Raw genomic sequence first — 112,549 nt, forward strand, 5'->3', positions numbered from 1 at the left:
ATCGCGTCACTTGATCTGCCCCCACGTGATTTCAGTATCCTGCAGGCGGTTGACGAATTCGAACCCCCGATCATCCGGGTAAATCGCCTTCTGGTCTTCATCGGTAAAACGCCGGACTTTCGATCGTTCCAGATCAACCAGATCGCTTTCGACCGAAACCGAAATGGTCATGGTCGAACCGTCATCATCGATCACCGGAACGTCGGTCAGACCGGAAAACGCCTTGTAAGGCGTGCCGATCAAAACACCGGTATCGGACATCGCCCCGACATAAAGATCACCAGGAAGGCCCTGCCGCATTTCGGTCAGGGTCAGCGACAGGTATTCAATCGGAATCCCGGATAGCTGGAAGGTCAGGCCGTTGGCCTGTATTTCCTCGGTTTCCTCGATCTCCGATATGCCGACGAATTCACCGCCGCCCAGCCATTCAAACCCGCCCCACGAAATCGGCCCGATCCCGGTCCACATCCGCACATCACCCGAAGCCGTCCCGATGCGCGCAAACAGAACCGGCATCAACCGGTCGCCCGACAATTGCGCCAGCAAATCCGGATCAATGTCGGTTCTCATGTGATGTACTCCATCGCCCCGAAGGTGATGCCGTCATAATAATCACCGGGATTTCCCCGCCATTGCCCGGTTTCACCCGGCTTGAGGCGAAACACACCCTTGGGATCACGATAAACCACCGTTGCCCCGTCGACATAAGCCGCGCGGGTGGCGGGCCAGATATCGATATCGGCTGCACCGGTCATTTCATCGGTAATTTCAACGTCGTTCAGCACCATGTGAAGCCGAGATGCGACACCACTGCCAAGCTGGATATAGTCCCCCTTGCGAAGCGCAAACCCGTCCGGGTCGTCGGTCGTCCAGTTGATCGTCGATATCGTGCGGATCCGCGCATCGTGCGCCCCCGCAAGCTGCACCGTCACATCATCGGTGTTGTTTTGCGGAAACCGCGCCAGCGGATCATTCAACAGAAATGGGTTCAGCGGCCCGCGACATTGCAGAAGAAACACCTGCATCGCCGTGACATCCGCCCGGCGCTCCGGCGCGAACGTCATGGCGATGTCCCAACGCTCCCCCTGATTGGCCTGCGCCTGCGCCTGATAGGTGAATTGCGATATCGACAGCCCAACAGAATTCACCGGCGTGACGGTGATTTCCATCGGCACCGTTGGCAAGGCAATCGGATCGGTCATGTTTTAACGCCCCCTGATTGCCCGCCCGGCACTGCCGCCGCGCCGTGCCTGATCAGACACGGCATTTACGGCCCGTTTGTTGAATGTGCTGTCAATGCGCCGCACTTCGCCGCCAATCGCCGTGATGGCGGTTTCAAGCCGTGCCATCCCCGCCTGATCGGCACCGCGCGCATCGATATTGAATATCGCCGACGGCCCGCCGGAATTGGCGGCGGGCATTTTCGGCATACGGATATCGACCGGAATCTTGCCCGACGGCACCGGCACATAGGCTTCTGGCACCGAACCCTCGCCGAACATCGCAAGCTGCGGCGAATTGGCGATGCCACCCTCGGAATACTGCCGCAATGGCAGTTTGCCGCGTGATGTCATCACCCCGCCATCGGCAAACTGGAACATCGAACCGAAATCAAAGCTTCCAATCGCGCCACCGATCGCATTTTCAAGCGGCTTCATGACCGCCGCACGAAGGATCACACGCGCAATATCCTGTTCCAGCGCCTGCAACACATCGCCAAATTTCGCCCCGGAAATGGCGGCATCTTCAAACGCAGAACTAAACGCCGAACCGATACCCTTGGCGGTATCGCTGATGCGGCTGTTGGCTTTCGCCAGATCATCCGCCGCAGCAGATGCCGCCCGGCCATAGGTTTCCTGACTGATCGCGCCCTCGGCCAGCAACTCGCGAAGCCGTTCGATTTCATCGTTGTATTTTTCCTGTGCGGTGCGGTTGGCTTCGGTGACCCGCGCACCTTCCTCCATAACCTTGGCTTCACGATCAAGGGCATCGTTCAAATCTTCCAAACGTTGCTTGTAATCGTAAACATCACCAGCCAATTGCCTGATGAGGATACCTTGCGCACTTGCACCATCAACACCGGCACGGCGCAGCGCGTTATTTACCTCAAGCTCGCGATTGGTCATTTCAAATGCGGAAAGCTCGTACTGCAGAGCTTCGATCACAGCACCGATTTTTTCCGCCTGCCGCTCCGCATCATCCGCAGCTTTTTTGCGCGATTTGTCGGCCTCTTGCGACGCCTTGAATTCCTCGCTGGAATCAATCGCTGCGGTCATACTGTCATTCAGATCGTCGAATTTTGCCTGCAATTCGGCAATTTCGTTGATCTGATTCTGATAGACACCCGCATCAATCGGTTCATCACCAATACCGAACATCGGATCGTTCGACATGGCGTTGATGCGCTCGATTTCTGCCTTTCTGATTTCCAGCGCAGCCTTGGCCGCTTCCAATCGCGCCTTGGCGGTTTTCAGGATTTCGTCGCGCTCATCGCGCAGGAGTTCGGCACTTTCTTTCTGCTGATCGTTCAGCTTTTTAATGAATTCCTCGGCCTTCTTCACCGACTTTTCATAAGCTTCAAGGCTGGTTGCGGCTTCATCGGCTGATTCGCTGGTATCCCAGAACGCAATCGCCAAAGCCCCGGCAATGGCTGCCGCAGCGCCAATAACAGCACCCCACGGACCGAAAGCCCCAAGCAACTGCGATGCCTGCTGCGTTAGGGCCACAAGCACATTCTGTCCGCTGGCAACCTGCACCGCAAAGTCACCGACCTGATAACCTGCCTGCTGTGCGATAGCACCAAACCGGCGGTAATTCGGCACGGCCTTGACGACCGCATTGTCGTTTGCCGCGACCGCAACACCCGCCTGATTGAGTTTTGCGACATAGGCATCAAAACGGTCGTTTAACTGGCGATAGGCGGCATTGGCTTCTTTGGTAGTGATAGCCCCCTTTTCCAAAGCGAGACGAACCTTGTCCGACTGGCGCTCAAGATTCTGACCTGCACGAGCCAAGGGGTCCAAAGACGCCTGAAGCTGATTGAACGCCTTTGCGGCCCGTTTCGTGCTGCGGTCCATATTGGTCGAAGTGGTATCAACCAGCCGACCAGCCCGTTTGAAGTTCGCTTCAAGCCGTTCAAGTTCCGCATCAATCGAAACGGACATACCGACTTTTTGCAGTTCGCCCGCCATCACACACCCTCGCGCAAAGCTTCGCGGATCGCCTGGACGATCAGCCGTTCGATTTCATCACGGTTGCCGTCCATCGCACGCTCAAGAATGCGAAGGGCCGGGCGTTTCGGCACGCGCATCGTGAAACGCCTGCCATTGCGACGATAGGAAACCTCGCCGCCCTTGGTCCCGCCATCAAGAAACCGGAACCAGAAATGATCTTCCGCAAGGTCACGGGTCGGCAGGCCGATATCGTAGGAAAGCCCGCCATCCCCGGCCAGAATCGTCAAACCGTCTCGTGCATGCGGGCCGGGGTTGCTGGCGTCAATCGGCGTCAACGCCTCCATATCGAACAGCACAAGCTGTGCTGCCTTATGCAGGGCTTCCTCGACATTCTCACGGATCCGCGACGGAATACCGTGCTGCAGCGCCGCCACCAGTTCCTTTGTTCCGGTGACGGGCATGGCGGCTATCTCCGTGACGGTTTCCAGCCCCGAAGGGCTGCCCGCAATTTGTCGGCGACTTCATCCTTGGATGGCTGCCGTGTTTCCGGTTCGTCATCGACGCCATTGCTTTTGCGCAGGAAATCGATGCGGCCATCAAGCGCCAGCAGAATGCGCGGGACCGGCGTTTGCATCGCCTGTTCATCCGACCAGCCAAGCCATCCGGTCGCATAGCGATAAACAAGGTCCCACCATTCATCAAGGCTTACGGCTTTCCCGGCGCTTCATCCGCATCGCCCGCATCATCGGCAACATCGTTGCCATCAATGATCGGGCGTCCGCCATTCAGAAGAACCGTGATGTAATTGATCAGGTCCGCGCCAAGCTTGGCCTTGTCCGGCTCCTGCCAGATGGTCGTGACCAGATCGTCATATTCCGACGGCTTAAGCTTCAAGCCAGCCCCGGCAACGATAATCTGGGCCATCGCGTCGAAATCAAGATCACGCACCTTGCGATAGGCCGGGTTAAGGCCACCGGCAAAGCTGTTAATCATCCGCACTGCGGATAGTTTCGGCGCAAGATAATGAACAGTGCCCGCGACCGTAACGGTCAGTTCCGGGGCCGTCGCAACGGCCTGCTTAGTCTTGGTCATGTGAATACCTTTCGGGGATCGGGGGAAAGATGGCGGGCGCGAACCCCCGTCACGCGCCCGCCTGCCGCGGCAATCTGTTAAACGGCGGCGACTTCAATCGGTCGGGTATTGATCCCGATATTACAGGTGGCACCGACAACACTTTCAGGACTGCCAATCTGACGACGGAAAGACATCACACGCCCGCGGAAAAAGAATGTCGTCGGGCTGGAAGGCGAACCGGTCCCGGCATCATTCAATGTCACCTTGAACGCCCATTCGTTGTCCGACGCCAACGCAGCCTTGCATTGGTTCTGCCCAGTATCATCCGGGTCATAACCAAGCTGCAAAGGCAGTGACCCCGGATCCTCGGTGCCCTTGAACTTGCGCACCAAACGATCCGCAAGCGAGACATGGGTAATCGTCGAAAATTCCGCCCCGAATTCACCCAGATCGGTAATTTCAGCAACTTCAAGGTATGTTTCCGCCTCGAACGCCGACTGCGTTGCCGCGACAGATGATCCGTCGGAAATAGAAAGTGTACACCCGGCCGCTGTTTGCACGGTCATGGCAATGGCTCCTTAGTTTTGCATGAAATGGCCGTCACGGCCGGGTTAAGGCCGGATGATCGCGCGCAGCGTCACCCGCCCGGTATAGGTCGTTCCGTCAACATCCTTTGACGTCGTCACCCGCTCGAACCGCAGGTTTTCACACACCCCGGAATCCATTGCCGGGCGCGTGTTTTCCGTGGCGGTGCGGATGGTATCGGCAATCTGCTTGACTTCCTTGCGACCGGCATAATCCGACCAGATCGACAGATAGACCATCACCGTTTCCCGGTACTGATCCAAGGCCCGGCTGTTTGACACCAGATCGGCATCAACCACCACATACGGATATTGCGCATCATCTGGCACATCATCGTAAACAGGACAGGACAACACCCCATCCAGCAGGGTGACGATGGCCTTTTGCAGATCAAGGCTGCTCATTGCACCGCCCCCGTTTCCGCCTCGATCACGCGATCAAGGGCACGCGCCACATCCGGCGCATGACGGATATCAAACACCAGCCCGCCCCACGAAAGCCGGTCACTCGCGGTTAAACCCGCCCAAACACCGGCATTGCGCGATGTGAACCGGTATCGTGATACTGCCCGCTTGGCATCGCCAACCGCACTTTCATCGCCGCTGATCTGCAAACATTCCGCCCAGACCGTGCCGATATCGGCCCATGTTTCGGTTGCACCGCCATATCCATCCGGCGTGCGCGTGACGCGCTGCACCGTGACCCGCTGATCAAATGCGCCAGCCCCGGCATTTCGCATCTTGCGCCGCATCAGAACACCTGCCGGAACGGGCTTAGAAGCCAGTCCACCGTTTTGTTTTGATGGATTTCGAAATCAACCGATTGCGCCTCGCGATGCTCATACAGATCAGCGATCAGAAGCAACCCGGCATTGCGCACGGCGGCCGGGATATCCTCCGCCGCATCACCATAGCCCGCCACAAATGTCACCGTCACCGCATCGGGCACATCGCGGGTTGACGGCCATGTCTGGCCATAGGCCGGCACAATGTGCGATGGATATTTTCCGCGGTTCACGACCTGATAAAGGCCGCTATCCAGGGTGATTTCATCCCCGTCCGCATCGATATATTCAATCGCCGATACGGTTTGCAGTGGCGGCAACGGCAACCGGATCGCACAGGATCGCGACGGGAAACGCGGCAGTTTCATCTGCCATGTCTGCGTGATCAGGGCCCGGCCCAGCACACCGTCAATCCCGTCAAGATGGCTTTGAACCCCGTCGCGATAGATCGCTATCAGGCCCTTGTCCTCTGGCTCTGCCGGGCTGCCAGAAACAGGCACGCGCAAATGTTCATACACCCGCGCATCTTCCATGAAATCCGTCGCGGGCGCGACGGTCTGCACCAAACTGTAATCCATCGCCGCCCCGATAAAAAAAAAGCCGCACGTCCTTGCGACGTGCAGCCCTGTGATCAACCTCGAACCCGACCAGTCGTATGGATATCCATACAACTGATATTCCTGCCGGGGATATTACGCCGCGACAACCTCTCGAACCGGCAGGGCCACCGAAACCGGGACCACCACGCCCCGCGATACAATCGGCCCGAACCGGCAATTCGTCCCGGATGGCAAGGCGCCCGGCATGCTCAGTAATGCTGAACGCCAGCCGGTCGCCCATTTGGTATTGGCAAACACACGCCGCAAGGCCGGGTGCGCATTCGCCACCAGAACCCCGCCGCTACAATATTTGTCGCAAACCCGGATACCCATCATCCGCAACCGGTCGGCAGATGCTGCCGAATGCCGCGCATCGCGCACCAGATCACCAATCACCCCGCCACCATCGGCGGACGCGCCCAGCAACCAGGCAAGGCAGGCTTCGCCGTTCGAACTGTCAAGGCCGGTATAATCCGGTTCGGGATAGACCATCGGCAACGCCCCGCATTCATTCCAGATGCGCCGCGCCGCCGCACGCCCAAAAATCTTGCGCACCTCGCGCACAACCGCCAGCGCCGAATTGACCTCCGCCGTGCCATATTCTGATTCTTCGCCACTTTCCAGATCGCCCGTCGGCGCAACCGGCGGGATTTCATATCGCCCGGTGCGGCGCAATGTCGGCAGGACCTCCGCCGTCACCCATTTCTTGAACCGCTTGGCGCTTTCCTTGCGACTGGTCAGGATCAGCGAATACAGACCGCTTTCATTGATGATGGTCACCGACTGGTCGCGACCGATGGCGTCGTTACTAACGACGTCATCTTTTTCATCGTCATCCAGCCGCGATGCTGCATGGCGATTGTTGCGGATTTCCAGAACCCGACAGATATCCACCAGCACGAACCACACCACACCGTCACGGTCTATGGTGCGGACTTCGCGCCCCTCGAAATCAAAAACCATTGGTATCGTCATTGCACACCGCCTTTCAGCGCGTGGATATCAACCCGCAGGCTCGCAACCCGCGCTATCAGCATTGCATGACCGCGTTCGGACAACGCATCGCTATTCGGCTCGGCCAGTGACATCAGGGCATCGAACTTGATGCACAATTCATTCATGTCGCGGGCCCGCACCACAACAAGCTGATCCTCGTACCAGTCGGCAAGATTGCCGTCGCCATCGCCATCACCGATCAAGCGCAGCGCCTCATAAGCAAACCGCAGATCGGTGACGGTCGAGGCGATAGAAAACTTTATGTCCGCCATCACTGCACCATGTGTTGTTAAAATGAACAAACTTGATTACACTGTGCACAACTTAGTTATAGTTGTTCACCATGTCAACAGGTTTGGTTACAGTGATAACACCAGTACAATGCAAGATGGCACGATCCGCTTTAGGCTTAGGCGTTCGAGACCTAGCAAAAATTGCGGATGTTTCCGCCATGACCATCACACGATTCGAGAACGGATCGTCTGGCGGTTACGCCTCAACCATAGACAAAATAACAAAAGCCCTAGAGAACGCTGGCATCATCTTCATCGCCGAAAACGGCGAAGGCCCCGGCGTCCGCCTCCGCAAATCCTGAACCTATCAGACTGACCAGAAAGCCAATCTCAATCGGTCCCAGAAACCAAAAATCACATCGCCACCAATCTCGATCCGATCAGACATGTCATTCCATAACAAAATGGAATTATCCGGCCATATGTTTTCGCTACCAATTTCTGCCTTTGTAAGCCTAAAGGCGCGCGGGCCCAACCTTTCGAATTCGCACGACATTGTGCCATCACCATACCCACCACCCCTGTTTGGCGCCGAATAGGAAATATACACACTGCCTTTTCCCGACAGATCAAAAGAACTCAACTTAGAAACCTCAAGCCCCGACGGCCTGATCAACCGAGTTTTCAAAATCTCGACACAAAGCTTTCCATACAGCTTTTTGGATTCAGAGACCGTAAGGCCGCCACTTGTCCAAAACATAATACCAATAACGACCAGAACGCTAGCGGCACCGACCCACGACAGTACTTTACCCATATCGTCACCCCTCGTTGAAAAAGACCAGTCTGTCTCAATTTCACGCAGGGGCGCAACAATCATCGCACATCCCACGGCTTTGGCACGCCGTGATAGGCGACAATCGCCGCGTGATTCGGGACACCTTTGCGGCAATGCACCTTGTAACTAACGATTTCCCGCCCGAAGCGTGCCGGGGCACGTTTTAGTGCGGCGGCAATAAATCCCTGATCGCCCCAGCAATCGCGATGACGGCACCGTGCCATCGCGCCGTTCGGATCCGCACAAAACGCCGCATAGACCTCGCCAGGCGCATCATCGCACCAGCCCATCACACCGGATGCCGGAAGATCGGGGCGGTAGAAATCCGACAGCATGGTAAATTCGCGTACCGCCAGCGGCGCAATATCACCGACCACATCAGTATCAAGATCAAGATAGATCACCGGCCCGGCAAACAGGCCGGGACGAAACAGCTCTATCTTGGCAAACCATCCCGGCCAATCGTGCAAAAGATCGATACGATCACAATCAACCGCAACATCAGACAGGCATACAAACCGCGCCGCTGGCGTCGCCGCTTTCACCTGATCGCGCAGGCGCGACACATGCCATGGCTGGTATTGCCCGCCGCTTCGCAAAACACTGACGACGGTCAAGCCCATGCGAAAACATAATCCTTGTTATACCGCGCCACGCATCTTGCGCCCCATTCTTCCATCAGGCGATTGGCGGCAAAAGGCGCAACGCCGTAACGCTGGCAAAGCCCGTTTTCCTCGATCATGACAACCGGCCGGTCGCGCAGGATTGTCCGCATTGCCCCCAGCAAGGCGAACCATTCGTATCCCTCGACATCCAGCTTGATGAAATCGACATCGGCAATATCAAACTGGTCAAGCCGCGCGATTTCGGTGCCCTCACCAAGCGTTACATGTGTTTGGCCGGTATTTTCTGCACCCGATTGCATCGAACAACAGCCTTGCAACGCACCAAGGGCAGACTGGCAGACAATGGCGCGCGGATCGATCTTCTGGCAAAGGTCAGTCGGCTCGAACGCATGAACCGTATCGAACCGGTCACACAGAACCGTTGTAAAAATACCGCGATGCGCACCGCCATCAATCGCCGTGCGCCAGTTTTTCACGAATTTTAACGCACCTTTCAGATGGGCCATGTCGTGATGATCAGGAAGGTCTTTCAAGGTCATGCCACCAACCCACCCTCAGAATTGACCGACGGATTATAAACTTAATCCATCAGACTGATTTGCTCACCATCTTCGAACTCGATGGATTTGACACGTCGCCACTTTTCCACCCCGTCATGGAGAGGATTAACAAAGAACGCTGCCTCTCCACTGATTTCGATTTCAGCCATGGTGATGTGTATTTTGGCACATGACGGCTCATCGACCGAAATTCCCCACTCGACGGCAGAAACGCCACGCAGCTCGTGCCCATCAGCAGAAACAATCTTGGTTCCGTGTGGTGTGCCGTCTGAGGTGATTTTCACATCCATGGGATACTCTCCAACCCCATCCGGGGAAAACACTCAAGCCGCGTGTGCCGTGATGCGTTGATCACCTGCACCCCGGCGCGTTCAAGATCGGGCAGCATGGTTTCAAAATTGGCCCGCCAGCGGGCAAAATCATGGTCCTGCGGGTTGTTCAGACCCGCCGGATGATCGCCGAACCAGTGACGGCGGCCGTCATCGGCAATGCCCATGTCATAGCCCAGCAGAATGATGCGCTTCGCCCCAAACAGCACCGCCAGATTGATCGACTGATAGCCGCCATTGGCCCCGCGATGGATCACCGGCGGATTTAACGATATCCCCGGTTCATCGACGCTTGGCACATGGCGCAGGCCATAGGTCAGGCTGGCTTGCCTGTCTTGGGTCCACTTTTCGCCTTCGAAGGCTTTGACGCCGTTGTGATGGTTCCACCATTTTCCGTCGCAGGCGTAGAGGATGTCTGCGCCGCCTTTTCCGTCGGCTCCGCTGGCGAGGTGCCAGGCGTTGTTGACGGCGATGATCCGGCAGCCAGCAGATCGGGCGTATCGGATGTCTGCGCGGTCGAGGCTGGGTCCGTTTGCGGCGATGCAGACTGTTTCTCCGCACCAGCGTCCGGCCCATTCGACTTTTTTGTCGGCTTGCACCGTCCGGTTTCCTCGGCAATGTCGGCAACACGCTGCGGCACCTGCCCGTCACCGACGGCGGCACCATCGGCCACAACCTCGTAGATGCCCGGCTGCACATCGCGCGGATGCATTTCACCGTTAAAGCATGCCTTGAACGCACGGGTAATCTGGATTTTCGGAAGTTTTGCCATATGAAAACAGGGTGCCCGACCCATCGGACACCCCGCCTTTCTTACTGGATATCAGAACAGCAGTCGGTTAATCGGCCGTCGGTGCGAGTGCCGGATTGCCCAGCACGGCAACGAATGCCATCGCGGTTGCGCCCGGCGTGTTTGCCGCGGTTGCGACAACACGCACATAGCGTTTCGTGCCGATATAGCCGACGCGATAAACCGTATCGTCCTCGGCGGCGTCATCGATCGTCAGGAAAACACCGGTTGACGCATTCGGCGCGGTGACCGGCGATTTGGCCGACCCGACCAGCACATCACTGGCATCGGTCACATCAGCAAAGTCCGACGACTGGCTGTCACTGTGCTGCAACTTGAAAGCCCAGGACGGCTGCGGCGAGTTGGCGATATTTGCGACGGCCCCGACACTAAGCAGGAACTCCGACGACGAAAAACCGGCAAGATCAACACCGCTTGCGGGTGTCACGGTTGCGGTTGGTGTCCCGACATAGTGCGACACCGCCTTGATATTGGAATGAAGATCACGACGGATCATATCCATTCTCCTTTGATGATAGATAAAAAGGCAATAACCGGCTGGTTTACAGCCGGTCACGTGTCACAAATCAGGCCGCAGCCGCCTTGATCAGCTTGATCGCATCGAAGTTGCGAACATCACCGCCGGTGCGTTTTACGATATAGAAACCAACATACGGCTTGTTGGTGTAAGGATCACGCAGCAAACGGAAACCGGACCGATCAATGATCTTGTAGCCCTGCTGGAAGTTACCGAACGCGATAGAGAACGAGTCCGCGCCAAGATCCGGCATATCTTCCAGGTTGGTGATCGGGAAGCCATGAATATCGAACTGCAACGCGCCTTCGATCTGGCTCATGCCAATCAGGTAACGGCCTTCCGCATCTTTCAGCTTGCGGATTTCCGCCTCGACCGTGCGGTTCATGGTCCAGCGCGCACCAGCACGATAGTTCGGATGAAGCGCCGTGATCGCGTTGATCAGGCAGTTGGCGTTTGCCGCACCGTTGGTAAGAGACGGGAACGCACCCGCGTCACCCATCGGGATATATTGCAGCTTGCCCCATGCCCGACCAGCCTTGTCGGTGGTGGTAACCGCACTATCCTTGTAGGCAAGGAAGCCTTTCGGCTTCATGACGCCGTCGCCGCCAACGAAAGCGGTGTTTTCAACACGGCCCATTTCGTCCTGCGTTTCCTGCACCAGCCAGCCTTCGATATCAAGGCTTGCATCGTCAAGCATGTCCTGCGTGATTTCAGGATAGGCATACTGTTCATGCACTTCGATGCGCTGGGTACCAACAGTCGGCGTATCGGTTGACGGACGCGCCGACCGCTCACCGACCCAGCCGCCAGACGTGCCCTTACTGGTCTTATACGGGGCCATCCATGCCCCCGTACCAATCGTGGTCACGCTGGAAATCTGACGCATCGGCGAGGTATCAAAGATACGCTGCACCATTTCGGTGGAAACCTCGGTCGGCACGAAATAGCCGCCTTTCGGATCCGAACCGACAGACAGCGCATTACGGATTTCCGGCGCAATGTTATCAACATTGCCCTCACGACGCACCAGCGTGTCAAAGGCACTGCGATATTCCTGATAGGCTTCGATATCAGCAGCATCACCAACCGCAGCACGTTTGCCACGCGCCAAAGTCATGAACCGGGCGGCATTCTGCGCCAGTTCGGCACCTTCGCCACCACCAGCCCCCCCGATCAGGGCGCGCTGGGCGGCTTTCTGAGCCGTTTCCAGCGCTGCCTTAAGCGCGGTGATTTCGGTATTCATGTTATCGACGGTGTCGCTGTTGGCCTTGCCTTTCAGCGCCGCGTCGTTTTCGACCCGCATTTGCGTCATCAGGCCTTCGATTTTGGCAATAATGGCTTTCGGATCGCTCAAATCCGGGTTTGGCGTCGGCTCGGGACCGTTGAAAGCGGTGATCTGCGCCATCATTGCCGACAAAGACGCACCTTTGAGAATCGCGTTCATCGCGTCATGCTCCGTTCAAGATTTTCGGAAAAGGCCGACAATTCGGCCCAGAATTCTGCATTTTCGGCGTCATCACCAGCATCCCGCTGGTCATCTGCTTGATTTCCGCGCGCCGCCATTGCCTTGGCCTGCGCACGGGAATGCCCGGCATCCCGCAGGGCACGTTCGGTATCGCGAATGGTCGGTCCGGCTGACTGCGCGGTAAATCCGCGCAGCCCGTCCGGCACCTTCGCAAAACAGGAAAGATCAAACTTGGCTTTAGCTTCCTCGGCCTTGCCAACCACATCAGCAAAGCCGTTTTCACGGGCATCTGCCGCCGAAAGCCAGGTTTCATCGTCCATCATTTCGACGATTTCGGCACGATCCATGCCGGTGCGCGCCGCATATGTGTCGGCAAGCGCCCCGTCGATCTGTTCCAGAACCGCTGCAACATCGGAAATCGCGTTGCGATCCCCGACGGCCAGCGTCCATGCATTGTGGATCATGAAGAATGCGTTATCGGCGATGGTGATCTTGTCACCTGCCATCGCGATCAGGGATGCCGCAGATGCTGCAAAACCCGTTACCTCGACCTCGACCCGCGCCTTATGCGCGACCAGATCGTTGAACATCGCAATGCCGTCGAAAACATCCCCGCCCGGCGAGTTGATCCGAAGCCGGATCGTGCCGCCGGTCACATTCCTAAGCTGCTGGCGGAAATCCTTGGCCGAAACGCCCCAAAAACCGATTTCGTCATACAGATCGATTTCGGTGACATCCCCGGCGTTCTGCACGTCGAACACCCGGCCACTCGCCCGGTTAAAAAACGGGCGAGCGGTCGATTGTGTCAACCCGTCCGGCATTGCGATGGGCGCAGGCCCGTTAAAGAACCGCTGGCCGTTATTCAGTCGCCGCATTGTTCGCCTCCGCCTTACGGTTCATGCCTTTGAACGTGCCATCATCAGGCTGCATGTTGCTTTCGATAATGTAACCGTCACCACCCGCATCATCGCGGTTGTTCATTTCTTCCAATCCGCGCCACTCGTTCGGGTTGATCACGCCGTTGCGGCGCTGAATTGCCAGACCTTCCTGCCGTGACTTGAAATCACCACGCAGCAATGCATTGGTGTTGAACTTGCAGTAAAGGTCAGGATCGCCCATAAGATCGCGCTGTGCGGCCTGTTCCCACGCCACCAGGTGCGGCATCAGACTGGAATTCACATATTCCAGCGATTGGTGTTCGATATTGCTGAATGTTGCCCGGTCCAGATCGCCGATCTTGTGCGGCGGAACGCCAAAAATGCCGCAAATTTCGGTGCGGTTGAATTTACGGCTATCAAGATACTGCGCATCTTCCATAGTCAGGCTCATGGGGTTGTATTTCACCCCCTGATCCAGAACCGCAATGCGCCCGGTATTTTCGACGCCGCTATAAAGCGTTTCAAAGTCGGATCGCATCGCTCTTTTGTCTTCTGGCCCGATTTTGGCCTCAGCTTCCAGAGTTCCGCTTGGCCGCGCCCCATTAGCAAAGAACCGGCTGCCATGTTCGCGGAGCGCAAGCCCATCGCCGATGGTTTCCCGGTAATGCGCCACCGTATTAAGCCCGGTAACACCATCATCCGACGGCCCGCGCAGGTGAAACACCTCTTTTTGCTCAAGGACAACGCGCCGTCCGTCCTTGCGGGTATATTCGTAGGTGATCGCAAGGGTGCGATCATCCTGCTTTGGCACCACACGATCCGGATGCAGGGGAATAAGTTCCTGTATCCGGTTGCCAAATCCACGGACAATAAGAGCATAACCATTGCCGCGAAGCAGCTTCGCACGCTGCTGGAACTGCTTGAACTCGAACGCGGTCTGCCATTCGTTCGCGCGCACCTTCAACAGGCTGTAAAGCGGATCATCCTTTGCAGGTTCGCGGCGATCCCCCGTTTTCCGATACAGAACAAGCGGTAACGCCGCGATATCATCCTGAAGAACACGCACACACGAACCGACAGCAGCGAGTCGCGCCGCCGTGGTGTTATTGACCACCACACCGGATGACGAACGGGAATCGCCGACCAGTTCCCGAATGGCTTTTTCAAGCTCCATCGGGTCGGTGATGCGGTTTTCATTGCGGGGACGACCGCCAAGCCCGGTCAGTTGTCCAAGCTTACTAAACAGGCCCATCGGCTGCCCCCGTCAACCGAACATGCTGCCCGGCTCATATGAAATAACGTTGCTGTCTTCTTCTGCCGAAATCATCCGGCCCAGCGCCATCAGCATCGCGACCACGCCATCGATCTTGCGCATGTCCTTGCGGGTATCCGGCTTGATCGGGCGCATATTGCCGCTGTCATCCATCTTGACGGCGGTATTGGCGATCATCCAGTCCATGACAGGATTGCCGTCATGCGCAATAGAACCCTCAAGTACCAGCCGTTCCAACTCGCGGCACGGTGCCGCCATGCTGACGAAACCCTGCCCGCAGGCAACACACAGCACGTCACGTTCCTCAAGATGCTGGATCAACTGACCGGCGAAATACCGGTCATAATCTACTTCCATCACCTCGAATTCGTTGATCAGGCCGGTATTGCCGGCGTCATCCCCGATAATGAAATGCTCTATGGCGTCATAGTTTGTTGCCGTGCCCTCGGTCTGAAAAATCAAACCGTCGCGCAGCCAGACATCGTATGGCACCGCCTGATCTACCCGGCGTTTCTCAATCGTGCCGAACGGCACCCAGAAAAACGGCATGATCTTGACCGGTTCACCGGGATCAACAGGCGGAAACACCAGAACAAGGGCCGTAATGTCGCTAACCGCGCCGAAATCAAGCCCGATATAGCACCGACGCCCCCGCATGGATGCGCGATCATATACAGTTTCGCAGGCGCGCCATTTCTCGATATCGAGCCAGATTTCCGACGTCTGGCTCCAGACATTCAGATAAAGCCGCATCTTCGACGCCAAGGCAGACGGGTTATCTTCCGCCTCCTTGAATTCGGCTTTAAGGCCATCGGCGAACACCGAAATTCCGTAATTCGGGTTGGCTTTTTTCCAGCTTATTTCGTCAAACGGGTCATCGCCGGGATCGATCGAACAGATAAACCCGAACCAGCCATCGTTTTCGAACAGCCCTTTCAGGACATTGACCGTGTAATCATGATGTTCGCGGCAGATCGAATGCGGATCCGCACCAGCCGTGGTGATTTCCACCGTCAATGGCTGTTCGCGGGCACCTGTCCCTGTACGCAGAACGTCAATCAGCAACCGGTTGGGATGCGCATGGACCTCATCAATGATGTTGCAATGGCTGTTCAGACCATCCAGACGCTTGCCGTCCGCCGAAATATACTTGAACACCGAAAATGATTTCGGATGCTCCATGTGATGCGCACGTTCCCGGATGCGCTTGCGCAAAACCGGGCTGGTGCGCGCCATTTTGGCGGCTTCGTCAAAAACTATCTTTGCCTGGTCGGCCTTGGTGGCGGCGGCATAGACCTGCGCGCCCGGCTCACCATCGGCGACCATCATGTAAAGCCCGATCGGCGACAGGAACGTCGACTTGCCGTTTTTTCGCGGCACCTCGATATAGGCCATGCGAAACCGGCGCTTTTGCGTGGCTTCCCACAGCCAGCCAAACATGACAGCCGTGCAGAATGCCTGCCAGTTCGCCAGTTCAAAGACCTGACCGCCCCATTTGCCCGTGGAATGCCGCAGATACCCGAAAAACCGGATCGCATGATCGGCACGCGGGATCGAAAAATAAAGGCCCCTTGCGGGGCCATAAACCAGATCGTTCAACTGGCGCTGACAGGCGGCAATCCGCAGCTTGCAGGCCGGTATCTTCCCCTCGACAACATCCAGCGCATAGATCGTGCTGACATGGCCAAGCACCGCTTCGGGCACCTTCTTTGCCAGCACGGCACGGGTAACCTTGCGGGCTTTGCGTTTACGTGACCCGGTTGCTTGCGAAGTCGTCGAAGTCATCGAACAAATCACCCTGCCCTACGGCACTGTTCAACGCCCGCGCGGCACTCGGCGTCATGCCGAATTCGGCAAAAAGACGCAGTGCGGTGCGCCGGGTTTCGTTGAACTGCGCGACCTCCGGCCGTGATTTCATCTGTTTTCCGTTGCGCCCGAATACCTCATAGGTCTCCCCAAGCGCCCGGAAGGCGTCTCGATATTCCGCCATCTTCGCCAGGCAATGGCACAACTCGACCAGCGACCACACGAACAGCGGGTCAAGGCGGTTCCTTTCCGCTAGCGCGGGTGCCACATCATCCCAGAAACGCGCCACATCTTTCGGCATGCCAGACGGCTTCAACGCCGCCGCCTGTTCAGCAGATTCGCGCTTGCGCGCTTCTGGATCGCGACTGCGACCATCAACGGTCAGCGGTATAACGTTATCTTTGATATCCGGCTTTCGTCCGCGCGCCATGTCATCACCTCATCGACGGAAATCACCCTGTTCCCAAGGCTGCCCGGCTTCATGACCAAGGGCTTTTCCTGATGGGTTTTTCCTTTTCAATTTCCCACGCACAAACACGTGACCACCCAGTCGGTCGTGGGTGGTTGGGGGCTAGGGATTTGACCCTCCCCCACCCTGGGCGACGCTGCGCCCGAAAGCGCCATCCTCGGTCGCCGTCTTGACATCATGGTGATGCTTGCAAAGCGGCTGCCAGTTCGACCGCCGCCAGAACAGCTTCTGATCACCCTTGTGCGGCACGATATGGTCAACGACCGATGCCGCCGTCACCATGCCATCCGCCTCGCAGCGACAGCACAGTGGATGTTCTTTCAGGAATGCTTCACGCGCCTTGCGCCATTTCGAAGTGTATCCCCGATCATTGGATGACCCGCGCCGCTGATCATCGCGCTTGCGATGTTCCTGCTTATGCGCGGCGCAGTATCGCTCCCCCGGTTGCGCCAGCCGACCACACCGGGCCAAGGCACAGGGCTTGGTCGGTAGTGCAGGCATGGACACCTCGCAAAAGACTGCGGCGGCGTCCCGAAGGATCACCGCCGCCAAGTCTGAGACATTCAGGGAGAAAACATCCAATGTGCATTGGTCATCATCAACCGGAAGCACAGGGAGACTTCACCACCAAACAAAACGCCCGCTGGATTTCTCCGGCGGGCGCTTCTATGGCGGTCTGAAAAGTCAATACAGCATCAGCCGCATTTGTCAAACATCTTTTTTCGACTGTTCCACGGAAGCCGCGCAATTGCGGGCAATTCAATGACAATGCCCAGCCTTGTGCTTTGCCCCAACCTCGTGGCAAGCAGGTCGAGCATATCCCAGATCATGATATATTCCAGCCGCGATTCCTCGACCTCACGCCGCGTCGCTGCCGAATGAACGCGCACACCACCCGGATACCAGAACGGCATATCGCCTGACCGCGCAGCATTGACCATATCGCGCACCGGCTCGACCCGGCAGGCCGCCATATAGCCCGCCATCCGCCCCGGAAGATCATTGCCGATCATCCCGGCAAGCGCACCGTCCCGCCATTCATGATCAAGCATCAGCACATTCATCCAGATCAGTTCGGCATCCGCATCAAGATCCGCCCCGCGAATAATCCCGCCGCCATCGATCCGCGCACGCAACTCACCGATCCGGGCCATCGCACCCGTGACCGAACCACCGGGCGACAGCATCCGCGTTTCGTCATTGGCGGCAAAAGCCTTGTCCGCCTTCTGGTCGCGCACCACCCATTGCAGGGCCGACCAGACATCCATTACATCGCGCTTTGCCATTTCTCTGCCTCCACCCATTTCCCATACCTGTCAGACCATCTTTTCAATGTGCCAGGCGACGTTGACGTGTCTAACCATGCCTGCCCATCTTCGACAAAGCGCGGAGTTACTCCGCTCAATACCGATTCCGGGGTAAGTTTTTTGCCGACCGCTTCATCCTGTTTTGCCATGTGTAACGCTCCGATTTTAGGCGTTACATTTTTTGTTACGCCTAAGTTATTGATATATATATCTTGTAACAATGTAACAGGTGTAACAGTGATTATATACGTATGCGCAGGCGCGCACACATGGAGGCTTATAACGGTGTTACATGCGTTACATTGTTACAAGTCTTGTTTTTCAAGGGGTTATCCGTAACAAAAAATGTAACACCAATCCGGTACAGCGTTACATTCCACCATTCAGACCCTGCCACAGCATGAACAACTGCGAAGCACCGCTTTATTATCGGGGTGCGGGGTGGTGGTGTTTGGTCACGGATCACCACCTTGACTGACCCCCTTGAGAATGTCCAGCGGGATTTTGACAAACCGCGTGATCGCCCCCGCAAAGCGACCAACCCGATCCCCGTTGACAGCACCGGGAATGCGCGCCAGCGCCTGCCGATGCACCCCGCCCTGCCAGCGCGTATCACGAAACAGCTTGGCAAGTGCGGTGTGCTTGTTCGCCACCAGAAGCCACCTGAACTCACCCGGCGCATGATCGTTATCCTTGGCAAGCCGCAGGCCATAGGCCGGCAGTATCTTTTCCGCCATGCGCTTGCCATCCTCGTATTCATGCATCGCACCATTCATGCCCGCAAGGATTTCATCGATCATCTGGCCAACCGTCGGGCGATCCCCGCCGCGCCAGGTATCCACCTGACAGGACATCAGATGGTTCAGGCATTCATCTGATTCGCTGTCATTGACCTCCGGCGTATCAAGCCCCCATTCCGAAAGCTGATCGGCGGCAACCGCCGGGTCGATCACTTCATCATGCAAAAGCGTCTCGACCGCCGCCAGAACCGGCGCAAACTTGTCCGTCATGCGCCGGGAATAGGACGACGCACCCAGAACCCCGCGATAGACCAGCATGTTCGACAGAAACCGGGAATAGCCCAAAATCATGCGTGACCAGATGCGCGGGCCAAGGTCACGAATGGCGGCTTCCCGCGCCTCGAATTCCGCGATCTGCTGCGCATTTGGCGTCAGGCGGGTCATTTCGACAAAGTGAATGCGGGTCTGATCCTGCGGTTTGGGTTCGGGATGCAGGATCGATCCGAAGACAAACTGCGCGGTGATCCGCTGCAATATCGCTTTCTGATCGGCACTGGCACGGCCAACGCCTGCCTGATCGGATGAAAAGCCAAGCCTTGCCAGTTCCATTGCCGCCGCTGCGCGTGGCCCCGGCTCCATTTCATCAAGGAAGATCGGCCTTGCCGCGCCCTTGAGTGCGGCGCGCGCCCACGCTGCCGATGCATCCGATGACCGCAATGTGTAATCAAGCCCGCCAATCGGCTGCGTCAGAAGCTTCAACAACTCCGTCTTGCCCATGCCCGCATCACCCGTAAGCCACAGCGTCGGACGACGATCCAGCGCCCCGCAAACACAGATCAGGCCCATGATGCCAAGGCAGATTTGCGCCCCCGAAGGCTCCAGGAAGTTCCAGCTTTTGATATGGTCATAGACCATCTTCATCTGGGCGGTATTGGCCGGTTCGAACATCGCCGGGCGCAACTGCGCGGGCAAGGGAGGCTGCGCAGGATAGACCCAGCCATCGTCAAGGGCGGCACCCGCGTCAATCGATTTCGCCCCGCTGGACAGCATCAGCTTGTCGCCGCAATGGACAATCAACCCGCCACGCACATCCTTCCAGACGCCAAGCCCGCGCACCTTGTCAGGGCTGAAAATCCCCTTTTTGGCGCATTCCATGATCAGCCATTCACCCGTACGCGGATAATCCGGGCCGACATATTCCTTGTCCCTGTTGAATTTCGGAAAGGCACGCCCGGCCCATTTGGCCTTTTGTTCCATCAGGGCGGTGATTTCCTGCCGGTTGCCAAGGCTTTTCGCCACCAGATCGCGCAATTGCCCGGATGGCGTGACAAAATAAAACCGCCCGTCATTATGCCCCAGGCACTGCACCGGGCACGGCCCGGCATCGGCCAGCATCGATGCATTATCCGTATCCGGGTCGATAAACGGCGTATCGGCATCGGTATCGTCAATCGGGTCAAATGCGTCATTTTCGTTCGCGGCATCAAGCTTCTTTTTCATGCATTCCACCCCTGATCACGTCATTCCAGTCTTTTCCGGCAGGCGGGAAAATTACCCGCGACCGGTATCCGATATTTGAAAATTTGCGCCGTGCGCGCTCGAACAGGCACCGGGCGGCAACCGGATCCTTGCTGTCATTATCGGCCAGAACCGATATGTCGCGCACCGGCTCCGCGTCCCGCCAAGCCAGCATTTCATCACCCCATGGCGGGCGATATCCGGGCTGGGACATCGCCGGTTCCTTGGATGGATAACGCCGCTTTGGCACGTCACGCCGCGGCTTCCCCTCGCCCAGCCCATGCCCCGCCAGGTTGTCAAGGCTGTATGCCGCAACAAAGCCCCATTCGGGCCGCCGGATCATCCATGTCAGGGCATTTTCAATACCCTCCGCCACCCCTATATGCGCCCGCAATGGCGTCAGGTAAATGCCGCACCCGCTGATAAGCGGGATCGCGGTGCGCACCTTTTTGGACGGCAACACCTCGCCCGTATCCGGGCAGATGACCTCCGCCTTGCCGCCGCCATCGGCCCGCAAATATGTCATATGCAGCCCGGCAAAACTGCGATCCGGCATCAGCATCACCGCCACCATCACCGGAAACCGCCCGATGATCTTGCCGTCATGCCAGTAAGGATAATCATTCAGGCACCCGATTGTCGGGATTTCCACCCCCGGCCAGCATTTGCGCGACCGCAGGTAGGTTTCGACGGCACTGCCCACCATCGGGGTGCGGGCGGCAAAGATATTGCGCAATTTCACCGCATCGCTTTGCTTGGCCTTGGCCTGTTCCCGTTCGCGACGTTCCGCCTGTTCGCGCGATTGCCGTGCGAGCCTTTCGCGTGCCACAGGGTCATCGATCCCGGCGTCGGCCGCCAGAATCCGGATCGCCTCGACCGGCTTGATATTGCGGATTTCGGCATAAAACCCGATCAGATCACCCGACCAGCCACACCCGAAACAATGGATAATCCCCTTGCGGTCATTGACCGTAAAGCTGCCCGATTTTTCGGTGTGGAACGGGCACAATCCGACCCGCTCCACCCCATGACGTTTCAGCTTTACAAACGGCTCCACCACCTCGGACGGCCGATACCGCGCCTTGATGGCATCAGCCATGTCCGCAAGGGTGTGTTTGAGGGTTTCAGCCATCAATCACCATCCCCGGACCACGCCCAATCCGGATCGATCCACTTTTCAGCGCATGGCAACCAGCGTTGCGGCGTGAAACCACAATAAAGCCGCTGGTCGCCACCCTCGCGATTAAGCGGCATCACCGCACACCAGTCTCCCTGCGCGTTGTCCGGGTCATAGCAGGCACAACAGGCTTGCGACTTGTAGAAATTGGCGACATGGACATTCCAGAATCCTTCGACCCAGCCGAAATCCGACGTTTGCAACAGGATCGTCGTGCCATCCGTGGGCGCACTATCCATTTCCCGCCCGACATTCAGCACGTCAAGCACCCGGCAGGCGCGTAGGAATACCTTGGTATATCGAAACGACCCCTTGAGATATCCGGTCGCATCCGCAATGTAACGGGCCAGTTCCTCGTTGGATTGCATCACGCACCCCCTTTCACAGCCTTGGCTGTTGACCATTCAACCGTATAGGTCGTAACGACCTTCATCGGCAGATCGCAATGCGGGCAATTGGTTTCGTATTCCTCGCCCTCACCCCGATAATCTTCCATTTCCGGGTGGCTTTCTTTGCCGCAATTCGGGCATTTCAGACAATCGCGCCACTCGCTATCGTCGTGGTCATCGCTGTCATAACCGGCAATAAGTTCCGCCTTGTTTTTCCGGTCGCACGGCTGGCAAAGGAACCCGCCATGCGTTCCCCATGGGATTTCCGCAAGCTGCGCGCGCGGCGTTCCGCATTGGTCACAGACATCGTGCTTTTCGCATTTGCCACGAAAGATCGCTGGCGGCGCACCATCACATACCCAGCACTCTGATTTTTTGGCAGTATCAACCACGATAATCACCCTCCCAAACAACGCGCCCGATGACGACCCCGACGGGGATCAGCCATTTGACGCCGGAATCATAAATCTTGCAGCGGTCGAACCATGTTTTGATCGGCGGATCGCCCAGGATGGTGACCACAATCGGGCCTGCGCCATCCTCGACCCGGATCACAACCGCACGCTCGCCGCGCTCTGGCTCCGCATCGCGGGTATCGACAATCACCTGCCGCCCCTCGATCATAAACAGGGCCTGCCCCTCGGTCAGGCGCGGCAGATCACCCCGCGCCAATGGCAGGGCGGGCTGCGGCGCAGGAGCCACCGGCAGATGCGGCGTGATCGATGCCATAACCTGCTGCGTGACCTCCGCCACGATCTTGCGGCGCAGATCCGCATCATCGGCCATGTTACCGGGCGCGGGTGCCAGCCCTTCCAGCACATCGAGAACCCAGCGCCGGAAATCCTTCGCCCGTGGCGTCTTGGCCAGCATGGCGATCAATTGCGCGCCGCGCGGACTGAATATCCGGACGCTGGCGGGAGCCGCCTGCCGCCCCGTCCTCAATTTGAGGACATGGGCCATATCATCGGTAAATTCGTCCTTGTGTCGATTGAACATGTTCGACAGCTTGCGCGGATCCGCAAAACCTAAAGCCCGCGCAAGATCCGCGCTGGTCAGCCACGGCACCCCGTCACGGTCGATAATCGAAAGTTCGGTATTCTGGAAAGTCAGTGTCGCGGGCAGATCGCGCGCGGAATCATGCTTGGTCATGTCAAAGCCCTCTTGATGGCTGTTAAACAGACCACCAACGAAGCTTTGAAGGACCGCGCTGGTGGCGGGAGGCTTCAAACCTGTCAAGAGGCAGGCGGGTTTATTCCCCCGAAGGGTCTTGTATTCACCGCCCTCCCGCCGTAAGCGGAGGATCGCACCCGGAATCCAGGCACAAAAATAGCCGTAACTGACGTGACGGCTAACCGTCTTGAACAGGGAGTTTGAAGGCCCCCACAACGGATTTTTCCCGTTGATGGGCGTTACCTTACGCCCCCTGTCCGCGATAGTCAATATTGACGTGCTCATGTCATCAATTTGAGTACATAGCGACAGCACACCGTCAGATTGACGGTCCGGGCAACTACGAACGCAGTTAAACGCACCGCGCCCCGCCCCCGGACGGTCAATCTGACCGGCTCGAAACCCGCAGAACCCCCCTTGCGCCGCCGTCACGCCCAAATTGGGCTTACGGGCAACTACGTAGGCCGCGCCCGCACCCCCAAAACGGGGGTGCGGGCAGCCATCCAGACGCGAACCGGCCATCATTTAGGACCCTTCCCAACAAGGCGCAGAACGCTCTGACCGCCACATTTCCGGTCAAGACGGTCTTTCATCGGGCCCCAGCCGCCTTTGGCGATCCATTCGTTAATTGCCTCGCGCGGGAACAGCTTGCGGCCATAGACGTCACGGTGGATGGTGAAATGCGGGCTGCTTTCGCAATAGCGGGTCAGCGCATTGCTGACCGCCTGAATGAAACCGCGCGGGCGCTTGGCAACGCCGCGCTCGATGGCAACCAGCAAGGCCGGAATGGCCGTAACCGCCCCCATGCGCGGATCACGGGCAAGACGATCTTCGATCATGCCATCAAGCCGGTCATCCAGCGCCTTGATGATGACCTTTTTGATGATGCCGCCAATCACCCGCTCGACATCCGGTGAAAGGCCGGTTACCAGACCGTCAAGATCATCGCGCAGAATCGCAGGTTGCACCGCGACACCCCGCGACCAGTAGGCAGACAGCGCGTGATAGCATTCCCGCTGAAACATGATGACGCGCGGGCGAAGGCTTGCCCGGACCCGCGAGGCATCGATCTTGAACAGCCAGCCTTGCAGCATATCAAGCGGCAGCGCCGACATTTCACGCAATCGGCCATCCTCGGCAACCGTACGTGTCACACGTACGGTTGATGACAGAACAGGATCACGCAGAACCTTTTCGCGCTGACCAGCCCACGACAGGCCGATAGCATCGCACACACTGCGCAGAGCAACATGCGGCTTGCCATCGGCTTCGAATGTGGCGATTTTCGACCCGTGGAAATCCAGCGTCACGACGGTTTGGCTGGACAGATTATCGTTAATTGCGTTAAAATTGGCACTCATTGCGAAAGTTCCTTTCACTGTTGCAATACCCGCCCCGGCCCGCATAGCCGGGGCATTTTCTTTGCCAGTTGTTCGCGTCACACGAACAACTGAAACGCCTGTCACCAACCCCCAACCCTGCGCAGCAACAGGATACGAACACCTGTTGACCGGACCGTCACCGTCGCGACATGTGCGAAATCAGGACGGGCAGAGAAATCCAGCACCGGCCCGAAAATGGCGGGCATCAGGATGCACCCGCCAAAATCACCGGGCAGATGCAACACACGCGGACTATAGGCTATCGGATATCTGGACATCATAGTTCCAACCCTTCTGGGATATGCTGCATATATTTGCGAAGCTGGCGCGGCTTGCGCTCAAGACCGACCTGTATGCTTGCATCCGTTACGCCGCAGTGCCGCTTTACCAGTTCAATCATGACCAGCACATCGCCGATTTCTTCGCCCAACCGGGCAGCATTATCGTCCGGTTGCCCCGGCTGGGTTTCGTCCAGGCCGAAACGGGTGGCCTTGCTGGCGCGCCCCGCCACCTCGGCGCACTCTTCCTTGAGGATATCAAGCAGTTCATGCTGAAACGCGGTCACGGGTGTTCCCGGTGATACGAACCGCTCAAGGGAGCGATGCAGGGCAGCATCACCGGCATCAAGTTTGCGCTTCCAAGCCAAGGGAAATTTCCAAGCCATCACACCCTCACCGCCCGGTCATGGGCTTCATTGAGTTTACCAAGCCAGGCGCGCAGATCCGGCATGGTGCAGGCGGTTTCGCCCGGCCTGAATTCCGCCGGATCAATCGCGCAAAGCGGGCAGCACAGAACGCTATAGCCCTGCGTGGAAACATGCATGACCCGCGTCATGTCATGCTGCGCACAGTGATAGGGATTGGTGGTCTTAACGGGGATCGGCATCGCAGCCATCCTCGTCAATCGGGCGCGACAGCGGCGCACAGACCGCAATCACGCACCACAGCCCCGCCAGCGCCAGAAGGGAAAATGCGCGTTTCATTGGACCCACCCGAACGTAACAGCCAGAAGGAACAGAACCGACAGCACCACAGCGATATTGCCAAGGCGCTCAAACCGGGCGCGCCAACGGCGGCGGGCAAAGCGGGCATGATCATATTTCATTTGCCCCGTCCCCTGCCTTGGCCGCCAGACGGTCCAGCCGCTCGATCTCTGCCACGATCAGCGCACCAGCCTTGACAAGATCGCGGCGGCGGTTGGTGGGTTTGAACCATTCCGGTGACCATGGCCAGTCGAAAGGCGGAAGGAAACTGGCGCCCTGTGAACGCGCCACTTCGGGACTAACCGCATCGGCGGCACAGAACGCGTAAACAGAAGCAGCCCGCGCCAATTCACCCATTTTATGGGTATCATCATGCTCAGGCGTCCACCCTTCGCCACTGATCTGGCGCTGGCGTTCTGCGGCGATTTCTTCAAGTGCTTGATTGCTCATGATTTTAATCCTTCCTGTTCGGCAAGCCATTGCTTGGCCAGTTCGTTGTCAAGGGCGGCGGCGTGATCATCCCCGTGATACGGGGCAGCAACCGCAAAGCAGATGATATCGATCAGCCGTTCGAAATCATGCGCGACGATATCGCGATTGCAGCGTTGCGCCATTTCAACCGCCGCCTCATATGACGGCATCGCCATCACATCATCAGGGCCGATCACATGGACGCACCACTTGATCTGATTGGCCTTGGCGCTGATGCGGTCAGTCCATTTTTCGGGCTCCATCACGCCACCTCGCGTTTCAGTTCCGCGACCGCACCGGCGACCGGCGTGCGCGGGTTGGCCACACGGTAATCGGTCAGGATCGGGCTTTTGCCCTCGGCATCGAACCAGGCGGAACGCTTGCGCCCCTGCTCCGACCACACCACCAGCCAGCCATGTTCACCGCGCAGATCAACCGCGCTGCCCGCTTCCAGCACCATCATCGCATCATGATGGCTGGCACCCGAAACGCCGGTCTGGCCCGGTTCATACAGAACGATGATGTCCCTGTGATAATCGACGCGATCAAAAGTCCGGCGCACCGCGAAGCCCGCAACCGACAGGTCATAGACGATGGCATTGACGATATCGGCGGGCCGGCGGTTTTCGTTGGCGACCTCGCCAAGTGTGACCGCCATGATTTCGGCGAATGTTTCTGCCCGCCCCATCACACACCCCCGACCGTATCAAACGATGAGCGGGTGCGGCGGTTGTCATTTGCCGCCTGGCAATGTTCCGCCAGCGAGAATTTGGCACCGGGATAGGGCAGCCGCAAATCATGCAACTCCGCCTTTTCCAGCACCGCATTGGCAAGATCAACCATCGCGGGCACGGATATCACCGCGCCGGAAACCCGGCAGGCATGACGGTCATTGAGATATTCCGCCCGCCGGTCGATTGCGGTGCGCAGCACATTCAATGCCTTTTCGTGCGGCGGCTGGGCGGAATGCCTGCTTGCCGCAATCCGCAACAGCCCGATCAGGTCAAGCGGGCAGGTCACAGGGCGCGGCGCGGATCCGCGCGCGGCGGCTGATTCGATATCGGTCACGGGATTTGTCATGTCGTCACCCTCGCATGAACAGAAATGGATCGAAGACCGGACAGCACACCAAGCGGATAACAAGGTTTGAGGAAACAGACCGCCCGGCCTTCTATTGCCGCAAGCCCCACCCGGAACCGGGTAAGGGGCTTTTGGCTTTGCTCGTTATCCCGCCCTTACTCGGCGGCTTCATACTAGCGACGCATCTAAACCTCCTTTGTCTGTGGTGCTTGTGCTTTCAAAATAATGCCCGCCTCACTGGCGCTATCGTGGCCTACGGGCTTTCACCCCAAAACCCCGACCCTGCCTTCAAGCGGGGTAACGGGGTTGGGTCCGGTCGCGAGTGCGGGGAGGCTTGCAGGAGTTGCCCTCCACCGGATGACGGGGTTATTTCTGCATCAGGGTACGGCCCGTCTGATCCCTGTCGGGTCCTGTTGATGGCACTTGCCCAGCCACCAACGCCCCACCCGCCGGGGCCTTACAAAAGTGTTGTTTCCGCCTGATTATCGTTGCGGTAATTCACCACCCGCGAACCGGGTTCAGGCATGAACAGATCAAGATTATCCATCGAAGGTTTCGCCAGCAGGTCATGCAGGGTTTCCGCACGCGTCCAGTCCCGATCCCAGCCGAACCACGCGCATTCCATCGTCGGGCGCCCCAGCCCAAGGAAATCGGGCCGCCAGGTCAGTTCAAGCTTCCATTTCGGGCGATGACGGCGATACAGCCCCTGCCGGTTTTCCGCGTGCCAGTATGTCGATTTCAGCAAAAGCCACATTTCCCCGACATGCATGCGCATCGCATGTTCGATGAACTGCGCGGGATGGTTCGCGTCATAGGCCGGATTGGTGATGATGATCGATCCGCGCGGCCGCATGACCGACAGGAAATTGACCCCTCCCGTGCCATAACCCCGATCAATCAGATCCGTCCCGATCACCTTGCAGCCATGGCTTTCCATCACCCGCGCCGGAACGCCATCACCGCATTCCGGGTCCCAGATGCGTTTGCCCTTAAGGTGCGGCATCCGGCGAAACAGCGCCTCGAATACTTCGGGCGGCGTCGGATAGAAATCATCCTGCTGGCGCAACCGGTCGCCCGTGATCCCCGTCCGTCCACCAACCATCGCCGCACCAAGGGATGTCATGCCTCAATCCCCCGATAATCCGGCAGCCACTGAAACAGGCCGCATTGCTTGACCCGCGCGATCACCTTGCCCAGCATCTTGTGGGCCGATGGCTCGACCGCATCGCATTCATCGCCATGCAACCGGTCAAGATGGGCGGCGATATCGGCCAGAACGCGGGCGATATCCGTGGTGAACATCGGCTGGTCGGCATGGGTATCGACCCATTTGACCAGCAGCAGAAACACCATCAGAACCTTGATCGATTGCCAGCCGCCCGCATTCCTGTCGAACATCGGTTCAAGGGCGGCCATGACCGCATTGTTGGCTTCGCGCTTGAAGTCCGACCACTGACCGGGCAGCATCAGATCGGCCCAAAGATCAAGATCGCGCTTCATCGCATCGATCACCGCGCGATTATCCGCATCGTCCTGGTCATAGGAACAATAGATCGACCACACCAGCCACGGGAAAAACGCCTTTTCGGCGCAATCCATGACATTGATGCGCTGCGGCCGCTTGGCCTCCACCACCACCGGCAGGTCACGCCGACGGCCGCCAAAACCGATCTGTTGCGATATCCCCGGCAACGCCTTGGTCGCGCGCGGCAGCGCATCATTGGCCGGAACCGGCACATGCGGCACATGCGCCAGGGGAAGGACGGGTTTCTTGATGGCGGTCATGGCTTTGCCCTTTCCGCCCGCTTGATGGCCTGCACCAGTCGAATGCTGGGCGCGCCATCCGGGTTGGCCTTGGCATTGCGGGCCGCCGCCGACGGCGACATGCTGTAAAGCGCCTGAAACAGCCCGTCCGGCGTCATGCCGCACATCGCCTCTTTCGGGGCCTTGCCATATACATCCAGAAGGAAAGCCCGCGCGGCATCGACCAGTTCTGTCTGCGGATCGGTTTTGACGCGCTGGCTCATGACCGGTCCTCCGCTTTGGCGATGGCGGCACGTGCCACCCTTATCGCCGCATAGAGCAGCCCTCGGATTGCCGGGTCACTGGCGCCGATCAAATCTGCTTCATCGGCAGCACCGATTGCTTTAAACGCATCCAGCAATTCATCCCGCTGTGCGCGTAGCTGACTTGGCGTAAGACCGGTTTCATTGGCGACATTGAAGGCTTCTGCGATCAGATACAGATTTTCAGTTGCTTCAAGCGCCGGCATCCATGCCTGCTTTGATATCTTGCAAATGATCTTTGGATGCCCGCCGCCGACATAGTTATCGTTTGATTTGTGACCGGATGAGTCACGGAAATTTGTAATTACTTTGGTCAGGCATGCGCCTACCTGGACGGGTGCCTTGGTAAAGTTCCCGTTGCTCATGCCGCACCCCCGGCCCGCTTGGATCGCGACGCAGGGAATGCGTGAACATTGCTGATGACCGCGACGGCATTCTGCAGGGTTTCCAGCAAGTGGATCATCGCCTCAAGGTCCTGTTTGGCCTCGCGATGGTCAAGGATGCCATCGGCCATATGCTGCGAATGTTGTGCAAGAACCTCCGCGGCATGCGCCATCGCCTGATGAATGGTGACAGCACCGGGCGAAAGCTTTTCCGCCTTGCCAAGCCCGGCCAGCGCAAGGATTTCATTGGAAAACGTGGCGGGCAGAAAATTTGCAATCGTCAGGAAATTGACCATGCCCGGCAGGCTTTCACCATCGCGATAACATTCAAGCGTCCGGGGCTTGATCACACCACCCTTTGACAAAGCCTTAAGCGTGATCGCCTTGTTTTCCGCATCATAGGTGCCGACATGGCGGCGGAACGCGCCGGTAAAAACCGACTGTACCGCTTCATGGGCAATTGGGGGTGTATTCGCCATAAAACAATTTCCCGTTGTATGAGAACTTAAATGCTGTCGGTAGCCCGCTAGGCCGCCTTGGTCTGATCGTCACCCCGGTCGGCCTTGGCGGCCGACGGGGCACCGGTATCATTCGCCGCCATCATGAAATCGGCGGGGATAACGGCCTCAAATTTGCGAATTGTATTGGCGGTCGGGTTCCATTCCGGGCTGTCAATCTTGCGAATTGCGGCCTCATTGACACCAGCCATCGTGGCCAGTCGATAAATCGCAAAGCCCTTGTGATGCCGCCATGCCCGGATACGGTTCAGATTTGCATCAATCGACATTGTTCACTGCCTTTTCTTCTGATGATGAACCCAACATATTCGGCATTTATAACTATTGTCAACGATAATTCGTACTATTTGCCGATAACAATGCGAACCTGTTGCGCGCACAATGCCGAAAACCAAGAAACAGCAGGACATTTGGAGCAGGAGAAAATGACAGATCCGATTGAAGACCAGCGCCAAAGCTTCAACAGATGGCTGGAAAGAACCGGGCAAAGCACACTGGCGGTAGCCAAACGCGCGGGCATTAATGAATCGGCATTGCGACATTACAAGAACGGCAAAACCCGTGACCTGCGCATGGAAAACAAACTCAAAATCGCGCAGACGCAGCACGCCAAACTGTCTGATATTTTCGGGGAAACCGCGCAACGATTTTCGTCGCCGCCGCCCGCAAGCATTGCCGCATCATCGGGCGTACCATCGGCAGAACCGCCAATGTTTGGCGGTGCGGTTCCCGTGGTCGGCAGGGCGCAAAACGGGCGGGTGATCGCCACAATCTTTCCGATTGCCTATGTCGAGGCACCGCAGAACATGACACTGTCCGGCAATGTCTATGCCGTAAGGGTCGCCAACACACTTAACATGCCCCGACTGAGAATGCGCGAAACCGTTTTATGTTCGCCCGATGACCCCGTAGCACCGGGCGACGATGCAGCCATCCATGACACCGACGGCGAAATACACCTGATGCGGTGCCTTGAAAACAGCCACGAACACGGTTTCACCGGCACGATTTACAGCAACGAAGGCAAAAAGATCACAATACCAGCCGACGCCATCGTCAACGTCGCCCGCATTGTCGCCATCTATCCGGCGTAAAAGGTCGGATTCCCCGACCTTTTACTAGCTCAACAGATAGTCAAGATCGGATATTCCGACACTGAGCGCAGTTTTCTGCCGTTATTATTCGTTATTTTATCCTAATTAATCGTTGACAATTACGAATATTAACGACACCCTTTGCCCGTTCAATACAGCAAAGGGCGCTTTTGCGATGAATGCACAACTTCAAGCCTTCAATGACAACTCCGCTACCACACTGTCTTACAACGGGGCGGCGATTCGGGTTAATGACGACAAACTGAACCTGACAGATATGTGGCGCGCTGCGGACAGCGACCCATCCCGTAAACCGGCGGAATGGCTTCGTTCGGCAGATGCGCAAAAATTCTGCTTGTTCTTGGCTGACAGTTTAAATGTGGAAATTTCCCACCTTTTAGAGATCGGCAAGGGCAGAACCGGAACGACGGCAGCCCACTGGCAGGTCGGCATGGCCTATGCCAAGTACCTGTCGCCGGAATTCCATATGTGGTGCAACACCGTTGTTCGCGAACGGATGGAAGGCACCACCACCAGCCCGACCGACATCCACCAGCAGCTTAATGATCCGACCGCATTGCGCGGCCTGCTTCTGACCTATTCCGAAAAGGTCATCGCACTCGAACATCAGATCGAGGAAGCCAAACCAAAGCTGGATGCACTCGACCGCATCGCGCAGGCCGATGGCACCATGTGCATCACCAACGCCGCCAAGGTCCTGCAAATGCGGCCCAAGGACCTGTTTGCATGGCTGGCGCAGAATGGCTGGACCTATAAGCGGCCCGGCTCCGCCACATGGCTTGGCTATCAGTCCAAAACCGCGCAGGGCCTTCTGGAACACAAGACGACAACGGTCTGGCGCGGCGACGGTTCGGAAAAGGTGACCGAACAGGTACGCATCACGGCCAAGGGCCTGACCCGCCTTGCCACCATCATCAAACCCGCCATTGCGGAGGTCAAATGACCCGCACTCCCTTCAATTTTGAGGGGAGCACCGGCTCAAAATTGCGCCGGTGGTGATCTTCGACACACCCATATCACTCGGCTCAATTTTGAGCTCAGTGACATTTGCCCATAAGGCAAAAGGAACCAACCATGAAACTCTCAAACGAAATCCGTAACGACATCATTGAAGCCCTGATCAAGCACCGCTTCACTGCCGATCAGGAAGCCATCGACCAGATGGAAACGACCCTCGCCGACAAACTCTATTGTGACTATTACGGCAATGCGACGCGCAAACAGATGGAAAGCATGCCGGACGGCGCATTGCCGGTCACGCGCGACACCTTTGTCAACTTCGCCGGGTGCCGGGACACGTTGAAATTTTCCAGCGAACGGCGCTGCTTCTATATCGACCGCTATAGCGGATCGACCATGCGCAGCACAGCGTACGACGCGCAACACGCCTTTACCCTTGAATGGACCGCACTGGAAAACGCCCGCAAGGATTTGAAGGAACGCAAAGCGCAGGCAGCAGCCAAGGCCGAAGCCGTTTTGAAAAGCGTTGGCAGCACCAAACGCCTGCTTGAAATCTGGCCAGAGGTCGAACCCTTCCTGCCGCCGGAACCGGCCAAGGCTCAACTCCCCGCGACCATCACCCAGGACCTTAACAAGGCGCTGGACCTGCCGGTCGCCAAAGCCGCCTGACCTGAAAGGAACCCCCATGTTCAAACCAAGTGAAACCGCCTATCAGGTCGCGCGCCAGAACTTTCTGGCCTACGCGGCGGCCCATGAACAGGGTTGCGCATCCGATGAAGACCGCGCAACCGCCCGCGAACAGCTTGCCAGAACCGACTGGCTGGCCGCCGTGATCGATCAGCTTGATTGCCTGCGCAATCATCAGGATCAAGTGTCTGATCGCAACGCGCATACCCGTGCGCTGCGCGATTTCTTTGCCATGGTGGATGCAAAGCCTGCAGATGAGTATCGCGGCAGGCTGATAACCCACAACGCCACCCGCTGGCGCAAACAGATCGCCGAATGCGGCGCTGGCTTCAACCCGCTTCTGATCGCGTCAGATATCATCGTACTGCAGAAGAAGATCGATCACCTGCTGTTCGATCACGAGATATTCAGGGCCCATCAGATCCGCGATTGCACGCTGTCGCGCATCGCCTTCTGTGTCGAAACTGCGCGCAGCGTTGGCGGCTGTGAGCCAGCCGAAACCGTGCATATCGCCTGGTGCGCCGAACACAAACCGGGATCAACCCGCATGGATGCCCTGATCGGCCCCTATGCCACCCTGTTTTACGCCACCCGCATCGCCAACGCGATGAACCGCGCCATTGGCATCACCCAGCCCCACGCAACCGAACTGACCGGCAACAGCCTCCGCATGGCCCGGCTGATTGCGGCGGCGTGAAAGGAACCATCATGACCAAAATAGAATGGACCCAGCGACCCGACACCAAGGGCGAGACATGGAACCCGATCCGGGCGCGGAACAAGGCAACCGGCGGCACCGGCCATTTCTGCACCAAAGTCAGCGCAGGCTGCCAGAACTGTTACGCCGCCGACTTCCAGAAGCGGTTCAAAAACCCGGTGCGCTATGCCGCACAGGATGCCGATCAGGTCGAAATCTTCCTTGACGCTATCGTGGTCCGGCAGCCTTTGATGTGGAAAAAACCGCGCACGATCTTTGTGTGCAGCATGACGGACCTGTTTTACGAGGGACACTGCGACGAATGGATTGACGATATCTTTGCCATCGCAGCCCTTTGCCCGCAGCACACCTTTATCGTTCTGACAAAACGGATCGAAGCCACCCGGCAATACATGACATCGATCGACAATAACGACGGTGGCAGGCTGGAAGGTTTCCGCGATGCCATGATTGAAGGGGCCGCGCAGCGCATCCACTTTGAACGAACCCGCGAAGATCCTTCGATGTGGCTGGCGGTTCATCTGCCCCTGCCGAATGTCTGGATCGGCACCAGTGCCGAGGATCAGGCAACCGCCATTGAACGCATCCCGACCCTGTTGACCACACCGGCAGCGGTGCGCTTTATCAGCGCGGAGCCGCTGCTTGGCCCTGTGGAACTGGATAACCTTATCATTGCCGATCTCCCGACCGGCGAATGGAGCTTCAATTGCCTCGATAACGAAGGTCTCGATATCGAAGATGACGAAGCCTTCAAGGGCGCGACCATCGACTGGGTCATCTGCGGCGGCGAAAGCGGCCACAAGGCCCGCACGATGCACCCGGACTGGGCGCGATCTCTACGCGATCAATGCAAGGCGGCGAGCGTGCCGTTCTTCTTTAAGCAGTGGGGCGCATGGTTGCCATGGGAATCTGCCGACGCTCCGTTCTGGCTGTCACAAAATGATGCATACGTGGACGGCCACAACCTGTTTCCTAGCGAAATGGAAAGCGATCCCAATTGGAATGATGGGTTGTCATTTGTTTCGGACGGCGAATCACATGCCGTATTCCAGAAGGTCGGCAAAAAAGCCGCCGGACGCCTGCTGGACGGCGTCGAACACAACGCCTTTCCAACCGTATCCGCCAACGAAAACCGGACCGCCGAAAGCGAATTGGTGAAGTCCGGCACCTTCGCCGCATGAACCCGATCCTGCCCCTTGCGAAATTCACCGCCTGCGCCCTGATCGCGATTGCGATCGGGCAGCAGGCCGCAAGGATCAGCCAGTCAGAAAAGGAACCGACCCCATGGTTACCAGACTTCAGCCTTTCACCATCGCCGCATCAGCCTTTAGCGACGATCAGATCGCGGCCCTTCGCGACGCAGCCAACGACACCACCCCAGGCCCGCTTCGCCTTCACACGCCCGACGATATCCTGTGCGACCCCCGCCGCGCCCGCATGGCAAAAATCCTTGCCGACCATGCCGACAACGCCCTGCCGACCATGGGCGAACGGCTTAACGTCGTGGTGATGGACCCGGCAGGCCACCCGCACCAGCATCGCGGCATGATCCGCCCCGCCACCTGCGTTGCCGCCCTTCCCGGCGGTCGCATCCTGGTCGATTTCCAGTTCCACGCCACCACCAAAGACCGCGAAAGCGCATGGGTCCACATCACCCAATGCACCTTCCCGGACCGGATTGCGCGGGGGAATGCGTGATGCGCTATTTCATGATCAAATCTGGGCCGATGCTCGACAGGGCCAACGACTATCGCGCACGGCACGAATACGGCTTTGACGCCGCCACCGAGTTTGCCAAGAAATATGGCGGCACCCGTTTCTGGTCCGGCCTTGACGGTCGGCTGATCGGCATCACGGCAGTAAGGAAACCCGGCCCGGAATGGATACGGGACCGCAAGCAGGGATACTGGCACCCCTCACGCGACAGCCGAAAAAAAGCAGCCATGGATATCTGGGATGAAATTCGCATTCTGCCACCCATCCCCGGCTATGACCGCCGCAATAGCGAACCCGCCCTTTGGCTGGGTATCGACACGGCCTGCCGCTGCCAGCTTGGCTATAAGGACGATCTTTTCTACCTGTTCCTGACCGACAAAAACATGCTCGGAACGTCGGTCAAGGACCAGTTGAAAATCATCGCCGATCTGCCGGTGCCCGAAGGCTGCGAAGAAATCAGCGAGGCAAAACTTAATCTGCTGCTGGCAGAACGGGAGCAGGCAGCATGACAACCCTGCGCGTACTCGTAGGATGCGAGTTTACCGGCACCGTGCGCCGGGCCTTTGCTGCCCGCGGGCACGACGCATGGTCGTGCGATCTGCTTCCCGCCGAAGATCGATCGAACAAGCATATCACGGGCGACATTCGCGATATCCTGGCAGACGGCTGGGACTTGCTGATTGTCGCCCACCCGCCTTGCACCCGCCTTTGCCGGGCCGGGCGGCGCTGGCTTTCGGGCGAGGGCTTCATGACCCCACCCAAAAAGCTGCCGCGCGGTCGCACATGGGAAAGCATGAAACAGGAATTCAAGGACGGGGTTGACCTGTTCACGGCCTGCTGGCGTGCGCCGGTTGATCGCATCGCGATCGAGAACCCGGAAATGCACGACATAGCAAAGGCCCACATGCCCGATGACCTGCCAGCCCCGCAGATGGTGCAGCCCCACCATTTCGGGCACCCGGAATATAAAAACACCGGCTGGTATCTCAAAAACCTGCCGTGCCTGACACCGACCCAAAAACTGCCAGAACCCGAACGCGGCAGCGACGAATGGAAAAAATGGTGCCGGGTCCACCGGATGCCACCCGGCCCGGAACGGGCAAAGGAACGCAGCCGGTTCTTTCCCGGCATGGCCGACGCCTGCGCCGACCAGTGGGGCGGCTGGGCACTTGAAAGGATTGCAGCATGAAACGCAAACTTACGATAACCCTGTCACTCGAACTCGACGACATTGAGCCTGGAAACCGCGAGAAACTTGCGCGGCAGGTGGATATGACGCCGGATGAACTCCACAATCTGGCGTACCATAGCACGGCGGAAATTGCCAACGCATTCGCGGATCAGGCCGTCCGGCACTTCAACGATATCAAGTCGTCATACGATCTCGGCGAGTTTCTGAGATACGACAACATATACGCATCCATTGCGCGCTGGAAAATCGTCGATTGCAAGGAAAACTCCGCCGACGAAGAAAGCAGCGCCGCATGACCAAACCCGCCGCAATCATGTTCAAGGGATCGCGGCGCATTGATACGGGCGAGCCGGTAACGCTTGCCCGTATCGACAATGCGTTGGCGATACTCGCCCGCATCATGCGCGACCAGGGCGATCTGTTTGAAGACGGCCAACTGATGGCGCTGGCCAAAAAGCTTTATGACGAACGCAACCGCATCAGCCAACCCGCTGCACTGGAAAGCCTGATGTCCGATCTGATGAAGTCGGCATAAGCGATATCCTCAAAAGCCAGTCGCGCTTTTGCGCCAGCGATGGCCCTGCCCCGTATTTTTCCCGGTGGAACTTGTGCCCCATCAGGGCTGCGGCAATCTTGTCCGGGGCCTCGACTGCGGTTAACCGATCCTCGAAGCAATGCCGCAGGCTATACAGGCTTTGCCTGCCATGCTCGAACGCATGATGATCGCGCATGAACTTGTTCACCGCATTGGAAAACCCGGTATTGTTGCCAAGATACCGCACGATCCCGCCCGCATTGATCAATGCCGCCGCCGCGGGCAACGCCCCGCCAACCAGCGGTATCTGCCGTTCTGATGGTTCGTTCTTAAGCTGCCGGATCCGGTTCGGGCTGATCTGGATATAGGGCACCTTGCCATCAAGCCGGATATCATCGGGCAGCAATCCGCATATCTCGCTGGGCCGTGCCCCGGTTTCGGCCAGTATCGCGGTAATCAGGCGGGCTTCATCATTCATCCCGGCCATGATCGCAAGCGGCGATAACACCACGTCATAGGCCCATTGCGCCGATACGGTTGCGCCGCGCTTTTTGCCGCCCGCCTTTTTGGTGGCAAAGGAAATATTGACGAACGGATTCGCACGCCCGCCCAGATAGGCATCGCCAATCGTGCGGAACATGGCGCGCAGGCTGTTGAATTCCTTGTTGGCCGATTTGGGCGAAAGCCCTTCCTCGGTCATGCGCCGCGACCATCTGGCGCGAAACGCCAGCGCGTCGGCCCGCTCGATCTCCGACACCACCTTGTCGCCGATTTCATCGATGAGGCTGGCGACGGATCGCCTGTACGGACCAAGGGCGACCTTGATCTGCCGGTCGGACTTGCCAACCCGCTGATCGCGCGTCAGGCTTTCATATTCGGCAAACAGCCCCGACAGGCGCAATTGCGGCTCGGGGGCAGCGCCCAGAACGGCCGTCGTGATCCGCCGGTCATCGACCCCGTCAAGGGCTTCAAGGCGTTCGATCACCTCGCCCGCCGTCGCGTTCACTGCCAGGTCATCGGCGGTGCGATATCGCCAGCCCAGCCGCCCGGCCAGCGCACGGGCATTGGCATAACGTTCGGCAATCAGGGTCGCCTTGCCGGTCGCGCGCAGGTCATCCCAATAGGCCATGACCCGGTCATTGACCGCGCCGACACGGTCACACGCCATGTCATAACTATCGGTCTTAAGCGATATCTTGACCTCTCGCCCCAGCACATCCTCAAGATCCGATGGTACGCGGCGACGATAGGAATATTTCACCCCGCGCCGGGTGATATATCTGCGCGCATTCTCGCCCATGAATCCCGCCCCGTGTACCAAAGTGTGTACCAAAATGTGTACCAAAACCGAAGGCGCGAGGGTATTCATACCGCGATCATACGTCAAGCGCGACGAATGCCAACCACATAAACCATTGTTTTTGTTTTGTTATTTGGTGCGGAAGAGAAAAAAGCGCCCGTCTTGGGCGCTTGTTTCACTGGCGGACAAGGAGGGATTCGAACCCTCGATGGGGCTTTTGACCCCATACTCCCTTAGCAGGGGAGCGCCTTCAGCCACTCGGCCACTTGCCCTTATCTCTTTGCTGTTCCGTGCGGAACGACGCCTTTCTTAAACATCGCATCATCCCATGTCAATGCCGGAAACAGGCGATCTGGTCGTTTTCTTTTATCAAATCGGGCGAATGAAACCACCAGCTTTTTGAAGGGCTTTGCCATTGCCTTTTGCGGTTGAGGATCAAAAGAGTCTTCAAACCATCATATTGCTGTCATCGCAGCGAAAAACTTGGCTGTCATAAGGGCACTGTAAGCTTCTTTTTCCGGTTTGAACCCGTCAGAGACAGAAAGCAGGTTAAAGCATCATGCGCACCATCTATCAGAGCACGGATGACAACGGTCATACCCTTCGCGCCCTGAAACTCAGCAAGGAAGGCCACACAAGCCCGGTCTATCTCGGTCTTGTCATTCATGATGGCGAAGTGCTGTTTCGCACCCGTGAAAACTCATCTCGTGAATTTGTCCTGCAAAAGATCAAGGAATTCGTCGCGGCCCACAGCCCGACAATGAATGCACAACCGGCCTGAGGGCCGGTTTTTTATTGCCCGGATACAGCGGCGCGGTCATTCCCGCCCGTGACACCACGCGATACGAGATCGCGCCGGGGCGACACTCCCCGTTCGCCCTGCAACTCGAACCGCCGGTCGTTTGACCGGCGGTTTCTTTATGTACGTCATACGCCTTGCGTCACCGGTTTGCGGCCCCCAGCCCACATCAGGAAAATGGCAACCAGAAGCACCGGCAAAACACCGAAATTGATGATGTTCCACCCCGCCCCGGCAATCAGCGCACCTGCCACCAGCGATGCCACGGTTCCGGTAATGCTGTTGCCAAGCTCCATCAGGCTTTGCGCATGGCCGCGTTCCGATGCGTCATGCCCCTCGCCCAAAAGAGTCGTCCCCGCCAGAAGCATCAGGTTCCAACCGATCCCAAGCAAAAACGAACTGATGAGAAACGCCGAAAAACTGATCCCCGACACGGCAAAGACCACACTGAACACCAGCGCCAGCGCGCCGACCACCGCCATCAAACGCGCGCCAAACCGGTCAATCATCGGGCCGGCGACAAAGGCCGGTAAAAACATGCCGATAATGTGCCAGCGAATAATATTCGCCGCCGTATCAACATCAAACCCGCAAAACTTCATGGCAAGCGGTGTTGCCGTCATCACAAGGATCATGATGCCATGCCCCGCCGCACTGATGGCAATCGCCCCGCGCAACCTTGGACGGCGCAACAGTTCCAGCATGACCGCACCACCGGTGCGCGTTTTTGCAGGAACCCCGCCATCACGCAACATCAACATGATCAGGGCTGCGATGGTCGCCAACCCGGCCAATGCCAGATACGATCCGGCAAATGGAATCGCGACCATGTTACGCGTATAGCTGGCAATTTCCGGCGCGATCAGCGCCGCCAGAACACCGCCACCAACCACAAGTGCCGCCGCACGACCTTTCTGATCATCTCGGACCGCCTCAAGGGCGGTATAACGGTAATACATTGCCGATGCCTGATATCCGCCAATCAAAAACGTGCCCAGACACACCAGCAAAAATTCCGCCTGATACACACCACCCGCCACGACAGCACCGCCAACCACGCCGCTCGCCGCTCCCAGAAACAATCCCGTGCGCCTGCCATAATGCTGCATGATCATCGACAGCGGATGCACACAAACCAGATTGCCCACAACCAGCAAGGCCAATGGCAGGGTCGCCAGTTCCGCCATCGGTGCCAGATCAATCCCGATCAGTGATGTCAGGGTTATCCCGATCAGCGAACAGGACCAGTACAATGCCTGGGCAATAAATAGCAGACGCACTGATCCATTGGTCAGTAACAGCATGTTGCCAACTCCAATAAAAACAGATGATTACGAAAATATCTTCGCCGTTCACCTAAACCGGAACGGCCACCGGCCTTCGTCCGAAACGATCAGCGTATTCCTGCGGACTGACAGATAAATGGCGTTGAAAGGCCCGGCGCAGGGTTTCCGGATGGCCAAAACCGCAAAGCCGCGCCACACGCGTCACCGTCATGCCATCATCATGCAAAAGGGCACGCGCGGCTTCGATCCGGACCCGTTCAACATAACGTGCCGGTGTCATGCCCAGATCACGGGTGAATACCCGTGAAAATGTCCGTGCTGACATCCCCGCACGATTTGCCAGAACTTCCAGCGACAGATCACCATCCAGATTGCCCGGTATCCATTCCAGCAATCCGGCAAGCTGTGCCGTGGTTCCGATGGCGGGTGTCAGATAGGCAGAAAACTGTGCCTGCCCGCCCGGCCGTTTTAAGAACATCACCAGACGTCGTGCTACGGCAAGAGCAATTACCCGCCCGTGATCCGCCTCCACCAGTGCTAGCGCCAGATCAATACCCGCCGTCACCCCGGCTGAGGTAAAGATATGTGGATCACCATCCAGGCCCTGCGCATCATAACTGTACAAACGATCTTCGGTTACATCGACCTTGGGGAAACATTTGCGCATCTCATCACATCGCGACCAATGCGTGGTTGCCAGACGCCCGTCCAACAATCCTGCCTCGGCAAGGATCAACGCTCCGGAACAGACCGAACCAAGCCTTGGCACGCACATTTCGACCTGTACCAGCCAATCCAGTATATCCCGCCGCTCGCGCACCCGATTGACACCATCGCCCCCGGCAATCAGCACCGTATCGGTCGCTTGCAGCTCCAACTCCCGCCAATCCAGATCGGCATACAGCCTGAAACCGCCCGATGTCGGCACTGGCCCTGCCGCATCGGCAATCACCAGCACCTCATAGCCGCGTTCACGCCCCTGCCGCTCCAGTTCGGCATTGGCGGATGCAAAAACCTGTAAGGGCCCGACAACATCAAGACTCATGACATCGTCAAAGGCAAAACAGGCAATCATTCTGATGCTTGTGGTGTTGGTAATGCGCTCTGGCATGGCGATCCCCTTTATTCAGGAATGCAGCATGCCTCACGAAACGAATGGCAACAATGACAAACACCCCACGAATCTTGCCACAGCATATGCTGCAACAATCTTCGCGGGGTGTGTCTCTTCGCAGTTTTTACTGCGTCTCCCCACCAAACACGGGTTCAGCCCCCCCTAAAAACCGCTTCGCTGCAGCAGGGCATAGAAGTCACGAATCGTGCCTTCCTTGGCCGTCATGTCCTTGATGTCATCAACCAGCTTGTCGGTGAAATTGGGCTGCTTCAAATATCCGACGACCCTTTTTCGCGCCATCGATGCCGATTTGCCTTCGATCAGAACGCCACTCGAACAGAATTGCACCAGCATATAGGCGCGTTTGCGCAGATGAAGCGACGGATTGTCGATCCGCTCGATCACCTTTTCACGCACCAGATAATCGGCCAGTCCCTCGTCCAGCTTGTCACCAATGCGTTGTTTCTGCTCGTCGGAAAGGTTCGATGCCTGAAGCGCATCATTCATCACCGTGACCGTCGCCATCTTGTCGCGCGGTTTGGCTTCACTGTCGCAGAAAGCGCGCAATGCCCGCATATCCTTGACCGTATCCATCAGCATGTCGAAAACTTCTTCGCCAAAATCCTCGACAATCCCCGAATTAACAACCGCCAGAAGCCAGGCCATCTTGCGGCAATTCGGCCCCATGCGGCCGTTGATTTCTGCAACACCGTCAATCAATGCCCGTGGGCCGCCAACATTTCGCAGACGTGCGCCACGCTCGGCAATGGCCGTTACCATCGGTGCGCCGTAAACGACCCCCTTCTCACTAATCAGACGATCCAGAATACCGACCAGCGGATCATGATCCCCTTCATGACGGGTCAGGCTGTTTGCACTGCGCAACTCGCGAACGATATAGTCAAACAGCGCATCCTGCGATGTCGAAAGCAATCCCGACCCGAACAGCGGGTTAAGCAGTTCAAGAATATCATCCGCCGCCCCGCGATTGCCGTGTGCACGCCCCATCGCCAGATCAATATGCAGGATAACCGCGTCGCCAAAGCTTCGCGAACTGCCAAGCAGTTCTTTCAGCGCCACCGGCGATCCAAGGATATCGGCAATAACATCGTCAAGCAGCTTACGCGCTGCCTCGTCTTTCTCGTCCCCCTTGACCTTCAGCGCCAGATCAAGCTTACCCACCCAGTTGCGGCTTGATGATAGAACGCGCGTAAGCGCAACCATCGTCAGGAAGTCGGTGTCTTCCGCAAGGTTCAGACGGCGAATTTCATCACGGACTTCGGAAATGGTCGCATCTTCAAACGCCGGCAGGTCGACCTTTTCAACCTCGCGCGCACGGGCTGCCAACTGTTCAATTGCGCCATGCAGCTTGTTCATGGCCTCAATATGGTCGCCGTCGGTCGCCTTGGCATGAATGCCGGCCACCTTGTCGACTGCGGTCGGCATCAATGTATCATGGAACATCAATTTGCGCAGGTTCTGGTAATTATACATCACCTCGCAAGGTGTCAGGATTTCCTGTTCGAAATATTTGCGTAGCAGACGATTGATCGTCGCGCGGCTTTCCGACTGCAACAGGTCGTTATCGGAATCACAAAGCGGCGCATCTTCAATGGCTGAGACACGAACATCCTTGTCGTCGTCTTCACCAGCACCCTGTTTTTCCAGAAGGACCTTTTCAATATGACGACCGTCGGCGCGTTCCCAATCACGAACAACCCGAACCGCAGAGATCTTGGTCTTTAAAAGCTTCTCAGCTTCGTTAACCGCCTCTTTCTCGACATCAAAGGTCGAATGAATGATCCAGCGTTCCCCACGCTGGACTCGTACTTCAAACGTCGTATCCGACATAACGCGCACTGGCTCCCTAACTTCCTGTTTGGGGCGGCATTTGCATGCCATTTCTCAGTCAGGCGCGTGTCCCGTTTTTTTTATATTTATACTTCTTTATAAGGCAATTCTGATGCTGAAAACAATAGGGCGAATTCGAACTTCTCAAATGAGCCCAAAAATCCCCGTATTGCGCGACAGAAAACGCAATCCACAACACATGCGACGCCATCAACACAACCATAGATGCATATACATTGATTTAAGGACCCTATCCAAGTTCTGCTTTGACGAGAACTCAGCGATACGACCGGGCAATAGAATCACTAAGCCGTCCCAAAAGGACACTCATGGCTGCAACCGTTGCCTCGGTTGTTGTATCCTTGGGAACCACGGAATCGGTAAACCGTTCGGATACGGCGGTTTCACCCGAATTGAAATTGACAATTTTCCAGCGCGCTGCGATCTGCACCGAACCGTCCGGCTGACGTTCGAACTGTCCCAGATCGACCACGATCTGCCAGACAACCCCGTCGCGCGAGTTCCACGGGAATGTCTCGATCCGCTGCGGGCTCAACCGATGGTCAAGGTTTTCGATCAACACCCGCTGAATGTTTTCATCCAGCGGCTCGGCCCAGCGATCAAACTGGTTGATCACCAGCCGGTTGTCACTTCTGCGCGTCACAATCTGGCTGCGATCAAGATGGCTTGGGATGGTAATCGGTCCCACCCCCATCACCGCCGTTCGGGTGGCCCCCGATGGGGCTGCAACATCGTCGGGGGATAACAGATAATAACGTTCCTGAACCGGTGTGCTGCACGCGGACAGGAAGCCAAGCGATGCCAAGAACACCCCCGCGATCAGTCGCTTGCGAATTGTCGCCGTTGTTTTCAGTTTGATTTGCATTTCCCGCATCATTCTTCCTCCCGGCGGCCCGGTTTGCCCAGGATCAGAGCATTCGGATTTTGTTCAAGGAAATCGGCCAGATCCCGCAACGACCTGGCTGCCGCCGAGAGCTCTTTCAGAGTTTCCTCAAAATTATAGCGGATCGGCGAATTCGGCGATGTCACGTCACGTACACCGCCAAGTGCAACCTGCGCGGATTCCAGCGCCTTCTGAGTGGCTGGCAACACGCTGGTATCAAGGTTCGTCACAAGCTGGTTCACCCCGGCAGCTGCCTGTTTCAGGCTATCCATGCTCTCAATGATCGCAGGCGATGTAACAATGTTCTCCATCCCCTCGACAGTCCCCAACAGTCGAATGCCGATTTCCTCAATCGGGAATGTTTCAACCTTTTCAAGCAACGAGGACAGGGAATTGCTGATCTCATCGATCTTTTGCGGCAATGTCGGCAATTCTGGAATTTTCCCCTGCGCATCGCCCAGATAGCGGGGCGGTGTCACCGGATACATGCCCAGATCAACAAACAGCTGGCCGGTTATAAAGCTCCCGGTTTTCAGACGTGCCCGCAAACCACGTTCGACCAGAACATCCATGATCTTCGCATAATCGACATCGGCGGTGTCCTGATTGCCGACCATTTGCACCCGTTCGGGCTCCAGCGTCACTTCAACAGGCACCCGGAACGATTGATTGGGAACGACATATTCCAGATTGACGCTGTTGACCGTGCCGACGCGAATGCCATTGAATTCAACCGGCGCGCCGGGCGAAAGCCCGCGTACAGAGGAATCGAAATACAGCATGTATTTCTGCGTGATGCCATACGCCAGAATTTCCGCCTGTTTACGGCTGTCATTTAACCGGAACACCGTATCGGGTTTCGCTGTTTCCGAATTCAGGCTTTCGTCAGGCGTATAGAAATTGATGCCACCGGCCAAAACTGATCGAACAGATTGGGCACGCACCGATACGCCTTCCGCATTCAGATCAAGACTGATGCCGCTGGAATTCCAGAAACGCGTATCGCGCTTGACCAATCCATCAAACGGCTTGCGGACATAGATCGGGATCGACACCTTTTCGGCCGCGGAATCCAGATTGGTATCAAGGACCTCGCCAACCTCTACCCCGCGCAGAAGAACCGGCGTTCCCGACGCGACTGAACCAAGTTCCTCCGCCATCAGGATAAACCGTGTTCCGTCCGATCCATCAGGCACATATTCCGGTTCTTCCGATCCGGTAAACTCGCGGGCCTCTTGGCCAGACCTGTCTGGAACCGCTTCGATATAAGCCCCTGAAACGATGGTCTGAAGGCCGGAAATCCCCTGTGCGGAAACGCGCGGGCGTACCACCCAGAATTTGGTTTTATCGGTCAGATAGGGTTCAAAATCCGAATTCATCCGCATCGTCAGAACCACATGCCCGAAATCCTCGCTCAGATTGATTTCGGTAACCTGTCCGACATCAACATCACGATACCGCACGGCGGTTTTGCCCGCGGTCAGTCCCTCGGCCGTTTCGAACGTCACGGTAACTTCTGGTCCTTTGGCTGCCGCATCGCGCCACAAAAGCCAACCGCCGATGATCAACGCGACAATCGGCACGATCCAGATGACCGGCAGGTTCTGAAATGCCTTTTTCACATCGGGCCTGCCTGGCTGCCCCTGACCGGCATTCCGGCTGGTGTCGTCCGTCATGATGACATCCCCTGTTCCTTTTGCATTCCCGCCCGATCCCAGATCAGCCGCGGATCAAATGCCATTGCCGACAGCATGGTCAGAATGACCACGGCACAGAAGGCCACAGCACCAAAGCCCGGTACAACGGTTGCTATGTTACCCAATTTCACAAGTGCTGCCAGTATCGACACCATAAACACGTCGATCATCGACCAGCGCCCGATCAGTTCGGTCACGCGATAGATCAATGTCCGTTCGCGAAGCGGCCCGGCAAGCCCCAGACCCGTTGCGGCATAAACCCAGCCCAGCAGCACAATCTTCATGATCGGCACTACGATACTGGCTGTGAAGACAACAATGGCAATCGGCCATTGCCCGGATTGCAGCAGCACCACCACCCCGGAAAGGATCGTATCGGATTCCGCCCGCCCCAGATAGGTGATCGTCATGATCGGAAAAATGTTGGCCGGGATATACAAAACGACCGCCGTCACCAGCAGTGCCCAGGCCCGCGACAGGCTGCCCGACTTGCGATGATGCAGATGCGTCCCGCAACGCGGGCATTTGCCCCCGGTTTCCCGTGCGGCACTGTCCGTTACGACAAACGCACAGGTCTCGCAGGTCATCCAGCCCGTTGCCTTTTCCTGCGCGGTACCGGCACGCAATTCTTCCAGATCCTCTAACATCGCATAACGCAAATTTTCCGGCGCCAGTCGCCGCCAGATCGTCCTTGGATCCAGCGTCGTGCTCATCAGCAATGTCGTCGGGATCAGAAAACAAACTGCATAAAAGGCTGGCCCCGCAATGACATCGGCAAAATCCGTCAGCTTCGTCAGCGCGACCAGAAGTCCGATCAGAAACACATCAAGCATCGACCAGGGCCGAATAACAGCCAAAACACGCCAGACTGCGCGCAAACCCGGCACCACGAACCCGAAATAAAGCGGCGCCAGCACATAGATATAAGCCCCGACCAGCATCAGCGGGGCAGCAATCGACGTCAACGCGACCATAAAGGCCAGAAACGGGAACCCCTCCTGCCAGAAGGTCACAACCCCGCTCAGCAACGTATTGCTTTCGGTGCGTCCTTCCATGGCAAAGGTCAAGATCGGAAATGAATTGGCAATCAGAAACAGGACAAGTGCCGTAATGGCAAAGGCCAGAGGCCGTTCAACCGTACCCTTCTGCGCCTGATACAAGGGCGACCCGCACCGGATGCAACGTGCCACAAAGCCCGGTGGAATGTCGTCTTCGACATGCAGGTAATCGCAATGTTCACAGGCAACAAGGCGATGCGACATTCAATCTTCCTGTTTCCATAAGGTATTAGCGCACAATCTGGAAGTCATATGAGTAAGCGGCAGAATTCATCCCCTGTCAAATCCGATTGGCAAAGCCGATGGGTCGGCATGCCATATCGCCAAACCCGAAAACAAACGCGATCCCAACCGTTTAGTTCCCGATTTTGGGCAAATAATGGCGCGCTTCGCCCAGAACAATCTCGTTCACCTGCGACAGCAACCCGCTTTGCATGTTCCAGTGATGCCAATAAAGCGGCCGCTCAATCAAATGCGGGCATGGCTGTACCAGCCGTCCACTCTGCAAACCTCCTGCTGCCTGATGTTCCTCGACCACGGCATAGGCAATACCCTGCTCGGCCACAGTCACAAACCCTTGTGAACTTGGCACTGTATGGGCCGGAAACTCGCCCGGCACCAATCCGAAATACCGGTTTAAAAACTGGTTTTGCAATTCGTCATGGCGCGAAAAATTTACCGCCGGGCAGGATCGCAACGCATCCGCCGTGACCCCATCGGCAAAATACCGGTCACGGAATTCCGGCGATACCACCATGATATAGCGCATCGAGCCCAATGGCCGCACCCGGCATCCCTGTATCGGATCGGGCCGCAAACTGACCGCGCCCAACACCGTTCCGGCCTGAAGTGCCTCGTGATTAAGTGCCTCGTCCTCGACCGTCAGATGCACCAGCAGGTCAAGCTCATCAAACAGCTTCTTGGGCACATTGACAAACCATGTCGCCAGACTGTCGGCATTCACCGCAATCGCGATCTGGCCAAACCGGTTGGCCGAATGCAGCTTTGGTAATTCCTCATATAATTCCTGCTCAAGCAGACTGACCCGCTGATAATGCTGCAAAAGCCGCTTTCCGGCATCGGTCGCGGCAATCGGTTTAGACCGGATGATCAATGGCTGCCCCAGCCGGTCTTCCAGCAACTTGACCCGCTGCGATATCGCCGACTGCGTCAGACCAAGATCACGCGCCGCCTTTTCGAAACTGCCATGCCGGATCACCTCGGCACTGGCCTGCAACAGCTTGTAATCGATCATTTTATTATCCCCGCCTCATCCACCAGCCACGCATCCCCTTCATCGATGTATCGCCTACCACCAAAGATGTATCGCCCCCATCAGGGTATATCACCTGTCGTCACGACGATGCTTCCATGCTGCTTAAACAAGCTTGCGAGCCAAACGATACCAGGGCAGGCCATACGCTGCCTCGCGCACTCCTGCCATAAAATTTACTAATACTATATCATGATAATTCGATTTTCTTATTTCTTAAAACTGCTATCCCTGCCCCATCAACAGCGATTTTGCGGGATGAAAAATGCTTCTGACCTTTGCGACCGGATTTGGCCTTGGCGGCGGACTGATCATTGCCATTGGCGCGCAGAATGCCTTTGTTCTCGGGCAAGGGTTGCGTCGCAACCATCCGGTGATGGTGGCATTTGTCTGCGCGCTATGTGATACCATCCTGATCGCAGCCGGTGTTGCCGGTCTGGGAACGTTGGTTGCCAACTACCCGATCCTGACCAAAATCGCGGCGTGGGGCGGTGCGGCCTTCCTGATCTGGTACGGGTTTGCAGCGCTCAGGCGTCTGTTTGAAACCGAAACCCTGTCAGAAAGCGATGTCAGGCAGGCGGGCTGGAAGGCAGTTCTGTCGACGACGCTTGCCGTGACCCTCCTGAACCCGCATGTATATCTTGATACCGTTGTCATGCTGGGCGGGATTGGCGGGCAATTCCCCGCCGACGAACGGCTGACCTTTGCGCTTGGCGCGATGAGCGCAAGCTTCGTCTGGTTCTTTGCCATCGCGCTGGGCGCGGCGTGGCTGGCCCCCTATGTGGCGCGGCCGATCACGTGGAAAATCATTGATGGGGTCACCTGTGCGGTGATGTGGCTGGTGGCTTACACGCTGATCGCACCGGAAATCACGTCCCTGATTTATTCCTGAGTAAAAATGAATAATCGATGTGATTAAACATTTTTTGTGAAAAATAGGGATTCGGGCGGCTTATTTGCCCATCGCTTCCTTGAAATGCTGTCGGCAGACCGAGACATAGCGATCATTGCCACCGATTTCGACCTGGGCCCCCTCGCGCACCGTATTGCCGTTTTCATCAACGCGCAGAACCATCCCGGCCTTGCGTCCGCAATGACAGATTGTCTTAAGTTCGCTTAGCTTGTCCGCCCAGGCCAGAAGCCATTTCGAACCTTCAAAAAGCTGCCCCTGAAAATCGGTACGGATGCCATAACACAGCACCGGCACGCCAAGCTTGTCGGCGACATCGGAAAGCTGCCAGACCTGATCCTTGGTCAGAAACTGCGCCTCGTCCACCAGCACGCAATCAATCCGGCCTTCATCCAGCTTTTCTCGGATCAGGGCGCACAGGTCGGTATTGCCGTCAAACAAGACGGCCGGGGCTTCAAGGCCAATGCGCGATGCGATCTTGCCAACACCAAACCGATCATCAAACGCCACGGTCAGCAGAAGCGTCTGCATGCCGCGTTCCTGATAGTTGAAGCTCGATTGCAAAAGCGTCGTCGATTTGCCCGCATTCATCGACGAATAATAAAAGAACAGCTTGGCCATGGTTTCCCCCGAAAATCGTTATTGGGGAATAGCCGATCAATCGGGATTGATCAATATGACAACGGCACCCAAACCAGTTATCCGCCATTGCGGCCAATATCGATGTCACGCAATTCGCGGCGCATGAAATCAAGCAGCGACTGGATTTTGGCACTGCGCGTCACACCGGCGGGAAACACGGCAAAAACTTCAAGATCGGGCAGTTTGCAGTTCGGCAGAACATGCACGACATCGCCGCGCTCAATTTCATCGGCAATATCGCAAAACGGCACAACCGCAAGCCCGTGCCCGCCGCGCAGGAATTGCAGACGGGCGGTTGCATTATCAACCCGGACACTACCCGATACCCGAATGGATTTTTCCTGATCATCGCAGATCAGGCGCAGGGATTCAGGAACCCGGCTATACATCACCCAGTCATGATCGGCGAGCTGTTCGGGGGTTTCGGGCAAGCCCACCCGTGCAACATACCCCGACGACGCCGCAATGATCCGGTGGGTCTGATAGAGCTTGAAGCTTTTGAGCTCCGAGCTTTTAAGCGGCCCGGACCGGATGCCGATATCAATCCCCCGCCCGATCAGATCGACAACCTCGTCAGACAGATGAACATCAATCGCCACCCCGGGATAGGTTTGACGAAACCGGTCAAGGATCGGCACGATGCGAAGCGTGCCCAGATGCACCGATGAAGTGATCGATATTTTGCCGACCGGCTCGTCACGCAGGATTTCGACCCGTTTGCGGGCGGCCTCGGCCTCCAGCGCAATCGTCCGGCAGCTGTCGTAATAACGCGTCCCGGCATCGGTCAGACTGAAATTGCGGGTGCTGCGCCGAAGCAACGGCACGCCAAGCTTGGCTTCAAGCTGCCTGATCTGATGAGACACCGCAGCACGGCTCAGCCCCATCTTGCGCGCCGCGGCAGAAAACCCTCCATCCTCGACCACGCGGGCGAAAATCATCATCGCCCGAACTTCATCCAGTGCTGACATTTCATGCGCTCATTTAATTTGACAATCTGTCCAATTCTTCGATCTGGCGCAAATTAGATCAGCATCCTATCCTTGGTGCAAATCCTATTCACATAGCAAGGACCAAAACGATGCGTATTCTGATGATTGTGACGTCGCATGACAAAATGGGCGATACCGGCCATAAAACCGGTATCTGGCTGGAAGAACTTGCCGCCCCCTATTTCCGGTTCCGCGATGCCGGTGCCGATATCACGCTAGCTTCCCCCAAGGGCGGTCAGCCGCCGCTTGATCCCAACAGTCAGGTTCCCGATGCCCTGACCGAAGCGACCAAACGGTTTGAAGGTGATGAGGAAGCGCAAAAAGCATTCGCCAATACCGTGACGCTTGATGGCCTGAAAGCCGATGATTACGACGCGCTGTTTTATCCCGGCGGTCACGGGCCGCTTTGGGATCTGGCAACAGATGTCAAATCCATCGCACTGATCGAGGCATTTGTCGCACAGGACAAACCGGTTGCCGCCGTCTGCCACGGCCCGGCGGCATTCGTGAATGCCAAAACCAAAGACGGCAAGCCGCTGGTTGCGGGCAAAAAAGTCACCGGTTTCACCAATGACGAAGAAAAGGCCGTCGGCCTTGAAAAGGTCGTACCGCTTCTGATTGAGGACGAATTCACCAAACAGGGCGGCCTTTATGAACGCGCTGACATGTGGGCGTCCCATGCGGCTGTCGATGGCAAACTGGTAACTGGCCAGAACCCTGCATCCAGCGATGCGGCCGCAGATGAGGTTATCAAACTGCTTGGTAAATAATCGCTTGACCTTCCAGCAACTGGAAGCCCCATAGTCGGATTATCGAATCCAACCTGACGGAGCAACCGGAATGCTGAAACTGAAAGTCGATGAAATGAGCTGCGGCCATTGCGCTGCCACTGTTACCAAAGCTGTCGAGGGCGTTTCGGGCGTTGAAAAAGCCGATATCGACCTTGCAAAGGGCGAAGTAACCGTGACCGGCAATCCCGATGTCGCAGCCCTGATCGCCGCCATTGACGATGCCGGTTATCCGGCCCGCGAACTGGCCTGATCGATCAAGATATCCACGCGGAAGGCCGCCCCGATGGGCGGTCTTCTGCGTTTCGGTTTCCCGCATTCAGGCTTTGTCGACATGTTCGATATCAGGCAGGAAAATCGCAAGGAAACCAATGGCCGGTAACCATGCGCAAACCTGATAGACCAGCCCCAGCCCGAAATGATCAGCCATCACGCCAAGAATGGCCGCACCAATCCCGCCAAGCCCAAAGGCCAGGCCAAAGAACAGCCCGGAAATCATGCCAATACGTCCCGGCACAAGTTCCTGCGCATAGACCACAATCGCCGAAAATGCCGATGACAGGATCAGACCGATGGCAATCGAGAGCATCACGGTCGCCCCCAATCCAACATAAGGCAGGATCAGTGCGAAGGGCAGTGCTCCAAGGATCGATCCCCAGATCACTTTTTTGCGACCAATCCGGTCGCCCACCGATCCGCCGATCAGGGTTCCTGCCGCGACCGAAGCCAGGAAAATGAACAGATAAATCTGCGCATCGCCTTCGGAGAGCGGGAATTTTTCCATGAGGTAAAACACGTAATAGCTGGTGAAGCTGGCAAGATAGAACCATTTCGACAGCATCAGACATAACAGAACCAGAAGGCCACCAATCACCTGGCGTCGGGCCGGAAGATTTGCCGCCAGATGAACAACACGCGGGCGCCGCACGGCATGGCCGTTGCGTTTATACCAACGCCCGAGCAGCGTCAGGATCACAACACCGGCCAATGCAGCAAAGGCAAACCATGCCAGACTGCCCTGTCCGTGCGGCAAAACCACTGCGACCACCAGCAACGGCCCGATGGCTGAACCGACATTGCCGCCCACCTGAAACAGCGACTGCGCAAAGCCATGCGCCCCGCCCGATGCCAGACGCGCCAGACGCGAGGATTCCGGGTGAAAGATCGATGATCCCACGCCGAGCATCGCACTGCCCACAAGCAGCATCGCAAAACTGGTTGCCGAGGACAGAACCAGAAGCCCCGCCATCGACATCCCCATACCAAACGGCAGGGAATAAGGTTGCGGCCGACGGTCGGTGAAATGGCCGATAAAGGGCTGCAACAGTGATGCCGTCACCTGATAGGTCAGGGTCAATAGACCGAGCTGCGCAAACGATAGATCAAAGCCGCCCCTGAACACCGGATAAGCCGCGACAAATAGCGACTGGATCATATCGTTCAGCAAATGGCAGAAACTGGCCGCACCCAGAACCGGCAAAACGGTTCGGGAGACTTGCGGTCGGTTGAGAACGGCTTCGTTCATCGGGGACCTCGTTGAAATGACATTAAACGCACGCCTTGGTGCGTTGATCATCATTATAAAAATTGCAAAACGGCCCACCACCGCGTTAGGGTCAATTTATTACGAGACTGGGCCAATCACGCAAGACAGGCATCGATGTCATCATTTCGCGAAGTTCCAAGACCGATTATCGCATTGGGGACGGATTATCCCGATGGTCATGTGATTGCCGCCCATCGCCATGATCGCGATCAGTTGCTATATGGCATGACCGGGGTTTTGATGGCATCAACCCCGCACGGCGCATGGATGATGCCACCCCAGCGCGGCATGCTGATCCCCGCCGGGGTCATCCACGAGGTCCGCCTGTTTGGCGATGTCAAAATGCGCTCGCTTTATCTGCGCCCGGACCGGCTGGGCGCGACAGACAACCAGTGCAAGGTGGTCGGCATTTCATCGCTGATGCGTCATTTACTGATCGAAGCGGTTGCCGTCCCGGCGGAATATGACATGGCGGGTCGTGATGGTACACTGATGGCGCTGATTGAACATGAAATCAAACGGTTGCCGGTCCTGCCACTGTCGCTTCCGCTACCGGAACAGGCCGCATTACGGGAAAAATGCCGTGCCTTTCTGGCATCTCCGACCCCGCATGAAACCATCGATGACTGGTGCCATCATCTGGGCATGAGCCGCCGAAGCTTTACCCGGCAGTTTCGCAAGGAAACCGGATCAAGCTTTGTTGAATGGCGTCAACAGGCCTGCATCCTTGCCGCCCTGCCAAGACTGGCCGCCGGTGAAGCCGTGACAACGATTGCGATGGACCTTGGCTATGACAATCCCGCCGCGTTCAGCAACATGTTCAAACGCATCCTTGGCGCATCACCACGCGATTACCGGACTGCGGGCACGTAGGAAAATATTTCGCCTCTGAGCTTGCAAAAAAATGGAACATCAGGATCACTTCATCGGGCACCAAGCAAATTGCACATAGAAAAATGGTTAAGCCCGCATGCTAAATCGGACTTAACCATTGAAAGATAACGCCGAAACAAGATCGGTTGGCATTCATGATGCCATATCAGCGCCCGAGCCTTGGCGAAACGGAGCAGACAGCCTAAGCAGCCTTTACCGCCGACAAGAAAGCTTCGACTTTCTGAAGCAGGATATCTGCCTGCTGAGACATATTATTTGAGGCAGAAAGAACTTGCTCGGCCGCAGCCCCGGTTGATGCCGCGGCTTGGTTGACACCGTGAATATTGGCCGTTACTTCGCCGGTACCCGCAGAAGCCTCCTGTACGTTCCGATTGATTTCATCGGTTGCGGCACCTTGCTGTTCAACCGCACTGGCTATTGCCGATGCAATTTCACTGATTTCGGTGATGGTTGTTCCGATGGAATCAATGGCAACAACAGCGCCCTCTGTTTCGCTTTGGATTGCGGTTATCTGATTGGTAATTTCCTCGGTGGCCTTGGAGGTCGCATTAGCAAGGTTTTTCACCTCGGCCGCGACAACGGCAAAACCTTTGCCTGCTTCACCTGCGCGGGCAGCCTCGATCGTGGCATTCAGAGCCAAAAGATTGGTCTGTGCCGCAATATCACTGATCAAACCGACGACATCACCAATTTTCTGAGCCGCTTCTGCAAGTCCACGAACCTGTGCATTCGTACTTTGCGCTTCCACAACAGCCTTATCCGCCACACGGGATGACTGTGTAACCTGGTGGCTGATTTCAGAGATCGATGCACTTAGTTCTTCGGATGCGCTGGCAACGGTTTGAACATTATTTGATGCCTGCTCGGCCGCCGCAGCAACCACCGTTGACTGACGACTGGTTTCTTCTGCGGTTGCCGTCATTGACGTTGCAGTATGCTGCATTTCGGTCGCTGCATCCGAGACCGTTTTCAGAACGACCGATACATCACCTTCAAAATCACCGGTCAGTTTTTCGATCAACCTGGCGCGGGATTCACGCTGTTTCTGGGCTTCGACTTCCTGGGCGGCCAGTTCCTCTGCCTTGATCATGTTTTCTTTAAACACGAGCACCGCCTTGGCCATATCACCAATTTCATCCTTGTGATCCTGTCCGGGGATATCGACGGTTTTGTCGCCTCCGGCAAGAACCCGCATCGCGTTTGTAATGGTAATAATCGGACGCGAAATACCAACACCGATCAGCCACGCTGCTGCCAAACCGACCACCACAGCAATTGCAGAAATAATTGCGGCAAGCGAAATGGCAAAAGCGTTTTCTGCTTTTGCTCTAGGACCAATCTCGTCCTGTTTGGCTTTGAAGGACAGTTTGAGTTCTTCGATGTCGCTTGCGACCTTTGGCCCCAGAACGTTCAAGGTAGATTCAGCGATACGTTGTTGTTCCGCAGGATCCTTGGTTGCGCTTAACGCACGAACCGCCGCAGCATACGCCGCAATATCCTGATCCACAGCTTTCGCACTTTCGAGATAGTCAGGGTCTTTAACAAGAGATAAAAATTCGGCGTTAAGCTTTTTGGTTGTTTCCAATCTTTGATTTGCGTTTTCAAGTGCTTCAGGAGACGGCCTCATCTGAAAACTCAAAACCGAGACACGAGCTTCAAGCATATTGGCCTGAACACGTGAAGCTTGGTTTGATTGCAGTGCAATCTGCCGATACTCGTTGAAGTTACTGTCTGCATCCATCAATGCAATGACGCAGATCGCCGACACCGTGATCATCAAAACCAACATCACGCCAAAACCGCCAGCAACTTTGATGGCAATTTTAATTCGCTTTAGAAGCCCCATATTACTACCCCACACCCCAATAACTATCCTTTAGTATTGCTCCCCCAAAAAAGAACCACACATCTAGAGGGAGCCTTGATACAAAAGAATGAATTCATTTCACGCAGCAATCAGAGGAAACTGTTTCGCTCTGAGCAAAATTGTCCCATGCAATCAATGGCTTTGAATGAACATGACCTGCCAGCACGCAACTTGAGATGAAATATGCGAAATTGCCTCAAGTCATTACGAAGATTTCTAAGGTTTCAGAATGCTTACAGGAAATAAACACTGTGCGACGATCATCCTGAGCACTTCGCCAAGCTGCGTATAATCACGTCTCACACTTTGCTTGAGATTAACCAACACCCCAGTCGGAAAGTTAACAGTCAAACGCAGATAGATCGCGAATGCCAAATATCGCACGGGCAAAACATCGCTTATGCACGGATACAGGCGATCATTTCAGTTTGGCACTGAAGTTCACTCTGCACACACCATCAAAGACAGAGAAACAGTGGTACAAAAATGAACCAAAATCAAGAAAAAACACCTTTAGTGGTATTTTTTTAGACCATTAAACTCAAAAGTATAAATTTTGAGAATCTAAATAAATCAAAGGTTCATGTTTTTTTGATTCTTCACACTCCAATTCCATACAGGAACAGCAGTTATGATAACCAACCTTAGTGAGCGAATAAGAGAGGCAAGAAAGCATATAGGGCTTAGTGCATCGGAAGCAGCAGCCCTTGCCGGACTTACACGCAAATCGTGGGAACGTTACGAGCTGGACAAAAATGAACCAAAAGCATCATCTTTGGCTGTACTGGTTGATAAGGGCATAGACGCAAGCTGGCTGCTGACAGGAAGGGGCAGTATGTTGAGAAGCGAAGTGCTGGATCAAGCGCGCGTGATTGACCCCGATTTAATACGCATGATTCTCGAGGAAATTGAATCCTATCGCTCACAAAACAATAGGACATGGAGCATATCGGAGGCGGCTCGCGTTATTGTTCTAAGCTATGAAATGCTGCAAGCAGAAAGAGATCGGGGTATTGAGCCATCTCCAAGAAACCTGAACCTACTCTTACAGGCAGCAAATCTGTGATTTAACGACAAAAAGCTCAGGTGCCTCCCAATTCTACAAAAATATGTTTTATGAAATCTTCAGGCAACATTTGGCTCATTAACGTTGAAGATGATTAGCGACACATAGAACTCAACAAAAAGCCGCCTGTTTCAAATCGAAACGGGCGGCTTTTGCACATCTTCTGATGATTGAAATCAGCCGAGGATTTTGTCGCGGAGCATCTGGTTGACCATGCCCGGGTTGGCTTTGCCACCCGTGGATTTCATGACCTGGCCAACGAACCAGCCCAGCATGCGGTCCTTGCCGTCGCGGATTTCCTGAACCTTGTCCGGGTTGGCCGCAATGACTTCGTCGATTGCTGTTTCAATCGCACCGGTATCTGTGATCTGCTTCAGACCTTTTTCTTCCACGATCTTTTCCGGGTCATTGCCGGTTTCGATCATGATTTCAAAGACGTCCTTGGCGATACGGCCCGAAATGGTGTCATCCGAAATCAGGTCCAGAAGTTTGCCGAGATTTTCGGCCGTAACCGGGCTTTCGGTGACGGGAACTTCCAGCTTGTTGAGCGCACCAAACAGGTTGGTGATCACCCAGTTCGCGGCAAGTTTGCCGTCGCGGCCCTTGGCAACGACTTCGTAATAGGCGGCCTTTTCCTGATCGGCGACGAGAACACCGGCATCATAAGCCGATAGGCCGTTTTCACGCATGAAGCGAGCTTTTTTCTCGTCCGGGAGTTCCGGCAGGGTCTTTTCGATTTCGGAAACGAATGCCTGATCGAATACTAGCGGCAGCAGATCCGGGTCCGGGAAATAGCGGTAATCATGTGCCATTTCCTTGGACCGCATCGAACGGGTTTCACCCAGACGCGGATCGTAAAGACGGGTTTCCTGAACGATTTCGCCACCGGCTTCGATGACTTCGACCTGACGCTTTGCTTCGATCTCGATCGCCTGCATCACATAACGGATGGAGTTGACGTTCTTGATTTCGCAACGCGTGCCAAATTCGGCACCCGGACGACGGACCGAAACGTTGGCATCGCAACGCATCGAACCTTCGTTCATGTTGCCATCGCATGTGCCAAGGTAACGTACAATCGCGCGCAACTTGGTCAGGTAGGCACCGGCTTCTTCCGGGGTACGGATATCAGGCTTGGACACGATTTCCATCAGGGCAACGCCTGAACGGTTCAAATCGATATGCGAATATTTCGGGTCCTGATCGTGCATCGATTTACCGGCATCCTGTTCAAGATGCAGGCGTTCAATGCCAACCGATTTGGTCGAGCCATCAGGCATGTCGAGAATAATGGTCCCCTCGCCGACAATCGGTTTGTCGAACTGTGAAATCTGATAGCCCTGCGGCAGATCGGCATAGAAGTAGTTCTTGCGTGCAAAGACGCTTTCAAGATTGATCCTGGCTTTGAGGCCAAGGCCGGTCTTGACGGCTTGCCGCACACATTCCTCGTTGATCACGGGCAACATGCCCGGCATGGCCGCGTCAACAAGGCTGACATTGGTGTTCGGATCGTTACCGAATGTGGTCGATGCACCGGAAAACAGTTTGGATTTGGAAACCACCTGACAGTGAACTTCCAGACCGACAACAATTTCCCAAGGGCCGGTTGAACCTTCGATGATATAGGTCATGGATCAGCCCTCCTGCCCGGCCGGTTTCGCGGTAAAGTTGGCGGCAGCTTCAAGCACGCCACCGACACGCAGAACGGTTTCTTCGTCAAACGGTTTACCAATCAGCTGCAAACCAAGCGGCAGACCTTCGGTAGACAGGCCCGTCGGAACGGACAGACCCGGAAGACCCGCAAGACTTGCCGGAACGGTAAAGACGTCGTTCAAATACATTTTGACCGGATCGTCTTCGTTATCGCCAATCGCAAAGGCCGCCGACGGGGCGGTCGGTGCCAGAATGGCGTCAACAGTGCCAAATGCGGTTGCGAAATCCTCGTAAATGCGACGACGGACCTTGAGCGCCTTGTTGTAATAGGCGTCATAGTAACCAGCCGACAGCACATAGGTGCCGATCATGATGCGGCGCTGGACTTCCTTGCCGAAACCGGCCGCACGGGACTTCATATACATGTCGTCGAGGCTGTCGCCTTCGTCCATGACCCGCTGGCCGTAACGCAGGCCGTCATAACGCGCAAGGTTCGAGGATGCCTCGGCCGGGGCAACGATATAATAGGTGCCAAGCGCGTATTTGGTGTGCGGCAGGGTCACATCGACCACTTCGGCACCCGCATCGCGCAGCATCGCAATACCGTTATCCCACAGCTTGTTGATTTCTTCGGGCATGTTATCGACACGGTATTCTTTCGGAATACCGATTTTCATGCCGCGAATGTCACCCGTCAGGGCGGCCTCGAAATCAGGAACCACAACCGGGGCGGATGTGCTGTCCTTGGCATCGTGTCCGGCCATTGCGCCCAGCATGATCGCAGCGTCGCGAACGGTTTTGGTCATCGGACCAGCCTGATCAAGCGAGCTTGCAAAGGCGACAATGCCCCAGCGCGAGCAACGGCCATAGGTTGGCTTCAGGCCGACAATACCGCAATAGGATGCCGGTTGACGGATCGAGCCGCCGGTATCGGTACCGGTCGCCGCCAGCGCCATGCCCGCAGCAACAGCAGCCGCCGAACCACCAGATGAACCACCCGGAACCAGATCCTTGCCATCCTTACCCTTCCACGGGTTGATGACATTGCCGTAATAGGACGACGTATTGGACGACCCCATGGCGAATTCATCAAGGTTGGCCTTGCCGAGCATCACCGCGCCGTTATTGAACAGGTTGGTGGTGACGGTGGATTCATATTCCGGTTTGAACCCCTCAAGAATGTGCGAGGCTGCGGTCGTCTGGACACCTTCGGTGCAGAACAGATCCTTGATCGCAATCGGCAGGCCTTCCATTTTGCCCGCGTCACCCTTGGCGCGCTTGGCATCGGAAGCCTTGGCCATGTCGATGGCCTTGTCCGGGGTTTCGGTGATGTAAGCGTTCAGATTACGGTGCGCTTCCATCGATTTGATGTGGGCTTCGGTCAGTTCGACCGACGTGTAATCGCCCTTTGCCAGCCCGTCACGGGCTTCGGCAAGCGTCAGATTTGTCAGATCAGTCATTATTCAACCACCTTCGGCACAACAAAACAGCCAGCATCGGTCATCGGTGCGTTTGACAGCACTTTTTGCTGGATATTGCCATCGGTGACTTCGTCCTTGCGCATCGGCAGGGTCAGATCGGCAACCGACGTCAGGGGATCACAACCCTCGACATCAACTTCTTGCAGTTCCTCGACGAAATCGAGGATACGGGTCAAATCTCCCGCCAGTTCGCCAAGCCCTTCTTCGGACACGTTGATACGCGACAGAAAGGCGATCCTGCGAACTGTTTCCTTATCCAAAGACGACATGGATGAAAGTCTCTCTTAAGGAATGACAAAACACCCGGCAGGCAGGCAGCCTGCCGGAACCTGAAATTACAGCGCGGAAACTAGCACCCCGCCGCCGCCGCTGCAAGGGTCGTTGCCGCCCTTTACTATGGGCTAGCATTGCCCGGTTTCGTGACCAACGTACCGCGCCATGCCGACGTTATTTGAACAAAAGAGAACGGCCCGGCTCAAACCAGATGGATTTCTTCTCCGAAGAAGAGCCCGTTCAGGCTTTGTCACGCGATCATGGTTGCACCAGGTTCACAGCGAAATCCTAGTTCCGGCCTGCTCCTTCAAAATTTGACCTGCGTCCTCAAGACGACCGATCCCGGCCATACTCCCTGCCGTGACAAAATCGGCTGCCGCAGTCACCTTGGGGGCCATCGACCCGTCAGGCAATGAAAGTGCGCGCGCCTCATCAGGGGAAAGCCTGTCAATCCGACAGGCATCTGGCGTCCCGAAATCACGGTAAACCCCGTCCACGTCGGTAAGCAGCAGCAAAGCATCGGCACCGATCTCCTTGGCGAGAAGAGCACTGGCGGCATCCTTGTCGATGACCGCTTCGATGCCGGTCAGGCTGCCGTCTTTTTGATAGACCACCGGAATACCGCCCCCTCCCGTGCAAATAACAATAACACCATACTTCAAAAGCAATTGAATAACCGGGATGTCAGGTATTTCGACCGGCTTTGGGGAGGGAACGACCCGACGCCATTTATTGCCGTCCTGCGCAATGGTCCAATGGCCTTTGGCAGCCTTTTCTTCGGCCTCTTCCTTGTCATATACGGGGCCGACGAATTTGGTCGGACGGGCAAAAGCCGGGTCCTTTTTATCGACAACGACCTGTGTCAGCAAAGCAGCAACCGGCCGTTCATGATTCAACGCATTTTCCAATTCCTGCTCGATCATGTATCCGATCATGCCTTCGGTTTCAGCCCCCAGAACGTCAAGTGGATATTCTTCTTCCGGACGATATGCGGCACCTTGCAAAGCCAGCAAACCGACCTGAGGCCCATTGCCATGCGTCAGAACAAGATGATGCCCATCGCGAACGATTTGGGCCAGCACCGTGGTAGCGCGCCGCACATTGGCGCGCTGCGTATTGGCCGTCATGGGTTCGCCGCGTTTAAGCAGAGCATTCCCACCAAGGGCTGCCACAACAAGCATGTTATCCTCCCAGTGTTGCGACCAAAACGGCTTTGATCGTATGCATCCGGTTTTCAGCCTGATCAAAAACAATCGATGCCGGGCTTTCGAACACCTCGTCGGTAACTTCCATCGCATCAAGGCCGAACTCTGCCTTGATTTCCGCCCCCACACTGGTGGTGGTATCATGAAATGCTGGAAGACAGTGCATGAAGCGCACATGCGGATTGCCCGTTTTGTCCAGAACGTCCTTGTTCACCTGATACGGACGCAGGATATTGATCCGTTCGGCCCATTTTTCCTTGGGCTCCCCCATCGAAACCCAGACATCCGTGTAAACGAAGTCAACGTCCCTGACCGCCTCGTCAACATTTTCAGTGAGGGTCAGCTTGGCCCCGGTTTCACGCGCAACCGATCGTGCTTCTTGCTGAATGCTTTCGACCGGCCAGCAGTTTTTGGGCGCACACAGGCGTACATCCATGCCCATCTTGGCACCACCAATCAACAGGCTGTTACCCATATTGTTGCCAGCATCGCCCAAAAAGGCATATCGGGTTTGGTGCAGCGGCTTTTCGACATGCTCCTGCATGGTCAGGAAATCTGCCAGAATTTGCGTTGGATGGAATTCATCGGTTAACCCGTTGAAAACCGGAACCCCCGCATATTGCGCAAGCGTTTCCACGACTTTCTGCCCAAAACCACGATATTCGATCCCGTCATAAATACGGCCCAGAACACGTGCCGTATCCTTGACGCTTTCCTTGTGGCCAATATGGCTTCCGGTTGGCCCAAGATAGGTCACGCGCGCGCCTTGATCATAGGCGGCAACTTCGAACCCGACCCGTGTACGCGTGGAATCCTTTTCAAAAATCAGCGCAATGTCCTTACCGGTCAAAGTCGGAACTTCGTAGCCGGCATATTTAGCCGATTTCAAATCCTTCGCCAGCTTCAACAGGAACTTGATTTCCTCACCGGAAAAATCGCTCAGGGTCAGGAAGCTACGGTTTTTAAGATTAAATGCCATTTTCAGGCTCCTTCGTTCTATGCAACCTGGGGCCTGGCCCCTACACCGGATCACGCATGGTTGGGCAGCTCATGCAATGCCCGCCGCCGCGCCCCCGGCCCAATTCGGCGCCCGGTATGGCAAGAACCTTGATACCTGCGGCTTCAAGGGCGGCATTGGTATCGTCGTTTCGGTCATAACCGATGACGACGCCCGGACGCAGGGCCAGAACATTGTTTCCGTCGTTCCATTGTTCGCGTGACTGTTCGGCTTCGTTATTGCCGCCAGTCGGGACAACTTGCAGGGATTTATAGCCAAGAACCTCGGCAACGATGTCAAAGATGGGACGCGGATCGACACGGAAGTTCAGCTTGCCTGCTTCGGAACCGGGACGAATATCATAGCAAACCAGACCGTCAGCGACTTCCTTGAACGTCGTCACGACATCCCCTCCGCACAGGGTGAAAATCGTATCCAGATGCATGGCGGCACGTGATTTCGGAATCTGGAAGGCAAGGACACGTTCAACCACGTTATCGCGGAACAAAGCCTGCGCAAGTTGCCCCACCGCCTGTGGCGAAGATCGCTCGCCCATGCCAACCAGCACCGTGCCATTCCCGACCGGCATGATATCGCCGCCCTCCAGCGTCGCCAGACCATGATCGCGGGTTGGATCGCCCCAGTGGATCTTTGTCTTTCCCGAAAATTTTGGATGAAATTTGTATATTGCCGTATTAAGCAATGTTTCCGGTCGCCGTGCCGCCCAGAACATCGGGTTGACGGTAACCCCGCCATAAATCCAGGCACTGTTGTCGCGGGTAAACAGCGCATTGGGCAATGGCGGTAAAATGAAACCATGATGCCCCAGATAGCTGCCGAACAAGCCGGTCGGCTCAAAAGGCAACTCATCGACGGTCAACCCGCCCAGAAGGAGTTCCGCAAGGCTTGCAGCCGGAAGATCTTCCATCCAGCCACGCAATTCCGAAAGCGCGCCAACACCGATCTGATCGGCAGTGATGCGATGATCAAGAACCCAGGAACGGGCTTCTTTGATGGCAAGCGTTTCAGATAGCAGATCATTGACATCAAGGACTTCGACACCTTCGTTGCGCATGATACTGGCAAAGACATCATGATCCTTTTGGGCCTGCTTGACCCAAAAAACATCATCAAACAAAAGCTCCTGACAATTAGCCGGCGTCAAACGACGATGGGCCAATCCGGGGCGACAAACAACAACCTGACGCAACGTTCCGGTCTCAGAATGAACGCCGAGCATTTTTTCAGACATGACACTGTCCTTTCGGGGGACCTAAAGAGAAGTTCCGACACACAAAACGACAGTAATCATGACTGTCAGCATCAAAAGAAGCGGCCAGACAAATGCCAGCCAGCGGTCGTAAGACACCCGACCAATGGCGAGCCCGCCAACCACCACGGCAAATGTCGGATTGATCAGATTGACCAACCCGTTTGCCGACTGATAGGCGGTCACGATCAGATGCCTGTCGACCCCGGAAAAATCGGATAAGGGTGCCAGAATCGGCATCGACAGAACAGCCAGCCCCGATGACGACGGCACAAGGAAACTCATTCCCGCCTCGATCCAGAACATCAGGTTGATAAAAGCCAGATTGCCAAGCCCGCTCAGGCTGCCGACAGCCCCGTGCAGCAATGTGTCGGCAATCAGGCCGTTTTGCATGATCACCACAATCCCCCGAGCCAGCCCGACAACAAGGGCGACCCCCAAAAGATCGCGCGCCCCGTCGACAAAATGCCCCGTCACTTCTTTTTCGCCCATTCGCGCCAAAAGACAGATCACAATCGCAGAACCAAGGAACAGAGCCCCCATCTGGGCCATCCACCAATCCTGGGATGAAACGCCCCAGATCATCACCGCGAAGGTTAAACCGAACAGGATCAAGATCAGGCTTTGTTTACCAGTAAGGGTCGCACTGTCTGTTTGGGCGTTATGACCTTTCAGAAAGAAGGACCGGTGTGAATCCAGTTGCTTGGCAACAATCGATTTCGACGGGTCATTTTTCACCCGACCAGCATAACGCATCACATAAGCAATGCAGATGACCAAACCCAAAATCAGGATAACAAAGCGCAACACAATACCCGCAGTGAACGGAATATTCGCTGCGTTCGCCGCAATCACGGTGGCAAACGGATTTATGGTCGAGCCCAGAACACCGATACCGGCACCAAGCATGATGATCGCAACCGCGGTCACGGTATCGTAGCCCGCTGCAATCATGACCGGAATTAACAGACCATAAAAAGCCAGCGTTTCTTCCGCCATGCCATAGGTGGTCCCCCCGATGGCAAACAAGGTCATCAAAATAGGGATCATCCATATCTCGTGCCCTTTTAGCTTTTTCATCGCAGATCGAATACCGGTATCGATTGCACCGGTCGCGTTTACCACGCCGAGAAAACCGCCAAGGAAAAGAACAAACAGCGCCACATCAATCGCATTTGCGGCATAGCTATCAGGATCATAAAAACCGGCACCGGGTGCCAGCATGACATCAAAGAAGCCCTGCGGATTCGGATCGACTTCGTGATATGTACCGGGAACGGCAACCTCACGACCAATCGCCTCATTCATTTCCCGGTCATACTGCCCGGCCGGAATGACCCAGGTAAGAGCCGCGACAACAATAATCAGAGCAAACAGGATCGTGTAGGCCGTGGGAAAACGGGACAACAAATCATGCTCATGTGTCTGTTCTGGCTTTGGCGGTTTGTCAAGCTTGGACGGCATTGCAAACTCCTGCTAAATAACGAAAAACCAACAATGTTTTCAGGTCTCGTCTCAGAAAAACTGCAATCCAATCAGGATGGATATCCACTTATCCCATAAGCAGACGCCAAGTTCATTGACATACATCTAAAAAAATTGAATTCACAAAAAAGTAAAACCAGAACAAATTTTATGTAAAATTTGAAATAAGAAAAATAAAATCTATTTTTATTCTTATTTTATCATTAGCAGTACTTTATAAATTGAAATAATGGAAAATAAAAATTAAAATACCTTGAATTTACCTTCAACCAGCCATCCAGCACGTCCGATTGCCAAATTGACTTCAACCTTATCAATCATGCGTTACAATCTGCGTTAAATCGCCTTATGGTGGATTTTCGGGCTGAATATGGCGTCATTTTCAAAAGCTAACAATTTGCCATTTGGCCTTTTGATCAATCCGAAATATTAGCTCTGGCACAGGACATAACTTACACCTATAAGGGCGCCATGATTTGCAATGACACACAGGAATTGCTGCGGTTTTTGACACCGGCAGCACGCGTTTTGGGGCTGGATCTCGGCACCAAAACCATTGGCGTGGCCCTTTCGGATGTCGGGCTACAGATCGCGTCCCCCTATTCGCTGATTTCGCGCAAGAAATTCACGCGTGATATTGCCGAACTTTCGGCAATCGTCACCAAGCAGAATGTCGGCGGCATCATCATCGGTTTTCCGCGTGAACTTGACGGCACGATCGGCAAGGCATGCCACCGGGTTTATGCCTTTGTCGACGAGATGCAGAATTATATCGATCTGCCGATCCTGCTTTGGGATGAACGTCTTTCGACCAACGCGGTTGAACGCATCCTGATTGAAGATGTCGACATGACGCGCAAACGCCGGGCCCAGGTCGTCGATAAAACGGCTGCGGCCTATATCCTGCAAGGCGCGCTTGATAACCTTAATCTTCATACCGATCCGGGCGCAAACCCTGATGACGACGATGATGAAGATGAATTTGGTGACGAAGAAGCCTGATTTTCAGCCAAACGAAACCACTTGGTTTCAGAGTTTTCGATCAGCCGCCTGTTTGTTCAGGCGGCTTTTCCTTTGGCCGTAAAAACAACCAGTGTTCCGAAAAATTTCGAGGGCGGCAGGATCAGACGGCCCTTTTTATGGATTGCCCCCATGGATTGGGCGGCTTCGGCAATCGTGTCGAGCGTGTTGACGATGATTTCATAACCGGCAAAGCCATCGGTAGGGAAAGCCGGGTCGTCAATTCCGAACCGGGTGACCATTTCATCACTATGCAGAGCTGTGACGATCTTCTCGGTTCCGATTTCTTCGACGAAATCCGTAACCGCGTCCGCCGCCCAATGCGTGAGGAACACCTTGCCAATCGCATAGGCGCCGTTGGCGTGGTTTTGATATTCCGGATAATAGAAATTCTGCGGCGGATGTCGATGCTGGCAGACAAAGGTCACCGCATGGCGCAACAGCGGATGATTGGCAAAGGCCAGCGAAAAGGCCAGATCGGTAAGCGAACCATCCGGGCGGGTTGCTTCGCGTTCGAACTTGAAAACACGGGGTACGGCGGCACCCGCGGCAATAAAATCCTCCCGGTCTTTTTCCGCATCGCGCGATTGCAGCGCCAGCATCGACATGCCTTCGCGCTGACGCAGATAATCGCGGTTATAAATCGGGAAGGAGAACGGCGCGGCAAGATCGGTTTCAGCGATTTTTTCCGGCTCGATCACGGCAAGCAATTCGATATACATGCCATCAAGCTGGATCAGGGCATTGCCAGTGCCAAACGGATGATTGGCACGCGGGGTGACGGTAAAACCCAGCTTGCGGTAAGCATCGCAGGCCGCATCGAGATCATTGACACATAGAACCAGATGATCGATTGCGCGACTCATGGGCTTTCCCCTGATTGCATTCCTGTTTGCCGCGGCAGGTCACAGCGCAGGAATTTCTTTCAATTGATAAATCAGTGCGTTGAACGCATTATCTGAGCGACATCCATTATCACAGGATGTCCGTGCAATGAAACAGGCAGTCTTGTCGATACGACGTCAGGCCGGACTGTTACAATGCAAACCATCACAGAAAATCACATAACAACCGATTAATAACCGCTCCATCGTGCGGCAAGATATTTTCGAAAGCGCCCCATGTTAGCCATCCTGTCCGCCCTGATACCGACCTTTGCCCTGATCGTGCTGGGCTTCATCCTGCGGCAACGCAAATTCCTGCCTGATGCGTTCTGGCCAGGGGCGGAAAAGCTGACCTATTATGTGACATTCCCGGCATTGCTGTTTTCCAATACAGCGCGCGCCGATCTGGGCAGCCTGCCACTAGCGGGAATTGCGACTGCGATGCTGGGCACGGTTTTCATATGTACCGTTCTTATCCTGATCGCCAAGCCGGTTCTGAAAGTCGGCAATCCGGCGTTTTCATCTCTGTTTCAGGGCGCCATCCGGCCCAACACCTATATCGGACTTGCCGTTGCCGCGGCCCTTCTGGGCGAAGCCGGATTGACGGTAACGGCCCTTTGCGTTGCCCTTGTCGTGCCGACGGTAAATGTGCTTTCGGTTCTGGCCTGCGCACATTGGGGGGATAATGACCGCACGCCCGGCGCGGTATCGCTTTTGCGCGATGTTATGCGCAATCCGTTGCTGATGGCGTGTGTTCTTGGCATTGGGATCAATATGACGGGATTTGGCCTGCCGCCAGTGCTTGGGCCGTTTCTGGAAGTTCTGGGGCGTGCGGCATTGCCGATCGGGCTTCTGGCGGTTGGTGCGGGGCTTGATCTTTCGGCGGCACGACGCGCCGGGGGGCCGGTCGGATTTTCCACGCTGGGCAAACTTGTCATCAGCCCGGCAATTGCAGCGGGGCTTTGCCTTTTGCTCGGCCTGCCGCAGGTCGAACTGGCGGCGGTTGTGCTGTATGCCGGATTGCCCTGTTCGGCGAGTGCGTTTGTGCTGGCGCGCCTGATGGGTGGTGACGCCCCGATGATGGCCAGCATCATTACGGTTCACACGCTTGTTGCGATTGTCAGCATTCCGATCCTTGCGGTTTTGCTGCATGTGGTGTGATGTAAACCAAGCGAAATATTGACCATTCGGTCAGGATGTTGGGGCAATATTTTAACTTTCCGTGGCAGGGGCAATTGGGTATGCTCCGCGCGAAATTCTGCCCATACCATTTAAGGAATATGTGCAACGCCATGAGTGTCATGGGACCAGCGGCGGATCACTATCCGCACCCTCACCTCCTCGGTATCGAAGGTCTTACCCCGGGGGAAATCACCCTTATTCTTGATCGTGCCCAGCATTATGCGGAAAAGAACCGCACAGCAGACAAGACCAGCAACATTCTTGCCGGGGCCACGGTCGTCAATCTGTTCTATGAAAATTCGACCAGAACGCTGACATCGTTTGAACTTGCCGCCAAACGACTGGGGGCGATGGTCATCAACATGACGGTCGGCACCAGTTCGGTTAAAAAGGGTGAAACCCTGATTGATACGGCAATGACGCTCAATGCCATGAACCCCGATGCACTTGTGGTCCGTCACGGTGACAGCGGTGCGGTCAAGCTTCTGAGCGAGAAGGTCAATTGTGCGGTTCTCAATGCCGGGGATGGCCGCCACGAGCACCCGACACAGGCGTTGCTTGATGCGCTGACCATCCGCCGCCACAAGGGCCGCCTGCATCGGCTTAATGTTGCGATCTGCGGCGATATCGCGCATTCGCGCGTCGCCCGGTCCAATATCCTGCTGCTTAATACCATGGGATCGCGCGTGCGCCTTGTCGCGCCACCGACCCTGATCCCGTCAAAGATCGACCGGATGGGGGTCGAGATTTTCCATGACATGGAAGAAGGCCTTAAGGATTGCGACATCGTCATGATGCTGCGCCTTCAGCTTGAACGCATGGAAGGAAGCTTTATCCCGTCGGTCCGCGAATATTTCCATTTCCATGGCCTTGATCGCGCCAAGCTTGCCAATGCCAAGCCCGACGCGCTGATCATGCATCCCGGCCCGATGAATCGCGGGGTGGAAATCGACAGCGAAGTCGCCGACGACGTCGAACGATCCGTCATCCGCGAACAGGTTGAAATGGGGGTTGCGGTGCGCATGGCCGCCCTTGAATTGCTGGTCCAGAACCACAGACAGGCAGGAGGCCAGGCATGACTCCCGCCATTCGCGTAAAGGGTACGGGCCGTAAGGCCATTATCAATGCCCGTCTGCTTGACCCGGCGGCACAGACCGACAGTACGGGTGGCATCCTGATTGAAAACAGCAAGATCATCGACTGCGGTGCGCAGGTCACCCGCGACAATCTGCCCAAGGATTGCGAAATTGTTGATGCTGCGGGTGCGTGTCTTGCGCCCGGGCTTGTCGATATGCGCGCACAATTGCGCGATCCGGGGTTCGAACATCAGGAAACCATCGAAACCGCCGGTCGTTCGGGGGCAGCCGGCGGGATCACCACGATCATCGCACTGCCCAATACTGATCCGGTAATTGACGATGTGGCCGGTGTCGAATTTATCGCACGCCGGGCACGCAAGGTTGGCCTGGCCAAGGTTTTTGCCTATGGCGCGGTATCAAAGGGCATTGAGGGTGGCGAAATCACCGAGATGGGCCTTTTGCATCAGGCCGGTGCAGTGGCGTTTTGCGATGGCGTAAAAACCATCGCCAGTGCCCGGTTGCTGCGACAGGCGCTATCTTATTCGACCTTCTTTGATGGCATGATTGTCCAGCATCCCGAGGAACCGGAACTTTCCAGGGGGGCGTCGATGAATAGCGGCGAACTTGCCACGCGCCTTGGTCTTAGCGGTGTATCACCCCTTGCGGAAGTCATGCAGATAGAGCGCGATTTGCGGCTGGTTGAAATGACGGGCGGACGTTTGCATTTTGCCCATATCTCGACAGGAGAGTCGGTCGAGGTGATCCGCAAGGCCAAGAAACGCGGCCTTAAGGTCACGTGCGATACCGCCCCGTTCTATTTTGCGCTTAACGAAAATGCGGTTTCGGATTACCGGACCTTTGCCAAGCTGTCGCCCCCACTTCGGTCCGAAGACGACCGTCAGGCGATTGTGGCAGGCCTTGCCGATGGCACGATTGATGCCATCGCGTCGGACCATAATCCGCAGGATGTTGACTCCAAACGCCTGCCTTTTGCGCAGGCCACCGCCGGTGGTGTTGGTTTTGAAACACTTCTGCCGATCACGCTGGAGCTTTATCATAACGGGCACATGTCGATGCTTGATGTGATTACCAAGCTGACAACCGCCCCTGCGGGACTGGTACGCATCAAGGGTGCCGGTACGCTTGAAATCGGGACGGCAGCCGATCTGGTGCTGTTTGATCCGGATCGCCCGTGGAAGATCGATCCTTATCAGTTCGAGTCAAAATCGAAAAACTCGCCATTTGACGGCCGCCTTACCCAAGGCCGTGTCCTGCGCACCATCATTGATGGTCGCGAGGTTTTTGCCGATCCCTCTGTCGCGGAAGGCGCGTGAATATGGAACTTGATGCCACTTACAAGGCAACCCTGATGTCGCTGCAGATTGCGACCGTTTGCGGTTATCTGCTGGGCTCGATCCCGTTTGGTCTGGTTCTGACGCGGATGGCCGGGCTTGGCGATATCCGCAAGATCGGATCGGGCAATATTGGTGCGACCAACGTACTGCGTACCGGCAACAAATTTCTGGCATTCCTGACACTTGTCGGCGATGTCGGCAAGGGTGCGGCAGCAGCCCTGCTATTTACCCATTTTGTCAGTACCGAGGCCGGTATTTTTGCCGGTGGTGCTGCGGTTGTCGGGCACATGTTCCCCGTATGGCTGCGTTTCAAGGGCGGCAAGGGTGTTGCCACCACCCTTGGGACCCTTGTTGCGGTCAACTGGATCATGGGGTTTGTCGCGGCAGCGACGTGGCTTGTCATGGCGCTGATTTTCCGCATTTCATCGCTTTCGGCCCTGATTGCGATGATTGCCGCCCCGATTGCCGCCTTCCTGATCGCCAATGATCCCGGTGCCGGGTGGCTTGCAATCTTCCTTGCGGTGATTGTCTGGGCTGCACATCACAGCAATATCCGCCGCCTTCTTAAAGGCGAAGAGCCGAAAATCGGCCAGAAGAAAAAAGAAGCCGCAGCCACCAGCGAAGAATAAGCTGTGCAGTTGGAATAGCTTGACGAAACAACGCCCGGATGATCACAATCCGGGCGTTATGGTTTCTGACATGCAACAACCGATACGATTACCGCAATCTGAACGCCTCGCACGTATGCGACTGGCGCGCAGTACCAATGTTGGCCCGGTCACATTCCGCAAGCTGGTCGAGCGGTTCGGATCGGCACGCAATGCCATTGATGCCCTGCCCGATATCATCGCGCGCACAGGTGGCAAACGACAGATTGTTCTGGCAACGCGCGAAGACACGATTGCCGAAATTGAACAGGCGCGCGCCTGCGATGCCAAGCCGGTGATTATCGGTGATCCGGAATATCCGGTGATGCTGGTCGCGATCGAGGATGCCCCACCCTATTTTTATGCGCTGGGTCGTGTTGAACTTTTGACCAGGCCAACCATCGGGATCGTCGGTGCCCGCAATGCATCGGCCAATGGGTGCGGTTTTGCCCGGCGGTTATCCGCCGCCCTGTGCGACGCGGGATATGTTGTCGCATCGGGCATGGCGCGCGGGATTGATGGCGCGGTTCATGATGCCTGCCTGCAAGTCGCAAATACGGATGGCGGCACCGTCGCGGTTCTGGGCGGGGGTGTAGATGTGATCTATCCGCGTGAACATGCCGATCTGTATCGCAAGCTTTGTGAAAATGGCTGCGTGATTTCGGAAATGCCACCGGGACTGAATCCGCAGGCACGGCATTTTCCAAGGCGCAACCGGATCATTTCCGGCCTGTCGCATGGCGTTGTCGTGGTCGAGGCCGGACGCAATTCCGGATCGCTGATTACCGCCCGATTTGCAGGAGAACAGGGACGTGATGTTTTTGCCGTTCCAGGCAGTCCGACCGATCCGCGTGCGGCAGGCCCCAACAGCCTGATCCGTGACGGGGCGATCCTCTGCGACTCCGTTGATGTGATTTTGGATGCCTTGCGTGTTTCCGAACAAAACAACCATCTGCGTGAAGGAATTCATCATTTTGCCATCGACGGCCGTGCGACAACCACAACCAGTTCATCAGATGATTTCAGCGACATCACCAAATCCATCGAACGCGATGCCCAAAGCGTGATCATCGTCGACACCCCGGAAAGCATTGATAACCAAGAAGAAACAGGGGTCCCTGCCCCGGCCCGAAACGGAGACCGTGAAACGGACCATATACTTGAATTATTGTCGTCCAGTCCGCTTCTGATTGACCAGCTTATCCGGGCTTCTGGCATGCCTGCCGATGTGATTTCGACCATGCTGATTGAGCTTGAGCTTGCAGGAAGGGTTGAACGTCACCCCGGAAATAGGGTATCGCGTATCGCCGAATGAGTGTCGTAGCGATCTGTGCTGCGACAATATTGTTGTGATTTGCCGCAATTTGCGCAATCTGATCTGAAATACGATCACACTATATATATGTGTCGGACATTCGGATCATTCGCAGCACGACATACATTTTCGCCCCAGGGCGCAAGAACCGGACACGAAAAACGTAATGAATCTTGTCATCGTCGAATCCCCGGCCAAAGCCAAGACGATCAATAAATATCTCGGTGACGATTACAAGGTGCTGGCCTCGTTTGGTCACATCCGCGATCTTCCGTCAAAAGATGGATCAGTTGATCCCGACAACGAATTTGCGATGGTCTGGGAAACCGATGGCCGTTCCGAAAAACAGATCCGCGAGATCGCATCGGCTGCACGCGATGCCGATACCATCTATCTCGCGACTGACCCGGATCGCGAAGGGGAAGCGATTTCGTGGCATATTCTGGAAGTTCTGGAACAGAAAAAGCTTTTGCGCGGTCGCGATATTCATCGCGTTGTGTTCCACGAGATTACGAAAAAAGCGGTTACCGACGCGATTGCCAATCCGCGCGAGCTTAATCAGGAATTGGTCGATGCCTATCTGGCGCGCCGTGCCCTTGATTATCTGGTGGGCTTTAACCTGTCGCCGGTTCTGTGGCGCAAATTGCCCGGATCACGGTCGGCCGGTAGAGTTCAGTCGGTCGCCCTTCGCCTGATTTGCGAGCGCGAGATTGAGATCGAAGCATTCCGCCCCGACGAATACTGGTCACTCGAAGCCGGTTTCAAGGTGCCTGAGGGCAACTTCACCGCGCGTCTGACTCATCTGAACGGTGAGAAGCTTGATAAGCTGGCACTGGGCAATGAGGGTGCAGCGACGATTGCCAAGGAAAAGGTCGAAAGCCGCAGCTATACGGTTTCAAAGGTCGAGCGCAAAGATGTCAAACGTCGTCCGCAGCCGCCTTTCACCACCTCGACCCTGCAACAGGAAGCGTCACGCAAGCTGGGCTTTGGCGCGAAACGCACCATGCAGCTGGCACAGCGCCTTTATGAAGGGGTTGATATCGGTGGCGAGACAGTTGGCCTGATCACCTATATGCGTACCGATGCGGTCGTGCTGTCGGGCGAGGCACTGGCAGCAGCACGCCGCCTGATTTCCAAGGATTACGGTGAAAATTACCTGCCACCAAGTGCGCGCAGCTTTGCCAACAAGGCCAAGAACGCACAGGAAGCCCACGAAGCCATCCGCCCGACGGACCTGTTCCGTCGCCCTGATCAGGTTGCGCGTCACCTGGATAAGGATCAGCTTGCGCTTTATACCCTGATCTGGAAACGCACCGTCGCCTGCCAGATGGAAGATGCCAAATTCGATCAGGTCGCGGTTGATCTGTCATCGAATGACAATCACGTGGTTCTGCGCGCCAATGGTTCGGTCGTGAAATTCGACGGTTTCCTGAAACTGTATCAGGAAGGCAAGGATGACGAGGCAGAAGACGAAAATGATCGTCGTCTGCCCCCTTTGAACGAAGGCCAGAAGCCCGATCTTGGCAAGGTCAGTATCGACCAGCATTTCACACAGCCCCCGCCCCGTTATACCGAGGCGAGCCTGGTCAAGAAAATGGAAGAACTGGGTATTGGCCGTCCGTCGACCTATGCATCGATCATTTCGGTGTTGCAGGATCGCGATTATGTGACGCTGGACAAGCGCCGCTTTGTCGCACAGGACCGCGGTCGTCTGGTCACGGCGTTCCTGTCGAAATTCTTTGAACGTTACGTGCAGTACAACTTTACGGCCGATCTGGAAAACCAGCTTGATGACGTTTCAAACGGCAGCCTTGCCTGGCGCGATGTGCTGAATCAGTTCTGGTCGGCCTTCAAGGGCAATGTTGACGAAGCCAAGGAACTGAAGATCACCGATGTTCTTGATGCGCTTCAGGTGATGCTGGAAAACTATCTGTTCCCGACGCGCGACGACGGCACGGACCCGCATAAATGCCCGAAATGCGCCGATGGCACGCTTAGTCTCAAGCTTGGCAAATTCGGCGCATTCCTTGGCTGTTCGAATTATCCGGAATGCAACTTTACCCGTCCGCTGGTTGCCAATGAAAATGGTGGCGATTCCGAACTTGATGCAGGTCCAAAAGTTCTTGGCATCGACAAGGAAACCGGCAAGGAAATCACGCTGCGCAAAGGGCCGTATGGCGTTTATGTGCAACTGGGTGAAGAAGAAGAAGTTGAAGGCAAGAACGGCAAACCCAAAAAGGTCAAGCCGAAGCGGACGTCGCTTCCGAAAGGTCTGGAGCCATCGGTTGTCGATCTGACCAAGGCGGAAGAATTGCTGACATTGCCGCGTCTGGTCGGGGTATTCCCCGATACGGGCGAGGAAATTAAAGCCAATGTCGGCCGTTTTGGTCCCTATGTTCAGGCGGGCAGCATTTTTGCATCGCTTAAGGCCGAGGATGACGTCCTGACGGTTGGAGAAAACCGTGCCATTGCCCTGATTGCGGATAAGCGCGAAAAAGCAGGCAAGGAAATCGGCAAACATCCCGATGACGGTGAACCAATATTCCTGGCCGATGGCCGCTGGGGTCCGTTTGTCAAACACAAGAAAACCAATGCCAATCTGCCGCGTGACACCAACAAGGAAGATGTCACGCTGGAAATGGCCATTGCGGCATTGAAGGAAAAGGAAGCCAAATCGGGGAAACCGGCCAAGGCAACCAAAACCGCAGCAAAAAAAACAACGACGAAAAAGGCGGCCCCCAAGAAACCGGCTGCCAAAAAGACCGCTGCAAAGAAACCTGCAGCAAAGAAAACAATCAGGAAAGAGGCGGCGAATTAATCGCCGCCTTCCTTTTCTTGACGATAAAATTGAAAGGACGCCGCGAAGTTGGCGAACGACACAGAAAATAAAACCCCGTTCCCCACACGGGAACAGATCATGGAATTCATCGATATGAGCCCCACCCCGGTGGGGAAGCGCGAAATTGCGCGCGCCTTCAACATCAAGGGTGCAGCGAAGATCGAGCTTAAAAAGATCCTGAGGGATCTGAAAATCGGTGGTGACGTGGTCAAGGGCCGCAGACGATTTGACAAACCCGACCGCCTGCCGCCGGTTGAAGTACTGGAAATCATCGGCATCGATGATGATGGCGAAGTAATTGCCCGTCCCAATGTCTGGAAAGAAGATTACGAACCACCGGTCATTTACGTGAAAACGATCCGGCGTGGCGGACCAAGCGCACCGGGAATTGGCGACAAGATCCTTGCCAAGCTGCGCTATACCGGCAAGCAGACCTATGAAGCCAGCATCATGCGGGTTCTGGGCAGCGGCCCGCAACGCGTTCTGGGCATTTTTCGCCCCAATGAACGTGAAGGCCGGGTTGTGCCCACAGACCGCAAGGATAGCGGCGAGATCGCCGTGCCGCTGGATGACCATCCCGATCTTGAAGGTGGTTCGTTGGTTCTGACCGAAATTCTGCCGGGCAAGCATTTCGGCCTGCGCAAAGGCCGGATTACAGAGGTTCTGGGCAATATCAACGAACCGAAATCGATCAGTCTGGTATCGATCCATGCGCGCGGTATTCCGTTTGAATTCCCGCCCGAGGTCGAATTGCAGGCGCGTGAGTCCAAGGCAACACCAATGGGCAAGCGCACCGATCTGCGCGATATTCCGCTGGTGACGATTGACGGTGCGGATGCGCGCGACTTTGACGATGCCGTATGGGCCGAACCCGATTCCGATCCGGAAAACGAGGGCGGCTGGCACATCATGGTCGCGATTGCCGATGTGTCCTGGTATGTACGCCCGCACGACGCGCTCGACCGTGAAGCGGTAAAGCGCGGCAACAGTTGCTATTTCCCGGACCGGGTGGTGCCGATGTTGCCGTTTGAATTGTCAAACGGCTGGTGTTCGCTGGTTCCACATGAAGATCGCGGCTGCATGGCAGTCGAGATGTGGTTAAACAGGCACGGTACAAAGTTGCGGCATAAATTCTGTCGCGGGATGATGCGATCAGCAGCGCGCCTGACCTATGATCAGGTTCAGCGCGCGATGGATGGTTATCCCGACGACACCGCCGGCCCGTTGCTTGAAACCATTATCAAGCCGCTTTACGGCGCGTATGAAGCGTTTCTTGAAGCCCGCAAAGCGCGTGGTGTTCTGGAACTTGATCTTCCGGAACGCAAGATCGAGCTGAATGACAAGGGCCAGATCATTGCCATTGCCCCACGGGCACGCTTTGACAGCCACAAGCTGATCGAGGAATTCATGGTCGCGGCCAATGTCTGTGCGGCCGAGGAACTTGAACGGATCAAGCAGCCCTGCATGTATCGTATTCACGATGCGCCAAGCGAGGAAAAGCTTGAAGCGCTTCATGAATTCCTTGAAGGGGCTGGATACAAGCTGAACAAGGGGGCGGTCCTGCGCCCGCGCGATTTCAACCGCATCCTTGAACAGGCCAAGAACACACCCGAGGCCGAGCTGATCAACACGGTCGTACTGCGCAGCCAGTCACAGGCGATGTATAGCCCGGACAATATCGGGCACTTTGGTCTGGCCCTTAAGAAATATGCCCATTTCACATCCCCGATCCGGCGTTATGCCGATCTTCTGGTGCATCGCGCACTGATTGCGGGCCTGAAACTTGGCGAGGGCGGATTACCGCCCGAAGATGGCGAACGGTTCGAGCAGATCGGCGAAGACATTTCCGGCACCGAACGACGGGCGGCCATGGCCGAACGTGATGCGGTTGACCGGTATGTCGCGGCCTATATGGCCGACAAGGTCGGCGCGGAATTCCCCGGACGTGTTTCGGGGGTCACGCATTTTGGCCTGTTCGTATCGCTTCAGGAAACCGGTGCCGATGGTCTAGTCCCGATTTCCACCCTGCCCGATGATTATTATGTGCATGATGCCATCGGACATGCATTGGTCGGGCAAAATCGCGGCAAGACATTCCGTCTTGGCGATGATGTTGTTGTCCGCATTGCCGAGGCGGATGCAGCAACCGGATCGCTTGCGCTGCGTCTGGCGGGACATGCCGATATCACCGACCGGGACCTGATCGAACGGCCGCGTGGACGTGGCAAGCGCCGTGGCAGCCCCGGTGATCGCAACCACCGTCACGGCACCAAACCGGGTTTCCGCGCCAATCCAAAGGATAAAAGCGGTGCATCTGGTGGTGGCCCCCGTGGGGGAAACCCGGGCAGCAAGCCTGGTGCCAAGGCTGCAGGCAAGAAGAAAACCACACCCAAAAAACAGCGCAAGCTGGTGGCATCAAGCCGGGTCGCACGCAACACGACCAAACGCGATAGTTAAAGAAAAAGGGCGGCCGCGATGGTCGCCCTTTTTCGTTGATATCGGATGTTGCAATCAGTCAAGCGTTTCAATGAACTTTGCCAGATGCTCGGCTGTCTGCTTGCCCCGGTTTGAAATGATCACAACATTTGATGGCAGACCTTCCAGATCGGGGTGGGATGCCTCGAAGCTGGTCAGAAGGCCAAGCGCCTTGTCCTTCATGGTTTTCATTGCGGCAAGGGCGCGGATCAGTTCGATCCCGCTTAGACCATCAAGGACCGCCGCAGTGATGATTGCATCCGGGCGCGATTGCACGACGGTCTCGAATGCTTCGACTGCGTTACGTGCGGTGATGGTCCGGAACCCCTTTTCGCGCAATTCGCGTTGCAGAAAGTGCGCCTGAACCGTGGTTGCAGTGACAATCAGAACTTCCTTGTCATGCGCTGTTGGCGTGTTCGAGACGCTATCCTCATCCCCCTTTTTTGCACTTCGGGTCGGCAATGAGCGCAGAATGCGGGTTTCTTCCTCCGCCGGGGGATTGGTCCCGCTTTCGATGATTTCGCGGATCCATGTCGTGAAATCGACAAGCGATGCGGCTTCGAGATCATCAATTTCAGTCAGTTCGGCGATGTAATCTTCCATGCGGTGCGCAATAGCGCCGACAAGCGGGAAACCGAACGATCCGGCCAGACCTTTGACTGTATGGGCTTCGCGCCGCAGTTCGGCGATGCCAACATCAGCCTTGTCCATACCGCCGGCAACACGATCAATGGTGGTTTCGATGCGGTCTGCGCGTTCCAGAGTGTCTTCAATGAAATCCTGTTTCAGTCGGGCGACGATATCGTCTGCATTCCCCATCTGGGCGCTCCTGTACCGGGTTGAAGACATCAGTATCAAAGAGTCGGCATTATAACGGCGTTTCGCAGGGTTTTCAGCCATGCCAGAAAAGCACTTGCCCGATCACTTCAACTTCATGATGATAGATATCCGTTTCAATGCCCCTTTTTTTCGGCCCGATCAAGGGGCTGGATCAAAAAACAGGAACGAACGCCACCATGCAGCCAGAATATAGCGAACAAAGCAGCGGGTCGCGCCTGCTGACCGGTCTTAGCCGTGGTTTCCGCCGGAAATGCCCCAATTGCGGGCATGGACTTGCGTTTGGCGGGTATCTGAAGCTGCGTCATGAATGTGATTGCTGTGCGCATCCGATCGGCGAATATCGCTGTGATGATGCACCGCCCTATTTCACGATTTTCATTGTCGGCCATATCGTTGTTGGCGGGGCGCTTACGATGGAACAATCCATCCAGCCATCCATGGCGCTGCAACTGTCGGTCTGGCTGCCGATCACTGTTTTGCTTTGCCTTGGATTCCTGCCTTTTATCAAGGGGGCGGTGCTTGGAACCCAGTGGGCGATGAAGATCAAGGGATAGTCATTGTCGACTGCACATCATTCGCAGTAGAATGACTTTCACTTTGATCCATCTCCTTTCGGATTGAGCACATTTTGGCATCAGCCACACAGGACTTCGAGACTGTTTCTTTCCGTCCGGCTTTACGCCCGATAAGGCGTGTTGCCGGTATGGTTGGTATTTGCCTTTTGCTGGCCGGGTGTGTGACCCAGCATGCGGATGTGATCATTTCAAATGATGATGCGCAGACCCGCGATGTGATGTCACAAACCATCGAACTGGTCGCGACCCGATATATTGATCCAATTGGCCGTGAACAGATCGTTGTCAATGCGCTTGACGGGCTTTCGACCATTGATCCGAACATTCGCATCGGCATGACGCCTGACGAAATCATCCTTGGATATAACGGCAAAACCGTTCGCAATCTTGCCCTGCCTGCTGCCGATAGCGAAGAACAGGACACCCTTTTGTGGACGGAGCTGACGCTTAAGGGCGTTGGCATTTACCGGGTTTATTCACCAGATTTGCGCCATGCTGATCCGCTTTCGGTACAATCGGCCCTTGTCAGTGGATCAATCAAGAATCTTGATCGATACAGCCGTTACGAGGGTCCCAGCCAGGCCGAAACGGCACGGACACGGCGCGATGGTTATATCGGGGTTGGCGTGCGACTGATCGGTGGCGATGGATATCCGGTCATCAAGAAAGTGCACGAAGACAGCCCGGCGGCCAAGGCAGGCCTTAATATCGGCGATCAACTCATTTCGGTGAACGGGATCAACCTTTATAACCGGACCGCCTCCTACGCCAGCGACCTTTTGCATGGCGAGGAAGGCACACGTGTTTCAATCGAAATCAATGGGGCCGATAGCCCGGTCGTCACACCGGTTGAAATCATGCGCGAACGCGTTATCGGTCGGACCGTTTTTGCCGAAATTCGCGACAATATTCTGATTGCCCGGATCGCCAGTTTTAACAGCGCGACGGCACAGGCGCTTGGCGATGAAATCCTGAAGGCCGATCTTTATCCCGGTGGTTTGCGCGGGGTGATCCTTGACCTTCGCGGTAATCGTGGCGGGCTTTTGCAGCAGGGTGTGGAGGTTGCCGATCTGTTCATTGCCGGCGGCCCGATTGCCAATACCCGATCACGCGTGATGGCCGCGCGCCATATCTTCAAAGCCGATGCCGAGGACCTGACCCGCGGTGCGCCGCTTGTGGTTCTGATTGATGGAAGAACGGCATCATCGGCCGAACTGGTCGCCGCGGCCCTTCAGGACCGCAATCGCGCCGTACTGATCGGGTCGACCAGTTTTGGCAAGGGATCGGTTCAGGCGATCAATGATCTTTCGAACAAGGGTACCCTGACCTTTACATGGTCACAGATGACGGCTCCATCCGGTTACACATTTGATCGTATCGGACTTTTCCCGTCGATCTGCACAACCGCCGACGGAGTTGGTCCGGATGAACAGATCAAATCTGCATTGGCCCATCGCGATGACATGGTCACCGTGATGACAAAATGGCGCAAGCTTGATTATCAGAACGAACAGGCACGACAGGACCTTAGAAAGGTGTGCCCGGCCCGTCAGGGCATTGATGAAAACGACATTGATATCGCGCTTGAATTGATCAAAAACCTCCCGGGTTACAAGGATTTGGCTCAGTTGCCGATCAATGAGATTGCCGATACCTTTGCCTCGCAATAAAAATGGCATTATTTTTGCCAAAATGGCTTGACACCCGGCGCATAACCTTTATGTTCCGCGGCCTGAGATACACCTGAACACAGGAAGCTGAGATATGGCGAAGCCCGCTTCGATCCTCGTAAAGTTGGTAAGCACCGCTGACACCGGTTACTTCTACGTCGTTAAGAAGAACCCGCGGAATACCACCGAGAAATTCTCGTTTCGCAAGTACGACCCGGTCGTGCGCAAGCACGTCGAGTTCAAAGAAGCGAAAATGAAGTAATCTTTCAGCCTCGGCTGGTTAGGTTACCGGAATTTAAAAAAGACGTGACCTTCGGGTCGCGTCTTTTTTATTGTCTGGTGGACCTGGTGAAACGCCCCAACTCCCGTCAGGCTGAAAATCTTTTCCACCCTGCCCCCGCCAACATAAGCCAGCCGGTAATGAAAGACAGCCCGCCAATTGGGGCCACCATGCCAAAGGCGCTTATCCCGGCAAAGGCAATGACATAAAGCGCTCCGCAGAAGAATAAAATACCCGCCAGCATTGCATATGCCGCCCAGCGCAAAAGCCGTTCATCGGGCACCTGATGGGCAAGGGCTGCGATGGCAGCAACCCCCACAGCATGAACCAGCTGATAATGTGCGGCAGTTTCGACAAGATCACGGGCGTGGCTCATTTCTTCGCCTGCCATGCCGTGGGTTGCGAACGCACCAAGTGCGACGGCAATTGCCCCATTGAGCCCCGCCAAAACAACAGATAACCGCATGAAGATGTTTCCTGATTTTATAAAGCCTTAAACTGGCGATACTTTATAGACCGGTAGCTGGGCGCGCCATGATCAAACGCAAAAAAATGGCCGTACAAAAAATTGTACGGCCAGTAAACTCTCTTGGGGGAGATGTTCCGGACCATTTAAATGCCCGTCACCCTGTTTTTCTATCCTGTACGGCCAAAGGTTTCTGTGACACCCGTCACAATTGGCGAAACAATTTCGACTTTCTGTCGACATTTCATCATTTCGCAACCGATTTGACCAATCAATGGATCGACTCACTCAGGAATTCTTCCAGACGTCGTACATCGGGAACGTAAAGACCGGTATCATTTTTGGTCACCAGTCCCTTACGCGCCAGACTGCCCATAACACGCGCAACCGTCTCGCGCGATGTGCTGACACGCCCGGCAATGTCGGAATGAACCGGCACCGGGTTTAACGTTGCCGATCCATCCCCTGCAATCGCGATCTGTGCGCAGCGCAGAATTTCCGCCACGACACGTTCGTTCGCGCCAAGGGTACTGACATCGACAATCCGCCGGGTCGACGTCCGCACGATACGCGCGAGTTCATGAATGACATTCCAAGCGACAGATGGGTGGTTCTTGACGACTTTTTCGAAATTGGCCGGACTGACAATGGCAACATCGGTATTGGTAACGGCCAGCACACAAGCCGAACGGGGTTCACCATCGATGGCCGAAAGATGGCCAACACAGCCGCCGGCCCCGATTTCCTCCAGCGTGATTTCACGTCCCGATAGCGAATAATTCACGATCCTGACCTTACCCGACAGGATCAGATAGACATCCGAACTGTCCGATTCCGGTTCAATGATCTGCGCACCGGCCGAAAATGTTTTTCGATTGATGTGCCGTTCGACATCCGCAAGTGCGGCTTGATCAAGCCCCGCAAGAATACCGACCACCGATAATTCTACCATCTACCCCAGCTTTTCCATGCTCTCGTTTTCATCGTTTTACCGGTTCATCACGAATGTGACCGATACCGACTATCCCCTTAGGATCATATGCAAAGCAGTCGGCACTGACAATCACCGGCAATCAATTTCGGGGCTATTTTCAATACAATTGTATGACCATACTCTATCCAAACGAATGCTGCGGATGCGAATCGTCGATTTTCATGTTAGATTATATGGATCCCTACACAATTCGCATGCAGGAGGCCTGCCATGAGTCCCGAATTGGAAATTTTTCGCCGTAACCCAGGCAACAAGCCCAAATGTAAAAACCCAATTGTTTTCGTCCATGGTGCGTTTACCGGTGCCTGGTGCTGGAACGAGCATTTCCTGACCTGGTTTGCCGATCAGGGGTTTGAAACCATCTCATTTTCACTTCGCGGCCATGGTGGCAGCGGCGGACGCGACTTGCGCAGTCTGGCGTCGATTGATGATTATGTCGAAGACCTTGAAACCGTTGTCGATACGCTGGGACAGAAGCCGATCCTGATCGGGCATTCGATGGGTGGTTACATCATCCAGAAATATCTTGAAAAACATAAGGCCGCCGCTGCGGTACTGATGGCATCCGTCCCACCGGAAGGCCTTCTTGCCAGCAACACCATGATGGCGATGGCAAAGCCCGATCTTTATCTTCAGATGTTCTGGCTTCAGGCAATAGGACCGCACACCCTGCTGCGAGACAGGCTTGGGCGTGCCATGCTGTCGCCCGACATCGCCGAGGACGAAGGCATGATTTATTTCGGTCGCCTTGAAACGGAAAGCCACCGCGCCCTGATGGATATGATGGGCGCCAATCCTGTGTTTCTATCGCAAACAGATCTGCCGCCGATACTGGCCATCGGGGCACGCAATGATGAGATCATTCAAAGCGAGCTGGTCAATCATACCGCGAAGCGTTTGGGCGCGGATTGCATTCTGCTTGATGATATCGCACACGCGATGATGCTTGACGCAAAATGGGAAAAAGCAGCATCCCAAATAGCCAAATGGCTTGAAAAAAACGTGGTCGAAAAACAGGACAGTACCTCAAAGAAGTCCGCAGCCTGATTGATTACAAAAAACGAATTCAGTTTTAAAGGCAGGATGTTAGCGCATTCTGCCTTTTGTTTTTCTGAACGTCCCCAACTGTTTTCTTTTTAATCACCACCATTTCTGGAAGCATGGGCCATCAGAACTACAACAAAAAGGTTGATGACATGCCCCACATGATCAAAGGTTTCCGTCTGCGGTCCTTTCTGCTGAGCAGTGCAACGGCGATATTGCTGACACTGCCGGTCCATGCACAACAGGCCACGGATGCGATTGCGCCCGAAAGTGCGACATCGCCGGTCTCACATCGCGACGCTGTTCGCGCCCCGAACTGGATGGTTACGGCGGCCAACCCGCTGGCGGTTGAAGCCGGTGCAAATGTGCTTCGTCGCGGCGGCAATGCCATTGATGCCATGGTCGCCGTTCAGACAATGCTTGGACTAGTTGAGCCACAGTCGTCGGGACTGGGGGGCGGTGCCTTTCTGGTTTATTTTGATGCACGCAGCGGCAAGCTGACAACCATGGATGGCCGCGAAACGGCGCCGATGGCTGCCACATCGACCTTGTTTCAGACCGAAACCGGCGAACCAATGGAATTTTATGATGCGGTTGTCGGCGGTCGGTCCGTCGGGACACCGGGAACACCGGCATTATTGAAAACCGCGCATGAAAATTGGGGCCAACTGGAATGGCCCACATTGCTGTCCCCTGCCATAGAGCGCGCCGAAATCGGTTTTAATGTCTCCCCTCGCCTTGCCGGACTGATCGCCGAGGATGCCGAAAAGCTCTCGCGCGATGACACCGCAAAGGGCTATTTCTTTGACAGCAATGGCGCGCCGCTTGAAGAAGGTGCGCTTCTGAAAAACCCGGAATATGCCAATACCCTTAAGGCGTTGGCACAAAACGGTACTGACGGGTTCTATTTTGGGCCAATTGCCAATGACATCGTTAACAAGGTTCAGAGGGCAAGCTGGAATCCCGGTGTTCTGTCCCTGAAAGACCTTGCCAATTATACTGTCAAGGAACGTGATCCGGTTTGCGCCGATTATCGCGGATATGAAATATGTGGAATGGGACCGCCATCATCCGGCGCCCTGACGGTCGGGCAGATACTTGGGCTGATCGAACCGTTTGATATTGGTGATTTCGGCCCCAAATCGCCGGAAAGCTGGCGATTGATTGGTGATGCATCACGTTTAGCCTTTGCTGATCGCGGGCGATATATGGCTGATATCGATTTTGTGCCGATGCCTTTGACCGGATTACTGGACAAGGATTATCTGGCGCAAAGATCGAAGCTTCTGGAAAGCGACCAGGCGCTGGAAAGTGTGGAACCGGGCATGCCCGCGTTCAGCCACGCCATGCGGCTTGCCGATGATGAAGCAATCGAATTCCCCAGCACCAGCCATTTTTCAATTGTCGATGCCATGGGTAACGTTGTGTCGATGACCACCACCATTGAAAACGGCTTTGGGTCGCGCCTGATGGTGCGCGGCTTTATGTTGAACAATGAACTGACCGATTTTTCGTTCAAGACACACAGCAACGGTGTGCCGATTGCCAATCGGCTGGAACCGGGCAAACGCCCGCGTTCTTCCATGGCGCCGACAATCGTCATGCAGGAAGGCAAACCGGTTATCGCCGCCGGGTCACCGGGCGGATCGCGGATTATCGGGTATGTCGCACAGGCGCTAGTCGGGATGATTGACTGGGGCATGGACCCGCAGCAGGCCATCAACATGCCCCATCTGATCAACCGGTTCGGAACCTTTGATATCGAGGCCGGAACAGAGGCCGAGGCTCTTGAGCCATACCTTCAGCAACGCGGTTTCAAAACCCAGATCCGCGATCTTAATTCCGGTTTGCACATCATCCGGATTACCGATCAGGGTCTGATTGGCGGGGCAGATCCACGACGCGAAGGCATTGTTATCGGCGGGTAAATATAGATTTCGATGATTTGAGGACGGGCGGCATCGATTGCGATGCCGCCTTTTTTGTCAAGCAAGCCAATCAGCCAGAAAGTCACGTAATGCCAGATGATTTTCTGCGACATAATGCGCCCCTGCCCCGCGCAGAGCATCCGCCGATGTCAGATCGACCAGACCGATTGTCGTGGCCCCCGATGCAACACCGGCGCGCACGCCGCTGATGCTGTCGTCAATAACCACGCATTCGGTGATGTCGATACCGATTTTTTCAGCAGCCAGCAAATAAACATCGGGGGCCGGTTTTGCATGTTGCACATCATGGGCGGAGCATATCCGACCACGAAAACGATCCAGCAACCCGACCTTGCCAAGCGATACATCCATTTTGTCATGCGGGCCGTTGCTACCGATTGCCATCGGGATCCCCTTGGCATCCAGAAGGTCGAGAACAGGATCAAGGTCTGGATATGGCTTCAAATCTTTTTCAAATGATTTGAAGGTTCTGGCATAACATTCCTTAATCCAGTCGTCAGGCAAGGTCACGCCAAAAGATTCGGCCATTTTGGGTGCAACAGCCGCCAGCGTGCCACCGATAAAGAATTGGTGGCTTTGCGCCGGGGTCATGTAACAGCCATATTCGCATAACAGATCGGTCAGAACCCTGTTTGCCAGGTTTTCGGTATCAACCAGAACACCATCACAATCAAAGATCACGCCGCGCACGACAGGTTTTTTAGTCACACTCGCGTCCATCATCCTGTCACTCATGCCCCAGCCAGTTCGGACCAGCGCCCTTCGTCATAGGCAACCGTGCGGGTTGTGCCGAAATCGACAACCGGCCGTTTGATCACGGTCGGATTGGCCGCAAGGATGACGGCGGCCGCCGCATCGTCATTTTCAAGCACGGCCTTGTCGCCCTCGGAAAGATTACGATAGCTTGGCCCGCGTTTATTGATCAGGGTTTTGCCGCCGACTTCGGCAAGCCACCCTTCGATGGTTCTGGCATCAATTCCGTCAATGCGGAAATCATGAAACTTGTGATCAATCCCCTTGGCGTCGAACCATTTAAGGGATTTTTTGACTGTATCGCAGTTTTTGATGCCATAGACCGTAATCATGAATGCTTCCTGTATGTCGCGCAATGTGCGATGCAGCCATGCATCGCCGAATGGGTTTTGACCCTAAATCCCGGAACATATATAAAGACCGCGCCCGGAAATCGGCAACCCCATTCACGTGCTCAGGTTCAGGAACAACTCGGTATGACTGTCAATCGGCGTATTTCCGTCGCCCCGATGATGGATTGGACAGATCGGCATGATCGCTATTTCTTGCGGCAGATCAGTCGGCATGCGCTGCTTTATACCGAAATGGTTACCACGGGTGCGATCATCCATGGTGGGGCGGCCTGGCATTTGCGCTATAACACGGCAGAGCATCCCGTTGCCCTGCAACTGGGCGGCAGCAACCCCGATGATCTGGCGCGTGCCTGCGAGATTGCCAATGATTATGCCTATGACGAGATCAACCTGAATTGCGGTTGTCCGTCGGATCGCGTACAGAACGGGGCATTTGGTGCTTGTCTGATGGCGACCCCCGATGTCGTGGCAAATTGCGTCAAAGCGATGATTGGCACCAGTGACGCACCGGTAACGGTTAAAAACCGCATCGGTATCGACGATCAGGAAGATTACCCGTCGCTTAAACGGTTTGTGGAAACCGTGGCGGATGCCGGGTGCAGAACTTTCATCGTGCATGCCCGCAAGGCATGGCTGAACGGGCTTAGCCCCAAGGAAAACCGCGAAGTCCCGCCGCTTAAATATGATCTGGTTTACCAGTTGAAACAGGAATTGCCGGAACTTGAAATCCTGATCAATGGCGGCATCAAGACACTGGATGAAACCGAAGAACATCTGAAACAGGTGGACGGCGTGATGATCGGGCGGGAAGCCTATCAGAACCCCTATGTGCTTTCGGATGTGGATCGGCGTTTTTATGGCGATGATACAAAGCCCTTAAGCCGTCATCAGGTGGCAGAGGCGATGTTGCCCTATATCGACGAACATCTGAAATCGAACAACGGGACGCTTGGCCATGTGACGCGGCATATGCTTGGCCTGTTTCAGCAGATGCGCGGAGCCAAACAATGGCGCCGGTATTTAAGCGAAAATGCCCATCGCAAGGGCGCGGGTGTTGATACGGTGCGCGAGGCACTGGCACTGGTTTCCAAAGAAGATGCCGAGGCATTGTCTGCATGAGCGCAGATGAACAATCGCCCGAAGCCGCGAGACAAACCGGCGGCATTACATGGCGGGAAGGCAACGTCCCCTTTTCCCCGCAATTTGGTGATATCTATTACAATCCAAAAAACGGATTGGCCGAAACGCAATATGTGTTTGTTGCGGGCAATAACCTGCCCGAGGCATGGCAAAACCGCGAGAATTTCACGATTGGTGAAACCGGCTTTGGCACGGGATTAAATTTCCTTGCCGCGTGGGATTGCTGGCAAAAGGACCCGGCGCGGTCCAAACGGCTTCATTTCGTATCGGTCGAGAAATTCCCGCTGACGCGTGATGCGATGGCGCGCGCGCATCAGAACTGGCCGGAATTGGCCGAAATTTCTGACCAACTGGTCACACAATGGCCAACCGGAACGATGTTGCCCGGTGTGCACCGGTTTGATCTGGGCGATGGTTCGGTCACGCTGACACTCCTGATCGGGGATGCGATTGACTGCTATCGAGATTATCACGGAATGGTCGATTGCTGGTTCCTTGACGGTTTTGCCCCGTCGCGCAATCCCGATATGTGGCGACCGGAATTGTTCACCGCCCTTGCCGCGGTATCAAGCCGTGATGGTGCCACCCTTGCGACATTCAGTGCAGCACGCATCGTGCGTGACGGGCTGGAACAGGCCGGGTTTGAAGTCGCCAAGCGCAAGGGATATGCCTATAAGCGCGATATGATCACGGCCCGCCTTGCCCCGAAAGGGACCGATGAAAACGCAGATCGCGGCAAAGGAATGGACGAAAACCCTTGGTTTGTATTGCCAAAAATGACGGATAACAAACGTGTCGCGATCATTGGCGGCGGCATGGCCGGGGCTGCCTGTGCACGGGCGCTTCAAAATCGCAGATGTGCGGTTACGCTTTTTGAAAAATCCGAACGCTTGGCGAATGCGGCATCTGGCAATCCCATCGGGATGCTTGAACCCTATTTCACCGCTGATAACGCCATAACAGGACGCTTTTACGAAGCGGGCTTTCGATACAGCCAACGACTGGTGCGCAGCTTGTCCGTGGCGGGCAAGATCGAAGCCGATTTTTGCGGCGTATTGGATCTGATTTCCAGCCAGCGCGACGAAGAGCGTCAGGCAGGCATGATGCAGCGCCTGCCGGACAGCCCCGATCTGGTTCATATTCTGGACCGTGAAGCTGCGAGTAGCGCCTTTGGGTTGCCGCTGCCCCATGGCGGCTTGTTTTATCCTGGTGCTGGCTGGGTCAATCCACCATCGCTGGTGACCTGTCTTGCCAGCGGGATCGAGTGCCACATCAACACACCGATTGCTGCAATTTCCGAAGATGGTACAGACAAGGTCCTGCATTCGGTTGAGGGGCAGGAATTTGGCCCCTTTGATGCCGTGATCATTGCCGGTGCGACCGAAACAACGGGGCTTGATCAAACCGCATGGCTTTCAGACTATCTGCGCCCGGTACGCGGGCAGATCAGTTACTTTGACGACAGCGCATTGCGCGAATGCTACGGCGATGCCAAAATTCGCTGCGTGCTCAGTCACAAGGGTTACCTGACACCGGCGCGTGCGGGTGTCCATGTTTTTGGTGCGACATTTGATCGCAATGATGATCAGACGGACCTGCGCGAAACTGACCATGCCCATAACCGCCGACAGTTGGGCCGCGTCCTGCCCGAGCTTGCCGATAGGCTGGAAGCGATAAAACTTGACGGTCGGGCGGCATTGCGGACCACAACCCCGGATCACCTGCCGATGATCGGTCCAGCACCGGATTACGATGCCTATCTTTCGGCCTATCACGATATAGACAAAGGGAAAAAGGCGGCGCGATATATCGATGCGCCTTACCACAAAGACATGTATATCTGTACCGGATTTGGCGCGCGTGGGCTGATCGCAGCCCCTCTTGCCGCCGAAATAATTGCCAGCGAGATTTGCAATATGCCCCTGCCGCTCGAAAAGTCCCTGATGGATGCGATCCATCCCGCACGGTTCATCGTGCGTGGTCTTAAACGGCGGCAAATCACGGCATGATCAACAAGCACGTCCTTCCGTCATTTGACGACCCGCGTATGAAAACCGCAACCGTGCTTGCGCTGTTTTTCGTGGGGCTTTTCCTTATTCAGGGTGTGTTTCTGCCCTATTGGCCGGTCTGGTTGAAAAGTCAGGGATTATCGGCGGGCGAGATCGGTATTTTGCTGTCCCTGCCCAACTGGGTTCGGGTTTTTGCCGACCCATTGATTGCGCAGCGCGCAGATCGCACCGGCAATCGTAAGACACCGATGTTGTGGCTGGCGGGGATTTATGTCGTTACGGTTCTTACCTTTCCGGTATCGAGCAATTTCTGGTGGCTGGCCGGATTATCCGTGATCATCGGCTTTAGCTTTGCACCGTTATTGCCACTGGGTACAACGATTACGGTTCATGAATGCAAGGCCAAGGAACTTGACTACGGCCGGGTTCGGCTTTGGGGATCGCTTGCCTTTATCGCGGCATCCTATGGCGCGGGATGGGTTCTTGACGGCACATCTACGGCCTGGATTGTCTGGATGCTGTTTATTGCCGGGATTGTAAATTTTGCCATCGTCACTCGCATGCCCGATCCACAAACCGACCGTCCGTTGCGGTCCGGTTCGTCGATCATTTATCTGCTGCGCAAACCCGTTTTCCTGATTTATCTCGGCTGCATCGGTTTTGCGCAAGGGTCGCACGGCACCTATTATAGCTTTGCGTCTGTCCATTGGGAAAATGTCGGCTATCCCCATGATGTGATCGGGGCGTTCTGGTCCATCGGGGTGATTGCCGAAATTGCCCTGTTTGCCTTTGCCGGGAAATATGTGCGCGGTCGGCATCCGGGGATTTTGTTTGCCATCGGAGCGGCGTCAGGCGTGCTGCGCTGGGCTTTTCTAGGCATGACCGATAATTTCTGGCTGATTGTTCTTGTGCAACCCTTGCACGCCATGACATTTGGCATTACCCATCTGGCGGCTGTCAGCTTTATTGCACGCGCGGTACCGACCCAGCTGGCAACATCGGCTCAAAGCCTGATGGCGACATTATCCATGGGTGTTTTTCTTGGCAGTGCGATCTGGGCATCGGGACCGCTTTATGATCATTTCGGGTCGCATGCCTATTACGCCATGAGCGGACTTTCGATTGTTGCGTTCTTCTTTGCGCTTTGGCTAATCAAGCGTTGGCGCGGCGAAGACAACACGTTTTGTGAATGACCGGGACATGCCTGGGGGAAATCTGATGAGCAATCTTCCGCTTTCACGGAAATGGCGCCGTTTGAAACTGGGGCTTAGGACGCTTTTGACGGCGTCGCCAGCCGGTTATTTCATTCCGTATCGCTATGCCGCCGAAACGGCCAGTACCGTTGGCCGACCGCATTATCCGGCAATCGAGGCCATGATGGATCACGCGGCACCGACCATGAAGGCGTGGCTGACCAAGGCCAACAAATATCAGGACGCATTTGCCAGTTTCGGCAATGCCACCCCACCCGATCCACGTTGGCAACAAAGCTGGTTCCCGCGACTAGACGGGATGATGGCCTATGTCCTGACGCGTGAATTTCGCCCGGAACGGATTATTGAAATTGGATCGGGCCATTCAACACGGTTTTACTATCGCGCCATTCTTGATGGTGAACTCGACACCATCTTTCACGCAATTGATCCGGCCCCGCGTGCCGATATTGCAGCCCTGCCGATCACGATAGAACGCGGCATCGTGCAAAAGGCCGATCCGGCTGTGTTCAAGACATTGTCGGGTGCGGATATTCTTTCGATTGATTCAAGCCATATCCTGATGCCGGGCACGGATGTTGATCTGCTGTTTTCAACGGTCATACCGGCATTGCCCAGTGGGGCGATCATTCATATCCATGACATCACCCTGCCCGATGATTATCCGGAAATCTGGCAATGGCGCGGATACAATGAACAGCAGGGTGTTGCAGCGTTGCTGGCAGGTAACGGGTTTGAAATCCTGTGGTCGAGTGCCTATGCCAGTACACGCCTGAATAACATTATTGCAAACTCCATCGCCAATGGCATTCATCTGCCTGATGGGGCACATGAAACCAGCTTGTGGTTGCGTAAAAAGTAGTTCAAACAGGATCAGGATCCATTCAAACCGTATTGACGGAAATGACGGGGCAAAAGCCCCGCAAGCCTGCCGGGAAAACGTCTTTCCACCCGAACCACGGTTAATCAGGATTAAATCGATGTCGCGAACAGATGCTCCGGGTCTTGGCCGGGGACTGGCCTTTGTCATGGCGGTTGCTGCCGGTCTTGCAGTTGCCAATATTTATTATAATCAACCGATGCTTGGCATCATTATGGCCGAGTTCAATCAAAGCGGCACTGCGGCCCTGATCCCGACCGCAACGCAGTTGGGATATGCAGTTGGTCTGTTTTTACTCGTCCCGCTTGGCGATCTGTTTGACCGACGCAAACTGATTGTTATCCTGTTCCTGTTGCTGGCACTGGTTCTTGTAATCGAAGGATCGGCACCAACGGATTATATTCTGTTTATTTCTTCAATATTGCTTGGTGCCTGTTCGACGGTGGCCCAGCAAATCATTCCCTATGCAACAGCACTGACCCCTCCCGAAAACCGCGGAAAAACCATTGGCACGGTCATGGCGGGTTTGCTGTGCGGTATTCTTCTGAGCCGGACACTGGCGGGGTTTGTGTCGACCCATCTTGGCTGGCGCGAGATGTTCTGGCTTGCCGCCCCGTTGGCCGTTCTAGCCGCCATCGTGATGGCCGTGATGTTGCCAAAGGACAAGGCGCGGACCTCCATCGGCTATGGCGAGGCGCTTTTATCCGTGCTGTTCCTGTGTAAACAGCTGCCTGCCCTTCGCCGGGCTACATTGACGCAAGCCGCCCTGTTCGGATCATTTTCGGCCTTCTGGACCATATTGGCCCTGCATCTTCAGGAACCCGATTATCAGCTGGGGGCCGATATCGCCGGGCTATTTGGGGTTTTGGGCGCGATTGGCGTTCTGGCAGCCCCCCTTTCGGGCCGGTTGGCAGACCGATATGGTCCTGCGCGCGTCATTGCCGCCGGTGTCATCATTTGCGTGATTTCGTGGCTGGCATTCGGGCTTTGGACAGCTCTTGCAGGGTTGATCGTCGGGGTGATCATTTTGGATTTCGGCGTGCAAAGTGCGATGATTTCCAACCAGCATGTGATCTTTGGCCTGCTGCCAGAGGCCCGCGGCCGGATCAACACCGTTTATATGACCGGTATGTTCCTTGGCGGTTCATTCGGCTCAGCCGGGGCGACCTATGCATGGGGACTGGGCGGTTGGCCTGCGGTTTGCGGTTTCGGGCTCGCACTTTCGGTGATTGCGATGGTGCCCTCGATGGCCCAACTGCGATCAAAGGCTACCGCGCAATAATGCAAAAGGCCCCGCAGAATCTGTTATTTCGGGTGGCGATAAACCAAGTCACCCGAATGATATCCCCGAGCATCCCTATCCAGCGTCGCTCCCAACCGTTCTGCAAGCCTTATCGAACGCACATTATCGGGATCGATGTAACTAACTAGGGTTGTTAATCCTCGGACATCAAAGGCCCATTTACGCATCGCAATTGCTGCTTCACGAGCGAAACCTTTTCCTTCGGCATCGGGATAAAGAAGCCAGCCGAGTTCATGTTCGGGGAACAGCGGGCCATAATTTATTCCGACCTGCCCGACGCAAACACCGATGGACTTCACATCGATCATCAATGCACCATGCCTCAGCAAACACCACTGCGCTGCGTCATTACAGAACATACCCCAGGCACCTATTGTATCGAATGGGCCGCCCATGTGAACGGAGCGCGAGGAACCAAGCATTGTTTCATAAGCCGGCCAGTCCTCCATCCTCATTGGTCGAAGGATTAGGCGTTCTGTCTCAATTCGCGGGATATCGCAGGTTACCATGAGATTAATTCTTGTAGGGATCGGCCGCATCGCGCAGGCCATCGCCAAGGAAGTTGAACGCCAGAACAACGATCACCACCGGTACCACCGGCAACATCAGCCATGGATAGACAGCAACGGCGTTGATGTTCTGGGCCTCGTTTAACAGCACGCCCCAACTGGTGACAGGTGCCCGGAGGCCAAGACCAAGGAAACTGAGCGCGGTTTCGCCAAGGATCATGTTCGGGATCGAGAGGGTTACCGACGCGATCAGGTGACTGGCAAAGTTTGGCAGCAGATGACGGGCAATGATGCGTTTTGGCTTGGCCCCCATCAGACGGGCGGCAAGGGCATAGTCTTCTTCACGCAGTGCCAGAAGTTTCGAACGTACCGCGCGGGCAAGCCCCGTCCAGTCGATCAAGCCCAGAATGATCGTGATCCCGAAATAGATCAAAACCGGGCTCCAGGTCACCGGCAATGCTGCTGAAAGTGCCATCCATAACGGAATTTCCGGCATCGAGCGGATGACTTCGATCAGGCGCTGCGCGCTTGCATCGACCCAGCCGCCGTAATATCCCGCCGCCCCGCCGATCAGGATGCCCAGAATGAAGCTTACGGCGATACCGACCAAACCGATGGTCAGCGACACACGCGCGCCGTAAATCATGCGCGACAACATGTCGCGTCCCAGACGATCCGTACCCAACAAGAACAGGGTTCCGTCCTCGGCCGGGCACATGACATGAAAATCGGCCTCGAACAGGCCCCAGAATTCATAGGGATCGCCGGAACAGAAGAAGCGGATTTTTTCAACGCGGCTGTCGCTTGGCGTATAGATCGGTTTCAGCGTTTCCATGTCAATCGAGAAATCGGTGCCATAGGTAAACGGCCCGACAAATTTCCCGTCGTGAAACAGGTGGATCGCTTGCGGTTGATGATGGATGTATTCGGAATTCCGGGTTTCCTGTGCATACGGTGCCAGGATTTCGACAATGAAAACGGATGCATACATGATCGCCAGAATGATCAGCGAAACATACGCCAGCCGATGGCGTTTAAGCCGCCACCAGATCAGCTTCCACTGCGATGCGAGATAGTATTTTTCCTGCGCGGGTGTCAGTTCCTCACGATCCCAGGGATCGAAGGGCGCGGTATCAACGAAATGCTCGTTACGTTTATCGTCGCTGCGGCTCATTGCGATACCCCTCCTTGCAGACGAATTCGGGGATCAAGCCATGCAAGAAGCAGATCGGACACAAACATGCCGATCACCGTCAGCAATGCCAGAAACATCAGGAACGATCCGGCCAGATACATGTCCTGACTTTGTAGGGCGGCAAGCAACATCGGCCCGGTTGTTGGCAGCGACATCACAACAGATACCAAAACAGAACCCGATACGACCTGAGGCAGGATATTGCCAATATCGGCGATAAACGGATTCAAAGCCATGCGCAGCGGGTATTTGAACAAAACGCGCGTTGGCGACAAGCCCTTGGCATGGGCCGTGACAACATATTGTTTGCCAAGTTCATCAAGAAGATTGGCACGCAGGCGCCGGATCATCGACGCGGTCCCGGATGTCCCGATCACCAGCACCGGCGCCCAAAGATGTTCGGCAACCGACATGATCTTGGCAAAAGACCAACCCTGATTGATGAATTCCGGGTCCATCAGACCGCCGATGGAAGTCCCAAACACAACATTGGCGTAATAAAGCAGGATCAACGCAAACAGAAAGTTCGGCATGGCAAGGCCGAGGAAACCGAGCAAGGTAAATCCGTAGTCGCCCCAGCTATATTGGCGGGTTGCAGAATAAATCCCGATTGGGAAGCTGACGACATAGATGAACAGAACCGTGCTGAAATTCAGAACGACCGACAACCACAGACGATCCCCAACCACCTCGGTAACCGGCAGGTTATATTCAAACGAGAAACCAAGATCGCCGTGTAACAGCCCCCACGCCCAATCGAAATATTGCTGCCAGAGCGGTTGATCGAGACCGTATTGCTGTTTGAGGAAAGCAATTTTGGCAGGATCGACCGCCTCGCCCTGCGCCTGCAATTCATTCAGATAGGTGGACAGGAAGTCGCCCGGCGGCAATTGAATGATAATAAACACCAGCACGCTGATGAAAAACAGCGTGGGCATCATGACAAAAAGCCGTCTTGCCAAGAAAGTCAGCATCGGCGGTTAAGCTCCCCCTGTCGCATCGGCTCCGGTTTCCCTGTCCGGAATGATGCGTTCGTTTTCAGATCATTGCGATCAACGGTCCCACCAGAATGTATCGGGACGGTAAATGCCAAAGAATGCACCTGGTTCCCAGCTATGTATGCCCTTTTCCGGCACGTTGCGCAGATCGTTGCGAACCACGACCGGCTGCGGCACATTACCGATCAGACCGATCGAGAACATGTTTTCCGCGTTGATATCGAGAATACGCTGCCATGCGTCCTTTCGGGCCGCGTCATTGCCATTGGCCCATTTACCATAAAGGTCCATGAGTTCCTTGGCCGCGGGCATATCCGGTGCTTCGCCCGCCTCGCCATTGGTCTGGAAATACTGTCCCCATTTCGGCCATTGCAGGCTGTCCTGCTGGATCGGAACGAATTCCGCCGGAACTGTACCCGGCGTTGCAAGGCCGCTATCGACACCATTAAAGATCGACATGATGGTTTCGCCGCTATAGGCCCGATTGCGCAGAACTTCGCGCTGCAATCCCTTGACGAACAGCTTTACACCAATCTGTTTCCAGCTATCCCCGATCAGTTCAAGCATGTCGTCATGTTCGGGGTTTTCGCCCATGGTTTCGACAATGATTTCAAGCGGTCGACCATCGGGCATCAAACGAATGCCATCGCCATTGCGCTTGGTCAGGCCCATTTCATCAAGCAGCGCATTGGCCTTCTTGACATCGAACTCAATATAGCTGTCGCGGTATTCCTGTTTGAAAAGCGGGCTTTTGGGAAGGACCGTATTGTTGGTCGGTGCCGCCAGACCAAAGAACATCACCCGGTTGATTTCGGTTCGGTTGATGGCAAGCGACAATGCCCGGCGGAATTTCACATCGCGCAATAATTTCCGCCAAACCGGATCAGAACAGGTCAGGTTCGGATAAAGTGCCGCATAGGCACCGTAACCGACATCCCAAAGGTTTACCTTGAAGTTTTGCTGCGGCTCTGACTGTTTGAGGAAGGTGTAATCCTGCAAGGACAGAATACGGCTTTGCAGATCAACCTCGCCCGCGCCGACCTTGGCCGGAACCAGTTTGGCATTCGAAATATTGAAGATCATCCGATCAATATAAGGCAGCTGATTCCCGTCGGGATCAACGCGATGATAGTACGGGTTACGTTCAAAGATGAAGCGATCAGACGGCTCTTCGGTCCTGATCAGCCATGGTTCCAGCGATGGACGTTCGACATTTTCAAGCCGGTAAGGACGGTCCTTATCTGTATGAAGCACCGCCCAGCTGCGTAAGCCCCGTTCTTTGACAATAGCATCCAGCTCGGCCGCATCGCGATATTTCGCGTGAAACTGTTTCAGATAATGTGCAGGCCGATAAATGAAGGGCGGCCGGGTTGCAGCCAGTTCCGTTACGAAAAACGGGTTGGGTTTGGACCAACTGTAACGAACGGTATATTCGTCGAGAATCTCGAATGTTGCCGGTTCATCGCCAACAAACAGGAAACGCGGCGGACCGACCGGAAAGAGTTCATCGTTATTGACGATGTCTTCCCAGAAATAGCGGAAATCCTCGGCGGTAAAGGGTTCACCATCTGACCATTTATGGCCTTTGCGAAGATGCAAGGTGAATACATTACCTGTATCGTTGACATCAAGGCTTTCGAGAATATCGGGTTGCAGGTTCAGGTTTTCGTCATATCCGATCAGTCGGGCATAGCCATAAACCACCGCCATGCGAATATCGCGCGAACGGCCCATGATGGTCACCAGATCACCGCCATATTTGCCGATTTCCTTATTCTCGGCAGTGAAGTCGATGACTTTGGGATGTTCAGGCAGACGTGCCGCCATCGGGGGAAGTTCCCCCTTTGATACGGCATCCTCGAAATACGGGATTTCAGCCTTTGCCGGGTCGACCGCCGATATCATCCCCGCAAACATCGCCGCCGAGAACCCCACACATACGAACGCCATGCGCGATTTGTTAAACCAACCCGCAGAAAACGCAGGAACGATAGTCGGCTTCATATGGCCATCTCCTGATAATCGGCACGTGCGGCACGAACAAAGTGATCCTCGGCAAACTGCACCATGCGCGGATCAGATTGGGCATCAATGGTAAAGGGTGCAGGCCAGCGGCGCGGGTCGGAAGCCTTGCCGTCGACAATCTTGGTGAAATCCAGAAGATGATCCAGATCGGCAAAGGGTACGGCGTTAAGCAATGCCTGAGTATAGGGATGGACCGGATTTCTGAACAATTGTTCGCGTGGTGCGGATTCAACAATACGCCCCGCACACATCACAGCAATCCGGTCCGCAATATAGTCAACCACCGCCAGATTGTGCGAAATAAACAGGTATGTCAGTTTAAGTTCACGCTGCAAATCTTTGAGAAGGTTTAAAATTTGCGCCTGAACCGATACATCAAGTGCCGATGTCGGTTCATCAAAAATCAGAAGGTCGGGTTTAAGCGTCAGCGCGCGTGCAATGCCGATACGCTGGCGCTGGCCGCCCGAAAAGCTGTGCGGATACCGGTTCAGGAACCGGGGATCAAGCCCGACCAGTTCCATCAGTTCCAGCACCATTTTCTTACGGTAGGATGCATCACCGATACCATGAATAATCAACGGTTCGGTAATAATGTCCTGCACGGTCATCCGTGGATTAAGGGACCCGAACGGGTCCTGGAAAACGAACTGGATACGTTTCCGATACGGGTTGAGCTGATCTTCGTTCAGGCCGGTCAATTCGGTCATCTGACCGCTTTCCCCCCGGAACAGGATCGATCCGCTATCGGGTGCCATCGCCCGCATGATCAGTTTGGAAAGCGTGGTTTTGCCACATCCACTTTCGCCGACCAGACCGACACATTCTCCGCGATTAACCGTCAGAGACACATCCGCTACAGCGGCAATTTCTTGTTCCTCGGTCTTTAGCCAGTTGCCTTTGCGCACCGCAAAACTTTTGTAAAGGTGGCGCACAGCCAGAACCGGCTCGCTTGCCATTGCCGGATGCAATGCCAGCGACGGTGGAACATCCCCGCCTTGCTCAGATGTGTCTTTGTCGCCGCAGAAAGTCAGTAGACTATCGACCTTCGGCTTGATTTCACGCAGGGGACGCAAACGTTCGTCAGGTCCCATATCGAAATGCGGAACCGCAGCCAGCAACGACTGTGTATAGAGGTGACCGGGATTGACGAACACATCATGGGTCAGACCGCTTTCGACAACACGGCCATCATAAACCACGACCATGCGGTCCGCCATGTTGGCCACCACCCCAAGATCATGGGTGATCAGCAGTACGGACATTTGCAATTCGGCCTGCATATCCTTGATCAGACGAAGTGTCTGGGCCTGTATCGTCACATCAAGTGCCGTTGTCGGTTCGTCCGCAACCAGCAGTGCCGGCCGGCAAACCATTGCCATGGCAATCATCGCACGTTGGCGCAAACCACCGGAAAGCTCGAACGGATATGTCTTCAAGGATCTTTTTGGATTGGGAAAACCGACAAGTCCCAGCATGTCACTGGCAAGCTCTTTGGCCTCGCTGGAGCCGACCTTGCGATGGAGGCGCACTGCCTCGCAAATCTGATCACCGATGGTATGAAGAGGTGACAGGGAGCTCATCGGCTCCTGAAAAATCATGGAAATACGGCCACCGCGAATGGACCGCATTTCAGCACCCGAGCGATCCAGCATCGCAATATCAACACGGGTTCCCGGCTTTTTCGGATCGGCAAAAACAATTGATCCGTTGGTGATCTGTGCCGATTTGGGCAACAACCCCATGATCGCCTGTGAAATGGTGGTTTTGCCAGAACCGGATTCTCCGACAAGGGCGACGGTTTCCTGCGCACCAATGCGAAAACTGACATTTTCGACCGCCTTGACCCGCATATGCGGCAAAACGAATTCGACTTTCAAATCGCGGATACGCAGAATATCGGTCATCTTCCCTCGCCAAAGCCGCCTGCCCGACTTGATGCGGCTGCCTGGACCATTGTTTCGGCCTCGTCCATACGCATCAGATTGGTTCTTGTTATATCGTCGACCAGTAACTGGTTATCTTTGGCCCAATCCCGCGCAATTTCAAGCAGATCATCAAAACCGTCCAACGTTGATTCTGTGACGATTTTCGCATCCCCGGCCTGGAGGGTCAGTTCAAACCAGCCCTTCCTGCCATCGCGACGGGTAGAGAAATAACGCAAACGGAATTTGGAAAGTTCCGACCACGCAAATGCCGTCCCGCCGCGCAAGTTGCTGATCCGGATACCATATTCCGAAACATAAATCTTTGACTGAAACCGCATTAATGTGCGGGCAAAATAAAGAATGAACAAAAGCGCCAGCCCGGCTGCCGTCCACTGAATAATCGGCAGCATTTCGGGAATCAGGGCAATGACACCGCAAATCAGCAATCCGGCAACCGATTTCGCCATATCAGGTGCCATAAGCCGCGGCGGATATCCCATGATCTGAACATCACGATCACGCACACCGGCAGGCTTGACCGGATCGACTGTTTCGATACCGCCGGTTTCTTCGATAGGGCTTATTGCCATGGGAAAACTCCGGGAATTCGCAACCATTTGAGCGCTGCGTGCTCAAACGAAAACAGGTTTTCAAGAAATCGTGTTGTGGCGTCGTCATGAACCAGATGATGCGTCAGAAGCCCTGTGGGCTCGGCGGCGTCAACCAGCCCGGTTCGGCGGGCCGACAAATGCGAAATCATCGCCGTAATGCATTGGTCTTCGCCCGCAAAGCCACGGGTACCGCGCCAGTCAATAACATCAACATGGGTATTGACCATCAGAAGGCCGGAAACGGGATATGCATCCGGTCTCGCATTAAACGTGCTGATGCCGCGCAGGCCAAGCGATGGCAAAGCCCGCATGACGTCATCGGCAATGCGGTTCCATGGTGGCACCATCACCGGCAGGAAACGATTGCCAAACTGGGATGACAGGATATCAAAGCCGCGGCGGATATCGGCAACGACCGCACCAATATCGCGAACATCGTCAAGTTCCTGCTTTTTTCGGCCAGCAGGCATATGATTGGTATGGGACCAGCCATGCTGGAAAACACGGGTATCAAGTGTTTCTGCCAGACGCAGCACCAGATCATGTTCAAGATCAGCCGGAATCACCGCAAGGGCCAAGGGAACGCGATAATCCTGTTCGAAGGCAAGCATTGTTTCAAGTGCCGATGTAACGGCAACTGCGTCATCGTCGCGCCACCACATCGTAGCAATCCGTTCTTCGGACTGCCACAGATCCAGCTCTGCGCGAAGTTGATCCCAGCTACTCATGCCTTCCCTCTTATTCTTTCTGCGAGTTTAGCCGCAGTTATCCCTGCCCCGTCCAGAGATATATCTAATTTAACAGGATTTTTCGCCCGATCTATTTGATTTGCCAAGGATTGTGGACTTAAATCATCGGGATCAAGCAACGACAGCACTTTCTTTCCCGCTAAAATAGCAGCGCGCTCACTTTGTTCGCCTTCACCGCCATCGGCGAATGGAACCATTACCGACGCGGTCCCCGTCGCCAGAACATCCATCAAGGTATTATAGCCTGCCTGCGAAACGGAAACACAGGCATGTGCCATCCGTTCGCGGAAATCAGGCAAAAAGCGATGCAACGTGACCCCGGTCGGCAGGTTTTGCGCAAGGCGATGGAATGTGTTGGTTGGGAAATGCGGCCCTGTGACAATATCCCATTGCTGATCGGCAAACCGACTTGAAAGCGGACGCGCAGTAATTGCAGCTTCAATCAGCGCAGCCCCGACCGCACCACCGCCAGCAGAAACAAGAACACCTTGTCGTTCGCCGCCGACGAACTCAGCTTTGGGCGCAACATAACCAGTATATTCGATCATATCAGCAATATCGCTGGCAAACGGGAAGCTACGCCCGAAACCAAAAAGCATCGGATCACCGTGAACCAGCACGTGGTCAAAATGACTACGCGCAATATCGCGCATCCAGACTTCTTTTGACGGGTCTGCTTTGCGAACCAGAAGGTCACGAACGGAACAGATACGGGGAATCCCCGCCTGCCCAGCCCGTTCCAGCAGCGGCAGTAATTCGAACCGGAAGGCCCGGCGGCCAAACGGGAACATTTCGATCATCAAAAGCTTGGGTGCCACGGATTTGAACGCATCAAGTAATGCCTTTTTTCGCGCCTGCTTCCATGCCTCATTGACCGGATTTCCCGCCGCGTCGACCAATCCGGAAAAACCGCTATCTGCGGTTCGGCAAGGCGGCAGCTGGATCACATTATCGCTTCCGAAATCCAGTGCGGCATCGGGAATGCCACCGGTGACAACGGTTGTCTTGATGCCGAGCTTTTTAAGTTCCGCATTGATCAGGGCGATGCGGCGCACATGACCGATACCAAGCAAATGCTGAACATATATCAGGATGTCAGTCATGAGGTTGTTCCGCCCCGTTCAAGCAGACGGCAATTAAGATCAACGACGCCAAGCCCGTCATCCGAAGACCATGAAAAGACATGAATGCTTTTCCGATCAAGCCTGTCAGGGATTTTTCCCATCATGTCCCAGCCACTTGCCGCGGCATAGACCGCACGAATAACACCCTTGTGGGTTACGACGCCAAAATCACCGTCACGATGCCCGGCCAAGGCGGCTTCGACCCGGGAAAGAACTTCACGCGGGCTTTCGCCGCCTTCCGGGCGGAAATCCCAACCACGGTCTTCATTTTCCTGCATTCGAGGGCCGAGTTGGCGGCGCAAGTCGGAAAGTTTTTTACCTTCCCAATCCCCCCAGTTCATTTCAATCCAATGTTCGTCAGGTGAAATACCCTCAATCGAAAGGCTATCGGCTGTTTGAATGGTCCGGATCAGCGGACTGACACGCCAAGGAACTTTGCGCCATTTTTCCGGTAATTGCAGGCGGCCATACTCATCAATGGTTTCGGGAAGCAACGATATATCGCTTTGGCCCTGGATACGTTTTTCCGTGTTCCACGCGGTAATCCCGTGTCGCAACAGGGCAAAATGAAAGTTTCTCATCCCTGTTTCCGTTTCATGTGACTTTCCATCACGCCACCCAGGACAGTATCAAGCTTTTGGGCGGCGGCGGTGACGGTGTGCATCTGTTCAGCTTTTCGCGTGGCCGACTGCCCGATATCGCGCAATATGCTGTACCGATCCGACGCCAAGCATTCGGCAAGTTTGTCGGCAAAGGCATCAACATCCCCAACCGGCACCAGCCATCCGGTTTTGCCATCCGCTACAATGCCCGAAACACCGCCACAGTCGCCTGCCAGAACAGGTAATGCTGCCGCCTGTGCTTCAAGTATTGCCATACCATAGGCCTCGTTGATCGCCGGCCATACAAACATGTCAGACCGCGCCAAAAGAATGCGCGTATGATCGGCATCGCAAAGACCGGCGAAATCAAGTTGATCGTATTTGATTGCGTGGCGTTCAAAGGCTGCCTCGACATCCGCGCGTGCGGGACCATCGCCGATCACCGTCAGATGCCAGTTCGTCACATTCCGCGCATTGAGCCAGCCAAGTGCGTTTGCCAGCAATTCGTAAGATTTCAGCTTGTCGCCCGGTCGCATCATGGCGGTTGTTACCAACTGAACCGATTTATCCAGATCAATTTGGCCACGATCAGCAGCATGCCAGTTTTCGGTATGGGTAAAGGGTGGCAGATAATGCAACCGGTCCTGAGCACATATCGGCGCCAGACATTCCATATCCGCCTGATTTAGGGAGAATACCGCACTGGCACATCGCAGGGCATGTTCAACGGCTGCGTGGCTTTGCGCCCAGGGGCCGTTTGCACGTTTAGGGGCAAAGGATGCCTCGGCTACGACATAAGGGATATCCAGAGCTTTAGCGATCACCGGACCAATCCAGTCCGGGGCCTTGTAATAAAGATGGTAGGTAAACCAGATATCGGGGCGTTTGCCGTTCTGATATTGCCGTAATAGCCTCGCGACAAGCTTTGACGCCAGTTCGGCGATTTGCGCCTGACGCAGGATATTGCCATCGCCAACCCGGCTGCGCAGGCGCGATGCGATATCAACTTTATGTCCGGCTTGCGCTAGTGCCTCACACAGAAGGCGCGCCATCAGGCGATCCCCGGATGGTATCGGATGATCAATCGGCTTTAACGGTGCATAAAAGGCGATCTGCACGCTTGCCGTCCCCTACTCCGCTGCCGGTTGTTGTGCGGCAGTTCCGGCTACCAGTGCATCAACACCAAAGCGATGTGCCAGTTCCTTCATGCCGGTATAGAACGAGAAATCCCGTCGAACGATTTCGTTGCCCTTGCGCCCCATCTGATCGCGCAACGCCGGATCGACAATCAGGTCCGCCATTGCCAAGGACAATGATTTGGGATCACGTTCGGGAACAAGTTTGCCGTTAAGGCCATCGGTAATCAGTTCCGGAATGGCTGAAATTGCCGTTGAAACCGCCGCCAGACCGCAAAGCTGTGCTTCCATCAGGACGTTTGGCAATCCGTCACGATCACCATCCTGTTCCACCCGGCTTGCCAGAACGAACAGATCGGCGGACTGACAGCCCGCAATCACTTCTTTCTGGTCACGCGGCCCCTGCCAGTCACAATGATCTGAAATTCCAAGATCGGTCGCGAGCGATTTGTATTTATCGCCATTGCCACCACCAATATGGACAAACCGCCAATGCAGATCCTTGGGTAAATCGGCAAGTGCACGCAGAAGATCGTCATAACCCTTTTTCCCGACCAGCCGACCAACCGACAGAATCGTTACCGGATGTTCGGGATCCCGGCCGTCACGGGGCATCCGGTCCGGAAAATCTTCGGGGAAACGGGAAAAATCAAGACCGTGATAAAGCAAATTCACCTTGGCCGGATCATCGGCCAGCTTTTGCAGATGGTCGACATTGGCCTTCGTGCAGGTCACCAGCCAATCCATATCGGCCAGCTTTTCACGCATGTCCCAATCTTCGCTGGTGTAGATATCCTTGGCATGTGCAGAACAACACCACGGAAGACCGCGCATCATCGCTGTATATCGCGCAACCGATGCCGGGGTATGCAGGAAATGGGCGTAGATGCGCGTGATATCGTCCGGCAGCTCCGCCGCCATTACCAATGCTTGCGCAAAACGACGGGCGCGGTTCGGCGTGCGATCCCGGCGATAGTCCTGCCACCAGATATTTCTTGCCCGACGATATCCCGGCATTTTGCGGGCCTTTAGCCAGCCGCGAAACACGCGCATCGGTTCCTGATAGACATATTCCGGCAGGTAATCGATTTCAGCCGTGATCCTTTCGTGGACTGGGTGGCGTTTTTTATCGGTGGGATGACGCAGTGATACAATACGATAAGGAATACCTGCCTGCTGAATACCGAGGATTTCCTGGGCAATAAAGGTTTCCGACAATCGTGGATATCCTTTCACCACGATTGCAAGCTTGTCGCATGTCATCTGTTATTATCCCGGAAAATCTTACTCGGCAGCGAGCTGCGGCGGCAGCCAGCGTTCAACCTGATCGCCAACACTATCAAGGCCACCCATCAGGTTTGGCACGGTTACATGTGACGGCTTTGGCTGATCAATCAGACCGCGAAGGGCTTCGGCCATCTGCATCGGCGGACGCCCGCCATCTTCGGTCAGCATTTTGACCAAACCAAGTTTTTCGGCAGCCGACGCGCGAACATATTGTTCAAGCCGCGGCACGGTGCGCGGCACGATGATTGCCGGTTTGTCAAAGGACAGGATTTCACAAAACGTGTTGTATCCACCCATTGCGATCACACCGGCAGACCGATCCATCAGCATTTCGACATTGGCATCGAAGGTAATGACCGAAAGCTTGTCGATCTTTTCCGCGCGTTCCATGAACGCCTGCTGGTCATTTGGTGCCATGAACGGCCCTAACACGACAAGCGAAGGAACAGGAATATCAGGATCGGCCTCATAGGCACTGATCACCCAATCAACCAGATTAACCCCGTCCCCGCCACCACCGGTCGTGACGAGATAATAGGGTTCCTCAAGACCAAGCGCACCATGTTCCGGGGTCGGTTTGCGCGTCGCGGTACGTGGCAGATAACCGGTATAGGTCATTTTTTCTTCGACACCCGGCGGCAGATCAATGCCTTCAAGCGGATTGCAAATGTCTTTGAGGCCATAGACCCAGATTTCGTCGTAAAGGTCGGCCAGAGCCGGAACGCATTTTTTGCGATCCCATTCTTCACGCAGATTGACCGGGTCATCCATCACGTCGCGCAAGCCCATGACAAGGCGCGTGCGACGGTGGCGCAACATCTGAAGTGTCGATTCAACTTCACCGCGCAAGCCAAGCGGTTCCTTGTCGACGATGAACAGATCGGGATTAAACACATCGGCGGTATGCTGAATAATGGATTCACGCATCGCCAGTGTCTGATCGACGTCGATATTCAGATTAAGCGATGTGTATTCACCATTTGAGAGCTTGATCACGCCCGGAATACGCACAAAATCGACTCGTGAACGGAATTCGAAACTGCCGATGATCGGCGATCCGGAAAGGATCAGCACAGATACATCGTCCCGACGCGAAACAAGCGCATGCGCAATGGTCCGGCAGCGGCGCAAATGGCCCAAGCCGAATGTATCGTGGCTATAGATCAGAACACGATAGCCGGTATTCCCCACGATCGACATATATCCGCCCGCTCTCGTAGTGTCCCTCGATACCTTCTCAACCCGATATAGGGTGACACGATATCGCCCGTTGGCAAGCATTTCCGTATTTTACGGTATTTCCAACCTGCCATCGGGCTATTGCTCTCATGCCGATGCGATATCTTGCAAGACTTTTTCGAGCAGGGCTTCGCGTTTTTCGTTGCTGTCGAGTGCGCGAAGTTTTTCAGAAAGTTCTGTAACACTATGGGCATAGCGGTTGTGCCAGTCATCACGGGACATCTCGCCAACAGGCAGGCGCGGTTTGAATTCGGCCTGTTTTGCCTGCCCGCGTTTGAGCGTCACGGTGTCATCAAGCATCGGGAGTGCGATTTTGCTTTCTTCGATCCCGTGATTGATCATGGCCTGTTGCAAAGCGGCGCGCGCCCCGTCTTCGCCGTGGGTCAGGAAAATGCGCCGCGATATCGGCATCCTTTCCTTTGTCCAGCGCAGCAGCATGTCCTGATCGGCGTGTCCGGAATAGATATCAAGCGTCCTGATCCGGGCGTGCACATCGACCTCATCACCATGAATGCGCACATGCTTTGCCCCGCCCTGCAGCACACGCCCCAACGACCCGGCAGCCTGAAAACCGACCATCAGCACCGTGCATTCCGGCCGCCACAGATTGTTTTTCAAATGATAGCGAATGCGCCCGGCATCGCACATGCCACTTGCCGACAAAATGATCGCGCCGCTTCTGACCCGTGCCAACTGCATGCTTGCCTCAACATCGGGCACCATATGAAAATTGGGATGGGCCAGGGCACGTGCATCATCATGGGAGAGATGTTTGGCAAAAACCTCGGTCGCGCGCTGGGCCAGCGGGCTATCGACAAAAACATCCGCCTTGGGAAGTTTTCCACGATTAAACAGGGTCGCCAGATCGACAAGCAGTTCCTGTGTACGGGCCACTGCGAAACTCGGGATTACAAGATTACCGCCAGCCTGAATGGCTTGGCGAACCTCGACAGCCAGCATTTCGCGGCGCTCTGCATCGCTGACTTCGGGGCGATTGCGATCACCATAGGTGGATTCAACAAACAGATAATCGATGTTTTTCGGCCCTTCGGGCGCATCGTTAAAAACCGCCTCGCCCGTGCCGATATCGCCAGAAAACAGCAGTCGCAGGGTACGTGGCTCACCGTCCGGGGCCTCATCATCCACTTCGATTTCTATCGAAGCGGATCCCAAAAGATGCCCGGCATCCCAGTAGCGCGCCCGTAAGCCCGGCAGAACTTCACGCCATTCATGATAGTCAACGGGCTGCAACCGTTTGAGAGTCTTTTCCGCGTCTTCGCGGGTATAGATCGGGGTGACTTCCGGGCGGCCACGCCGGACATTGCGGCGATTAAGACGTTCGACCTCGGTTTCCTGAATATAGCCGGAATCAGGCAGCATGTAGGTCAGAAGATCGCAGGTGGGTTCGGTCGCGTAGATCGGCCCGTTAAAACCGGCCTTCACCAGTTTGGGAAGCAACCCGGAATGATCAATATGCGCATGGGTCAGAAGCACGCTACGAATATCCGCAGCCTTGAACGGAAAAGCTCCATAGTTCAGTTCGCGAACCGTCTTGCTGCCCTGAAACATGCCGCAATCGACAATGATATCACCACCGTCGGTACGCAGCAGATAACATGAACCGGTAACACCACCCGCAGCCCCGCAAAAAGTCACTGATACAGTCATCCGCATTCCACCCCTGTTCCGTTGTTTTGTTAAACATCACCGGAAAAGGATGCAAATTCCATGATCTGGATCAGTTTTTAAAATGCCTGCAAACCACCAAATGGCAGATAGAGTACCTGATCACCCGTTCTGACCTGCCCGCAATCCTCGGCGATTTCGATCAGGCCTTCGGCCCACACCATCGAGGATAACATGCCGGAACTCGCCGAATGGTAAGGCATGGCAACCCATTGCCCATCGTCATCCTGCACCAGACGGGCGCGCAGCCATTCGCGGCGCCCCGTACCACGTTTGAAGTCAAACCCTGCGATGGCCGGCAATCGCAGGGGCGCACAAACGTCGTCCGATGCCCCCATCATATGCGAAAGAAGCGGCATGGCATAAAGCAGCCCGGAAACCATCACCGAAACCGGATTTCCCGGCAAGCCGATGATAACACAATCCCCAATACGACCGCGCATCAAAGGTTTGCCGGGTTTGATTGCCAGCTTCCATGCCTGAATTTCGCCAAGACTATCGACAACAGGCTTCAACAGATCCGCCTTACCAACAGATACCCCACCCGATGTCATGATGACATCATGTGTTTGCGCAGCCCCCTTTAAGGCGGTTTTCAACACATCAAAATCATCAGCCAGAAGGCCAAGATCAGTAACCGTGCACCCGCAAGCGCGCAGCATGCCGATCATGGCAAACCGGTTAGAATCATAAACGCCGCCGGGCGGCAGCGGATCTCCGGGCTTTGCCAGTTCATCCCCGGTCGAGAAAACGGCAACCGACAAGGGCTTCGACACCGGCACTGACTGATACCCCTGCCCGGCGGCAACCGCGATATCCTGCGGGCGCAGGCGTTTACCGGCTGGCAGGATAACCGCACCAGTCGCAACATCTTCACCGCGACGACGGATATGTTGATGCTGGCGGGTCTGTGCGACCACATCCTGCGAAACGGTCAAAAGCGTTTCATCGGCATTCGCCGTGACATTTTCCTGAATGATGATGCAATCTGCGCCCTCAGGAATGGCAGCCCCAGTTGCAATACGGATTGCCTGCCCGCGCGGGATTTTCCCCGTAAACGGATGCCCCGCCAGCGACACACCGCCGACAGTGATTTGCACATCCCCCTTACCGACAAATTCCTGCAAGTCGGCATGATAGAATGCATATCCATCCATTGCCGAGTTATCCGCAGACGGGACGTCGACCCTGGCAACGATATCCTTGCGCAGGATCGCCCCATAACAATCAGTAAGAGGCGCCTCAATTACCGGTGCACGAACAGCGACTTCGTCAAATGCAATACGCAGCGCATCTTCAAGCCGCGTCAGTCCCGGTTGGTGGCAAATATCTGAATTGGCAGGATTATTTTGTGACGTGGTCATCAGAAGCCTGTCGAACTTAACGGGATCATATAGCGGCGATAGTGATCCGCCGGAACGGGAACGTCAATGGCGCGACGATGCGCCATCATGCCCCGGGCGGGATCGGGAAATAGCCCGACTTAACATAATCACCGGAACAACACCGACAATGACGATGGTCAATGCACCAAGGGCTGCCTGTTCGATCATTTCATCCTTGGCGAACTGATAGACATGCGTCGCCAGTGTTTCGAAATTGAACGGCCGAAGGATCAGCGTCGCCGGGAGTTCCTTCATCGCGTCCACAAAGACGAGAACCGCCGCTGCCAGAATGCCGCCACGCACCATCGGAAAATGAATGCGCTTCAATGTTCCCCAAGGGCTTTCGCCCAATGTGCGGGCCGCGTCATCCATGCTTGGTCGGACCTTGCCAAGTGCAGCCTCAATAGAGCCATAGGAAACCGCCATAAAACGCACAGCATAGGCAAAAACAATGGCAAAGACCGTCCCGCTCAGAAGCAGGCCGGTAGATATGCCAAACGTTTCGCGCATCATGGCATCAACCGCATTATCAAACCGCGCAAACGGGATCAGAACCCCGATCGCCAGAACCGCCCCGGGCACGGCATAACCAACCGATGCCATGCGAATGCAGAACTGCAAAAGAGGTTGCGGGAAAAGACGCAAGGCATAGCCAAGGAACACAGCACAACCAACCGCAACAAAGGTTGCAAGACCCGATACCAACAAACTATTGCCAGCAAATTCAAAGAAATCGGCGGTCCAGCTTTGATCAAAATAGCCAACGGAATAATAGACCAACACCAATGATGGGATCACAAAACCCAGCACAATCGGCAGGATGCAGACAGACAGCGCAAAAAATTTGGCGACCGGACCAAGCTCATAACCCGGTAATTCCTGAAAGCGGTTGGTCGTATCGTGGAAACGCTGGCGACGGCGCGAATAACGTTCAGCGACGATCAGGACAATCACTACCGCCAGCATGGTCAGCGCGATCTGGGCAGCTCCGCCGGCATTTCCCATACCGAGCCAGACATTAAAAATACCGGCCGTCAGGGTATGGACAGCAAAGAAATCGATGGTCCCGAAATCATTCAAGGTTTCCATCAGCGCAATGACGACACCAACCACGATAGCCGGACGCGCCAAAGGCAAGGCAACCGTTACGAACGAGTTCCAGGCCGAACGCCCGAGAACACGTGCAGCTTCGAGAACACAGACCGACTGTGCCAAAAAGGCAGCCCGGGCCAGCATGTAAACATAGGGATACAGCGTCAGGCTAAGCACCAGTATCGCACCACCCTTGGTCCGGATATCAGGAAACCAGTAATCACGCGCGGTTTGCCAGCCGAAAATCTCGCGTAGAAGACGCTGCAACGGACCGGCATATTCCAGAAGATCGGTGTAGACATAGGCAACAATGTAGGCCGGAACTGCCATCGGAAGCAGCATCGCCCATTCAAAGAACCGTTTGCCCGGCAGGCGACACATGGTTACGACCCATGCCGCCGAAACACCGATCAACGTCACGCCAATACCAACACCCAGCATCAGGATACCGGTATTTTTCAGGTATCGCGGCAACATGGTGGATGCCAGATGCGGCCAGATGTTTTCCGTCGGGAACAACGCCAGATAAACAACCGCAATCAACGGTGTTGCGACAAGAAGTGCGATAATAAACGCCCCGGCCAGCCAAAGACCTGATTGGCCGCGCGGCAGCCAGCGCATGGAGGTTCCAAGCGAACGTTCGCGCAACGGATCAAGCGTCTCGGTTACGGCAGAAGGCCGGATATCGCGATCGTCTTCGGTCTGGCAGGAATTGTTCACGCGAGCTGCGCCCTATTCGTTAAAGCCGACTTCGTCGATCAGACGAATGGCCGCACCACGGTTATTGGCAACTTCGTTAAGCGGCAGGGTATCGGATTTGAAGGTGCCCCAGGAACGAACCATTTCCGACCAAGCCACCCCTGGCTTGACCGGATATTCAAAGTTCACGTCTGCATACATGTGCTGCGCCTCGTCCCCGGATAGGAATTCGACCAGCTTGATCGCATTTTCCTTGTTCGGCGCATTCTTGACCAGGGCCACACCTGAAATATTCACGTGCGTGCCGCGGTCGCCCTGATTGGGGAAAACAATCCGGACATCCTTGGCAGCATCGGCTTTGTTTGGATCATCAAGCATCTTGCCATAATAATAGGAATTGCCGATTGCCAGATCGCAAACGCCTTGGGATACGGCCTCAATCTGATCGATATCCGCCCCTTGCGGTTTACGTGCAAGGTTGTCCTTCAGGCCCTGAAGCCAGTTTTTTGTATATTCCTCGCCATGATGGGCAATCATAGAGGCCACCAGTG

General features: G+C 55.5%; 123 protein-coding genes and 1 tRNA gene (2 of these 124 running past the window's edge). 35 read left to right on the forward strand and 89 right to left on the reverse strand.

Annotated elements, in window-relative coordinates; translation table 11 throughout:
* The 13 genes from BC440_RS10850 to BC440_RS10910 all read right to left on the reverse strand — a co-directional run.
* Window positions 1-10, reverse strand: partial view of a hypothetical protein gene (locus tag BC440_RS10850; RefSeq protein ID WP_083379343.1) — the beginning only. Its footprint begins 410 nt before the window's first position; the window shows 10 of its 420 coding nt (coding positions 1-10); its start codon is at window positions 8-10; its stop codon lies beyond the left edge, outside the window.
* Entirely contained in the window at window positions 7-570 is a 564-nt protein-coding gene (locus BC440_RS10855) for a hypothetical protein (RefSeq protein ID WP_071240117.1), read from the reverse strand. Before BC440_RS10855 ends, BC440_RS10850 begins: the two co-directional genes overlap by 4 nt.
* Complete coding sequence (locus BC440_RS10860; protein ID WP_071240118.1) at window positions 567-1,202, reverse strand: hypothetical protein; 636 nt, start codon at window positions 1,200-1,202, stop codon at window positions 567-569. The genes BC440_RS10855 and BC440_RS10860 overlap by 4 nt, the downstream gene beginning before the upstream one ends.
* A 3-nt stretch (window positions 1,203-1,205) precedes the next feature.
* Window positions 1,206-3,191 (reverse strand): hypothetical protein, encoded by a 1,986-nt coding sequence (locus BC440_RS10865; RefSeq protein ID WP_071240119.1) that lies wholly within the window; start codon window positions 3,189-3,191, stop codon window positions 1,206-1,208.
* A complete protein-coding gene (locus BC440_RS10870; RefSeq protein WP_063093019.1) occupies window positions 3,191-3,634 on the reverse strand; it encodes a hypothetical protein in 444 nt (147 codons plus the stop codon). The genes BC440_RS10865 and BC440_RS10870 overlap by 1 nt, the downstream gene beginning before the upstream one ends.
* Window positions 3,635-3,639: 5 nt before the next feature.
* Window positions 3,640-3,807, reverse strand: a complete 168-nt coding sequence (locus BC440_RS23135; RefSeq protein WP_156488007.1) for a hypothetical protein — start codon at window positions 3,805-3,807, stop codon at window positions 3,640-3,642.
* Window positions 3,808-3,878: 71 nt separating this feature from the next.
* Window positions 3,879-4,265, reverse strand: coding sequence for a hypothetical protein (locus tag BC440_RS10880; RefSeq protein WP_063093018.1), 387 nt, complete (start codon window positions 4,263-4,265; stop codon window positions 3,879-3,881).
* A 77-nt stretch (window positions 4,266-4,342) separates the two neighbouring features.
* Window positions 4,343-4,813, reverse strand: coding sequence for a hypothetical protein (locus BC440_RS10885; protein WP_063093017.1), 471 nt, complete (start codon window positions 4,811-4,813; stop codon window positions 4,343-4,345).
* Between the two features lie 45 nt (window positions 4,814-4,858).
* Entirely contained in the window at window positions 4,859-5,236 is a 378-nt protein-coding gene (locus tag BC440_RS10890) for a DUF3168 domain-containing protein (protein ID WP_071240120.1), read from the reverse strand.
* The gene (locus tag BC440_RS10895) at window positions 5,233-5,583 is read right to left on the reverse strand and encodes a head-tail adaptor protein (RefSeq protein WP_063093015.1); all 351 of its coding nucleotides are present in this window, start codon (window positions 5,581-5,583) and stop codon (window positions 5,233-5,235) included. The genes BC440_RS10890 and BC440_RS10895 overlap by 4 nt, the downstream gene beginning before the upstream one ends.
* A complete protein-coding gene (locus tag BC440_RS10900; protein ID WP_071240121.1) occupies window positions 5,583-6,194 on the reverse strand; it encodes a head-tail connector protein in 612 nt (203 codons plus the stop codon). The genes BC440_RS10895 and BC440_RS10900 overlap by 1 nt, the downstream gene beginning before the upstream one ends.
* Window positions 6,195-6,308: 114 nt before the next feature.
* Window positions 6,309-7,190 (reverse strand): Bro-N domain-containing protein, encoded by an 882-nt coding sequence (locus tag BC440_RS10905; protein WP_071240122.1) that lies wholly within the window; start codon window positions 7,188-7,190, stop codon window positions 6,309-6,311.
* Complete coding sequence (locus tag BC440_RS10910; RefSeq protein ID WP_071240123.1) at window positions 7,187-7,483, reverse strand: hypothetical protein; 297 nt, start codon at window positions 7,481-7,483, stop codon at window positions 7,187-7,189. The genes BC440_RS10905 and BC440_RS10910 overlap by 4 nt, the downstream gene beginning before the upstream one ends.
* A 116-nt stretch (window positions 7,484-7,599) precedes the next feature.
* Here BC440_RS10910 and BC440_RS10915 point away from each other — a divergent pair, with 116 nt between their 5' ends.
* On the forward strand, window positions 7,600-7,806 hold the full coding sequence (locus BC440_RS10915; protein WP_071240124.1) for a helix-turn-helix transcriptional regulator: 207 nt from the start codon (window positions 7,600-7,602) through the stop codon (window positions 7,804-7,806).
* Window positions 7,807-7,811: 5 nt separating this feature from the next.
* Here BC440_RS10915 and BC440_RS10920 read toward each other — a convergent pair whose 3' ends face one another.
* From BC440_RS10920 to BC440_RS11085, 34 genes are all read right to left on the reverse strand, one after another.
* On the reverse strand, window positions 7,812-8,324 hold the full coding sequence (locus BC440_RS10920) for a hypothetical protein (protein WP_071240125.1): 513 nt from the start codon (window positions 8,322-8,324) through the stop codon (window positions 7,812-7,814).
* Window positions 8,321-8,905 (reverse strand): hypothetical protein, encoded by a 585-nt coding sequence (locus BC440_RS10925; RefSeq protein WP_071240126.1) that lies wholly within the window; start codon window positions 8,903-8,905, stop codon window positions 8,321-8,323. The genes BC440_RS10920 and BC440_RS10925 overlap by 4 nt, the downstream gene beginning before the upstream one ends.
* Window positions 8,896-9,447 carry an FkbM family methyltransferase gene (locus BC440_RS10930; protein WP_071240127.1) on the reverse strand — a complete coding sequence of 184 codons (552 nt, stop codon included), beginning with the start codon at window positions 9,445-9,447 and terminating at the stop codon, window positions 8,896-8,898. Before BC440_RS10930 ends, BC440_RS10925 begins: the two co-directional genes overlap by 10 nt.
* Before the next feature lie 41 nt (window positions 9,448-9,488).
* Complete coding sequence (locus BC440_RS10935; protein WP_071240128.1) at window positions 9,489-9,758, reverse strand: hypothetical protein; 270 nt, start codon at window positions 9,756-9,758, stop codon at window positions 9,489-9,491.
* Window positions 9,749-10,396 (reverse strand): hypothetical protein, encoded by a 648-nt coding sequence (locus tag BC440_RS22945; protein WP_139192110.1) that lies wholly within the window; start codon window positions 10,394-10,396, stop codon window positions 9,749-9,751. Before BC440_RS22945 ends, BC440_RS10935 begins: the two co-directional genes overlap by 10 nt.
* A gap of 240 nt (window positions 10,397-10,636) precedes the next feature.
* Window positions 10,637-11,104, reverse strand: a complete 468-nt coding sequence (locus BC440_RS10950) for a hypothetical protein (protein WP_139192111.1) — start codon at window positions 11,102-11,104, stop codon at window positions 10,637-10,639.
* A gap of 70 nt (window positions 11,105-11,174) precedes the next feature.
* The gene (locus BC440_RS10955) at window positions 11,175-12,569 is read right to left on the reverse strand and encodes a phage major capsid protein (RefSeq protein ID WP_071240132.1); all 1,395 of its coding nucleotides are present in this window, start codon (window positions 12,567-12,569) and stop codon (window positions 11,175-11,177) included.
* Window positions 12,566-13,465, reverse strand: a complete 900-nt coding sequence (locus BC440_RS10960; RefSeq protein ID WP_063093005.1) for a head maturation protease, ClpP-related — start codon at window positions 13,463-13,465, stop codon at window positions 12,566-12,568. Before BC440_RS10960 ends, BC440_RS10955 begins: the two co-directional genes overlap by 4 nt.
* Window positions 13,449-14,720 carry a phage portal protein gene (locus BC440_RS10965; protein WP_063093004.1) on the reverse strand — a complete coding sequence of 424 codons (1,272 nt, stop codon included), beginning with the start codon at window positions 14,718-14,720 and terminating at the stop codon, window positions 13,449-13,451. The genes BC440_RS10960 and BC440_RS10965 overlap by 17 nt, the downstream gene beginning before the upstream one ends.
* Window positions 14,721-14,732: 12 nt before the next feature.
* Window positions 14,733-16,526 (reverse strand): terminase TerL endonuclease subunit, encoded by a 1,794-nt coding sequence (locus BC440_RS10970; protein WP_083379344.1) that lies wholly within the window; start codon window positions 16,524-16,526, stop codon window positions 14,733-14,735.
* A complete protein-coding gene (locus BC440_RS10975; RefSeq protein ID WP_063093002.1) occupies window positions 16,489-16,977 on the reverse strand; it encodes a P27 family phage terminase small subunit in 489 nt (162 codons plus the stop codon). Before BC440_RS10975 ends, BC440_RS10970 begins: the two co-directional genes overlap by 38 nt.
* A 141-nt stretch (window positions 16,978-17,118) precedes the next feature.
* On the reverse strand, window positions 17,119-17,517 hold the full coding sequence (locus tag BC440_RS10980) for an HNH endonuclease signature motif containing protein (protein ID WP_063093050.1): 399 nt from the start codon (window positions 17,515-17,517) through the stop codon (window positions 17,119-17,121).
* Between the two features lie 194 nt (window positions 17,518-17,711).
* Complete coding sequence (locus tag BC440_RS10985; protein ID WP_139192112.1) at window positions 17,712-18,302, reverse strand: hypothetical protein; 591 nt, start codon at window positions 18,300-18,302, stop codon at window positions 17,712-17,714.
* On the reverse strand, window positions 18,284-18,472 hold the full coding sequence (locus BC440_RS10990) for a hypothetical protein (RefSeq protein WP_063093000.1): 189 nt from the start codon (window positions 18,470-18,472) through the stop codon (window positions 18,284-18,286). Before BC440_RS10990 ends, BC440_RS10985 begins: the two co-directional genes overlap by 19 nt.
* Before the next feature lie 306 nt (window positions 18,473-18,778).
* A complete protein-coding gene (locus BC440_RS10995; RefSeq protein ID WP_071240134.1) occupies window positions 18,779-20,563 on the reverse strand; it encodes a hypothetical protein in 1,785 nt (594 codons plus the stop codon).
* Window positions 20,547-21,713 carry a CHC2 zinc finger domain-containing protein gene (locus BC440_RS11000; RefSeq protein ID WP_071240135.1) on the reverse strand — a complete coding sequence of 389 codons (1,167 nt, stop codon included), beginning with the start codon at window positions 21,711-21,713 and terminating at the stop codon, window positions 20,547-20,549. The genes BC440_RS10995 and BC440_RS11000 overlap by 17 nt, the downstream gene beginning before the upstream one ends.
* Window positions 21,713-22,126, reverse strand: a complete 414-nt coding sequence (locus tag BC440_RS11005) for a hypothetical protein (RefSeq protein WP_063092997.1) — start codon at window positions 22,124-22,126, stop codon at window positions 21,713-21,715. Before BC440_RS11005 ends, BC440_RS11000 begins: the two co-directional genes overlap by 1 nt.
* Window positions 22,126-22,539 carry a hypothetical protein gene (locus BC440_RS11010; RefSeq protein ID WP_063092996.1) on the reverse strand — a complete coding sequence of 138 codons (414 nt, stop codon included), beginning with the start codon at window positions 22,537-22,539 and terminating at the stop codon, window positions 22,126-22,128. The genes BC440_RS11005 and BC440_RS11010 overlap by 1 nt, the downstream gene beginning before the upstream one ends.
* Window positions 22,532-23,296, reverse strand: coding sequence for a BRO family protein (locus tag BC440_RS22950; RefSeq protein ID WP_071240136.1), 765 nt, complete (start codon window positions 23,294-23,296; stop codon window positions 22,532-22,534). Before BC440_RS22950 ends, BC440_RS11010 begins: the two co-directional genes overlap by 8 nt.
* Before the next feature lie 542 nt (window positions 23,297-23,838).
* Window positions 23,839-24,678, reverse strand: a complete 840-nt coding sequence (locus BC440_RS11020; RefSeq protein WP_071240137.1) for a phage antirepressor N-terminal domain-containing protein — start codon at window positions 24,676-24,678, stop codon at window positions 23,839-23,841.
* Between the two features lie 101 nt (window positions 24,679-24,779).
* A complete protein-coding gene (locus BC440_RS11025) occupies window positions 24,780-24,980 on the reverse strand; it encodes a hypothetical protein (protein ID WP_071240138.1) in 201 nt (66 codons plus the stop codon).
* Window positions 24,977-25,363 (reverse strand): hypothetical protein, encoded by a 387-nt coding sequence (locus BC440_RS11030; protein ID WP_071240139.1) that lies wholly within the window; start codon window positions 25,361-25,363, stop codon window positions 24,977-24,979. The genes BC440_RS11025 and BC440_RS11030 overlap by 4 nt, the downstream gene beginning before the upstream one ends.
* A complete protein-coding gene (locus tag BC440_RS11035) occupies window positions 25,363-25,584 on the reverse strand; it encodes a hypothetical protein (protein ID WP_071240140.1) in 222 nt (73 codons plus the stop codon). Before BC440_RS11035 ends, BC440_RS11030 begins: the two co-directional genes overlap by 1 nt.
* 93 nt (window positions 25,585-25,677) lie before the next feature.
* The gene (locus tag BC440_RS23625) at window positions 25,678-25,803 is read right to left on the reverse strand and encodes a hypothetical protein (RefSeq protein ID WP_282097244.1); all 126 of its coding nucleotides are present in this window, start codon (window positions 25,801-25,803) and stop codon (window positions 25,678-25,680) included.
* Window positions 25,793-26,131, reverse strand: coding sequence for a hypothetical protein (locus tag BC440_RS11040; RefSeq protein ID WP_071240141.1), 339 nt, complete (start codon window positions 26,129-26,131; stop codon window positions 25,793-25,795). The genes BC440_RS23625 and BC440_RS11040 overlap by 11 nt, the downstream gene beginning before the upstream one ends.
* Complete coding sequence (locus BC440_RS11045) at window positions 26,128-26,415, reverse strand: hypothetical protein (protein WP_071240142.1); 288 nt, start codon at window positions 26,413-26,415, stop codon at window positions 26,128-26,130. The genes BC440_RS11040 and BC440_RS11045 overlap by 4 nt, the downstream gene beginning before the upstream one ends.
* Complete coding sequence (locus tag BC440_RS11050) at window positions 26,415-26,840, reverse strand: hypothetical protein (protein ID WP_071240143.1); 426 nt, start codon at window positions 26,838-26,840, stop codon at window positions 26,415-26,417. The genes BC440_RS11045 and BC440_RS11050 overlap by 1 nt, the downstream gene beginning before the upstream one ends.
* On the reverse strand, window positions 26,840-27,232 hold the full coding sequence (locus tag BC440_RS11055) for a hypothetical protein (protein ID WP_071240144.1): 393 nt from the start codon (window positions 27,230-27,232) through the stop codon (window positions 26,840-26,842). Before BC440_RS11055 ends, BC440_RS11050 begins: the two co-directional genes overlap by 1 nt.
* A gap of 457 nt (window positions 27,233-27,689) precedes the next feature.
* Window positions 27,690-28,355, reverse strand: a complete 666-nt coding sequence (locus tag BC440_RS11060) for a hypothetical protein (RefSeq protein WP_071240145.1) — start codon at window positions 28,353-28,355, stop codon at window positions 27,690-27,692.
* Window positions 28,352-29,017 (reverse strand): hypothetical protein, encoded by a 666-nt coding sequence (locus BC440_RS11065; protein WP_071240146.1) that lies wholly within the window; start codon window positions 29,015-29,017, stop codon window positions 28,352-28,354. The genes BC440_RS11060 and BC440_RS11065 overlap by 4 nt, the downstream gene beginning before the upstream one ends.
* Window positions 29,014-29,259, reverse strand: a complete 246-nt coding sequence (locus BC440_RS11070) for a hypothetical protein (RefSeq protein ID WP_071240147.1) — start codon at window positions 29,257-29,259, stop codon at window positions 29,014-29,016. The genes BC440_RS11065 and BC440_RS11070 overlap by 4 nt, the downstream gene beginning before the upstream one ends.
* The gene (locus BC440_RS11075) at window positions 29,256-29,663 is read right to left on the reverse strand and encodes a hypothetical protein (RefSeq protein WP_071240148.1); all 408 of its coding nucleotides are present in this window, start codon (window positions 29,661-29,663) and stop codon (window positions 29,256-29,258) included. Before BC440_RS11075 ends, BC440_RS11070 begins: the two co-directional genes overlap by 4 nt.
* Window positions 29,660-30,160: a hypothetical protein gene (locus BC440_RS11080; protein ID WP_071240149.1), complete on the reverse strand. Its 501-nt coding sequence runs from the start codon at window positions 30,158-30,160 to the stop codon at window positions 29,660-29,662. Before BC440_RS11080 ends, BC440_RS11075 begins: the two co-directional genes overlap by 4 nt.
* Window positions 30,161-30,207: 47 nt before the next feature.
* Window positions 30,208-30,468: a helix-turn-helix transcriptional regulator gene (locus BC440_RS11085; protein WP_063092981.1), complete on the reverse strand. Its 261-nt coding sequence runs from the start codon at window positions 30,466-30,468 to the stop codon at window positions 30,208-30,210.
* Between the two features lie 156 nt (window positions 30,469-30,624).
* On the opposite strand from BC440_RS11085, the gene BC440_RS11090 reads away from it, so the two are divergent.
* From BC440_RS11090 to BC440_RS11135, 10 genes are all read left to right on the forward strand, one after another.
* Window positions 30,625-31,293: a helix-turn-helix transcriptional regulator gene (locus tag BC440_RS11090; RefSeq protein WP_063092980.1), complete on the forward strand. Its 669-nt coding sequence runs from the start codon at window positions 30,625-30,627 to the stop codon at window positions 31,291-31,293.
* Between the two features lie 175 nt (window positions 31,294-31,468).
* Window positions 31,469-32,257, forward strand: a complete 789-nt coding sequence (locus BC440_RS11095; RefSeq protein ID WP_071240150.1) for a phage antirepressor KilAC domain-containing protein — start codon at window positions 31,469-31,471, stop codon at window positions 32,255-32,257.
* Window positions 32,258-32,388: 131 nt separating this feature from the next.
* Complete coding sequence (locus BC440_RS22405) at window positions 32,389-32,943, forward strand: Nmad5 family putative nucleotide modification protein (RefSeq protein ID WP_083379347.1); 555 nt, start codon at window positions 32,389-32,391, stop codon at window positions 32,941-32,943.
* Between the two features lie 16 nt (window positions 32,944-32,959).
* Window positions 32,960-33,658, forward strand: coding sequence for a hypothetical protein (locus BC440_RS11105; RefSeq protein WP_071240151.1), 699 nt, complete (start codon window positions 32,960-32,962; stop codon window positions 33,656-33,658).
* Between the two features lie 11 nt (window positions 33,659-33,669).
* Window positions 33,670-34,860 (forward strand): phage Gp37/Gp68 family protein, encoded by a 1,191-nt coding sequence (locus BC440_RS11110; protein WP_071240152.1) that lies wholly within the window; start codon window positions 33,670-33,672, stop codon window positions 34,858-34,860.
* A 103-nt stretch (window positions 34,861-34,963) separates the two neighbouring features.
* The gene (locus BC440_RS11115) at window positions 34,964-35,377 is read left to right on the forward strand and encodes a hypothetical protein (RefSeq protein ID WP_063092975.1); all 414 of its coding nucleotides are present in this window, start codon (window positions 34,964-34,966) and stop codon (window positions 35,375-35,377) included.
* A complete protein-coding gene (locus BC440_RS11120) occupies window positions 35,377-35,904 on the forward strand; it encodes a hypothetical protein (RefSeq protein ID WP_063092974.1) in 528 nt (175 codons plus the stop codon). Before BC440_RS11115 ends, BC440_RS11120 begins: the two co-directional genes overlap by 1 nt.
* Entirely contained in the window at window positions 35,901-36,584 is a 684-nt protein-coding gene (locus tag BC440_RS11125) for a hypothetical protein (RefSeq protein WP_063092973.1), read from the forward strand. Before BC440_RS11120 ends, BC440_RS11125 begins: the two co-directional genes overlap by 4 nt.
* On the forward strand, window positions 36,581-36,883 hold the full coding sequence (locus BC440_RS11130) for a hypothetical protein (protein ID WP_071240153.1): 303 nt from the start codon (window positions 36,581-36,583) through the stop codon (window positions 36,881-36,883). Before BC440_RS11125 ends, BC440_RS11130 begins: the two co-directional genes overlap by 4 nt.
* Complete coding sequence (locus tag BC440_RS11135; RefSeq protein ID WP_071240154.1) at window positions 36,880-37,122, forward strand: hypothetical protein; 243 nt, start codon at window positions 36,880-36,882, stop codon at window positions 37,120-37,122. The genes BC440_RS11130 and BC440_RS11135 overlap by 4 nt, the downstream gene beginning before the upstream one ends.
* On the opposite strand, the gene BC440_RS11140 is transcribed toward BC440_RS11135, so the two are convergent.
* Both BC440_RS11140 and BC440_RS11145 read right to left on the reverse strand, forming a co-directional pair.
* Window positions 37,067-38,422 carry a DUF6538 domain-containing protein gene (locus tag BC440_RS11140; RefSeq protein ID WP_175484481.1) on the reverse strand — a complete coding sequence of 452 codons (1,356 nt, stop codon included), beginning with the start codon at window positions 38,420-38,422 and terminating at the stop codon, window positions 37,067-37,069. The two genes, BC440_RS11135 and BC440_RS11140, sit on opposite strands and share 56 nt — an antisense overlap.
* Before the next feature lie 179 nt (window positions 38,423-38,601).
* Window positions 38,602-38,694: transfer RNA gene (locus BC440_RS11145), tRNA-Ser, on the reverse strand.
* Between the two features lie 287 nt (window positions 38,695-38,981).
* Between BC440_RS11145 and BC440_RS11150 the strand changes: the two genes are divergently transcribed.
* Window positions 38,982-39,203 (forward strand): hypothetical protein, encoded by a 222-nt coding sequence (locus BC440_RS11150; protein ID WP_071240155.1) that lies wholly within the window; start codon window positions 38,982-38,984, stop codon window positions 39,201-39,203.
* Window positions 39,204-39,349: 146 nt separating this feature from the next.
* Here the strand turns inward: BC440_RS11150 and BC440_RS11155 are convergent, their stop codons facing one another.
* From BC440_RS11155 to BC440_RS11185, 7 genes are all read right to left on the reverse strand, one after another.
* Window positions 39,350-40,525 (reverse strand): MFS transporter, encoded by a 1,176-nt coding sequence (locus BC440_RS11155; RefSeq protein ID WP_071240156.1) that lies wholly within the window; start codon window positions 40,523-40,525, stop codon window positions 39,350-39,352.
* A 52-nt stretch (window positions 40,526-40,577) separates the two neighbouring features.
* Entirely contained in the window at window positions 40,578-41,618 is a 1,041-nt protein-coding gene (locus BC440_RS11160) for a GlxA family transcriptional regulator (protein WP_083379349.1), read from the reverse strand.
* Window positions 41,619-41,783: 165 nt separating this feature from the next.
* Window positions 41,784-43,472, reverse strand: coding sequence for a hypothetical protein (locus tag BC440_RS11165; RefSeq protein ID WP_063092965.1), 1,689 nt, complete (start codon window positions 43,470-43,472; stop codon window positions 41,784-41,786).
* Window positions 43,473-43,749: 277 nt separating this feature from the next.
* Entirely contained in the window at window positions 43,750-44,370 is a 621-nt protein-coding gene (locus BC440_RS11170; protein WP_071240157.1) for a PqiC family protein, read from the reverse strand.
* On the reverse strand, window positions 44,367-46,052 hold the full coding sequence (locus BC440_RS11175; RefSeq protein ID WP_037987548.1) for an MlaD family protein: 1,686 nt from the start codon (window positions 46,050-46,052) through the stop codon (window positions 44,367-44,369). Before BC440_RS11175 ends, BC440_RS11170 begins: the two co-directional genes overlap by 4 nt.
* Window positions 46,049-47,335, reverse strand: a complete 1,287-nt coding sequence (locus BC440_RS11180; protein WP_071240158.1) for a paraquat-inducible protein A — start codon at window positions 47,333-47,335, stop codon at window positions 46,049-46,051. The genes BC440_RS11175 and BC440_RS11180 overlap by 4 nt, the downstream gene beginning before the upstream one ends.
* 151 nt (window positions 47,336-47,486) lie before the next feature.
* Window positions 47,487-48,386 carry a LysR family transcriptional regulator ArgP gene (locus tag BC440_RS11185; RefSeq protein ID WP_071240159.1) on the reverse strand — a complete coding sequence of 300 codons (900 nt, stop codon included), beginning with the start codon at window positions 48,384-48,386 and terminating at the stop codon, window positions 47,487-47,489.
* 283 nt (window positions 48,387-48,669) lie between these two features.
* Here BC440_RS11185 and BC440_RS11190 point away from each other — a divergent pair, with 283 nt between their 5' ends.
* Entirely contained in the window at window positions 48,670-49,296 is a 627-nt protein-coding gene (locus BC440_RS11190) for a LysE/ArgO family amino acid transporter (RefSeq protein ID WP_071240160.1), read from the forward strand.
* A 60-nt stretch (window positions 49,297-49,356) separates the two neighbouring features.
* Here BC440_RS11190 and BC440_RS11195 read toward each other — a convergent pair whose 3' ends face one another.
* Window positions 49,357-49,935: a thymidine kinase gene (locus BC440_RS11195; RefSeq protein ID WP_071240161.1), complete on the reverse strand. Its 579-nt coding sequence runs from the start codon at window positions 49,933-49,935 to the stop codon at window positions 49,357-49,359.
* Between the two features lie 77 nt (window positions 49,936-50,012).
* Window positions 50,013-50,924 (reverse strand): LysR family transcriptional regulator, encoded by a 912-nt coding sequence (locus BC440_RS11200; RefSeq protein WP_071240162.1) that lies wholly within the window; start codon window positions 50,922-50,924, stop codon window positions 50,013-50,015.
* A gap of 110 nt (window positions 50,925-51,034) precedes the next feature.
* On the opposite strand from BC440_RS11200, the gene BC440_RS11205 reads away from it, so the two are divergent.
* Both BC440_RS11205 and BC440_RS11210 read left to right on the forward strand, forming a co-directional pair.
* Window positions 51,035-51,715 (forward strand): type 1 glutamine amidotransferase domain-containing protein, encoded by a 681-nt coding sequence (locus BC440_RS11205; protein ID WP_071240163.1) that lies wholly within the window; start codon window positions 51,035-51,037, stop codon window positions 51,713-51,715.
* 70 nt (window positions 51,716-51,785) lie between these two features.
* Window positions 51,786-51,986 carry a heavy metal-associated domain-containing protein gene (locus BC440_RS11210; protein ID WP_007089898.1) on the forward strand — a complete coding sequence of 67 codons (201 nt, stop codon included), beginning with the start codon at window positions 51,786-51,788 and terminating at the stop codon, window positions 51,984-51,986.
* Between the two features lie 66 nt (window positions 51,987-52,052).
* Here BC440_RS11210 and BC440_RS11215 read toward each other — a convergent pair whose 3' ends face one another.
* Window positions 52,053-53,258, reverse strand: coding sequence for an MFS transporter (locus tag BC440_RS11215; protein ID WP_071240164.1), 1,206 nt, complete (start codon window positions 53,256-53,258; stop codon window positions 52,053-52,055).
* Between the two features lie 135 nt (window positions 53,259-53,393).
* On the opposite strand from BC440_RS11215, the gene BC440_RS11220 reads away from it, so the two are divergent.
* Window positions 53,394-54,152, forward strand: coding sequence for a helix-turn-helix transcriptional regulator (locus tag BC440_RS11220; RefSeq protein WP_071240165.1), 759 nt, complete (start codon window positions 53,394-53,396; stop codon window positions 54,150-54,152).
* Between the two features lie 202 nt (window positions 54,153-54,354).
* On the opposite strand, the gene BC440_RS11225 is transcribed toward BC440_RS11220, so the two are convergent.
* The gene (locus BC440_RS11225; protein WP_071240166.1) at window positions 54,355-56,019 is read right to left on the reverse strand and encodes a methyl-accepting chemotaxis protein; all 1,665 of its coding nucleotides are present in this window, start codon (window positions 56,017-56,019) and stop codon (window positions 54,355-54,357) included.
* 652 nt (window positions 56,020-56,671) lie between these two features.
* Between BC440_RS11225 and BC440_RS11230 the strand changes: the two genes are divergently transcribed.
* Window positions 56,672-57,106: a helix-turn-helix transcriptional regulator gene (locus BC440_RS11230; RefSeq protein WP_071240167.1), complete on the forward strand. Its 435-nt coding sequence runs from the start codon at window positions 56,672-56,674 to the stop codon at window positions 57,104-57,106.
* A 176-nt stretch (window positions 57,107-57,282) separates the two neighbouring features.
* Here BC440_RS11230 and gatB read toward each other — a convergent pair whose 3' ends face one another.
* From gatB to BC440_RS11265, 7 genes are all read right to left on the reverse strand, one after another.
* Window positions 57,283-58,737 (reverse strand): Asp-tRNA(Asn)/Glu-tRNA(Gln) amidotransferase subunit GatB, encoded by a 1,455-nt coding sequence (gatB, locus tag BC440_RS11235; RefSeq protein ID WP_037987559.1) that lies wholly within the window; start codon window positions 58,735-58,737, stop codon window positions 57,283-57,285.
* 3 nt (window positions 58,738-58,740) lie between these two features.
* On the reverse strand, window positions 58,741-60,219 hold the full coding sequence (gene gatA / locus BC440_RS11240; RefSeq protein ID WP_071240168.1) for an Asp-tRNA(Asn)/Glu-tRNA(Gln) amidotransferase subunit GatA: 1,479 nt from the start codon (window positions 60,217-60,219) through the stop codon (window positions 58,741-58,743).
* Window positions 60,219-60,509, reverse strand: coding sequence for an Asp-tRNA(Asn)/Glu-tRNA(Gln) amidotransferase subunit GatC (gene gatC, locus BC440_RS11245; protein WP_007089905.1), 291 nt, complete (start codon window positions 60,507-60,509; stop codon window positions 60,219-60,221). The genes gatA and gatC overlap by 1 nt, the downstream gene beginning before the upstream one ends.
* A 279-nt stretch (window positions 60,510-60,788) precedes the next feature.
* Entirely contained in the window at window positions 60,789-61,694 is a 906-nt protein-coding gene (arcC, locus tag BC440_RS11250; protein ID WP_071240169.1) for a carbamate kinase, read from the reverse strand.
* 1 nt (window position 61,695) lies between these two features.
* Complete coding sequence (gene argF, locus BC440_RS11255; RefSeq protein ID WP_071240170.1) at window positions 61,696-62,697, reverse strand: ornithine carbamoyltransferase; 1,002 nt, start codon at window positions 62,695-62,697, stop codon at window positions 61,696-61,698.
* Between the two features lie 40 nt (window positions 62,698-62,737).
* Window positions 62,738-63,967: an arginine deiminase gene (locus BC440_RS11260; RefSeq protein ID WP_071240171.1), complete on the reverse strand. Its 1,230-nt coding sequence runs from the start codon at window positions 63,965-63,967 to the stop codon at window positions 62,738-62,740.
* A 21-nt stretch (window positions 63,968-63,988) separates the two neighbouring features.
* Window positions 63,989-65,449 (reverse strand): YfcC family protein, encoded by a 1,461-nt coding sequence (locus BC440_RS11265; RefSeq protein WP_071240172.1) that lies wholly within the window; start codon window positions 65,447-65,449, stop codon window positions 63,989-63,991.
* A 492-nt stretch (window positions 65,450-65,941) separates the two neighbouring features.
* Between BC440_RS11265 and ruvX the strand changes: the two genes are divergently transcribed.
* Entirely contained in the window at window positions 65,942-66,472 is a 531-nt protein-coding gene (gene ruvX / locus BC440_RS11270) for a Holliday junction resolvase RuvX (protein ID WP_071240173.1), read from the forward strand.
* A gap of 56 nt (window positions 66,473-66,528) precedes the next feature.
* On the opposite strand, the gene BC440_RS11275 is transcribed toward ruvX, so the two are convergent.
* On the reverse strand, window positions 66,529-67,356 hold the full coding sequence (locus BC440_RS11275) for a VOC family protein (RefSeq protein ID WP_071240174.1): 828 nt from the start codon (window positions 67,354-67,356) through the stop codon (window positions 66,529-66,531).
* Between the two features lie 255 nt (window positions 67,357-67,611).
* On the opposite strand from BC440_RS11275, the gene BC440_RS11280 reads away from it, so the two are divergent.
* The 7 genes from BC440_RS11280 (at window position 67,612) to rnr (ending at window position 78,248) form a co-directional block, all read left to right on the forward strand.
* Window positions 67,612-68,535: an AEC family transporter gene (locus BC440_RS11280; protein ID WP_071240175.1), complete on the forward strand. Its 924-nt coding sequence runs from the start codon at window positions 67,612-67,614 to the stop codon at window positions 68,533-68,535.
* Window positions 68,536-68,675: 140 nt separating this feature from the next.
* A complete protein-coding gene (locus tag BC440_RS11285; protein WP_110252313.1) occupies window positions 68,676-69,635 on the forward strand; it encodes an aspartate carbamoyltransferase catalytic subunit in 960 nt (319 codons plus the stop codon).
* Window positions 69,632-70,969, forward strand: coding sequence for a dihydroorotase (gene pyrC, locus BC440_RS11290; protein ID WP_139192114.1), 1,338 nt, complete (start codon window positions 69,632-69,634; stop codon window positions 70,967-70,969). The genes BC440_RS11285 and pyrC overlap by 4 nt, the downstream gene beginning before the upstream one ends.
* 2 nt (window positions 70,970-70,971) lie before the next feature.
* Entirely contained in the window at window positions 70,972-71,619 is a 648-nt protein-coding gene (plsY, locus tag BC440_RS11295; RefSeq protein WP_175484483.1) for a glycerol-3-phosphate 1-O-acyltransferase PlsY, read from the forward strand.
* Between the two features lie 19 nt (window positions 71,620-71,638).
* Window positions 71,639-72,952 carry a DNA-processing protein DprA gene (gene dprA, locus BC440_RS11300; RefSeq protein WP_247643564.1) on the forward strand — a complete coding sequence of 438 codons (1,314 nt, stop codon included), beginning with the start codon at window positions 71,639-71,641 and terminating at the stop codon, window positions 72,950-72,952.
* Window positions 72,953-73,118: 166 nt separating this feature from the next.
* Window positions 73,119-75,770 carry a type I DNA topoisomerase gene (gene topA, locus BC440_RS11305; protein ID WP_071240177.1) on the forward strand — a complete coding sequence of 884 codons (2,652 nt, stop codon included), beginning with the start codon at window positions 73,119-73,121 and terminating at the stop codon, window positions 75,768-75,770.
* Between the two features lie 48 nt (window positions 75,771-75,818).
* A complete protein-coding gene (rnr, locus tag BC440_RS11310) occupies window positions 75,819-78,248 on the forward strand; it encodes a ribonuclease R (protein ID WP_083379350.1) in 2,430 nt (809 codons plus the stop codon).
* Between the two features lie 54 nt (window positions 78,249-78,302).
* Here rnr and BC440_RS11315 read toward each other — a convergent pair whose 3' ends face one another.
* Window positions 78,303-79,085: an Hpt domain-containing protein gene (locus BC440_RS11315; RefSeq protein ID WP_063092947.1), complete on the reverse strand. Its 783-nt coding sequence runs from the start codon at window positions 79,083-79,085 to the stop codon at window positions 78,303-78,305.
* 137 nt (window positions 79,086-79,222) lie between these two features.
* Between BC440_RS11315 and BC440_RS11320 the strand changes: the two genes are divergently transcribed.
* The 3 genes from BC440_RS11320 (at window position 79,223) to rpmG (ending at window position 81,613) form a co-directional block, all read left to right on the forward strand.
* Window positions 79,223-79,660 (forward strand): DUF983 domain-containing protein, encoded by a 438-nt coding sequence (locus BC440_RS11320; protein ID WP_071240179.1) that lies wholly within the window; start codon window positions 79,223-79,225, stop codon window positions 79,658-79,660.
* Window positions 79,661-79,734: 74 nt separating this feature from the next.
* Window positions 79,735-81,351, forward strand: a complete 1,617-nt coding sequence (locus BC440_RS11325) for a S41 family peptidase (protein ID WP_247643565.1) — start codon at window positions 79,735-79,737, stop codon at window positions 81,349-81,351.
* Window positions 81,352-81,445: 94 nt separating this feature from the next.
* On the forward strand, window positions 81,446-81,613 hold the full coding sequence (rpmG, locus tag BC440_RS11330) for a 50S ribosomal protein L33 (protein ID WP_007089918.1): 168 nt from the start codon (window positions 81,446-81,448) through the stop codon (window positions 81,611-81,613).
* Between the two features lie 106 nt (window positions 81,614-81,719).
* On the opposite strand, the gene BC440_RS11335 is transcribed toward rpmG, so the two are convergent.
* Both BC440_RS11335 and BC440_RS11340 read right to left on the reverse strand, forming a co-directional pair.
* On the reverse strand, window positions 81,720-82,097 hold the full coding sequence (locus BC440_RS11335; RefSeq protein ID WP_071240181.1) for a DUF423 domain-containing protein: 378 nt from the start codon (window positions 82,095-82,097) through the stop codon (window positions 81,720-81,722).
* 271 nt (window positions 82,098-82,368) lie between these two features.
* A complete protein-coding gene (locus BC440_RS11340) occupies window positions 82,369-83,049 on the reverse strand; it encodes a Crp/Fnr family transcriptional regulator (protein WP_007089920.1) in 681 nt (226 codons plus the stop codon).
* A 252-nt stretch (window positions 83,050-83,301) separates the two neighbouring features.
* Here BC440_RS11340 and BC440_RS11345 point away from each other — a divergent pair, with 252 nt between their 5' ends.
* Both BC440_RS11345 and ggt read left to right on the forward strand, forming a co-directional pair.
* Complete coding sequence (locus tag BC440_RS11345; RefSeq protein WP_071240182.1) at window positions 83,302-84,138, forward strand: alpha/beta hydrolase; 837 nt, start codon at window positions 83,302-83,304, stop codon at window positions 84,136-84,138.
* A gap of 149 nt (window positions 84,139-84,287) precedes the next feature.
* Window positions 84,288-86,063 carry a gamma-glutamyltransferase gene (ggt, locus tag BC440_RS11350; RefSeq protein ID WP_247643566.1) on the forward strand — a complete coding sequence of 592 codons (1,776 nt, stop codon included), beginning with the start codon at window positions 84,288-84,290 and terminating at the stop codon, window positions 86,061-86,063.
* 57 nt (window positions 86,064-86,120) lie between these two features.
* Here ggt and BC440_RS11355 read toward each other — a convergent pair whose 3' ends face one another.
* On the reverse strand, window positions 86,121-86,792 hold the full coding sequence (locus BC440_RS11355) for an HAD family phosphatase (protein ID WP_247643567.1): 672 nt from the start codon (window positions 86,790-86,792) through the stop codon (window positions 86,121-86,123).
* A gap of 23 nt (window positions 86,793-86,815) precedes the next feature.
* The gene (locus BC440_RS11360; protein ID WP_071240184.1) at window positions 86,816-87,169 is read right to left on the reverse strand and encodes an ArsC/Spx/MgsR family protein; all 354 of its coding nucleotides are present in this window, start codon (window positions 87,167-87,169) and stop codon (window positions 86,816-86,818) included.
* 144 nt (window positions 87,170-87,313) lie between these two features.
* On the opposite strand from BC440_RS11360, the gene dusA reads away from it, so the two are divergent.
* The 5 genes from dusA (at window position 87,314) to BC440_RS11385 (ending at window position 93,715) form a co-directional block, all read left to right on the forward strand.
* Window positions 87,314-88,309, forward strand: coding sequence for a tRNA dihydrouridine(20/20a) synthase DusA (dusA, locus tag BC440_RS11365; RefSeq protein WP_071240185.1), 996 nt, complete (start codon window positions 87,314-87,316; stop codon window positions 88,307-88,309).
* Window positions 88,306-90,339 carry a bifunctional tRNA (5-methylaminomethyl-2-thiouridine)(34)-methyltransferase MnmD/FAD-dependent 5-carboxymethylaminomethyl-2-thiouridine(34) oxidoreductase MnmC gene (gene mnmC, locus BC440_RS11370; RefSeq protein WP_071240186.1) on the forward strand — a complete coding sequence of 678 codons (2,034 nt, stop codon included), beginning with the start codon at window positions 88,306-88,308 and terminating at the stop codon, window positions 90,337-90,339. The genes dusA and mnmC overlap by 4 nt, the downstream gene beginning before the upstream one ends.
* Window positions 90,336-91,532 carry a 3-phenylpropionate MFS transporter gene (locus BC440_RS11375; RefSeq protein ID WP_071240187.1) on the forward strand — a complete coding sequence of 399 codons (1,197 nt, stop codon included), beginning with the start codon at window positions 90,336-90,338 and terminating at the stop codon, window positions 91,530-91,532. The genes mnmC and BC440_RS11375 overlap by 4 nt, the downstream gene beginning before the upstream one ends.
* A gap of 25 nt (window positions 91,533-91,557) precedes the next feature.
* The gene (locus BC440_RS11380) at window positions 91,558-92,415 is read left to right on the forward strand and encodes a class I SAM-dependent methyltransferase (RefSeq protein ID WP_071240188.1); all 858 of its coding nucleotides are present in this window, start codon (window positions 91,558-91,560) and stop codon (window positions 92,413-92,415) included.
* Between the two features lie 118 nt (window positions 92,416-92,533).
* Window positions 92,534-93,715, forward strand: a complete 1,182-nt coding sequence (locus BC440_RS11385; protein WP_071240189.1) for an MFS transporter — start codon at window positions 92,534-92,536, stop codon at window positions 93,713-93,715.
* 23 nt (window positions 93,716-93,738) lie between these two features.
* Here BC440_RS11385 and BC440_RS11390 read toward each other — a convergent pair whose 3' ends face one another.
* The 16 genes from BC440_RS11390 to BC440_RS11465 all read right to left on the reverse strand — a co-directional run.
* A complete protein-coding gene (locus BC440_RS11390) occupies window positions 93,739-94,287 on the reverse strand; it encodes a GNAT family N-acetyltransferase (protein ID WP_348769615.1) in 549 nt (182 codons plus the stop codon).
* Entirely contained in the window at window positions 94,250-95,419 is a 1,170-nt protein-coding gene (locus BC440_RS11395; RefSeq protein ID WP_007089930.1) for an ABC transporter permease, read from the reverse strand. Before BC440_RS11395 ends, BC440_RS11390 begins: the two co-directional genes overlap by 38 nt.
* On the reverse strand, window positions 95,416-96,414 hold the full coding sequence (locus BC440_RS11400) for an ABC transporter permease (RefSeq protein ID WP_007089931.1): 999 nt from the start codon (window positions 96,412-96,414) through the stop codon (window positions 95,416-95,418). The genes BC440_RS11395 and BC440_RS11400 overlap by 4 nt, the downstream gene beginning before the upstream one ends.
* Window positions 96,415-96,492: 78 nt before the next feature.
* Window positions 96,493-98,442 (reverse strand): ABC transporter substrate-binding protein, encoded by a 1,950-nt coding sequence (locus BC440_RS11405; RefSeq protein ID WP_083379351.1) that lies wholly within the window; start codon window positions 98,440-98,442, stop codon window positions 96,493-96,495.
* Window positions 98,439-100,367 (reverse strand): ABC transporter ATP-binding protein, encoded by a 1,929-nt coding sequence (locus BC440_RS11410; RefSeq protein ID WP_071240191.1) that lies wholly within the window; start codon window positions 100,365-100,367, stop codon window positions 98,439-98,441. The genes BC440_RS11405 and BC440_RS11410 overlap by 4 nt, the downstream gene beginning before the upstream one ends.
* A complete protein-coding gene (locus BC440_RS11415) occupies window positions 100,364-100,978 on the reverse strand; it encodes a hypothetical protein (protein ID WP_071240192.1) in 615 nt (204 codons plus the stop codon). Before BC440_RS11415 ends, BC440_RS11410 begins: the two co-directional genes overlap by 4 nt.
* Entirely contained in the window at window positions 100,969-101,727 is a 759-nt protein-coding gene (locus tag BC440_RS11420) for a polysaccharide deacetylase family protein (protein ID WP_071240193.1), read from the reverse strand. Before BC440_RS11420 ends, BC440_RS11415 begins: the two co-directional genes overlap by 10 nt.
* The gene (locus tag BC440_RS11425; protein ID WP_071240194.1) at window positions 101,724-102,851 is read right to left on the reverse strand and encodes a glycosyltransferase; all 1,128 of its coding nucleotides are present in this window, start codon (window positions 102,849-102,851) and stop codon (window positions 101,724-101,726) included. Before BC440_RS11425 ends, BC440_RS11420 begins: the two co-directional genes overlap by 4 nt.
* Entirely contained in the window at window positions 102,848-103,453 is a 606-nt protein-coding gene (locus BC440_RS11430; protein ID WP_071240195.1) for a histidine phosphatase family protein, read from the reverse strand. Before BC440_RS11430 ends, BC440_RS11425 begins: the two co-directional genes overlap by 4 nt.
* Window positions 103,450-104,592, reverse strand: coding sequence for a glycosyltransferase family 4 protein (locus BC440_RS11435; protein WP_071240196.1), 1,143 nt, complete (start codon window positions 104,590-104,592; stop codon window positions 103,450-103,452). Before BC440_RS11435 ends, BC440_RS11430 begins: the two co-directional genes overlap by 4 nt.
* Window positions 104,593-104,604: 12 nt before the next feature.
* Window positions 104,605-105,873 carry a glycosyltransferase family 4 protein gene (locus BC440_RS11440; RefSeq protein ID WP_071240197.1) on the reverse strand — a complete coding sequence of 423 codons (1,269 nt, stop codon included), beginning with the start codon at window positions 105,871-105,873 and terminating at the stop codon, window positions 104,605-104,607.
* A 21-nt stretch (window positions 105,874-105,894) separates the two neighbouring features.
* Window positions 105,895-107,097, reverse strand: coding sequence for a glycosyltransferase (locus BC440_RS11445; protein ID WP_062959718.1), 1,203 nt, complete (start codon window positions 107,095-107,097; stop codon window positions 105,895-105,897).
* Window positions 107,098-107,223: 126 nt separating this feature from the next.
* Window positions 107,224-108,804 (reverse strand): MBL fold metallo-hydrolase, encoded by a 1,581-nt coding sequence (locus BC440_RS11450; protein WP_071240233.1) that lies wholly within the window; start codon window positions 108,802-108,804, stop codon window positions 107,224-107,226.
* Between the two features lie 77 nt (window positions 108,805-108,881).
* Entirely contained in the window at window positions 108,882-110,186 is a 1,305-nt protein-coding gene (gene glp, locus BC440_RS11455; protein ID WP_083379352.1) for a gephyrin-like molybdotransferase Glp, read from the reverse strand.
* Window positions 110,187-110,249: 63 nt separating this feature from the next.
* The gene (locus BC440_RS11460; RefSeq protein WP_071240198.1) at window positions 110,250-112,019 is read right to left on the reverse strand and encodes an iron ABC transporter permease; all 1,770 of its coding nucleotides are present in this window, start codon (window positions 112,017-112,019) and stop codon (window positions 110,250-110,252) included.
* A 12-nt stretch (window positions 112,020-112,031) separates the two neighbouring features.
* Window positions 112,032-112,549 carry the 3' portion of a Fe(3+) ABC transporter substrate-binding protein gene (locus tag BC440_RS11465; protein ID WP_139192115.1) on the reverse strand. 505 nt of this gene lie beyond the right edge of the window, so 518 of the gene's 1,023 nt are visible here — the last part of the coding sequence; its start codon lies beyond the right edge, outside the window; its stop codon occupies window positions 112,032-112,034.

Source organism: Thalassospira sp. MIT1004 (genome assembly GCF_001858545.1).
Taxonomy (GTDB): Bacteria; Pseudomonadota; Alphaproteobacteria; order Rhodospirillales; family Thalassospiraceae; genus Thalassospira; species Thalassospira xiamenensis.

What these genes read in the sequence shown, in the direction of transcription:
- BC440_RS11065 (WP_071240146.1), bottom strand. Translation starts at nt 29,017, where the DNA reads ATGACCGCCATCAAGAAACCCGTCCTTCCCCTGGCGCATGTGCCGCAT.
- BC440_RS11030 (WP_071240139.1), bottom strand. Translation starts at nt 25,363, where the DNA reads ATGGCTTGGAAATTTCCCTTGGCTTGGAAGCGCAAACTTGATGCCGGT.
- BC440_RS11440 (WP_071240197.1), bottom strand. Translation starts at nt 105,873, where the DNA reads ATGACATGCGACAAGCTTGCAATCGTGGTGAAAGGATATCCACGATTG.
- BC440_RS10865 (WP_071240119.1), bottom strand. Translation starts at nt 3,191, where the DNA reads ATGGCGGGCGAACTGCAAAAAGTCGGTATGTCCGTTTCGATTGATGCG.
- BC440_RS11210 (WP_007089898.1), top strand. Translation starts at nt 51,786, where the DNA reads ATGCTGAAACTGAAAGTCGATGAAATGAGCTGCGGCCATTGCGCTGCC.
- BC440_RS11320 (WP_071240179.1), top strand. Translation starts at nt 79,223, where the DNA reads ATGCCCCTTTTTTTCGGCCCGATCAAGGGGCTGGATCAAAAAACAGGA.
- BC440_RS10900 (WP_071240121.1), bottom strand. Translation starts at nt 6,194, where the DNA reads ATGGATTACAGTTTGGTGCAGACCGTCGCGCCCGCGACGGATTTCATG.
- BC440_RS10980 (WP_063093050.1), bottom strand. Translation starts at nt 17,517, where the DNA reads ATGCCTGCACTACCGACCAAGCCCTGTGCCTTGGCCCGGTGTGGTCGG.
- BC440_RS11140 (WP_175484481.1), bottom strand. Translation starts at nt 38,422, where the DNA reads ATGGGCGAGAATGCGCGCAGATATATCACCCGGCGCGGGGTGAAATAT.
- BC440_RS11180 (WP_071240158.1), bottom strand. Translation starts at nt 47,335, where the DNA reads ATGTCGCATCGCCTTGTTGCCTGTGAACATTGCGATTACCTGCATGTC.
- BC440_RS10870 (WP_063093019.1), bottom strand. Translation starts at nt 3,634, where the DNA reads ATGCCCGTCACCGGAACAAAGGAACTGGTGGCGGCGCTGCAGCACGGT.
- BC440_RS11020 (WP_071240137.1), bottom strand. Translation starts at nt 24,678, where the DNA reads ATGAGTGCCAATTTTAACGCAATTAACGATAATCTGTCCAGCCAAACC.
- BC440_RS11395 (WP_007089930.1), bottom strand. Translation starts at nt 95,419, where the DNA reads ATGAGCCGCAGCGACGATAAACGTAACGAGCATTTCGTTGATACCGCG.
- BC440_RS10895 (WP_063093015.1), bottom strand. Translation starts at nt 5,583, where the DNA reads ATGCGGCGCAAGATGCGAAATGCCGGGGCTGGCGCATTTGATCAGCGG.
- gatA (WP_071240168.1), bottom strand. Translation starts at nt 60,219, where the DNA reads ATGACTGATCTGACAAATCTGACGCTTGCCGAAGCCCGTGACGGGCTG.
- pyrC (WP_139192114.1), top strand. Translation starts at nt 69,632, where the DNA reads ATGACTCCCGCCATTCGCGTAAAGGGTACGGGCCGTAAGGCCATTATC.
- BC440_RS11200 (WP_071240162.1), bottom strand. Translation starts at nt 50,924, where the DNA reads ATGTCAGCACTGGATGAAGTTCGGGCGATGATGATTTTCGCCCGCGTG.
- BC440_RS11070 (WP_071240147.1), bottom strand. Translation starts at nt 29,259, where the DNA reads ATGAGCCAGCGCGTCAAAACCGATCCGCAGACAGAACTGGTCGATGCC.
- topA (WP_071240177.1), top strand. Translation starts at nt 73,119, where the DNA reads ATGAATCTTGTCATCGTCGAATCCCCGGCCAAAGCCAAGACGATCAAT.
- BC440_RS22405 (WP_083379347.1), top strand. Translation starts at nt 32,389, where the DNA reads ATGAAACTCTCAAACGAAATCCGTAACGACATCATTGAAGCCCTGATC.
- arcC (WP_071240169.1), bottom strand. Translation starts at nt 61,694, where the DNA reads ATGCTTGTTGTGGCAGCCCTTGGTGGGAATGCTCTGCTTAAACGCGGC.
- BC440_RS11220 (WP_071240165.1), top strand. Translation starts at nt 53,394, where the DNA reads ATGTCATCATTTCGCGAAGTTCCAAGACCGATTATCGCATTGGGGACG.
- BC440_RS11075 (WP_071240148.1), bottom strand. Translation starts at nt 29,663, where the DNA reads ATGAGCAACGGGAACTTTACCAAGGCACCCGTCCAGGTAGGCGCATGC.
- BC440_RS11195 (WP_071240161.1), bottom strand. Translation starts at nt 49,935, where the DNA reads ATGGCCAAGCTGTTCTTTTATTATTCGTCGATGAATGCGGGCAAATCG.
- BC440_RS10975 (WP_063093002.1), bottom strand. Translation starts at nt 16,977, where the DNA reads ATGGCGCGCGGACGAAAGCCGGATATCAAAGATAACGTTATACCGCTG.
- BC440_RS11095 (WP_071240150.1), top strand. Translation starts at nt 31,469, where the DNA reads ATGAATGCACAACTTCAAGCCTTCAATGACAACTCCGCTACCACACTG.
- BC440_RS11170 (WP_071240157.1), bottom strand. Translation starts at nt 44,370, where the DNA reads ATGATGCGGGAAATGCAAATCAAACTGAAAACAACGGCGACAATTCGC.
- BC440_RS11125 (WP_063092973.1), top strand. Translation starts at nt 35,901, where the DNA reads ATGACAACCCTGCGCGTACTCGTAGGATGCGAGTTTACCGGCACCGTG.
- BC440_RS11080 (WP_071240149.1), bottom strand. Translation starts at nt 30,160, where the DNA reads ATGGCGAATACACCCCCAATTGCCCATGAAGCGGTACAGTCGGTTTTT.
- BC440_RS11000 (WP_071240135.1), bottom strand. Translation starts at nt 21,713, where the DNA reads ATGGCTGAAACCCTCAAACACACCCTTGCGGACATGGCTGATGCCATC.
- BC440_RS11135 (WP_071240154.1), top strand. Translation starts at nt 36,880, where the DNA reads ATGACCAAACCCGCCGCAATCATGTTCAAGGGATCGCGGCGCATTGAT.
- plsY (WP_175484483.1), top strand. Translation starts at nt 70,972, where the DNA reads ATGGAACTTGATGCCACTTACAAGGCAACCCTGATGTCGCTGCAGATT.
- BC440_RS11340 (WP_007089920.1), bottom strand. Translation starts at nt 83,049, where the DNA reads ATGGTAGAATTATCGGTGGTCGGTATTCTTGCGGGGCTTGATCAAGCC.
- mnmC (WP_071240186.1), top strand. Translation starts at nt 88,306, where the DNA reads ATGAGCGCAGATGAACAATCGCCCGAAGCCGCGAGACAAACCGGCGGC.
- BC440_RS11205 (WP_071240163.1), top strand. Translation starts at nt 51,035, where the DNA reads ATGCGTATTCTGATGATTGTGACGTCGCATGACAAAATGGGCGATACC.
- BC440_RS11165 (WP_063092965.1), bottom strand. Translation starts at nt 43,472, where the DNA reads ATGTCGGATACGACGTTTGAAGTACGAGTCCAGCGTGGGGAACGCTGG.
- BC440_RS11425 (WP_071240194.1), bottom strand. Translation starts at nt 102,851, where the DNA reads ATGACTGACATCCTGATATATGTTCAGCATTTGCTTGGTATCGGTCAT.
- BC440_RS10965 (WP_063093004.1), bottom strand. Translation starts at nt 14,720, where the DNA reads ATGGGCCTGTTTAGTAAGCTTGGACAACTGACCGGGCTTGGCGGTCGT.
- BC440_RS11410 (WP_071240191.1), bottom strand. Translation starts at nt 100,367, where the DNA reads ATGACCGATATTCTGCGTATCCGCGATTTGAAAGTCGAATTCGTTTTG.
- BC440_RS11130 (WP_071240153.1), top strand. Translation starts at nt 36,581, where the DNA reads ATGAAACGCAAACTTACGATAACCCTGTCACTCGAACTCGACGACATT.
- BC440_RS11400 (WP_007089931.1), bottom strand. Translation starts at nt 96,414, where the DNA reads ATGCTGACTTTCTTGGCAAGACGGCTTTTTGTCATGATGCCCACGCTG.
- BC440_RS11190 (WP_071240160.1), top strand. Translation starts at nt 48,670, where the DNA reads ATGCTTCTGACCTTTGCGACCGGATTTGGCCTTGGCGGCGGACTGATC.
- BC440_RS11390 (WP_348769615.1), bottom strand. Translation starts at nt 94,287, where the DNA reads ATGGCCTGCGCGATGCGGCCGATCCCTACAAGAATTAATCTCATGGTA.
- BC440_RS11035 (WP_071240140.1), bottom strand. Translation starts at nt 25,584, where the DNA reads ATGCCGATCCCCGTTAAGACCACCAATCCCTATCACTGTGCGCAGCAT.
- BC440_RS11055 (WP_071240144.1), bottom strand. Translation starts at nt 27,232, where the DNA reads ATGACAAATCCCGTGACCGATATCGAATCAGCCGCCGCGCGCGGATCC.
- BC440_RS11085 (WP_063092981.1), bottom strand. Translation starts at nt 30,468, where the DNA reads ATGTCGATTGATGCAAATCTGAACCGTATCCGGGCATGGCGGCATCAC.
- BC440_RS11285 (WP_110252313.1), top strand. Translation starts at nt 68,676, where the DNA reads ATGGGACCAGCGGCGGATCACTATCCGCACCCTCACCTCCTCGGTATC.
- BC440_RS10855 (WP_071240117.1), bottom strand. Translation starts at nt 570, where the DNA reads ATGAGAACCGACATTGATCCGGATTTGCTGGCGCAATTGTCGGGCGAC.
- BC440_RS11375 (WP_071240187.1), top strand. Translation starts at nt 90,336, where the DNA reads ATGATCAACAAGCACGTCCTTCCGTCATTTGACGACCCGCGTATGAAA.
- BC440_RS10890 (WP_071240120.1), bottom strand. Translation starts at nt 5,236, where the DNA reads ATGAGCAGCCTTGATCTGCAAAAGGCCATCGTCACCCTGCTGGATGGG.
- BC440_RS11420 (WP_071240193.1), bottom strand. Translation starts at nt 101,727, where the DNA reads ATGAGTAGCTGGGATCAACTTCGCGCAGAGCTGGATCTGTGGCAGTCC.
- BC440_RS11380 (WP_071240188.1), top strand. Translation starts at nt 91,558, where the DNA reads ATGAGCAATCTTCCGCTTTCACGGAAATGGCGCCGTTTGAAACTGGGG.
- BC440_RS10880 (WP_063093018.1), bottom strand. Translation starts at nt 4,265, where the DNA reads ATGACCAAGACTAAGCAGGCCGTTGCGACGGCCCCGGAACTGACCGTT.
- BC440_RS11260 (WP_071240171.1), bottom strand. Translation starts at nt 63,967, where the DNA reads ATGTCTGAAAAAATGCTCGGCGTTCATTCTGAGACCGGAACGTTGCGT.
- BC440_RS11335 (WP_071240181.1), bottom strand. Translation starts at nt 82,097, where the DNA reads ATGCGGTTATCTGTTGTTTTGGCGGGGCTCAATGGGGCAATTGCCGTC.
- BC440_RS11040 (WP_071240141.1), bottom strand. Translation starts at nt 26,131, where the DNA reads ATGAGCAATCAAGCACTTGAAGAAATCGCCGCAGAACGCCAGCGCCAG.
- BC440_RS10930 (WP_071240127.1), bottom strand. Translation starts at nt 9,447, where the DNA reads ATGACCTTGAAAGACCTTCCTGATCATCACGACATGGCCCATCTGAAA.
- gatC (WP_007089905.1), bottom strand. Translation starts at nt 60,509, where the DNA reads ATGTCGTCTTTGGATAAGGAAACAGTTCGCAGGATCGCCTTTCTGTCG.
- BC440_RS10995 (WP_071240134.1), bottom strand. Translation starts at nt 20,563, where the DNA reads ATGAAAAAGAAGCTTGATGCCGCGAACGAAAATGACGCATTTGACCCG.
- BC440_RS11265 (WP_071240172.1), bottom strand. Translation starts at nt 65,449, where the DNA reads ATGCCGTCCAAGCTTGACAAACCGCCAAAGCCAGAACAGACACATGAG.
- dusA (WP_071240185.1), top strand. Translation starts at nt 87,314, where the DNA reads ATGACTGTCAATCGGCGTATTTCCGTCGCCCCGATGATGGATTGGACA.
- BC440_RS11045 (WP_071240142.1), bottom strand. Translation starts at nt 26,415, where the DNA reads ATGGAGCCCGAAAAATGGACTGACCGCATCAGCGCCAAGGCCAATCAG.
- BC440_RS11385 (WP_071240189.1), top strand. Translation starts at nt 92,534, where the DNA reads ATGTCGCGAACAGATGCTCCGGGTCTTGGCCGGGGACTGGCCTTTGTC.
- BC440_RS11050 (WP_071240143.1), bottom strand. Translation starts at nt 26,840, where the DNA reads ATGGGGCGGGCAGAAACATTCGCCGAAATCATGGCGGTCACACTTGGC.
- BC440_RS10905 (WP_071240122.1), bottom strand. Translation starts at nt 7,190, where the DNA reads ATGACGATACCAATGGTTTTTGATTTCGAGGGGCGCGAAGTCCGCACC.
- BC440_RS11120 (WP_063092974.1), top strand. Translation starts at nt 35,377, where the DNA reads ATGCGCTATTTCATGATCAAATCTGGGCCGATGCTCGACAGGGCCAAC.
- BC440_RS11275 (WP_071240174.1), bottom strand. Translation starts at nt 67,356, where the DNA reads ATGAGTCGCGCAATCGATCATCTGGTTCTATGTGTCAATGATCTCGAT.
- BC440_RS11450 (WP_071240233.1), bottom strand. Translation starts at nt 108,804, where the DNA reads ATGACTGTATCAGTGACTTTTTGCGGGGCTGCGGGTGGTGTTACCGGT.
- BC440_RS11005 (WP_063092997.1), bottom strand. Translation starts at nt 22,126, where the DNA reads ATGCAATCCAACGAGGAACTGGCCCGTTACATTGCGGATGCGACCGGA.
- BC440_RS11155 (WP_071240156.1), bottom strand. Translation starts at nt 40,525, where the DNA reads ATGCTGTTACTGACCAATGGATCAGTGCGTCTGCTATTTATTGCCCAG.
- BC440_RS11025 (WP_071240138.1), bottom strand. Translation starts at nt 24,980, where the DNA reads ATGATGTCCAGATATCCGATAGCCTATAGTCCGCGTGTGTTGCATCTG.
- argF (WP_071240170.1), bottom strand. Translation starts at nt 62,697, where the DNA reads ATGGCATTTAATCTTAAAAACCGTAGCTTCCTGACCCTGAGCGATTTT.
- BC440_RS11315 (WP_063092947.1), bottom strand. Translation starts at nt 79,085, where the DNA reads ATGGGGAATGCAGACGATATCGTCGCCCGACTGAAACAGGATTTCATT.
- BC440_RS11060 (WP_071240145.1), bottom strand. Translation starts at nt 28,355, where the DNA reads ATGACATCCCTTGGTGCGGCGATGGTTGGTGGACGGACGGGGATCACG.
- ruvX (WP_071240173.1), top strand. Translation starts at nt 65,942, where the DNA reads ATGATTTGCAATGACACACAGGAATTGCTGCGGTTTTTGACACCGGCA.
- gatB (WP_037987559.1), bottom strand. Translation starts at nt 58,737, where the DNA reads ATGACCTATATCATCGAAGGTTCAACCGGCCCTTGGGAAATTGTTGTC.
- BC440_RS11110 (WP_071240152.1), top strand. Translation starts at nt 33,670, where the DNA reads ATGACCAAAATAGAATGGACCCAGCGACCCGACACCAAGGGCGAGACA.
- BC440_RS11415 (WP_071240192.1), bottom strand. Translation starts at nt 100,978, where the DNA reads ATGGCAATAAGCCCTATCGAAGAAACCGGCGGTATCGAAACAGTCGAT.
- BC440_RS10990 (WP_063093000.1), bottom strand. Translation starts at nt 18,472, where the DNA reads ATGGCAAAACAGGATGAAGCGGTCGGCAAAAAACTTACCCCGGAATCG.
- BC440_RS11445 (WP_062959718.1), bottom strand. Translation starts at nt 107,097, where the DNA reads ATGTCGATCGTGGGGAATACCGGCTATCGTGTTCTGATCTATAGCCAC.
- BC440_RS10955 (WP_071240132.1), bottom strand. Translation starts at nt 12,569, where the DNA reads ATGAACGCGATTCTCAAAGGTGCGTCTTTGTCGGCAATGATGGCGCAG.
- BC440_RS11175 (WP_037987548.1), bottom strand. Translation starts at nt 46,052, where the DNA reads ATGACGGACGACACCAGCCGGAATGCCGGTCAGGGGCAGCCAGGCAGG.
- BC440_RS11115 (WP_063092975.1), top strand. Translation starts at nt 34,964, where the DNA reads ATGGTTACCAGACTTCAGCCTTTCACCATCGCCGCATCAGCCTTTAGC.
- BC440_RS11345 (WP_071240182.1), top strand. Translation starts at nt 83,302, where the DNA reads ATGAGTCCCGAATTGGAAATTTTTCGCCGTAACCCAGGCAACAAGCCC.
- BC440_RS10960 (WP_063093005.1), bottom strand. Translation starts at nt 13,465, where the DNA reads ATGCGGCGACTGAATAACGGCCAGCGGTTCTTTAACGGGCCTGCGCCC.
- BC440_RS10860 (WP_071240118.1), bottom strand. Translation starts at nt 1,202, where the DNA reads ATGACCGATCCGATTGCCTTGCCAACGGTGCCGATGGAAATCACCGTC.
- BC440_RS23625 (WP_282097244.1), bottom strand. Translation starts at nt 25,803, where the DNA reads ATGAAATATGATCATGCCCGCTTTGCCCGCCGCCGTTGGCGCGCCCGG.
- BC440_RS11215 (WP_071240164.1), bottom strand. Translation starts at nt 53,258, where the DNA reads ATGAACGAAGCCGTTCTCAACCGACCGCAAGTCTCCCGAACCGTTTTG.
- BC440_RS11230 (WP_071240167.1), top strand. Translation starts at nt 56,672, where the DNA reads ATGATAACCAACCTTAGTGAGCGAATAAGAGAGGCAAGAAAGCATATA.
- BC440_RS10935 (WP_071240128.1), bottom strand. Translation starts at nt 9,758, where the DNA reads ATGGATGTGAAAATCACCTCAGACGGCACACCACACGGAACCAAGATT.
- BC440_RS11360 (WP_071240184.1), bottom strand. Translation starts at nt 87,169, where the DNA reads ATGATTACGGTCTATGGCATCAAAAACTGCGATACAGTCAAAAAATCC.
- BC440_RS10885 (WP_063093017.1), bottom strand. Translation starts at nt 4,813, where the DNA reads ATGACCGTGCAAACAGCGGCCGGGTGTACACTTTCTATTTCCGACGGA.
- BC440_RS10925 (WP_071240126.1), bottom strand. Translation starts at nt 8,905, where the DNA reads ATGGGCTTGACCGTCGTCAGTGTTTTGCGAAGCGGCGGGCAATACCAG.
- BC440_RS11185 (WP_071240159.1), bottom strand. Translation starts at nt 48,386, where the DNA reads ATGATCGATTACAAGCTGTTGCAGGCCAGTGCCGAGGTGATCCGGCAT.
- ggt (WP_247643566.1), top strand. Translation starts at nt 84,288, where the DNA reads ATGCCCCACATGATCAAAGGTTTCCGTCTGCGGTCCTTTCTGCTGAGC.
- rpmG (WP_007089918.1), top strand. Translation starts at nt 81,446, where the DNA reads ATGGCGAAGCCCGCTTCGATCCTCGTAAAGTTGGTAAGCACCGCTGAC.
- glp (WP_083379352.1), bottom strand. Translation starts at nt 110,186, where the DNA reads ATGACCACGTCACAAAATAATCCTGCCAATTCAGATATTTGCCACCAA.
- BC440_RS11105 (WP_071240151.1), top strand. Translation starts at nt 32,960, where the DNA reads ATGTTCAAACCAAGTGAAACCGCCTATCAGGTCGCGCGCCAGAACTTT.
- BC440_RS23135 (WP_156488007.1), bottom strand. Translation starts at nt 3,807, where the DNA reads ATGCAAACGCCGGTCCCGCGCATTCTGCTGGCGCTTGATGGCCGCATC.
- BC440_RS11160 (WP_083379349.1), bottom strand. Translation starts at nt 41,618, where the DNA reads ATGCCAGAGCGCATTACCAACACCACAAGCATCAGAATGATTGCCTGT.
- BC440_RS10920 (WP_071240125.1), bottom strand. Translation starts at nt 8,324, where the DNA reads ATGATTGTTGCGCCCCTGCGTGAAATTGAGACAGACTGGTCTTTTTCA.
- BC440_RS11225 (WP_071240166.1), bottom strand. Translation starts at nt 56,019, where the DNA reads ATGGGGCTTCTAAAGCGAATTAAAATTGCCATCAAAGTTGCTGGCGGT.
- BC440_RS11430 (WP_071240195.1), bottom strand. Translation starts at nt 103,453, where the DNA reads ATGAGAAACTTTCATTTTGCCCTGTTGCGACACGGGATTACCGCGTGG.
- BC440_RS10985 (WP_139192112.1), bottom strand. Translation starts at nt 18,302, where the DNA reads ATGGCAAAGCGCGATGTAATGGATGTCTGGTCGGCCCTGCAATGGGTG.
- BC440_RS11090 (WP_063092980.1), top strand. Translation starts at nt 30,625, where the DNA reads ATGACAGATCCGATTGAAGACCAGCGCCAAAGCTTCAACAGATGGCTG.
- BC440_RS11405 (WP_083379351.1), bottom strand. Translation starts at nt 98,442, where the DNA reads ATGAAGCCGACTATCGTTCCTGCGTTTTCTGCGGGTTGGTTTAACAAA.
- BC440_RS11280 (WP_071240175.1), top strand. Translation starts at nt 67,612, where the DNA reads ATGTTAGCCATCCTGTCCGCCCTGATACCGACCTTTGCCCTGATCGTG.
- BC440_RS10970 (WP_083379344.1), bottom strand. Translation starts at nt 16,526, where the DNA reads ATGACTTCGACGACTTCGCAAGCAACCGGGTCACGTAAACGCAAAGCC.
- BC440_RS11150 (WP_071240155.1), top strand. Translation starts at nt 38,982, where the DNA reads ATGCGCACCATCTATCAGAGCACGGATGACAACGGTCATACCCTTCGC.
- BC440_RS22950 (WP_071240136.1), bottom strand. Translation starts at nt 23,296, where the DNA reads ATGACCAAGCATGATTCCGCGCGCGATCTGCCCGCGACACTGACTTTC.
- BC440_RS10950 (WP_139192111.1), bottom strand. Translation starts at nt 11,104, where the DNA reads ATGATCCGTCGTGATCTTCATTCCAATATCAAGGCGGTGTCGCACTAT.
- BC440_RS10910 (WP_071240123.1), bottom strand. Translation starts at nt 7,483, where the DNA reads ATGGCGGACATAAAGTTTTCTATCGCCTCGACCGTCACCGATCTGCGG.
- BC440_RS10915 (WP_071240124.1), top strand. Translation starts at nt 7,600, where the DNA reads ATGGCACGATCCGCTTTAGGCTTAGGCGTTCGAGACCTAGCAAAAATT.